General features: G+C 62.5%; 95 protein-coding genes and 3 pseudogenes (1 of these 98 running past the window's edge). 22 read left to right on the top strand and 76 right to left on the bottom strand.

What is annotated here, in order from left to right; all coding sequences use genetic code 11:
* From GTP46_RS16760 to GTP46_RS16690, 15 genes are all read right to left on the bottom strand, one after another.
* Nucleotides 1-109, bottom strand: the 5' portion of a protein-coding gene (locus tag GTP46_RS16760) for an LLM class flavin-dependent oxidoreductase (RefSeq protein WP_161007778.1). Its footprint begins 1,220 nt before the window's first position; the window shows 109 of its 1,329 coding nt (coding positions 1-109); its start codon is at nt 107-109; its stop codon lies beyond the left edge, outside the window.
* Nucleotides 110-129: 20 nt separating this feature from the next.
* Nucleotides 130-1,143 (bottom strand): ABC transporter substrate-binding protein, encoded by a 1,014-nt coding sequence (locus GTP46_RS16755; protein ID WP_161007777.1) that lies wholly within the window; start codon nt 1,141-1,143, stop codon nt 130-132.
* Complete coding sequence (locus GTP46_RS16750) at nt 1,133-3,622, bottom strand: TonB-dependent receptor plug domain-containing protein (RefSeq protein ID WP_161007776.1); 2,490 nt, start codon at nt 3,620-3,622, stop codon at nt 1,133-1,135. Before GTP46_RS16750 ends, GTP46_RS16755 begins: the two co-directional genes overlap by 11 nt.
* A gap of 24 nt (nt 3,623-3,646) precedes the next feature.
* Nucleotides 3,647-4,639, bottom strand: a complete 993-nt coding sequence (locus GTP46_RS16745; protein WP_161007775.1) for an ABC transporter substrate-binding protein — start codon at nt 4,637-4,639, stop codon at nt 3,647-3,649.
* A gap of 18 nt (nt 4,640-4,657) precedes the next feature.
* A complete protein-coding gene (locus GTP46_RS16740) occupies nt 4,658-5,485 on the bottom strand; it encodes a TonB family protein (protein WP_161007774.1) in 828 nt (275 codons plus the stop codon).
* Between the two features lie 11 nt (nt 5,486-5,496).
* Nucleotides 5,497-6,366 (bottom strand): class II aldolase/adducin family protein, encoded by an 870-nt coding sequence (locus GTP46_RS16735; RefSeq protein ID WP_161007773.1) that lies wholly within the window; start codon nt 6,364-6,366, stop codon nt 5,497-5,499.
* A gap of 22 nt (nt 6,367-6,388) precedes the next feature.
* On the bottom strand, nt 6,389-7,345 hold the full coding sequence (locus tag GTP46_RS16730; protein WP_161007772.1) for a D-isomer specific 2-hydroxyacid dehydrogenase family protein: 957 nt from the start codon (nt 7,343-7,345) through the stop codon (nt 6,389-6,391).
* Nucleotides 7,346-7,361: 16 nt separating this feature from the next.
* Complete coding sequence (locus tag GTP46_RS16725; RefSeq protein WP_161007771.1) at nt 7,362-8,465, bottom strand: LLM class flavin-dependent oxidoreductase; 1,104 nt, start codon at nt 8,463-8,465, stop codon at nt 7,362-7,364.
* Nucleotides 8,462-9,700: an acyl-CoA dehydrogenase family protein gene (locus tag GTP46_RS16720; protein ID WP_161007770.1), complete on the bottom strand. Its 1,239-nt coding sequence runs from the start codon at nt 9,698-9,700 to the stop codon at nt 8,462-8,464. Before GTP46_RS16720 ends, GTP46_RS16725 begins: the two co-directional genes overlap by 4 nt.
* Nucleotides 9,701-9,711: 11 nt before the next feature.
* Nucleotides 9,712-10,482 carry an ABC transporter ATP-binding protein gene (locus tag GTP46_RS16715; RefSeq protein WP_161007769.1) on the bottom strand — a complete coding sequence of 257 codons (771 nt, stop codon included), beginning with the start codon at nt 10,480-10,482 and terminating at the stop codon, nt 9,712-9,714.
* A gap of 2 nt (nt 10,483-10,484) precedes the next feature.
* Complete coding sequence (locus GTP46_RS16710) at nt 10,485-11,258, bottom strand: ABC transporter permease (RefSeq protein WP_161007768.1); 774 nt, start codon at nt 11,256-11,258, stop codon at nt 10,485-10,487.
* 110 nt (nt 11,259-11,368) lie between these two features.
* A complete protein-coding gene (locus tag GTP46_RS16705; protein ID WP_161007767.1) occupies nt 11,369-12,283 on the bottom strand; it encodes a LysR family transcriptional regulator in 915 nt (304 codons plus the stop codon).
* A 49-nt stretch (nt 12,284-12,332) separates the two neighbouring features.
* Nucleotides 12,333-14,696 carry a TonB-dependent receptor plug domain-containing protein gene (locus GTP46_RS16700; protein ID WP_161007766.1) on the bottom strand — a complete coding sequence of 788 codons (2,364 nt, stop codon included), beginning with the start codon at nt 14,694-14,696 and terminating at the stop codon, nt 12,333-12,335.
* 26 nt (nt 14,697-14,722) lie between these two features.
* Nucleotides 14,723-15,184 (bottom strand): RidA family protein, encoded by a 462-nt coding sequence (locus tag GTP46_RS16695; protein WP_161007765.1) that lies wholly within the window; start codon nt 15,182-15,184, stop codon nt 14,723-14,725.
* Between the two features lie 15 nt (nt 15,185-15,199).
* Nucleotides 15,200-16,765 (bottom strand): flavin monoamine oxidase family protein, encoded by a 1,566-nt coding sequence (locus tag GTP46_RS16690; RefSeq protein WP_161007764.1) that lies wholly within the window; start codon nt 16,763-16,765, stop codon nt 15,200-15,202.
* A gap of 213 nt (nt 16,766-16,978) precedes the next feature.
* Here GTP46_RS16690 and GTP46_RS16685 point away from each other — a divergent pair.
* Nucleotides 16,979-17,676: pseudogene (locus GTP46_RS16685) on the top strand (ABC transporter substrate-binding protein).
* On the opposite strand, the gene GTP46_RS16680 reads toward GTP46_RS16685, so the two are convergent.
* The 5 genes from GTP46_RS16680 to GTP46_RS16660 form a co-directional block, all read right to left on the bottom strand.
* Complete coding sequence (locus GTP46_RS16680) at nt 17,673-18,467, bottom strand: phosphate/phosphite/phosphonate ABC transporter substrate-binding protein (RefSeq protein ID WP_161007763.1); 795 nt, start codon at nt 18,465-18,467, stop codon at nt 17,673-17,675. The pseudogene GTP46_RS16685 and the gene GTP46_RS16680 sit on opposite strands and share 4 nt — an antisense overlap.
* Nucleotides 18,464-19,408 carry a fatty acid desaturase gene (locus GTP46_RS16675; protein ID WP_161007762.1) on the bottom strand — a complete coding sequence of 315 codons (945 nt, stop codon included), beginning with the start codon at nt 19,406-19,408 and terminating at the stop codon, nt 18,464-18,466. Before GTP46_RS16675 ends, GTP46_RS16680 begins: the two co-directional genes overlap by 4 nt.
* Nucleotides 19,409-19,494: 86 nt before the next feature.
* Nucleotides 19,495-20,679, bottom strand: coding sequence for an ABC transporter substrate-binding protein (locus GTP46_RS16670; RefSeq protein ID WP_161007761.1), 1,185 nt, complete (start codon nt 20,677-20,679; stop codon nt 19,495-19,497).
* 34 nt (nt 20,680-20,713) lie between these two features.
* Nucleotides 20,714-21,667: a PDR/VanB family oxidoreductase gene (locus tag GTP46_RS16665; RefSeq protein ID WP_161007760.1), complete on the bottom strand. Its 954-nt coding sequence runs from the start codon at nt 21,665-21,667 to the stop codon at nt 20,714-20,716.
* Nucleotides 21,664-22,695 carry an aromatic ring-hydroxylating dioxygenase subunit alpha gene (locus tag GTP46_RS16660; RefSeq protein WP_161007759.1) on the bottom strand — a complete coding sequence of 344 codons (1,032 nt, stop codon included), beginning with the start codon at nt 22,693-22,695 and terminating at the stop codon, nt 21,664-21,666. Before GTP46_RS16660 ends, GTP46_RS16665 begins: the two co-directional genes overlap by 4 nt.
* A 100-nt stretch (nt 22,696-22,795) precedes the next feature.
* Between GTP46_RS16660 and GTP46_RS16655 the strand changes: the two genes are divergently transcribed.
* Nucleotides 22,796-23,278, top strand: a complete 483-nt coding sequence (locus tag GTP46_RS16655) for a MarR family winged helix-turn-helix transcriptional regulator (RefSeq protein ID WP_161007758.1) — start codon at nt 22,796-22,798, stop codon at nt 23,276-23,278.
* Nucleotides 23,279-23,283: 5 nt separating this feature from the next.
* Here the strand turns inward: GTP46_RS16655 and GTP46_RS16650 are convergent, their stop codons facing one another.
* From GTP46_RS16650 to GTP46_RS16620, 7 genes are all read right to left on the bottom strand, one after another.
* Complete coding sequence (locus GTP46_RS16650) at nt 23,284-23,985, bottom strand: ABC transporter ATP-binding protein (RefSeq protein WP_161007757.1); 702 nt, start codon at nt 23,983-23,985, stop codon at nt 23,284-23,286.
* The gene (locus GTP46_RS16645; RefSeq protein ID WP_161007756.1) at nt 23,978-24,736 is read right to left on the bottom strand and encodes an ABC transporter ATP-binding protein; all 759 of its coding nucleotides are present in this window, start codon (nt 24,734-24,736) and stop codon (nt 23,978-23,980) included. Before GTP46_RS16645 ends, GTP46_RS16650 begins: the two co-directional genes overlap by 8 nt.
* Nucleotides 24,733-25,743 carry a branched-chain amino acid ABC transporter permease gene (locus GTP46_RS16640; protein WP_161007755.1) on the bottom strand — a complete coding sequence of 337 codons (1,011 nt, stop codon included), beginning with the start codon at nt 25,741-25,743 and terminating at the stop codon, nt 24,733-24,735. The genes GTP46_RS16645 and GTP46_RS16640 overlap by 4 nt, the downstream gene beginning before the upstream one ends.
* The gene (locus tag GTP46_RS16635; protein ID WP_161007754.1) at nt 25,740-26,606 is read right to left on the bottom strand and encodes a branched-chain amino acid ABC transporter permease; all 867 of its coding nucleotides are present in this window, start codon (nt 26,604-26,606) and stop codon (nt 25,740-25,742) included. The genes GTP46_RS16640 and GTP46_RS16635 overlap by 4 nt, the downstream gene beginning before the upstream one ends.
* Nucleotides 26,607-26,670: 64 nt before the next feature.
* Nucleotides 26,671-27,873: a 3-oxoadipyl-CoA thiolase gene (gene pcaF, locus GTP46_RS16630; RefSeq protein ID WP_161007753.1), complete on the bottom strand. Its 1,203-nt coding sequence runs from the start codon at nt 27,871-27,873 to the stop codon at nt 26,671-26,673.
* A 12-nt stretch (nt 27,874-27,885) separates the two neighbouring features.
* Nucleotides 27,886-28,533 (bottom strand): CoA transferase subunit B, encoded by a 648-nt coding sequence (locus tag GTP46_RS16625; RefSeq protein ID WP_161007752.1) that lies wholly within the window; start codon nt 28,531-28,533, stop codon nt 27,886-27,888.
* Entirely contained in the window at nt 28,530-29,195 is a 666-nt protein-coding gene (locus GTP46_RS16620; protein ID WP_161007751.1) for a 3-oxoacid CoA-transferase subunit A, read from the bottom strand. Before GTP46_RS16620 ends, GTP46_RS16625 begins: the two co-directional genes overlap by 4 nt.
* A 133-nt stretch (nt 29,196-29,328) precedes the next feature.
* Here GTP46_RS16620 and GTP46_RS16615 point away from each other — a divergent pair, with 133 nt between their 5' ends.
* Entirely contained in the window at nt 29,329-30,156 is an 828-nt protein-coding gene (locus tag GTP46_RS16615) for an IclR family transcriptional regulator domain-containing protein (protein ID WP_161007750.1), read from the top strand.
* A gap of 2 nt (nt 30,157-30,158) precedes the next feature.
* On the opposite strand, the gene GTP46_RS16610 is transcribed toward GTP46_RS16615, so the two are convergent.
* Nucleotides 30,159-31,250 (bottom strand): porin, encoded by a 1,092-nt coding sequence (locus tag GTP46_RS16610; protein WP_161007749.1) that lies wholly within the window; start codon nt 31,248-31,250, stop codon nt 30,159-30,161.
* A gap of 131 nt (nt 31,251-31,381) precedes the next feature.
* Here GTP46_RS16610 and GTP46_RS16605 point away from each other — a divergent pair, with 131 nt between their 5' ends.
* Nucleotides 31,382-32,548 (top strand): ABC transporter substrate-binding protein, encoded by a 1,167-nt coding sequence (locus GTP46_RS16605; RefSeq protein WP_161007748.1) that lies wholly within the window; start codon nt 31,382-31,384, stop codon nt 32,546-32,548.
* A gap of 98 nt (nt 32,549-32,646) precedes the next feature.
* The gene (locus GTP46_RS16600; RefSeq protein ID WP_161007747.1) at nt 32,647-32,853 is read left to right on the top strand and encodes a hypothetical protein; all 207 of its coding nucleotides are present in this window, start codon (nt 32,647-32,649) and stop codon (nt 32,851-32,853) included.
* Here the strand turns inward: GTP46_RS16600 and GTP46_RS16595 are convergent.
* The 8 genes from GTP46_RS16595 to GTP46_RS16565 all read right to left on the bottom strand — a co-directional run bounded on the left by GTP46_RS16595 (nt 32,850) and on the right by GTP46_RS16565 (nt 42,805).
* Complete coding sequence (locus tag GTP46_RS16595; RefSeq protein ID WP_161007746.1) at nt 32,850-33,545, bottom strand: Crp/Fnr family transcriptional regulator; 696 nt, start codon at nt 33,543-33,545, stop codon at nt 32,850-32,852. The genes GTP46_RS16600 and GTP46_RS16595 overlap by 4 nt on opposite strands.
* Nucleotides 33,546-33,687: 142 nt before the next feature.
* A complete protein-coding gene (locus GTP46_RS16590) occupies nt 33,688-33,933 on the bottom strand; it encodes a hypothetical protein (protein WP_161007745.1) in 246 nt (81 codons plus the stop codon).
* 93 nt (nt 33,934-34,026) lie between these two features.
* Nucleotides 34,027-34,272, bottom strand: coding sequence for an alpha/beta hydrolase family protein (locus tag GTP46_RS30375; RefSeq protein WP_371869680.1), 246 nt, complete (start codon nt 34,270-34,272; stop codon nt 34,027-34,029).
* Nucleotides 34,172-34,888, bottom strand: a complete 717-nt coding sequence (locus tag GTP46_RS30370) for an alpha/beta hydrolase (RefSeq protein ID WP_371869679.1) — start codon at nt 34,886-34,888, stop codon at nt 34,172-34,174. Before GTP46_RS30370 ends, GTP46_RS30375 begins: the two co-directional genes overlap by 101 nt.
* A complete protein-coding gene (locus GTP46_RS16580) occupies nt 34,878-37,907 on the bottom strand; it encodes a glycosyl hydrolase family 28-related protein (RefSeq protein ID WP_161007744.1) in 3,030 nt (1,009 codons plus the stop codon). Before GTP46_RS16580 ends, GTP46_RS30370 begins: the two co-directional genes overlap by 11 nt.
* A gap of 3 nt (nt 37,908-37,910) precedes the next feature.
* On the bottom strand, nt 37,911-39,260 hold the full coding sequence (locus tag GTP46_RS16575) for a gluconate:H+ symporter (RefSeq protein WP_161007743.1): 1,350 nt from the start codon (nt 39,258-39,260) through the stop codon (nt 37,911-37,913).
* Nucleotides 39,261-39,263: 3 nt separating this feature from the next.
* A complete protein-coding gene (locus tag GTP46_RS16570; RefSeq protein WP_229258982.1) occupies nt 39,264-42,269 on the bottom strand; it encodes a TonB-dependent receptor plug domain-containing protein in 3,006 nt (1,001 codons plus the stop codon).
* Between the two features lie 44 nt (nt 42,270-42,313).
* Nucleotides 42,314-42,805, bottom strand: a complete 492-nt coding sequence (locus GTP46_RS16565; protein WP_229258981.1) for a gluconokinase — start codon at nt 42,803-42,805, stop codon at nt 42,314-42,316.
* A 318-nt stretch (nt 42,806-43,123) separates the two neighbouring features.
* On the opposite strand from GTP46_RS16565, the gene GTP46_RS16560 reads away from it, so the two are divergent.
* A complete protein-coding gene (locus GTP46_RS16560) occupies nt 43,124-44,401 on the top strand; it encodes an MFS transporter (RefSeq protein WP_161007742.1) in 1,278 nt (425 codons plus the stop codon).
* Here GTP46_RS16560 and GTP46_RS16555 read toward each other — a convergent pair.
* Together GTP46_RS16555 and GTP46_RS16550 are read right to left on the bottom strand one after the other, a co-directional pair.
* Nucleotides 44,382-45,764, bottom strand: a complete 1,383-nt coding sequence (locus GTP46_RS16555; RefSeq protein ID WP_161007741.1) for an MFS transporter — start codon at nt 45,762-45,764, stop codon at nt 44,382-44,384. The genes GTP46_RS16560 and GTP46_RS16555 overlap by 20 nt on opposite strands.
* Nucleotides 45,761-46,144 carry a (R)-mandelonitrile lyase gene (locus GTP46_RS16550; RefSeq protein ID WP_161007740.1) on the bottom strand — a complete coding sequence of 128 codons (384 nt, stop codon included), beginning with the start codon at nt 46,142-46,144 and terminating at the stop codon, nt 45,761-45,763. The genes GTP46_RS16555 and GTP46_RS16550 overlap by 4 nt, the downstream gene beginning before the upstream one ends.
* Before the next feature lie 93 nt (nt 46,145-46,237).
* On the opposite strand from GTP46_RS16550, the gene GTP46_RS16545 reads away from it, so the two are divergent.
* Both GTP46_RS16545 and GTP46_RS16540 read left to right on the top strand, forming a co-directional pair.
* Nucleotides 46,238-47,125, top strand: coding sequence for a LysR family transcriptional regulator (locus GTP46_RS16545; RefSeq protein WP_161007739.1), 888 nt, complete (start codon nt 46,238-46,240; stop codon nt 47,123-47,125).
* 218 nt (nt 47,126-47,343) lie between these two features.
* Nucleotides 47,344-49,227, top strand: coding sequence for a serine hydrolase domain-containing protein (locus GTP46_RS16540; protein ID WP_161007738.1), 1,884 nt, complete (start codon nt 47,344-47,346; stop codon nt 49,225-49,227).
* On the opposite strand, the pseudogene GTP46_RS30105 reads toward GTP46_RS16540, so the two are convergent.
* Nucleotides 49,168-49,757: pseudogene (locus GTP46_RS30105) on the bottom strand (IS66 family transposase); the annotation flags it as partial. The gene GTP46_RS16540 and the pseudogene GTP46_RS30105 overlap by 60 nt on opposite strands.
* 89 nt (nt 49,758-49,846) lie before the next feature.
* A complete protein-coding gene (locus GTP46_RS16530) occupies nt 49,847-50,554 on the bottom strand; it encodes a siderophore-interacting protein (RefSeq protein WP_161007737.1) in 708 nt (235 codons plus the stop codon).
* Nucleotides 50,555-50,586: 32 nt separating this feature from the next.
* On the opposite strand from GTP46_RS16530, the gene GTP46_RS16525 reads away from it, so the two are divergent.
* Entirely contained in the window at nt 50,587-51,048 is a 462-nt protein-coding gene (locus GTP46_RS16525; RefSeq protein WP_161007736.1) for a MarR family winged helix-turn-helix transcriptional regulator, read from the top strand.
* Nucleotides 51,049-51,051: 3 nt separating this feature from the next.
* Here GTP46_RS16525 and GTP46_RS16520 read toward each other — a convergent pair whose 3' ends face one another.
* Nucleotides 51,052-52,584 (bottom strand): PAS domain-containing hybrid sensor histidine kinase/response regulator family protein, encoded by a 1,533-nt coding sequence (locus GTP46_RS16520; RefSeq protein ID WP_161007735.1) that lies wholly within the window; start codon nt 52,582-52,584, stop codon nt 51,052-51,054.
* A gap of 119 nt (nt 52,585-52,703) precedes the next feature.
* On the opposite strand from GTP46_RS16520, the pseudogene GTP46_RS16515 reads away from it, so the two are divergent.
* Nucleotides 52,704-53,675: pseudogene (locus GTP46_RS16515) on the top strand (purine-nucleoside phosphorylase); the annotation flags it as partial.
* A gap of 27 nt (nt 53,676-53,702) precedes the next feature.
* A complete protein-coding gene (locus GTP46_RS16510; protein WP_161007876.1) occupies nt 53,703-54,677 on the top strand; it encodes a purine-nucleoside phosphorylase in 975 nt (324 codons plus the stop codon).
* A 1-nt stretch (nt 54,678) separates the two neighbouring features.
* Here the strand turns inward: GTP46_RS16510 and GTP46_RS16505 are convergent, their stop codons facing one another.
* Together GTP46_RS16505 and GTP46_RS16500 are read right to left on the bottom strand one after the other, a co-directional pair.
* The gene (locus GTP46_RS16505; RefSeq protein WP_161007734.1) at nt 54,679-56,997 is read right to left on the bottom strand and encodes a glycoside hydrolase family 31 protein; all 2,319 of its coding nucleotides are present in this window, start codon (nt 56,995-56,997) and stop codon (nt 54,679-54,681) included.
* A gap of 95 nt (nt 56,998-57,092) precedes the next feature.
* A complete protein-coding gene (locus GTP46_RS16500) occupies nt 57,093-57,455 on the bottom strand; it encodes a hypothetical protein (RefSeq protein ID WP_229258979.1) in 363 nt (120 codons plus the stop codon).
* 151 nt (nt 57,456-57,606) lie between these two features.
* Here GTP46_RS16500 and GTP46_RS16495 point away from each other — a divergent pair, with 151 nt between their 5' ends.
* Complete coding sequence (locus GTP46_RS16495; protein WP_161007733.1) at nt 57,607-58,776, top strand: GGDEF domain-containing protein; 1,170 nt, start codon at nt 57,607-57,609, stop codon at nt 58,774-58,776.
* Between the two features lie 56 nt (nt 58,777-58,832).
* Here the strand turns inward: GTP46_RS16495 and GTP46_RS16490 are convergent, their stop codons facing one another.
* From GTP46_RS16490 to GTP46_RS16475, 4 genes are all read right to left on the bottom strand, one after another.
* Nucleotides 58,833-59,792 (bottom strand): AEC family transporter, encoded by a 960-nt coding sequence (locus GTP46_RS16490; protein ID WP_161007732.1) that lies wholly within the window; start codon nt 59,790-59,792, stop codon nt 58,833-58,835.
* Nucleotides 59,789-60,154, bottom strand: coding sequence for a cupin domain-containing protein (locus GTP46_RS16485; protein ID WP_161007731.1), 366 nt, complete (start codon nt 60,152-60,154; stop codon nt 59,789-59,791). Before GTP46_RS16485 ends, GTP46_RS16490 begins: the two co-directional genes overlap by 4 nt.
* Before the next feature lie 2 nt (nt 60,155-60,156).
* The gene (locus GTP46_RS16480) at nt 60,157-60,603 is read right to left on the bottom strand and encodes an FKBP-type peptidyl-prolyl cis-trans isomerase (RefSeq protein ID WP_202414309.1); all 447 of its coding nucleotides are present in this window, start codon (nt 60,601-60,603) and stop codon (nt 60,157-60,159) included.
* A 69-nt stretch (nt 60,604-60,672) separates the two neighbouring features.
* A complete protein-coding gene (locus GTP46_RS16475; protein ID WP_161007729.1) occupies nt 60,673-63,258 on the bottom strand; it encodes a bifunctional aconitate hydratase 2/2-methylisocitrate dehydratase in 2,586 nt (861 codons plus the stop codon).
* A 272-nt stretch (nt 63,259-63,530) separates the two neighbouring features.
* Here GTP46_RS16475 and GTP46_RS16470 point away from each other — a divergent pair, with 272 nt between their 5' ends.
* Nucleotides 63,531-63,815, top strand: a complete 285-nt coding sequence (locus tag GTP46_RS16470) for a hypothetical protein (protein WP_161007728.1) — start codon at nt 63,531-63,533, stop codon at nt 63,813-63,815.
* 7 nt (nt 63,816-63,822) lie between these two features.
* Here the strand turns inward: GTP46_RS16470 and GTP46_RS16465 are convergent, their stop codons facing one another.
* The 9 genes from GTP46_RS16465 to GTP46_RS16425 are packed head-to-tail and all read right to left on the bottom strand — an operon-like array spanning nt 63,823 to nt 76,697.
* The gene (locus GTP46_RS16465) at nt 63,823-66,018 is read right to left on the bottom strand and encodes an OsmC domain/YcaO domain-containing protein (RefSeq protein WP_161007727.1); all 2,196 of its coding nucleotides are present in this window, start codon (nt 66,016-66,018) and stop codon (nt 63,823-63,825) included.
* Nucleotides 66,019-66,071: 53 nt separating this feature from the next.
* The gene (locus tag GTP46_RS16460) at nt 66,072-67,391 is read right to left on the bottom strand and encodes a glutamine synthetase family protein (RefSeq protein WP_202414308.1); all 1,320 of its coding nucleotides are present in this window, start codon (nt 67,389-67,391) and stop codon (nt 66,072-66,074) included.
* A gap of 10 nt (nt 67,392-67,401) precedes the next feature.
* Nucleotides 67,402-69,141: an amidohydrolase gene (locus GTP46_RS16455; RefSeq protein ID WP_161007726.1), complete on the bottom strand. Its 1,740-nt coding sequence runs from the start codon at nt 69,139-69,141 to the stop codon at nt 67,402-67,404.
* Nucleotides 69,142-69,164: 23 nt separating this feature from the next.
* Nucleotides 69,165-70,472, bottom strand: coding sequence for an NAD(P)/FAD-dependent oxidoreductase (locus GTP46_RS16450; RefSeq protein ID WP_161007725.1), 1,308 nt, complete (start codon nt 70,470-70,472; stop codon nt 69,165-69,167).
* 15 nt (nt 70,473-70,487) lie between these two features.
* The gene (locus tag GTP46_RS16445; protein ID WP_161007724.1) at nt 70,488-71,315 is read right to left on the bottom strand and encodes an ABC transporter permease; all 828 of its coding nucleotides are present in this window, start codon (nt 71,313-71,315) and stop codon (nt 70,488-70,490) included.
* The gene (locus tag GTP46_RS16440) at nt 71,312-72,175 is read right to left on the bottom strand and encodes an ABC transporter permease (RefSeq protein ID WP_161007723.1); all 864 of its coding nucleotides are present in this window, start codon (nt 72,173-72,175) and stop codon (nt 71,312-71,314) included. The genes GTP46_RS16445 and GTP46_RS16440 overlap by 4 nt, the downstream gene beginning before the upstream one ends.
* Entirely contained in the window at nt 72,172-73,254 is a 1,083-nt protein-coding gene (locus GTP46_RS16435) for an ABC transporter ATP-binding protein (protein WP_161007722.1), read from the bottom strand. The genes GTP46_RS16440 and GTP46_RS16435 overlap by 4 nt, the downstream gene beginning before the upstream one ends.
* Nucleotides 73,255-73,257: 3 nt before the next feature.
* Nucleotides 73,258-74,349: a polyamine ABC transporter substrate-binding protein gene (locus tag GTP46_RS16430; protein WP_161007721.1), complete on the bottom strand. Its 1,092-nt coding sequence runs from the start codon at nt 74,347-74,349 to the stop codon at nt 73,258-73,260.
* Nucleotides 74,346-76,697: a TonB-dependent receptor gene (locus GTP46_RS16425; RefSeq protein ID WP_161007720.1), complete on the bottom strand. Its 2,352-nt coding sequence runs from the start codon at nt 76,695-76,697 to the stop codon at nt 74,346-74,348. Before GTP46_RS16425 ends, GTP46_RS16430 begins: the two co-directional genes overlap by 4 nt.
* Before the next feature lie 175 nt (nt 76,698-76,872).
* On the opposite strand from GTP46_RS16425, the gene pdxR reads away from it, so the two are divergent.
* Nucleotides 76,873-78,369, top strand: coding sequence for a MocR-like pyridoxine biosynthesis transcription factor PdxR (gene pdxR, locus GTP46_RS16420; protein WP_229258978.1), 1,497 nt, complete (start codon nt 76,873-76,875; stop codon nt 78,367-78,369).
* An 8-nt stretch (nt 78,370-78,377) separates the two neighbouring features.
* Here the strand turns inward: pdxR and GTP46_RS16415 are convergent, their stop codons facing one another.
* From GTP46_RS16415 to GTP46_RS16405, 3 genes are read right to left on the bottom strand one after another with little or no spacing between them, the layout of a single operon-like run.
* Complete coding sequence (locus GTP46_RS16415) at nt 78,378-79,295, bottom strand: PDR/VanB family oxidoreductase (protein WP_161007718.1); 918 nt, start codon at nt 79,293-79,295, stop codon at nt 78,378-78,380.
* 4 nt (nt 79,296-79,299) lie between these two features.
* A complete protein-coding gene (locus tag GTP46_RS16410) occupies nt 79,300-80,322 on the bottom strand; it encodes a Rieske 2Fe-2S domain-containing protein (RefSeq protein WP_161007717.1) in 1,023 nt (340 codons plus the stop codon).
* Nucleotides 80,323-80,333: 11 nt separating this feature from the next.
* Nucleotides 80,334-81,491: an ABC transporter substrate-binding protein gene (locus GTP46_RS16405; RefSeq protein WP_161007716.1), complete on the bottom strand. Its 1,158-nt coding sequence runs from the start codon at nt 81,489-81,491 to the stop codon at nt 80,334-80,336.
* 118 nt (nt 81,492-81,609) lie between these two features.
* Here GTP46_RS16405 and GTP46_RS16400 point away from each other — a divergent pair, with 118 nt between their 5' ends.
* On the top strand, nt 81,610-82,509 hold the full coding sequence (locus tag GTP46_RS16400) for a LysR family transcriptional regulator (RefSeq protein WP_161007715.1): 900 nt from the start codon (nt 81,610-81,612) through the stop codon (nt 82,507-82,509).
* Here GTP46_RS16400 and GTP46_RS16395 read toward each other — a convergent pair.
* Nucleotides 82,503-83,807, bottom strand: a complete 1,305-nt coding sequence (locus tag GTP46_RS16395) for an MFS family transporter (RefSeq protein ID WP_202414307.1) — start codon at nt 83,805-83,807, stop codon at nt 82,503-82,505. The genes GTP46_RS16400 and GTP46_RS16395 overlap by 7 nt on opposite strands.
* A 168-nt stretch (nt 83,808-83,975) precedes the next feature.
* Between GTP46_RS16395 and GTP46_RS16390 the strand changes: the two genes are divergently transcribed.
* Nucleotides 83,976-86,099 (top strand): sensor histidine kinase, encoded by a 2,124-nt coding sequence (locus GTP46_RS16390; RefSeq protein ID WP_161007714.1) that lies wholly within the window; start codon nt 83,976-83,978, stop codon nt 86,097-86,099.
* The gene (locus tag GTP46_RS16385) at nt 86,096-86,695 is read left to right on the top strand and encodes a response regulator transcription factor (RefSeq protein ID WP_161007713.1); all 600 of its coding nucleotides are present in this window, start codon (nt 86,096-86,098) and stop codon (nt 86,693-86,695) included. Before GTP46_RS16390 ends, GTP46_RS16385 begins: the two co-directional genes overlap by 4 nt.
* Before the next feature lie 3 nt (nt 86,696-86,698).
* Here GTP46_RS16385 and GTP46_RS16380 read toward each other — a convergent pair whose 3' ends face one another.
* Nucleotides 86,699-87,430, bottom strand: coding sequence for an IclR family transcriptional regulator (locus GTP46_RS16380; RefSeq protein ID WP_161007712.1), 732 nt, complete (start codon nt 87,428-87,430; stop codon nt 86,699-86,701).
* Nucleotides 87,431-87,550: 120 nt separating this feature from the next.
* On the opposite strand from GTP46_RS16380, the gene GTP46_RS16375 reads away from it, so the two are divergent.
* Nucleotides 87,551-88,729 carry a Bcr/CflA family efflux MFS transporter gene (locus GTP46_RS16375; protein WP_161007711.1) on the top strand — a complete coding sequence of 393 codons (1,179 nt, stop codon included), beginning with the start codon at nt 87,551-87,553 and terminating at the stop codon, nt 88,727-88,729.
* 14 nt (nt 88,730-88,743) lie between these two features.
* Here GTP46_RS16375 and GTP46_RS16370 read toward each other — a convergent pair whose 3' ends face one another.
* The 5 genes from GTP46_RS16370 to GTP46_RS16350 all read right to left on the bottom strand — a co-directional run bounded on the left by GTP46_RS16370 (nt 88,744) and on the right by GTP46_RS16350 (nt 98,795).
* Nucleotides 88,744-90,702: a sialate O-acetylesterase gene (locus tag GTP46_RS16370; protein ID WP_161007710.1), complete on the bottom strand. Its 1,959-nt coding sequence runs from the start codon at nt 90,700-90,702 to the stop codon at nt 88,744-88,746.
* 27 nt (nt 90,703-90,729) lie between these two features.
* The gene (locus GTP46_RS16365) at nt 90,730-93,174 is read right to left on the bottom strand and encodes a glycoside hydrolase family 95 protein (RefSeq protein WP_202414306.1); all 2,445 of its coding nucleotides are present in this window, start codon (nt 93,172-93,174) and stop codon (nt 90,730-90,732) included.
* On the bottom strand, nt 93,167-94,084 hold the full coding sequence (locus tag GTP46_RS16360) for an alpha/beta hydrolase (protein ID WP_161007709.1): 918 nt from the start codon (nt 94,082-94,084) through the stop codon (nt 93,167-93,169). The genes GTP46_RS16365 and GTP46_RS16360 overlap by 8 nt, the downstream gene beginning before the upstream one ends.
* 19 nt (nt 94,085-94,103) lie before the next feature.
* Nucleotides 94,104-96,731: a glycoside hydrolase family 3 C-terminal domain-containing protein gene (locus tag GTP46_RS16355; RefSeq protein WP_202414305.1), complete on the bottom strand. Its 2,628-nt coding sequence runs from the start codon at nt 96,729-96,731 to the stop codon at nt 94,104-94,106.
* Between the two features lie 282 nt (nt 96,732-97,013).
* Nucleotides 97,014-98,795 carry an amidohydrolase gene (locus tag GTP46_RS16350; RefSeq protein WP_161007707.1) on the bottom strand — a complete coding sequence of 594 codons (1,782 nt, stop codon included), beginning with the start codon at nt 98,793-98,795 and terminating at the stop codon, nt 97,014-97,016.
* Between the two features lie 127 nt (nt 98,796-98,922).
* On the opposite strand from GTP46_RS16350, the gene GTP46_RS16345 reads away from it, so the two are divergent.
* Complete coding sequence (locus GTP46_RS16345; RefSeq protein WP_161007706.1) at nt 98,923-99,846, top strand: response regulator transcription factor; 924 nt, start codon at nt 98,923-98,925, stop codon at nt 99,844-99,846.
* Here the strand turns inward: GTP46_RS16345 and mqo are convergent.
* Nucleotides 99,843-101,558 carry a malate dehydrogenase (quinone) gene (gene mqo / locus GTP46_RS16340; RefSeq protein WP_161007705.1) on the bottom strand — a complete coding sequence of 572 codons (1,716 nt, stop codon included), beginning with the start codon at nt 101,556-101,558 and terminating at the stop codon, nt 99,843-99,845. The genes GTP46_RS16345 and mqo overlap by 4 nt on opposite strands.
* Nucleotides 101,559-101,637: 79 nt before the next feature.
* The gene (locus GTP46_RS16335; protein ID WP_161007704.1) at nt 101,638-102,558 is read right to left on the bottom strand and encodes a GGDEF domain-containing protein; all 921 of its coding nucleotides are present in this window, start codon (nt 102,556-102,558) and stop codon (nt 101,638-101,640) included.
* 132 nt (nt 102,559-102,690) lie between these two features.
* Between GTP46_RS16335 and GTP46_RS16330 the strand changes: the two genes are divergently transcribed.
* Nucleotides 102,691-103,170: a hypothetical protein gene (locus GTP46_RS16330; protein WP_161007703.1), complete on the top strand. Its 480-nt coding sequence runs from the start codon at nt 102,691-102,693 to the stop codon at nt 103,168-103,170.
* A 12-nt stretch (nt 103,171-103,182) separates the two neighbouring features.
* Nucleotides 103,183-104,694, top strand: coding sequence for an acyl-CoA-binding protein (locus GTP46_RS16325; protein ID WP_161007702.1), 1,512 nt, complete (start codon nt 103,183-103,185; stop codon nt 104,692-104,694).
* Here GTP46_RS16325 and GTP46_RS16320 read toward each other — a convergent pair.
* From GTP46_RS16320 to GTP46_RS16300, 5 genes are all read right to left on the bottom strand, one after another.
* Complete coding sequence (locus GTP46_RS16320) at nt 104,654-106,102, bottom strand: GntP family permease (RefSeq protein WP_161007871.1); 1,449 nt, start codon at nt 106,100-106,102, stop codon at nt 104,654-104,656. The two genes, GTP46_RS16325 and GTP46_RS16320, sit on opposite strands and share 41 nt — an antisense overlap.
* Nucleotides 106,102-107,142 (bottom strand): patatin-like phospholipase family protein, encoded by a 1,041-nt coding sequence (locus GTP46_RS16315; protein WP_161007701.1) that lies wholly within the window; start codon nt 107,140-107,142, stop codon nt 106,102-106,104. Before GTP46_RS16315 ends, GTP46_RS16320 begins: the two co-directional genes overlap by 1 nt.
* Before the next feature lie 45 nt (nt 107,143-107,187).
* Nucleotides 107,188-107,631 (bottom strand): META domain-containing protein, encoded by a 444-nt coding sequence (locus GTP46_RS16310; RefSeq protein WP_161007700.1) that lies wholly within the window; start codon nt 107,629-107,631, stop codon nt 107,188-107,190.
* A gap of 11 nt (nt 107,632-107,642) precedes the next feature.
* Nucleotides 107,643-109,205: a diguanylate cyclase gene (locus tag GTP46_RS16305; protein ID WP_161007699.1), complete on the bottom strand. Its 1,563-nt coding sequence runs from the start codon at nt 109,203-109,205 to the stop codon at nt 107,643-107,645.
* Nucleotides 109,206-109,420: 215 nt separating this feature from the next.
* Nucleotides 109,421-110,416 carry a 2-hydroxyacid dehydrogenase gene (locus GTP46_RS16300; protein ID WP_161007698.1) on the bottom strand — a complete coding sequence of 332 codons (996 nt, stop codon included), beginning with the start codon at nt 110,414-110,416 and terminating at the stop codon, nt 109,421-109,423.
* 75 nt (nt 110,417-110,491) lie between these two features.
* Between GTP46_RS16300 and GTP46_RS16295 the strand changes: the two genes are divergently transcribed.
* Nucleotides 110,492-112,081: an aspartate:alanine exchanger family transporter gene (locus GTP46_RS16295; RefSeq protein ID WP_161007697.1), complete on the top strand. Its 1,590-nt coding sequence runs from the start codon at nt 110,492-110,494 to the stop codon at nt 112,079-112,081.
* Here the strand turns inward: GTP46_RS16295 and GTP46_RS16290 are convergent.
* The 3 genes from GTP46_RS16290 to GTP46_RS16280 all read right to left on the bottom strand — a co-directional run.
* Entirely contained in the window at nt 112,046-112,822 is a 777-nt protein-coding gene (locus GTP46_RS16290; protein ID WP_161007696.1) for a CPBP family intramembrane glutamic endopeptidase, read from the bottom strand. The two genes, GTP46_RS16295 and GTP46_RS16290, sit on opposite strands and share 36 nt — an antisense overlap.
* Nucleotides 112,823-112,826: 4 nt before the next feature.
* Nucleotides 112,827-114,332, bottom strand: a complete 1,506-nt coding sequence (locus tag GTP46_RS16285) for a DASS family sodium-coupled anion symporter (RefSeq protein ID WP_161007695.1) — start codon at nt 114,330-114,332, stop codon at nt 112,827-112,829.
* A gap of 150 nt (nt 114,333-114,482) precedes the next feature.
* A partial coding sequence (locus GTP46_RS16280) for a heavy metal sensor histidine kinase (protein WP_161007694.1) occupies nt 114,483-115,343 on the bottom strand: 861 nt, incomplete at its 5' end.

The following is a 115,343-nucleotide window of genomic DNA, read 5'->3' as shown; positions in this document are numbered from 1 at the left end:
AGTCGATATTGGTGCTGGCCGTAGGATCGGCATCAGGATGGCGCCAGTCGCCCCAGCCGGGACCAACGCCGTGCAGGATGAAGCCGAGTTTCAATTGTCGTTTGCTCATGGTGATACTCCTTAAAATGGTCAGGCTGGGCGGAACAGGCTGGGGTCAACCAGCTTGCTCGCGTCTACCCGGCGTGGGAATAGTTTGGCTTCGTAGAAGGTGTCGGCGACTTCCTGCAATTGGCGTACGATCTCGCTGTCGACCGCGCGCAGTTGCGGCTTGTCGCGGCTAACCGCCAGCTGCGCCACCAGGGGTGGTAATCCAGTTAGGCGCTGAAATACTTCGCCATATTCCTTCGGATGGGCGTTGGCCCAGACGTTGGATTGCGCCAGCCGTTGCAGCACGTCCGCCAGCGCGGCGCGTTTGCCAGGATCGGCCAGCGCAGCGTCGGAGGCGGCGATCACGCCGATGCCGGAATTGATGCCAACGCCGTTGCGCAGCACGCGCGCACCGCGCAGTTCCGCCGCCGCTTGATAGGTGCCGAAGGTAGCCCATGCTTCGATCTTCCCGCTGGAGAAAGCGACAGCCGCGTCGCTCGGCAGCAGGAAGCCAGTGTTGACCTCTTCCGGCTTGAGACCCGCTTCGCGCAGTGCGCCAAACAACAGGAAGTGCGCAACGCTGCCACGCGCTGAAGAGACGATGACGTTGCGGCCCTTTAGGTCGGCCACGGTTTTAATCGGCGAATCCGGCGGCACCAGTATCGCCACACCAACCGGCGACGAAACGCTGGCCGCTACCACCTTCACACGCGCACCACCCGCAGCTGCGGCCAATGCAGGCGTGTCGGCCGCCATAGCGGTATCAACGTCGCCGGAAACTACGGCTTCAAACAGCGGCGCTGCGCCCTGGAAGCTGGCCCACTGGATTTTGTACGGCACGTCTTTCAGTACGCCGGCCGCTTCTGCCTTGGTCTGCAATAGCTTGACCTGGTCGCCCAAGACCAGCGTAACCTTCGAGAGATCGGGCACACGGCCCGCTGCAGAGGTACTGGCGGCCGATGCGCTGTCCCCAGCCCGGCCACAAGCACCGAGCAACGCGGCTGCGGGCAGCATGGCCAGCAAACGCCGGCGGACCTGGTCCGCATCAGAAGACATACGTCACCTTGCCGTAGTAGTAAGCGCCACTTGGCGCGAACGGCGCCGGGCCGTACACAAAGCTGTTACCACCCGAATTGGCGTCGCCCGGACCATTCTTGTCCGGCTTGACGTTGAACAGGTTGGCCGCACCGATCACCAGCTTGGTCTTCTTGGTGACGGCATAGCTCAGGTCCAAATCCGTCAGCCATTTCGCGCCAAAGTGATAATCCTTCGAGCGGTCGGCAGTGGTCTGCCACAGGTAAGAGTCGTAGCGCGTGGTTTGCACGTTGGCCTCAAAGTCGCCGAGGAACCAGCGCGCCGACAGAATCAGCTTGGTCTTCGGCGTGGCGCTCAAGTCGCCGATGCCGCCACCAGCCGAGTAGCCAAACCACACCGAACTTCCGCCGGGATTGGCGCCCAGCGACGTAATCTGCGACGGCGTTGGATTGATGCGCGTGACCGTAGTGCGGTTCCAGTTCAGCGCCGCACCCCAGCGCACCAGCCCATAGCTGCCGTAATCGCTGGTGGCGTCGGCCACCAGGTCGGCGCCGCGCGTGCGCGTATCCACTGCATTGGCGAAGTACTGGATCCACTCAGTGCCGGTCAGTCCCGCCGCAATCAGCGTCGGTGCAAACGCAGGACCGAACATATAGCCAGTGCGGACGATGCGGTCCTTCACCTTGACCTGATAGCCATCCAGCGTCACGTTTACATTGTCGGCAGGTTTGAGCACAATACCGATACCGAAGTTGACCGACTTCTCCGGATCCAGATCGCGCGCACCAAATTTATGCGCCAGATCCGAGTTATTGCGCAGCAGCTTGGACAAGCTAGGCCCCACCTCACCCGTCACCGGATTGATGTTGGTACGGTTGTCCGTCTGCGAGTAACCGGTCTGCGTTAGCGACGGTGCGCGGAAGCCCGTGCCCACTGTGCCACGTATTGCCACCTTCGGCGAGAAATCGTAGCGGCTATTTACTTTGCCGCTGGCCGTATTACCGGCACTGTCGTTATAGTGTTCGAAACGCACCGCGCCATCCACGAACCAGTCCTCGGTTGGATACAGGCCAATGTCGTTATACACCGCCAGCACCGTGCGGCGGATGCTGGTGGCGTCGGCCGGCGACAGCGCCACGCCGGCCTGCGCGCCGACAGCGGCCGGCTTGCCGACGTTAGGATTTCCCTCTTGGTCGCCAGCCTTGAAGATATAGCCGCCGTTTTTATAGCCCAGCGGATCGCCGGCGAAAGTGGCAAAGCGTTCGGCACGCTGCTCCAGGCCCCACGACCATTGCAGCGGTTTCTTGCCGCCGATGTCTACGGCGCGGGTGAAGTCTTCGTTGGTAGTCCACTGCTCGAACTGGTAGGTCGCGAGGTTGTCAAAGCTGGTTGGCGATGAAGGACCGAGCGAAGGATTTAGCGTCAGATTGCTGTACTGGCGGGCGCGGTTCTTGCCGTAACCAGTGCTGATATCCCAATTCCAGCCTGCCGTCTTACCGCGCGCGCCAAAGTTCAACTGGAAATCGAGTGCACTCATATTATTCACGGCGAAGTACCCGTCCGGAAAAATCTGTGCGATAGTCGCGAGGCCATTCGGACGGCGGAAGTTATTCCCCGCCACCGTATTGCGCGTTCCCGCAGTACCGAAGGCGTAAAGCGTGATGTCGGCGTTGTACGGCTTCTCGGCATTGAACGCCAGGTCGTAAGCCTCGATGCCCGGGTCGCCGTTATGCGCACCATCGCGATTCCAAGTCGCATTCTTCGGATTGGAGGCCGGCGAGTAAGCCACCAGGTTAGTCGAAGGGAAGTTGTACCAGGCCTGCCCGCGCTTGCGCAACGCCGCACCAACGTGCACAAAGCCGTCATCGCCCAGAGCGAAACCTGCATCGCCTTCCAGCTTCTTGTTCGTCAAGTCGCCGTCCGCATCTTTTAGCCTGCCGTAACCTGCCGAGATTTCGCCACCATGATTACCGGTTTTGAGAATCACGTTCACCACACCAGCCACTGCGTCCGAACCGTATTGGGCGGCTGCGCTGTCCTTCAGCACTTCGATATGGTCGATGGCGCTGAGCGGAATAGTATCCAGGTCGATGGCATTGACGCCGCTGGTATCGCCACCGCCGTTGGTCAGCAGCGCGCTATTATGGCGACGCTTGCCGTTCACCAGCACCAGCGTGTAGGCAGGTCCGAGGCCGCGATTGCTCACCGGCCGCACCACCGAGTTCACGCCCGCCTGGTTGGTGCCGAAGTTAAACGATGGCAGCAGGCGCGCCAGCGCTTCCGCCAGTTCCGCGCGGCCGGTGTGGATCAATTGTTCGCCGCTGATGACGTCCACTGGTGCTGGGCTATCGGCCACGGTGCGCGCTTCGCCACGTACGCCGGTAGTCACCACAACGTCCTGTACCTGCCCTACGCTGGTCTGGGCCAGCGCTGGAACACCGATGGCCATCAGGGCCAGGCTGAGTGGCGTCAACGCGATCTTTTTCGAATAGTGCTGCATTCAATATCCCTCTCTGATTTATTGTTAGGCTAAATATTTGGCAAAACTGGTATCCCAAATCGGACGCACATCGATGCGGCGGGCCAGCAGGCCAGCATCCGCAAACACGTCCGCTACTTTTTGCTGCGACTTGATCGCCGCTTCATCCACCGGTATCAGCTTGTATGGCTCGCTGCGCAGCTTCACTTGATTCAGGAAGAACTGCGGCGGCACACCGGCAATCTGGCCGCTGCGGGTAGCCCACTTGTCCGGATTGCGGTTGATCCAGTCGTACACTTTGGCCACGCGCTGCAGGTAGTCGCCGATGGCCTGGTTCTTGGCCGGGTCGGCGATCGCCTGCGACGAGGCGCTGATAACGTAGTTCCCGGACAGATAGCCCTTCGCCGTTCGCAGCACGCGCGCGCCTTGGCTCTTGGCGAATTCCACCACCAGCCCGTAGATCACCCAGGCATCCAGCTGGCCGCTCTTGAAAGCCGCTAACCCGTCCTGCGGCAGCAGCGGCACCGCCTCAATATCCTTGAAGGTCAGGCCGTGCTCTTTCAGCAACTGGATCAGGAAGTAGTGCGAGGTGGTGGAACGCACGTAGCCAATGCGCTTGCCTTTGAACTGCGCAGGATCGCTGATGGTGGAATTCTTCGGCACCAGCACCACCTGGTTATTCACGTCGCCGCGCAACACGGCGATCACTTTCATCGGCGCGCCACCGGCTACCGCGAAAATCGGTGGGATCTCGCTCATGCCGCCGAAATCCAGCGAGCCGGAAGACAAAGCCTCCACGATCAGGTTCCCGCCGGCGAATTCCGCTAACGCGGTCTTGTACGGAATGTCGGCCACACCTGCCTCGTTGAAGTAGGCGCTGTCGCCACCCTTGTAGGTACCGACGCGCAGCGTGACGTCACGCAGTTGCAACGCTGCGGCGCGAGTGGCGTTGCTCCATCCGGCCATCAACAGCGCCATGCCAACACCATTGCGCAGAAACTGACGGCGAGCGCCGCCCTTCGAAGTGATCGAATCCATGATCCCAGCCTTAAAAAGTTAATTAATTTTGAATACGATATTCCCGGCCAGCAGATAGCTGCTACCGCCCAAATCGGGCAATCGAGGGAAAGGCGCGGCACGGCGGATGGCGTCGCGTGCTGCTTCGTCCAAAGAGTCCACGCCGGACGATTGGATATCGAACGTGACCAGCGAACCGTCAGGATTGAGCGTCAGGCGGTAGCCGACCTTGCCCTGCTGGCGGCGCATCTTCGCTTCACGCGGATAGTCGGCGTTGCGATTGATGCGGGCGTAGACCTGGTTGACGTAATCGGTCGGAATACCCTCGGTACTGATTTGCTTCGGCCCAGACGCCACCGGTGCTGCTGGTGGAGCGGGCGGCGCTTGAACTACGGGCCCGGGTGGCGTAGGCGGCGCGATTGTTTCGGCCTGCGTCGGCGGTGGTGCTTCTACCGCTTTCGGCGCCGGCTGCGGTTGCGCGGTCGGCTGGGGTGGCGCCAGTGCGACTTGTCTTTCCTTTGTCGGTTCCGGCTTCGGTGGCGCCAGTGTCAGCTTCTGTTGCGGCATGATGTGTATCAGTTCTATCACCTGCGGTGCGTGCGGCCGTTTGATGGCGCCTGTCCAGTTCAAGATGGCCAGCAATGCCACACCATGGATCGCCACCGTGACCAGCGCTCCAGGACGACGCAGCCAGTGCTTGCCTGCTCCCGCGTCCAGATAAGACGTCGCGTAGCCCGCACCATGCGTCGCCGCCGATTGGGCACTGCCTACCGGCGCTGGTGCGACGCTCAGCGGCGCGGACGTGCCGGTAGTGGCCAGGTCTTCTGGCGCGAAAGTATCATTCAGCGATAGCGTGGCGCTGGACATGGTGCTTCTCCTCAGTCGAATAAATCCGGTTCTTCACGCGTGATGACATCCCACAGCGGCTGGAAGCTGAACCAGCCACCGGCCTCGGAGCCCATCTGCTTGGAAGTGTGCAGCGCCACGTCGTGCGGAATCGGCCGTGTCAAGCCGGCGGCCTCGGACAGCAACTGCGCCTGCGCCGCATTCTCAAATGCGATGTAGCGCCACACCGCCGACTCCACCGACGCACCTACCGTCAGCAAGCCGTGGTTCTGCAGGATCACCGCCTTGCGGGGACCGAGCGTCTCGGCGATACGCTGGCCTTCGCTGGCATCCAGCACCACGCCGCTGAAATCCGTGAAGATTGCATGATCCTCGTAGAACGCGCAGGAGTCCTGCGTCAACGGTTCGAGCAAGCGGCCCTGCGCCGCGAAGGCTTTGCCATACAAGCCATGCGAGTGCGCCGCCGCGATCACGTCCGGGCGCGCCTTGTGCAGTTCAGAGTGAATGGCAAACGCCGCGCGGTTCAGCAGGCCGTCGCCTTCAACGATCTTGCCGTCATGGCTGACCAGGATCAGGTCCGATGCGCGGATATGGCCGAAGTACACGCCGGCCGGATTGACCCAGAAGTGGTCCGGAAATTCAGGATCGCGCGCCGTGATGTGGCCCGCGCCACCCATGTCGAAACCGTAGCGTGCGAACAAACGGAAGGAAACGGCCAACCGTTCCTTGCGATGCTGGCGCTGCGCCTCGAAGCCCTCCGGTTCCGGCGGCTGTGCGAAAATGATATTGCCGTTGTCGTCGCGCGGTGCGCTGTAGATGGCCGGACGCGGATACTGCTTGCCGACCGTGCGCAAATGGGGACGCGACAACGGCGCGGAGTACAGTGGTGCAGAGCTGCTCATGGAATGGTCCTTGTATCAGTAATCAGTAGCCGCGCGCGGTATCCACCACGTCAGCCAGTGGTTGTCCGCTGCGGAAGCGGTCCAGGTTCAGCACGAATTTATCGATCAGTGCAGGCACAATCTGGTCGGTGCTGGGCGAAATATGCGGCGACAGGCGCACACGCGCGTGGCGGTAGAAAGCATGGCCGGCCGGCAGCGGTTCGGGATCGGTCACGTCCAGCGTCGCCAGCGCCAGCTTGCCCTCGTCCAGCGCATCGAGCAGCGCCTGATGGTCGACCAGGTTACCGCGTGCGATATTGATCAAGTGGAGGTTCGGTTTGGCGCGGGCCAGCGTAGCGCGGTTGATCGCATGATGCGTGTCCGGCGTCGATGGCGCGGCCAGCACCAGATGGTCCGAACGTGCCACCAGTTGCTCCAGCGAGTCCACGCGCTCCACGCCATCCACCTCGAACGGCGCGTCCGAGCGGCGCAGTGCAATCACCTTGATGCCGAGCGCCAGCGCGCGCTGCGCCAAGGCCTGGCCGATGGAACCGAAGCCGTACAGGCCTAGCGTGGAGCCCTGCACCAGTCCCAATTGAATGCGGCGCCAGTCGCTGGCCTGTTCCAGCCAGATTTCCGGCACCCGCTTGGCGGCAGTGAAGATCGCCGCCAGCACGTATTCAGCGATGGCGATCGATGCCGTGCCGCGCGCCGACGTCACCACCGGGCCGTCGAACAGCCAGTCCGGGTAGTAGTCGATGCCGACAGATGCCAGCTGCACCCACTGCACATCGCTCCAGCCCCGTGGCGCTGGAACCTCAAGCAGTGACTGGCCTTTCGGCGCCGGCAAAGCAAACAGCACGTCCGCGCCCGGCGGCAGCTCGGTCAAAGGACCGGGCGCCACGTCGCGCACCGCCAGGCCGGTGCGCTGGGCCAGCAGTGCGTTGACCTTGGGGTCGAACTGGCTGGCTACGATCAAATTATTCTTCACTGCGCTCATCGCTGTACTCCGTTGTTTATGCTGCCAGTCGTTGGTCCTGCGCTTCGCGTTCTGCGATCGCCGCGCGCACCAGCGGAATCAGTTCGCGGCCATACTGCAGCGCGTCCTGGATTGGGTCAAAGCCGCGAATCAGGAAGGTGGTCACGCCCAGTTCCCAGTACTTGATCAACGCATCGCGTACCTGCTCCGGCGTGCCGACCAGCCCAGTCGAATTGCCGGCGGCCTTGGTCAGTGCTGCGATGCCAGTCCACAGGCGCTCGTCCACCACCTTGCCTTGCGCCGCAGTTTCCAGCAGGCGCTGCGAACCAGCGTTCTGTGGTTGCTGTGGACGTTTGCTGAAGTGGACGTTACTCTTTACGCGCTCAGTCGCGGTAGCGAGGATGGCGTCGGCCTTGGCCCACGCTTTTTCCTCGGTTTCCGCCAGCACTGGACGCAGCGACAGGCTGAAACGAATCTTGTCGGCGCGGCCATGCTTGGCGGCGGCAGCACGCACGCGGGTGATGGTTTCTTCTACCTGCGCCAGCGATTCGCCCCACAGCGCGTAGACGTCAGCATGCTTGCCTGCGACTTCAATCGCTGCATCCGACGAACCGCCGAAGTACACCGGAATGTGCTGGTCGCGCACCGGACGCACACCGGCGTTCTGGCCTTTAAAACGGTACAGCGGGCCTTCGTGGTCAAACGCGCCTTCCGAAGTCCAGGTTTTCTTCACCACGTCAAGATATTCGTCGGTGCGCTTGTAACGCTGGTCGTGATCGAGGAAATCGCCATCGCGCTGCTGCTCGGTGTCGTCGCCGCCGCTGATCACGTGAACCGCCAGGCGGCCATCGCTGAAGTGATCCAGCGTCGCGAACTGGCGTGCGGCCAGCGTTGGCGCCACAAAGCCAGGACGGTGCGCCAGCAGGATACCCAGTTTTTCAGTCTGCGAAGCGATGTAGGACGCCACCTGGAAGCCGTCCACCGAGGCGCTACTGTGCGCCACCAGCACGCGGTCAAAGCCCGCGTATTCGTGGGCACGCGCCACCGCACCGAGGAAGCTCTTGTTGACGACCGGGCCTTGCGGCAGAACGGTTTCCGAAACTTCCTGGGTGGCGCTAAAGCCGATAAATTCGATACTCATGATGCGTCCTTTGCAGTGATAGTTGAAATGCCGGCCACGCCGGAGAGAGAAGCTTTTTTGGCGGCACGCGCGGCGAAGGCGGTGCGGCCGCTATTGACTAAAATCGTGTCGTTCTGCGGCGTGTGGATGCGTGAGCACAGCACGTCGCGGTAGTAGCGTTCCAGCGGATTGGAACGCGACAGGCCCGGATTGCCACTCAACTCAATCGCCTTCTCCACTACCTGGATCGCAGTGTTGGTGACGAGATATTTGATGCGGAACGCGTCTGAAGGTGGCACCGCGCCGCTGGCGGCGGAATCGAGCAGCACACGGTTGGAGAACAGCCACGCATCGAGCTGACCCAGCGCCTCCTGGAAGCGCGGTAGGCTGGATAAGGGTGCGCCCAGATTGGCCGGCACGCGCTCTTCCAACCATCCGGCCAGCCAGTCGCGCGCATTGCGGGCCACGGCATCGTAGATGGCGGACAGCAGCACGGACATCCATAGCAGCAGCGAGGCGTCCAGCTCAGGCGCAGCGCTGGCAGGATTAACTTCCACCGCGTGCTCCAGCGGCACCAGCACGTCATCAAACACCACTTCATGGCTGCCGGTGGCGCGCATGCCAAGGTGGTCCCACGTTTCGACGATGCTGATGCCCGGCGTATCACGGTGCACCAGCCAGCTGCCGACCAGCGGCTCCGCATCGTCGCTGCGCGCCCACACGCCCAGCCATGTCAGGCGCGGAATGCCGGTCGAGTAGATTTTGCGGCCGCTGATGCGCCATCCTTCCGGCGTGCGGCGAGCGATGGTGCCCGGCAGGCCACCGCGCGCGGGCGTGCCCAGTTCCGGCTCAACGCGCAGCGCGTTAATCAAGGCACCGTTGCGCAGCGTGTCTTCCACCACGCGATGCAACAGGTGCTGCGGCCACTTGGCCTGGCGGCCAGACGCATGGTGCAGGTACTGCATCACCAGCACCAACGCGGTGGATGGCTCTCCGCGTGCGACGGCGGCGATCACGCGGGCAGTTTGCGCGAGGTTGGCGCCAAGGCCGCCCAGCGCACGCGGCACGGTCAAGCCGAGCAAACCCAATTCGTGCAAGCGTTCGAAGTTCCGGTGCGGGAAACTGCCATCACGGTCATGCTGCTCGGCGGTGGCGGCGAATTCGGTAGTCAGCGTATCCAGCAGCGCGGCAAATTCCGGGCTATCCAGCTGGTAGCTGTTTTCTGCAATCGGCAGGCGAAGTACGGAGGTCATCATCAGGAGTGGCTTTAGTTAAAAAATTCTTCGATCTCTACGCCCAGCAGCTGCAGCAGCTGCGTGCGCACCTGCTGGAACTGCGGCGCCTGCGCGCTACGTGGACGCTGCTGGGTGATGGTGATGTCGGCGGCGATACGGCCCTGCTCCAGCACCAGCACGCGGTCGGCCAGCAGCACGGCTTCGTCGACGTCGTGCGTTACCAGCAGCACGGACGGGCGATGCTGGCGCCACAGCGATAGGATCAGCTGGTGCATGCGGATGCGGGTCAACGCGTCCAGCGCAGCGAACGGCTCATCCAGCAGCAGCAGCTGCGGCTCGCGCACCAGCGCACGGGCCAGCGCCACGCGCTGCGCCTCGCCGCCGGAGAGTGTGGCAGGCCATGCGTTCTCGCGATGCGCCAGCCCTACTTCTTCAAGTGCGGCAAGGGCGCGTTCGCGTGGGCGGTCGATCTTCAATCCCAGCGTGACGTTGCGCCATGCGCGCTTCCACGGCATCAGGCGCGGCTCCTGAAACACGGCGGCACGGGCTTGCGGCACATTCAGCGTGCCGGAGCTGATGCGGTCCAGACCAGCCAGTGCGCGCAGCAGCGTGGTCTTGCCGGAGCCGCTGCGGCCCAGCAGCGCGACAAATTCACCGGCGCGGATTTCGAGATTGAGGTTATCGAGGATGGTGTTGTCGCCGAAACGCTTGCTCAGGTTCTGCGCCTGCACCGGAGTGCGCGGTAAAGCTGGCGCGTCGTCGCGGGCGGTCTGGCGCAGCAGATTCAAAGTCAGGGTATGCATGCTCATTCCTTGATGAAGGTCGGACGCCAGGCCAGCGCGTAGTGTTCAATGCCGCGCACCAGCAGGTCGGTGGCGAGGCCCAGTAAGCTGTAGACGATCAGACAAACCACGATGACGTCGGTGCGCATGAAATCACGGGCGTTGTTAATCAGGTAGCCCAGTCCCGCCGTGGCGTTGATCTGCTCCACCACCACCAGCGACAGCCAGCTGACGCCCAGCGAGTAGCGCAGGCCGATGAGGAAAGATGGCAAGGCGCCTGGCAGGATCACATGCACGATCTGCTGCGGGTAGCTCAAACCGAACAGGCGTCCCGCCTCCACCAGTTTGGCATCGACGCTGCGTATGCCGCTGTACAGCGACAGATACATCGGGAAGGTGGTGGCGTAGGCGATCAGCGTGATCTTGGTGAATTCGCCGATCCCGAACCACAGGATGAACAGCGGCACCAGCCCGAGGAACGGCACGGTGCGCGCCATTTGCATGCTGGAGTCCACGGCCACTTCGCCCTGGCGCGACAAACCGGAGACCAGGGCCAGCGCAGTCCCCAGCGGCAGCGACACGGCCATCCCGGTCAGCACGCGTTGCAGCGACACCAGCACGTTGCGGCCGATTTCGCCGTTGGCAATCAGCTCACCGAGCGTGACGAAGATTTGCGAAGGACCTGCGAGGATGCGCTCCGGCAGGACACCGGTGCGCGCAGCGAGCTCCCAGATCGCCAGCAAGACGAGTGGCCCGGCGGCACGGCGAACGATGGAGTTGAGGGCACTGACAGACATATTTGCATCCCTATTCAAGCTATTGAAAGCTAGTATAGGGAGCAAATAATTATGATAAAACTAATCGTTTCAACTATTGATATATGATTTTCAGGAATAATCCTGAGGCATCATCTTGCGACAATTTTGAGAGGAGATTCGGCAAATGCGTGCTGCACCGCCTGCGCGAAGAAGTCGATCGCATGCTGCACCGGGCCCGGTTGTTGCGGCTGCACCAGCCAGATATCCAGCACCGGCTTGAAGTCCGATACATTGACGATATCAAGGTGCGAGCGATGGCGGCTGCGCTCAAAGATAGGACGCGGCATCAATCCGAGGCCGATGCCGCTGGCCGCCAGCCCAAGCTGCAGGTCGGTGCCGAAAGTCTCAAGATTGATCTTGAACGACAGCCCCTGCTCCGCCAGCGCCCGCGCCAGACCAGCACGGAAGCCACAACCGTCCGGATTCAATACGAAGCCGGTGCCGTAGATGTCGCGCAGCTTGTAGCTACGCTTCGGCATAGCGTCCTTCTTCGCCACCACCACCAGCTCGATACGGCCCAATGCGCGCCCGGTCAAACCGTCCGGCAGCACTTTGGTGGCCGGGAACAGCGCCACGGCCGCGTCGATTTCGGCGTTCGCCACGCGCTCCACCAACTGCGAGCCCCAGCCGGACGACACCTCTGTATGCAGATCCTTAAAGGTGCGATTCAGCTTTTGCAAGGTATCGAGCAGCACCACGTCGCCGATGGTCTGGATCACGCCGATGCGGAACACGCCGGTCGGCGCGTGATCGGCCTGCACCATCGCGCGCAGATGGTCGACTTCCTGCAGCACTTTGCCGCATTGGTCAAACACCTGCCGCCCCACCGCGCTAGGCTTGGGTGGCTTGACGCTGCGGTCCAGCAGTTCCACGCCCAACGCGTGCTCCAGGTTCTGCACGCGACGGGTGATGGCCGACTGGGTCAGCCCCAAGGCCTCGGCCGCAGCGCTCACCGACTGGTTGCGCACCACGGCGACGAAGGCGCTGATGTCATCTATTTTCATGTCGTTGTCAAAATAAGCCGTACGAAAAACAGACGTCATCTTAACAGCATCAGAACTTGTAGCTGGCGCGGACATAGTAATAGCCGCCATTAAACGGTATCTGCGCCGACGCCGTGTCGTATTGATACACGCCGAGGTAGCGGCTGATGGCAGGCACCTTGTCAGGATAGACGTTGAACAGATTGTTGGCGCCCGCCGCAAGCTGCAGCTTTTTCGTCACAGCGTAACGGACTTCCAGATCGGTGATCGTCTTCGGCGAGTTCTCGACATGGTTGAACACCGAGGTCGAATAGATATTCGGGCCGGAATAGAACGTGGCTTCGGTGGCAGTCTTGCCGTAGCGGGTGGCGTGCAGGCTCACGCTCCACTGTTCCTGCGTCCATGCACCGCCTACAATCAGCTTGTTCTTCGGCGTGGCCGTGGTCAGGTAGCCGACCTGCTGGGCGTTGAGCAGCGTCTTGCCATTGCCATCGATGCCGACCTTGGTCACTTTATTGTTATTGATATTGGCGCTGGCATCCCAGTCGATGCGGCCTGCGCTACCCAGATTGGTCGGGTAGTTGAGCACCAGGTCCAGGCCTTGCGTGCGCGTGTCGACGCCATTGGCGAAGTAGCTGGCGCTCACCGAGGACAAGCCGCTAGGCAGATTGATACCGGCGCCGGTCAGCGCGGCGATGGCCACCGCGCCGCTGTAAGTACCGCCTTGGACGATGCGGTCGCGGATGTCGATGCGGTAGGCATCCACGGTTACGTGCAGGTTGTCCAGTGGCTCGGCAACCAAGCCTAGATTGAAGCTGCGTGATTTTTCAGGCCGCAGCGGCGTGGCGCCCAGTTTGCGCGCTGCGTCCGAGTTCACCGCCAGCTGGCCGCCGGCGGTGGTCGGCGACACCGCAAGGCTGGTGTAGTACTCTTGCGCCAGCGAAGGCGCGCGGAATCCGGTGCTGCCGGTGGCACGCAGTGCGAAGCGTGGATCGAACTCATAACGGGTCGACAGCTTGGCGTTACGGGTGCTGCCTGCATCGCTGTAATGCTCATAGCGCCCTGCCAGTTCCCCCTCCCACTGCTTGGTGAGCTTGGTGGAGAAGTCGACATAGGCCGCGCCGATATTGCGCGAGTGCTTGCCGGCGCTGACCGGCGATAGGCCAGGCAAGGCTTGCGCGCCGCTGCCGAAGTACGAGGCCGTATCGCCGGCGCCGATATCATAGGTCTCACGGCGGAACTCGGAACCCAGTGCAACGCTCAGCGGCGCAGGCAACGCGCCGGTCTCGAACGAGCGCGCCAAGTCGCCGTTGACCGCCTGCTGCGTGTTCTGGAATTGCGACAGGTGGAAGCTGGTTGGCGTAGCGCCGGTGGCTGCATACAGGTCGGTATTGGCCGAATCGACCATGCCGATCTTGACGTTGTCGGTGCCGTAGGTGGCGCTCAAGTCCCAGCGCCAGCCTACCAGGTCCGTGCCCTTGATGCCGGCAGTGATGCCAGCATCGGTTTCGTTACTGGTCTCGGTCGGCGTGAAGCCATTCGGATAAACCTGCGGCAGCTTGCTCGGCAGGCGGAAGTTCTGGTAGCTGCCGCCGGTGCGGTGCGCCACGGTAGCGAATGCGTAAGCCTCCACATCCTTGCTGATCGAGATGCCGGCGTTGGCGCCGAAGGATTCACGGCGAATCTGCGGATCGCCAACGATCTTGTTCACGTAAGTTCCGGTGCGGTCATCTGGGCCGCTGCGGAAGCTGTGTTCATGGCGGCGGTATTCAGCACTCAGGTGCAGGAAACCGTCTTCGCCCAGCGTGATGCCGGCGTCGGTGGCGCCGCCTAGCGTGAAGCCGTCATGCTTGTAATATTCGCCGCTGGTCAGCGTGACGTTGCCGCCACTGCTGCTGTTTTTCAGGATGATGTTGATCACGCCCGCAATCGCATCCGAACCATATTGGGCGGCGGCGCCGTCACGCAGCACTTCAATGTGATCGACCGCGCTGACCGGAATCAGGTCGATGTCGACCGGCGTGGCGCCCTGCTGCGAACCCGAGTCCGCACTGATGTTGGCCGAGGTGTGGCGGCGTTTGCCATTCACCAGCAGTAGCACGTGGTTGGGGCTCAGGCCACGCAGCGTCAAGGCGCTGGTCAGATTGGCGGCGTCACCGGCTTGCGCCAAACGGCTGATGGACGGCAGCAGCTTGACCAGCGCGTCGCGCAGGTCGGTCTGGCCGGTGCGCTGTAAATCTTTGGCGCTGACCACATCGATTGGGCTCAGGCTTTCGCCGGCGGAGCGCTGGGTATCACGGGTACCGGTGACCACCACGTCCTGGATCGCGCCCGCAGCGGCAGGCGTGTTGGAAATGGCGTCGGCGTCGGCGGCCCAAACGGGTGCGGCGGTGTACAACAGGGAGATGGCTAGGGCGATTTTAGTGTGCTTCATGCGGGCTGACTCCTGGAGGGTTGTGGTTATTTTTTAACGCGGGCGGCGATCAGGTCGATTTCAACCAGTGCGCCGGGCAGTGGCAGCGCGGCCACTTGCAAAGCAGTGCGCGCAGGCTTGTTGGGCTGTTCGGCGGTACCAAAGAACTGGCCGAAGGAGGCGTTCAAGCCTTTGAAATCGAGCTTGTTATCGAGTTTTGGATCGCCGACCAGGAACACGCGCAGCGACACCACGTCGGCAAAGGTCAGGCCTTCGTTGGCCAGTGCCGTTTTCAGGCGCGTCAACACGGACTGCGTTTGCGTTTGCGTATCGCCTTCGATGGATTCAGGCAGTACGCCGCTGAAGTAGACCGTATCGGCATTGGCAGGCACGGAGACAGCCACCGAAATCGGGAAGTTAGAATTAGGGATAGGCGTACGCTTGATCTGTTCCGCATGCAGTGCGGGAGCGGCGATCAGCAGGCCGGCGAGCAGTAAAGAGGCTTTCATGGTCAGTCCTTTCATTCAAGTTGTTATGCGGCGGGCGATGGCGGCAACGGCGTGGTGCGCGGACAGCGCCGCGCCTTCCTGCCATGCGCCGATCTGGCTGAGGTACTCGCCGGCGAAGTGCACACGGCCTTCGGGCTGGTTCAAGCGGACGTATTCTTTTTCGGCCGGCGTGGCCCAGTGCACCCACGAGCCAAGGCTGTACGGGACTTTGTGCCATGCCACGCTAACGGGATTCTTGAGGTCCGCGCCGCGCCCCGGATGCACGCGGTCGATCACGCCGCGCGAAGAAGCAAATTGCGCGCTTAATGGCTGCGCCGTGAAATCGCGCGCGCCCTGGCCGATGTTGTAGCAGCCGACCAGCACACCGGTCTTCTTGTGGAAGCCGCCGCTCGGATACCAGATCAGCGAGGTCTCGTGCTTGACCACCGAAATGCCGCCGTAGATCTGCGACTCGGTCTCCCAGAATCGGCGCGACTGCCAGGCGATTTTGCTGGCGGTGTCGTAATGAACATTACTGATGGCTTGCTTCACCTCCGGCGAGAAGTTGGTTTCCACCTGCGCCAGCACCGGCAGCGGGAAAGTGACGACGGCGTAATCGGCCGACAGCGTTTGCAGCTTGCCGCTGGCGCGGTCGCGTACTACCACGTCAACGCCCTTGTCCTTATTGGTGATGGATTTGACTTCGGTATTCAGGCGCGCCACGTCTTTCAGGCGCTGGAAGAAGGCGTAAGGAATGCGGTCCATGCCGCCGACCGGCTGCAGCATGGTGGGCTGGAAGATCAGCAGTTCGTCAAAGACCAGCGCAAGCCATAGGTCCGGATCGAGCAAGGCTTCCAGCGGCAGCGGCTCGTTGCGCTCCCCGACATTTTCGGCCGTGCCGGGATAGACTTTGTAGCCCGAGCGTTCACTGCCCTTGAACTCCGCTTGCGGCGTCAGGTCGCCGTAGACCTTGAGGAATTCAACCAGCTTGGCGCGATCATCGACGCTCAGCTCCTGATCGAGCGCGCCCTTGCTGGTGGCTTTCGCCAGCAGCTCGGACACGTGGCCGCGCGCGTCGTTAATGGCGCGGCGCAACTGGATAGGCTGACCGCCCTTGGCCGCATCCGGCAGGAAGTAGGCGCTGCGGCTGCTGTTGACTTCCGCTTCCAGCTCCACACCAAGTTCACGGCAGTAGCCAAGAATCGTCTGGTGATGACTAGGCAGTCGCGCCGGACCGGCGTTGAAGTAGTGGCCAGGTTCGAAGTCCGCCACTTGGGTGGTGCCATCGTTGAGTTCTATGCGAGTGCCATTGCGGATGGTCCAGTTACGGCCGCCGACGCGATCGCGCGCTTCGACCAGCTGCACTTGGTAGCCGGCCTTGCGCAACTCATAAGCCGACACCAGGCCGGCGATGCCCGCACCCAGCACCAGCACCTTGGTGCCTTTGCCCGAGCCAGGCGCCAGTTGCAGCAAAGGCGTTTGGCCGCTGGCCGATGCGATGGTTGGGGCGCCGAGACCCAAGGTGGTCATGGCTGCGGCAGCGGCGGTATAGCCGCTGGTGGCGGCAAGCTGCATCAGGAATGTCCTGCGCGTTACGGTCATAAATCGCTCCATATTGGTGAGGTTGAGCCGATCTTATGACGCGCCAACATTATGTATAAACTAATTATTTTTCATATTGAAATATGAAATTTGTGAATAATGTATTTTCGCAGTTGATATGTGGCGGCGCTATATTCAAACGCGAAAGCATTCGTTTCAACGGCCGATGGAGGCGTCGTACTATCGGGTGACAACCATCTTCAGGAGAAGATCATGCAGCGCCGTGCCGTACTTTCTTTGTTATCGCTTTTACCGTTTTCCGCCTTTGCGCAGAAGGCGCCGTCCACGCTGCGCATCGGCTATCAGAAGTCTTCTACCTTGCTGACGGTGCTGAAAGTGCGCGGGCGGCTGGTGCGCAACTGACGTATTTTGCGCAGGAGGCACCCTCGCCTGCCGCGCAAGCCATCGTGGTGCGTGCAGATTCGCCGATTGCCAGCGTGGCGGATTTGAAGGGCAAGAAAGTTGCGGTGACCAAGGCGGCAGGCAGTCAGTCATTATCTGTAGCGGCCTGGGTGACGTGGGATCCGTATCTGGCGGGTGTGCAGAACCAGTCGCAGGTGCGCGTGCTGGCGGATGGGCGGAATGTGGCGGATTACCAGCGCTACTACCTGGCGTCGACGGCGTATGCGGAAGCGCATCCGGAAGTGCTGGTGGTAGTGTTTGAGGCGCTACGCAAGACCGGTCGCTGGATCAAGCAGTCGCCGAAAGAAGCAGCGGAGTTGCTGGCTCCCGCGTGGGGATTGGATGCGAAGACGGTGGAACTGGCCAACAGCCGCCGCAGCTATGATGTGCGCGTTGTCGTGAAGGACGCGTTGGGCGAACAACAGCGCATAGCAGATGCATTTTACGGAGAAGGCCTGCTTCCCCGCAAACTCGACGCCACCGCCGTGCCGCTCTGGCCTTTGCGCTAAGCCAAAACGGGATATCCGGCAGCCGTGGCTTCGGCTTCGAGCTGCTGGATGCGATTGTAGTCGGTGTCCGGGCGATGTTGGAAGGCTTTGATGTGCAGCGTCGCCATGTGCGCTCGCAACTGCGGACCGGGCGACAACAACGCCGCGCGCAGGCGTTCTTGCAGCACTGCTGGCACGCTGCGCGCCGTCACCAGCGGCAGGCCTGGCGAGGATGCGGAGTACTGCAGCACTTTAATGCCCTGCAGGCTATCCGGCGATTCCTCGCGCAGGTAGCCGAAGGTGACGCAATCAATGGCGGCAATATCCGCCTCCCCTTCACGGACTGCACGCAGGCTGGCCACGTGTGCGCCGGTCCATTTCACTTTACCGAAGAAGCGCCCATCACGCGCCAGCGGAGCAACGGCGTGACGCAGCACGTTCATGCCACTGTTGGAGTCCAGGGAGTTGGCGGCGGCGGTGAGGCCGCGCGCCTCGGCCAGCGAGCCGACACCATCGACAGCGCGCGTGACGATTACACTGGAGTAGTTGCTGCCATCGCAGCCGGGGAAATCGAAGACCGGCGTCGCCAGCAACGAAGCCACGCCGCGCAAGGAAGTCACATACGGATAGCCGCAAGTCTGCCCTAGCAGCAGGTCGGCGCGATGCCATAGGGCCGGCAGCTCCGGCTCCGGCAGCAGTCGCACGTCTCCGCTGACACCCGCATCGGCCAGCACGCAGGCCAGCAAGGCCTCATACTCCCGCTGCAAGCGTGACGAGACGTTATACATCGGTAGCGAAACAGTCCAGCTCATGGCATGCGGGGATGTACAGGTGCGTCGACGGGACGGAAACCGTAGCGGCGCATCAGCTCTCCATATCCGTTGATCTGGAAACCGCCGCTGCGCGCATTATAAGCCTCGCGCCGCCCAGCATACACGCGCGGCAGCAGATACCACGGCAGTGAAGGCAGGTCATGGTGCACCAGGTGCAGGTTATTATTAAGGAACAGGATGCGAAACACGAGGCCAGTATCATTCAGCACAATGCGTTGCTTGTGGTCTTCCGCCGGACGATGCTCGTAGTACGACCGTATCATCGTCAGCGATTGCGCCGGATATGAGATCACCAGCACATACCATATGGCCGATACGCCGAATGCCGACTCGATCCACCACAGCAGCGCTGCCAGCATCAGTACATGGCGCAGCCAGACGCCTGCATCGCGCAAGTCGCCTCGCAGCAGACGGCGCGCAGCACCGCCCCAGGCGGAAGCAATCGACAGCGCCGGGCCGACTACCAGCCGGCCCCAGAAAGTCTTGTTCAGCCAAAGGACCGCACGCAGCGGGCGGCTCATCGCCTCCCATTCGACTGGAGACACATAAGTGCTTTCGGCGTCCAGCTCCGGCAGCGTGAGATCGAAATCATTGTGATGGCGCAGGTGGCTTTCACGATAAATCTCATACGGATACCACACCGCCAGCGGCGGGTAGCCGAATACACGGTTCAGCCACGGCCAGCGCGTGGGATGGCCGTGTATCAGCTCGTGCTGGAGCGACACATACCATGCGCACCACCAGATCATCAACAAGGTCGCCGGCGCGGCACCCAGCACCGGCCAATAGGCCAGCGTGGCCACCCAACCGCCGTAAATCACCAGGATCAGCAGCCAGGTCGGCCACTCGCCGCGCCATGCGGCGCGCTTGCGTTCTGCCGTTACTTCGTCCCGTTGTGCGTTATCTATCCAAGCCTGCATATAACTCTCCTGCTACCGAGTATATGCAGGCCCTGAACGGGCGGAAACGAATTAAAACGCGCTTCCTTATGCGGATTCTGTGGACTTTAAACGCCCGGATCGCGTACCTTCTCGACTTGGTCGAACTCCACGTTGAACCACGCGCCACCGATGGCTTCTGCCTTGCGGAAGTAGACCGTCTGCACGATGTCGCGGGTGGCAGCATCAATGCTGATCGGGCCGCGCACGCTGGTCCAAGCAGCGCCTTTCATCGCCGCTAGTAGCTTGTCGCCGTTGCTATCGCCGCCCGTTTGTTTGAGCGCCTGATATAGCAACTGCATGCCGTCGTAGGCGCCCACTGAGTGGAAATTGGGACGCATGCCCTTATTCGCTTTGCCGAACGCCTCGACGTAAGCCTTGTTCTCCGGCGACGGATGCGCCGCCGAGTAGTGATGGCTGCTGACCACTCCCGCAGCTGCCGGGCCGATGCTGACCATCAAGTCGTCGTCCAGCACATCGCCGGTGCAGATCAGACGAATGCCGGCGGTGGCCAGGCCACGGTCGGTGAACTGCTTGAGCACCGCAGCGCCCTCGCCCGACGGCACAAACACGAACAGCGCATCCGGCTTCAAATCCTTCACGCGGGCAAGGAATGGTGCGTAGTCCGGATTGCGCAGCGGTGCGCGCAGGCTGTCCACCACCTTGCCGCCCGCTTCGGTGAAGCCTTTGACGAATACCTTCTCCGCATCCAGCCCCGGACCGTAGTCGCTGACGAAAGTCACCACGGTCTTGATCTTGTTCTTGCCGGCCCACTGCGCCATCGGCGCCGTCACCTGCGCCAGCGTGAAGCCGGTGCGCACGATGTATGGCGAACGTTGCGGAATCACAGAGGTGGCGGCGGCCATTACGATCATCGGCACCTTGGCTTGCGTGGCCACCGGCGCGGCGGCGAAGGCCAGCGGCGTCAGGCCGAAGCCGGCCAGCACCTGCACCTTGTCACGCGCGACCAGCTCCTGCGCCAACCGCTTGGTCACGTCCGGCGACACGCCGCCATCATCTTTTAAAATGATTTCAACCGGACGGCCACCAGCCACCGCGCCGTTCTGCTGCATGAACAGCTTGACGGCGGCCTCGATCTGTCGGCCGGTGGACGCGAATGGGCCGGACATCGGTACGATCAGGCCAACTTTCAGCGGCTCGACCGCGCGGCCGATGGATGGCAGCGCGCCGGCCGACAACGCGGCCGCGCCCAGCATGATGTGGCGGCGCGAGTGATTGATTTTTTCTGTCATGGTGTCTCCTCCATTTGTTTTAGAAAATTCGTTTTTATAAATCCAGCAGCAGAGTGGCGCTCCTGGAACGCGAACAGCAAGGTGCAAACAGGTCGTTGGCCGCCTGTTCGGATTCGGTGAGATACAAGTCGCGGTGATCGGGCACGCCATCCAGCACGCGGGTCAGGCAGGTGCCGCACACACCCTGCTCGCAGGAAGCCGGCACAAACACGCCTGCATCGTTCAACACCCGCAGCACGGTGGTGCCAGGCGGGATGGTGTAGCACTTGCCACTAGAGGCCAGTTTGACCTCAAACGGCTGGTCGCCATCACTCGCCACCGGCGCTGCACCGAAGTATTCGAGATGCAGCTGGCTCTCCGGCCAATCCGCCAGCGCCGCAGTGGACTTGACGTGATCAATGAATCCCGCCGGACCGCAAAAATAGACGTGCGTGTCCGGCGGCAGCGATGCAAACAACGCCGGCAAATTAAGCTGTTGTACATTGTCGTGATAGAAGCGCACCTTTTCCGCAAAAGGCGCGCTCAGGATGCGGTCACGAAAAGCGGTGCGCTCCGGCGAGCGGGTACAGTAGTGCATCTCGAACTGCGCGCCCTGCGCCGACAGTGTTTCCGCCATCGCCAGCAGCGGCGTGATGCCGATACCGCCGGCCAGCAGTACGCTGCGCGGCGCGTCCACCAGCGCGAAGTGATTGCGCGGTGCGCTGATGGTGAGCGCAGCACCGGCACGGATTTGTTCATGCATGGCTTGCGAGCCGCCGCGCGAGGCAGGATCGCGCAGAACGCCGATCACGTAGCGGTGTCGTTCATGCGGCGGATTGCACAGCGAGTACTGGCGCACCAGCCCCGGCGCGATGTGGACATCGATGTGCGCACCGGCGGTGAAGGCCGGCAGCGAAGCTCCGTCGGCGCTGACCAGTTCATAGCTGCAGATGTCTTCGGCCTCGTTGTCGCGTCGCTCGACACGAACTTGCAACAGATCGGCGCTCATGCTGGCTTCTCCTGCTCCAGCCACTGATCGAGCACGCGGCGCGACTGCACACCGCCGGCGTCGATGTTCAGCATCAGCAGCTTGCGTTCCGGATGGCGCAGAATGTTCTGCTGCTGCAGTTCCAGCATCTCGCGGTCCTCGGCGAAGATCTTGCCCTGCCCTTCGCGGATGGTGGCGGTGAGCTCTTTATCCTCAGGCTTGAAGTTGCGCGCCATGCCCCAGAAGTACCAGTGCGAGGTTTCCGTCTCCGGCGTAATGAAGTCCACTACGATGCTGGACGCCTTATGCTCCGGCGCGGCGTCGTAACCGCCCTTGCCTGCATGCGCCACGCCGACTTCAATCATCACATGGCTAGGCGGCGAGAAGCGGCAAATCTGCCAGCGGTCCACCGGCACGTCGTCCGCCAAACCGTTGCCGCGCAAGGCCGCGCGCCAGAACGGCGGCGCCATGATGTTTTCCATGTAGCGACTGGTGACCACCTGTTCGCCCTCAACGCGCGTGTTCACCGGCGCCTCGTCGATCTCTTTCTGCCCGATGCTGGACGCGTGCACATAGGTCTCGTGCGTCAGATCCATCAGGTTATCGATCATCAAACGATATTCGCAGTTGATGTGATACAGACCGCCGCCGTACGCCCATTCGGGATTGTCAGCCCATTCCAGATGATGGATCAACGCCGGATCGGCCTTCTCCTTGTCGCCGGTCCAGACCCAGATGAAGCCATAACGTTCCTCCACCGGGTAGCTGCGGATGCACGGGAAGCCGCGCACGCGCTGGCCCGGCATGCTGACTACTTTGCCGTCGCAGCCCATTTCCAATCCGTGATAGCCGCACACCAGCTGCCCTTCGCGCACAAAGCCCAACGACAGCGGTGCGCCGCGATGCGGGCAGAAGTCCTCCAGCGCCGCCACTTTTCCTTCTGCCGCGCGATAGAACACGATCTTCTCGCCGCAGATGGTGCGGCCCAGCGGCTTGCTTTCAATTTCGTCCGACGTGCAGGCCACATACCAGGTGTTTTTTCGGTACATCGTTGTCTCCTTCTACTTTAATATTCAGTACACTGAATGTAGTACAGTAGCGATTCGAAGTAAACCAATTTAGATGCGGCACCGCACAATCGAAACCACCATGCCAGAAACCGAAAGCAAACTGATTAACCTGTACGAGCACCCGGGCCACTTGCTGCGCCGCGCGCAGCAAATCTCGGTGTCGATTTTTTACGATGAAATGGGATCGGAGCTGACGCCGGTGCAGTACGCGATGCTGCGCAACCTCGCCGCGCAGCCGGGCGTAGACCAGGTCTCGCTATCGGCGCTGAGCGGCATAGATACATCGACTGGCGCCACGGTCTGTGCGCGCCTTGAAGAAAAAGGCCTGTTGGAGCGCAAGGTGATTCCGACCAATCGCCGCCAACGCGCACTGACTATCACGGCGGCTGGGGAGCAGTTGCTGGAAGAATTGGTGCCAGGCTCGCAGCGCCTGCGCCGCCGCATCCTCGCGCCGCTCACCAGCGCCGAACAGCTGCAGTTTATGGAGCTGCTCACCAAACTGGTACAGAAGAACAACGAACAAAGCCGCGCGCCGCTCGCACCTCGCGAGACGGCGCGCTAGCTTCATCACGCCACGGCGACCAGCTTATCGAGTTTGTCGCCGTCGGCCAGCAGGCTGGCGCTATCCGAGTCGTGCACAATGCGGCCGCGATCCAGCACGATGGCGCGCTGCGTCAACGACAGCGCCAGACGTGCGTGCTGCTCCACCACGATCACCGACATGCCCTCCTCCTGCACCAGCTTGCGGATCACGCGCACCAGCTCCTGCACGATGATCGGCGCCAGGCCTTCCATTGGTTCGTCCAGCAGCAAGATGCGCGGATTAGTCATGAGCGCGCGCGCAATCGCCACCATCTGCTGTTCGCCGCCCGACAACTGGTTGCCCATGTTGTTACGGCGCTCGAACAGGCGCGGGAAGATCTGGTAAATCTTCTGCAGGTTCCACGGACCGGGACGCGCAACCACCGTCAAATGCTCTTCCACCGTCAGCGATGGGAACATGTGGCGCTCCTGCGGCACCCAGCCTAGCCCTGCGCGCGAACGCTTGTGGGTCGAGACACGCGAGATATCACCACCAGCCCAGCGGATGCTGCCTTTGTGCAGGCGCGTGAGGCCCATCAGCGTCACCAGCAGGCTGGTTTTACCGACACCGTTACGGCCTAGCAGCGCCAGGCTGTCGCCCTCCTTCAGCGTGAACGACACCTCTTCCAGCACGATCGATTCGCCATATCCGGCGGTGACCTTATCCAACACCAGCAACTCAGTCATGTTCCGACTCCCCCAGATAAACTTCCTTGACGCGCGGATCGGCTGCGATTTCCGCAGGCGTGCCCTCGGTCAGCACCTTGCCGCCCACCAGCACCGTGATGCGGTCAGCGAAACGGAACACCAGGCTCATATCGTGTTCGATGAACAGCACCGTCACGTCGCGCGGCAGCTGCGCCAGCACTTCGAACAGCTCCTTGCTCTCGGCTTGTGGAATGCCGGCTGCCGGTTCATCCAGCAACAGGATGCGCGGCTTGGTCGCCAGCGCCAGCGCAATCTCCACGAGGCGCTGCTTACCGTAAGCCATGCTGCGCGTGATGCTGTTGGCCTGGTCGCTCAGCTTCAGGGTCGCCAAAAGCTCCATCGCTTCGGAGATGACTTCCGGATGATTGGCAACCGTCTTCCACCACACGTTCTGCAACCCGCGACGCTCGTTGATGGCCAGCACCACCGATTCCAGCACCGTCATGCCTGCGAACAGGGTGTTGAGCTGGAAGGTGCGCGTCATGCCGCAGTGGACGCGCGCGTGCTGCGGCAGATGCGTGATGTCCTCGCTGCCGAGATACACCTTGCCGCTGCTTGGGCTAAACGCGCCGGTCAGCAGGTTAATGAAGGTAGTCTTGCCAGCGCCGTTAGGACCGATCAGCGCATGGCGCGCACCCGGCTGGAAAGTCAGCGACACATCGCTGTTGGCGACGAACGCGCCCCAGCGCTTGCTCAGTCCTTCGGTACGTAAAGTGATATCGCGGCTCATGGCTTCTCCTTGCGCAAGCGTTCCAGTCCACCCAAGATGCCGCCGCGCGCGAACAGCACAATCAACACCAGCAACAAGCCGATATAGAACTGCCAGTAGGTCGGATTCAGACCGGCGATGTAATCCTGCAGCAGCATGAACACCGCCGCGCCAACCAGGCCGCCGTACAGGCGACCGGTCCCGCCCAGCACCAGGATAATCATCAGCTCAGCTGAGCGCGGGAAGCTCAGCGCGTCAAGACCGACGAACTGCGTGGTCTGCGCCAGCAGCGCACCAGCAACGCCGGCCACCGCAGCGCCCAGAGTGAAGATGGCGACCAGGCGGCGATTCACATTCACGCCCAGTGAAGGCATGCGGCGCACACCTTCGCGGATGCCGATCAGGCTCAGACCAAACGGCGACTTGACCACGCGGCGCAGCACTGCAAACAATACGAACAGTACGGCGAAGCTGTACCAGAAAGCGACATTCCCGTTCAGGTCAAACTCGAAAGTACCAAACAGCTTCCCGACCATCATGCCGGACAAGCCATCCACGCCGCCGGTGATCGACGATGCCTTGTTGGCCGCTTCAAACAGCATCAAACAGATGCCCATCGTGACCATCAGGCGCGTCAGGTCCTGGCCGCGCACCACGAGGAAGGACGTCAGCAGGCCGACCACACCGGCCACCACGCCCGCTGCCAGCAAGCCGCTCAAAGGCTCGCCCCAGCCATGCACGGCCAGCAGGCCGGCAGTGTAAGCGCCCAATCCGAAGAAGGCGGCGTGGCCCAGCGAGACGATGCCCGCATAACCGAGGATCAAATCCAGCGACACTGCGAACAGGCCGACAATCATGATCTGGCTAATCAGCACCAGATAGCCGGGGAAGGCAAAGTACGCGACAACCGGCAGCAGCCAGAAGGCGATTTCCAACGGCTGCCAACGGTCGTTTGGCAGCTTGGGCGCAGGCAGAATGGCGGCGACCTTGGCGACAGGTTTGGTTTCAGTATCAGCAAAAGCGTTCATGCTTTCCTCCGCATCAGGCCAGCAGGGAACAGGATCAGTAGCACCACCATCAGCGCGTAGATCACGAAGGCGCCAACTTCCGGCACGTAGTATTTACCGGCGACGTCGAACACGCCAAGGATGACAGCTGCCAGCAACGGACCTTTGATGGTGCCCGCGCCGCCCACTGCCACCACGAGCAGGAAGTAGACCATGTACTTGACCGGGAAGGTCGGATCGAGACCCAGCACGTCGATGCCAAGGCCGCCGCCCAAACCGGCCAGGCCGGAGCCCAGCGCGAAGGTCAGGCTGAATACCAGACTGACGTTGATGCCGAGACCCGCAGCCGCAGTCTGGTTGTCCACCGATGCGCGGATCTGCGCACCGAAGCGAGTACGCTCGATCAGCAGGCCAAGCGCCACGGTCACCAGCACCACCACGCCGATCAGGAACAAACGATATGCGCCGACATCAAGACCGAGCAGCGATACCTGGCCGCGCAGCCAGTCCGGCAGCACTACCGGCTGTTGCGTCGGGCCGTAGAAGTAAGTCGCCGCAGCGACGGCCATGAAGGTCAGACCGATCGAAAACAGCACCTGGTCAAGATGAGTAGCCTTGTACAGGCGTCGATACAGCAGACGCTCCAGCACCAGCCCCACCACCGCCGAAGCGATGAAGGCCAGCGGCAGCGACGCCAGGAACGGCACGCCGAAGCGCGACAGCAGCGACACGCTCACATACCCGCCCAGCATCGCAAACGCGCCGTGGGCGAGGTTAATAAAGTTCATCATGCCCATCGTGACCGACAGGCCGACACTGATAAGGAACAGCAGACTGCCGTAGGCGATGCCGTCGAACAGTACACCAGCAAAGTTGGCTAGCATGTCTGCCTCCCGTTTTTAATTATTTGTTTCATGTTGTCTCCACTACTTCTCACCAAACCAAAAACTACACTCTTTCGATAATCATCGCAATTCCCTGCCCCACGCCGATGCACATGGTGCACAGCGCGTAGCGGCCACCGGTGCGCTGCAGCTGGTAGGTTGCCGTCGTGACGAGGCGCGCGCCACTCATGCCCAGCGGGTGGCCCAGCGCAATTGCGCCACCGTTCGGATTAACGCGCGCGTCGTCATCCTTCAAACCCAATTGACGCAGCACGGCCAAGCCTTGTGCGGCGAAGGCTTCGTTCAATTCAATCACGTCCATCTGCTCCAGCGTCAGGCCGGTCTGGCGCAGCAGCTTTTGCACTGCCGGCACCGGGCCGATGCCCATCACGCGCGGCGCGACGCCAGCGGTAGCCATGCCGACGATGCGGGCCAGCGGTTTCAGGCCGTGCTGCTTGGCCGCTTCCGCGCTGGCGATCAGCACTGCGCAGGCGCCGTCGTTGATGCCCGAGGCGTTGCCGGCGGTGACCGAACCGTCGGCGCGAACGACGCCTTTCAGCTTGGCCAGCGCTTCGGTGGTGGTCGCGCGCGGGTGTTCATCTTGCGAGAAGATGATCGGATCACCTTTTTTCTGCGGCAGAGATACCGGCACGATTTCGCGCGCGAACACGCCTTCAGCGATGGCGGTAGCGGTCTTGTTCTGGCTCGCCAGCGCAAACGCATCCTGGTCGGCGCGGCTGATCTGATAATCGGCGGCGACGTTTTCGGCCGTCTCCGGCATGGTCTCGGTGCCGTAGACTTCCTTCAGCGCCTTGTTGACGAAGCGCCAGCCCATGGTGGTGTCTTCGATTTTGGCGCTGCGTGAAAAGGCGCTATCGGCCTTGCCCATGACGTAAGGCGCGCGCGTCATCGACTCCACGCCGCCGGCGATCATCAGGCAAGCGTCGCCGGCCTGGATCGCACGTGCGGCGTTCCCGATGGCGTCCATGCCCGAGCCGCACAAGCGGTTGATGGTGGTGCCCGGAACCTCTTGCGGCAGGCCGGCCAGCAGCAGCGACATGCGCGCCACATTGCGGTTATCTTCGCCGGATTGGTTGGCGCAGCCGTAGAACACATCGTCCACCTGGTCCCACTGCACGCCGGGATTGCGATCCTTCAGCGCGCGCAGTGGAATCGCGCCCAGATCGTCGGCACGTACGTCTTTCAGCGAACCGCCGTAACGGCCGATGGGTGTGCGGATCGCATCGCAGATAAATGCTTCGTTCATTTGTTTATCCTTTCAATTTGGCGGCAACAGCGGCGCGCCAGTGGCGGCCTGCAGTTCTTCAAACGTCAGGCCCGGCGCCATTTCGCGCACGAGCAGGCCGGCCGGCGTTACATCCAGCACCGCCATGTCGGTGTAGATACGGTTGACGCAAGCAACACCTGTCAGCGGATAGCTGCATGCGGCCACGATCTTGCTCTCGCCAGTTTTGGTCTGGTGGTCCATCATCACGAATACCTGTTTCGCGCCCAGTGCCAGATCCATCGCGCCGCCGACGGCCGGAATTGCATCCGGTGCGCCCGTGTGCCAGTTGGCCAGGTCGCCCTTGGCCGACACCTGGAACGCGCCCAGTACGCACACATCGAGGTGGCCGCCGCGCATCATGGCGAACGAATCACCGTGGTGGAAATAAGCGCCGCCGGTCAGCAGCGTTACCGGCTGCTTGCCGGCGTTAATCAGGTCTTCGTCTTCCTCGCCTTCTGCAGGCGCGGGACCCATGCCCAGCAGGCCGTTCTCGGAATGCAGGAACACTTCGCGGTCGGTCGGCAAGTAGTTGGCCACCTTGGTCGGCAGGCCGATGCCGAGGTTGACGTAAGCGCCTTCAGGAATGTCCTGCGCGACGCGGGCCGCAATCTGGTCGCGGGTGTAACGATTTGCGCTCATGCCGATTCCTTCACCACGCGTTGTACAAAGATGCCCGGCGTGACGATCACTTCCGGATCCAGCTCGCCCAGCGCGACCACGTCTTGCACCTGCGCGATGGTGACCTTGGCGGCCATCGCCATAATCGGGCCGAAGTTACGCGCAGTCTTGCGGTACACCAGATTGCCCCAGCGGTCGCCCTTCAACGCCTTGATCAGCGCGAAGTCAGCGTGGATCGGCGACTCCAGCACGTAATGGCGACCGTTGATCAGGCGCGTTTCCTTGCCCTCGGCCAGCAGCGTGCCGTAGCCGGTCGGCGTAAAGAAGCCGCCGATGCCGGCGCCGGCGGCGCGGATGCGTTCCGCCAGATTGCCCTGCGGGGTCAGTTCCAGTTCAATTTCGCCGGCGCGGTACAGCGCGTCGAAATGATGGGAATCGGCCTGGCGCGGGAACGAGCAAATAATTTTGCGTACGCGCTTGGCCTTGAGCAGCGCGGCAAGTCCGGTCTCGCCGTTGCCGGCATTGTTGTTAACGATGGTGAGCTCTTTCGCGCCCTGCGCGATCAGCGCGTCGATCAGTGCCGACGGCATGCCGGCGTTGCCGAAGCCGCCGATCATGACGGTGGCGCCGTCATGGATGTCGGCAACCGCGCGCTCCAGTGATTCAAAAGTTTTATCGATCATATCTGCTTTCCAGTGCATGTTGTGCGATAATCGAACTAATGATTGATTATCGCACACCCAGTGTAGAACTTGCGCTGGCCGGGGTCAAGAAAAAAACGCCTATTGGAACCAACGCCTGCATTAAAATCACGCCATGCCTAAAGCCATCCAACCTCTCGACGCGGACGACGACCGCGAACCGACCATCGCCGAGCAAATCGATGCGATGACCGATCCCAGTTTCATGACCTCGCTGGCGCGGGGGCTGGCGGTGCTGCGCGCCTTCAGCGATGCGCGCAAGCCGCAGACCATCGCCAGTGTCAGCCAGAAGACCGGCATTCCGCGCGCCGCTGTGCGCCGCTGCCTGCACACACTGCGCGAACTCGGTTACGTCGACGCGGAGCTGAACAACTTCTCGCTGCGCCCCAAGGTGCTGACGCTAGGCTACTCCTATCTGTCATCGACGCCGTTGACGGTGTCGGCCCAGCCCTACCTGAACAACATCAGCCGCGCGCTCAATGAATCGAGTTCGCTGGCGGTGCTGGAAGACGGCGAAGTGCTGTACGTGGCGCGTGCCGCGACCTCGCGCGTGATGTCGGTGGCGCTGAACACCGGCAGCCGCTTGCCCGCCTACTGCACTTCGCTGGGCCGCGTGATGCTGGCGCATTTGCCGCCGGACCAGCTGGACGCCTATCTCGAACACACGCGCCTGCGGCCAATGACGGCTAACACCATCGTCAACCAGAAGCGCCTGCGCGAAGTACTGGCGGGCGTGCGCCGCGACGGCTACGCCATCAACGATGAGGAGCTGGAGCTGGGACTGCGGTCGATTGCGGTGCCGGTGCGCGGCGCGTCGGGCACCGTGCTGGCCGCACTGAACGTGGGCGCACAAGCGGCCCGCGTCAGCGTGGAGCAACTGCGCGAAGAGTTCCTGCCCGTACTACAACGCGGCGCGCAGGAACTCGCAGTACTGCTGCCCTAGACTTAGAACGTGTGGCGGATACCCGCCATAACGCCGTTTTGCGATTTGCCGGCGCCCGCAGTGCCGCCGGCGTCCAACGCCACCGCCGACAAGCCGGAGTTCTTCATGCGGCCTACGCCGCCATACACGGCGGTGCGTTTCGAGAAGTAGTAGGTCAGGCGCGCGACCAGCAAGGTGGCGTCGTCGCCGCTGTTCTTCACATCCTTTTTAGCCCACTGCGCATCCAGCGTGGTGAACGGCGTTACCGGATAGCTGACACCAAAGAAGTACAGGTCCGACTCGGTCAGGCCGGTGACCGCGCGCGTGGTGCGATCGATCACACCGCCCGCCAGCTTGCCTTCGCCAACCTTGACGTAGGCGTTGGCCGTCACGCGCTTGTCGCTGTTGTTGCTGCTGGTGAGGCCATTCGCTGCGCCGGTATTGCCATACAAAATATCGTAGGAAGCATTCACGCCGAAGGCCTGGGTCTCGTAGCCGAACAAGCCGGTGGCCTGGCGACAGGCCTTGGCATTACCCGGCACTTCGCCTGCGCAGCCGGTAGCGGCCGGGCCGCCAGCGCTGGAGCCATCGCGGCCAGTGCTATAGGTAGCGCCGATGACGAAGTTATTGAAGGAACCGAGGTAGCCGATCGAATTGTCGCTGCGCGCATTCGGCAGGTAAGGATCGATGCTGCCGATGGCGAACAGGTTAGGCCCCATCACGTCCGACTTCAGCGTGGCGATGTAGGTCATGTTGATCTGGCGGCCGAAGCTCACGGTGCCGAAGTCGCCCTTCAGACCGACGGTCGCCTGGCGGCCGAACAGGCGATTGCCCTGCCCCATGCTGCCGGTATCGACCGCGAGGCCGGCTTCCAGCGTAAAGATGGCGGACAGGCCGCCGCCCAGATCCTCGGTGCCGCGGAAACCGATACGCGACGGGAAGGAGCCGGTCAGCGAGGGCATGCGCGTCACGCTGTCGCCGGCGGCATTCACATTGGTCACGCGTTCGATGCCGGTATCCAGCAGGCCGTACACGGTGACATTGCTTTGAGCCATAGCGGCCGATGCGCCCATACCGCACAGCAGCGCAACCGCGCCACGAATGGTGTTTTTCATTACTCGTCTCCAGTTGTTTTAATGTTGTGCGATTATCGAACAATAGGTTGTTAATCGCACATAGATTGGATACTATGATCGTCACGGTATATTGTCAACAACCGAAAACAGAACCACACAGGAGACGACGCATGAAAAACGTAGCGAAATTTGCGGCACTGGCAGCACTCACTTTGACTGTGCAAATGGCATGGGCGCAGGACACCATCAAGGTTGGCGTGATCGCCGCCTTCTCCGGCCCTTTTGCCGATTACGGCAAACAAATGGAAGGCGGTATCAAGGCCTACATGTCGCAATATGGCGACACTGTGGCCGGTAAAAAAATCCAGATCATCCTCAAGGACACCACCGGCCCGTCGCCGGAAATCGCCAAGCGCCTGGCGCAGGAACTGGTGGTGCGCGACAAGGTGGACTTCCTGGCCGGCTTCGGCCTGACGCCGGAAGCGATGGCGGTTGCGCCGATCGCCCAACAAGCCAAAAAGCCGATGATTGTGATGAACGCCGCCACCTCGGCGGTGACCACCAAGTCTGACTACATCGCCCGCTTCTCGATGACGCTGCCGCAAATCTCGGCGCCGATGGCGACGTGGGCGGTGAAGAACAAGATCAAGAATGTGGTGACGCTGGTGGCCGACTACGGTCCAGGCATCGATGCCGAAGCGGCCTTCAAGGCGGAACTGGTGAAAGGCGGCGGCACCGTGACGGAAGCGATCCGCGTCCCGCTGCGCAATCCGGAATTCGCACCGTTCATCCAGCGCATCAAGGACGCCAAGCCGGATGCGGTGTTCGTATTCGTGCCGGCCGGCGAGCAAAGCATCGCCTTCATGAAGGGCTATCGCGAGCGCGGCCTGGCTGAAGCAGGCATCAAGGTAATCGCCACCGGCGACCTGACCGACGACCACGTGTTGCCGGCCATGGGTGACGCCACGCTGGGCGTGATCACCACCTTCCACTACTCGGCAGCGCACAAGTCGCCGGAGAACGCGGCTTTTCTGAAGAGCTTTGCGGCGGCCAATCCAGGCGGCGGCCGTCCTAACTTCATGGCTGTCGGCGCCTACGACGGTATGGCGGCGATCTATGAAGTGGTGCGCAAGCTGAATGGCAAGATTGATGGCGACCAGGCCATGGCGGTCCTGAAGAACATCAAGCTGAATAGCCCGCGCGGCCCGATCGCTATCGACCCTGCTACCCGCGACATAGTGCAGACCGTGTATGTGCGCAAGGTGGAAAAAATTGGTAATGAAATCTATAACGTGGAGTTCGACCAGTTCACCAACATGAAAGATCCGGGTAAGTAATCCAGGCAGGTAATCCAGGCAAGTAAGCCCGGTGTGCCGTGTCCGTGTAGGTGAGGCAGCGTACAGCCGCAGCTGCGTGCGCCGTTCAAAATGCCTGCATGGACACTCACATCACAACTCATCCTCGCCGCAACATCCCGCCCGCCGCCTATGCACTGCAGCGGCAAATGGCGGCGGTGCGCAGGGCGATAGCAGCAAGAACGGTGGAAGAATCACAGGCGGCGGCGCGCTGGGCGCAGGCGTGGTATCAACTGGTGCAGCGCAAGCTGGATCAGATCCAGCATGCGCCACACTACCTGCATTAGGAGGCGGAGTAGCAGCTGCCGGCACGGCGCTCCATGCCGGAACGATCGACCACGGTAACGCAGCCGCGACGGTATTCGATCAAGCCATCTTCTTGCAGCTTGCCTGCGCAGCAGGTGATTGATTCGCGACGCACGCCGAGCATATTGGCGATCAGCTCCTGCGTCACTTTCAATTCATTGGACAGCGAACGGTCCAGTCGTTCCAGCAACCAGCGGCACAGGCGCTGCTCGATAGTGCCATGGCGGACGCCGGCCACGGTTTGCGCCAGCTGCGCAAACAGCGCGCTGGTATGGCGCATCAGCTGCTGCGCCAATGCACCGCCACCGAAGAAGGCGCGACGCAATATCTCCGACTTGATGCGGTAGCCATAGCCCGCCGTCTGCACCACGGCGCAGCAGTTGGCGCGTTCGTGTTCATACATCGCCACCCCGGCCACGCCTTCGCGGCCGACTACCGCCACCTCGGCGGCGCCGCCATCTTCGGTCACATACTGCAGCGAGATGATGGCATTGGTGGGAAAGTAGGCATATTCCATCAGGTCGCCGGCGTCGAACAGGCGCTTGCCGGCTGCCAGCGGCACCAGGTCCAGGTGCGCAAACAGTTCAATCAATTCCTCGCGCGACAGGGCGCGCAGCAGTTCGTTCTGTTGTGCGCCGGTCAGGCTGATAGCTGGCGTGGTGCTGGTTTGCATATTGTGCCTCATCTGTAAAGATCGGATGAATGCACTATATCGCCGCTATGTGCGCTTGGTGATAGGAGCACGGGTAAGCCTTCTGTAGGCTAGGAACATAGCGTTTTGTCAGCCTGATCCTACGCGGCCTGCGCGGCGCCACTCAGGGGATGAATTTGTTGGCGCGCGTGCTTTCCTCGATCTGGCGTTCGTCGCGCGAGCGCAGGCGGCCCGGGTTGCGGCGGTGTTCCGGCTCCTGGATCACGCGTTTGATCACGCTTTCCTGTACGCCGCGCTGGCTCATATATTCCGCTGCCTTCTCGGGGCCGAGCCGGTCGGCCCGCTCGATACCAGCTTCCACCACCTCGGATGATTGATGGTCTGGGCGGAAAGTTTGCGTAGTAGACATCACTAACTCCTGAATGGGGAGAGAAAAATCCAATTCTCGGATTCTACCGCAGTGGCTGCCGTACGGTGACGCACGTAGTGGCAGCTGTGTAACTCACGGGGCTGGCACGCCCAGCGGCGGCTGGCCGTGGCGTGGGACCAGCCAGCCGCCGTCGCTAAGCCAGTCCGCCAGCCGGTCCGGCCAGTGCACATCGGACAGGCGCTCGGAGCGCCGGCCCATGTTGAAGGCGTGGTCGGTATCAGCATACAAGTGCAGTTCGGCCGACACGCCGGCCGTGATCAATTGCTGGTATAGCGTCAGCGCCGGCGGCATGCAGCACTTGTCGGCGGAACCGGCCACGATGAAGGCCGGCGGCGCCTCCTTGGCCGCCTTCGCCGGTGAGCCCAGTGGGCCCGGATACACCAGGATCTGGAAGTCCGGCCGCGCTTTGCCGGTCGACCGCATCCTGCCGCGCCGGCGGCGACGGCTCGGGATTATCTGCCACCAGCGACACCAGCTCGCCGCCCGCCGAGAAGCCCATCACGCCCACGCGTTGCGGATCGACGCCGTAGTCCGCCGCATGCGCACGCACCCAGCGCACGGCGCGGCGCAAGTCGGCCGCCGCGTCGTTTTCAATCGAATAGCTGGAGCCGGCGTCGCGCGCCAGCCGGTATTTCAGCACAAAGGCCGTCACGCCAACCCGGTTAAGCGACTTGGCCGCAACCATGCCCTCGTTCTCGAACACCAGCATGCGATGGCCGCCACCCGGCGCGATGACTACCGCCGCACCATTGGCGTGGCGCGGATTGGCGCGCACCACCGTCAGCGACGGATCGTGGATATTGCTGACGTAGGTGCTGTCCACTTTCTCCGCTTCGTTGTGGCGCTGCTCCGAGCCGGGCGCGCCGTCCGGCCATAGCTGCTGCGCGCCCGCCTGCCCGCATAACAACAGCACCAACAAAAATTTACTGCGCATGGAATTCTCCCGCCGCGTACAGCGAGTGATGGGTGAGGATGAATAAGGTACGGCCATCGGTGCCGCCAAAGATCAGTCGCAGAGGGCGTTCCGGCACATCGATGCGGCCAATCTCCTTGCCGTCTGCCGCGTAGACGAACACCTGCCCGTTGGCGACGTAGACATTGCCGCTGCGGTCCACCGCCGCGCTCTCGCCGCCGCGTTTGGCCAGCAGCTTGAGGTCCGTGATGCCGCCGCCCGCACCGATAACGCCGCTGAAGGTGCGGTTCTCGGAGCCGTTGGTGAACACCACGCGGCCATTGGCGCCCGCCGACACCAGCCCGTGGGTGTCCAGCGTATCGGAGAAGCGATAGCCCAGGTGATCGGTCGGCCCCTGCTTGAATACGCGGTACGCCGGCAGCACCAGGCTAGCGTCCGGCGACACGTATTCGCGCGCCTTCGGCAAGGCCACGTCGCGGGCAAACATTTCGGCCAGCGTGGTGAATTCGTAGGTGTCGAAGTTAAGCTGGTCGCGGAACTCGCCGTTCTGCCAGAAGTTCACCGGCACTACGACGCGCGCGCCTGCATGGGGTTTCACCGGCGTCGGTTTGATGACGGTGACCGGGCCTGCCGGCTGGTCAGGCTGGAAGGAATACACCGTCCCCTCCGGTCCGGCCGACGACAGCACCATGATCGCGCCGCTCTTGTCGATGGCGAGGTTGACCGGATCGAGCGGAGCGTCGCGCACCACCGCCAGCCCGCCCTCTTTCGACCAGCTGTAAATACGGTTGAAACGGCGATCGGCGAAATACAGCTTGCCTTTTGCATCCACCGCCGCACCGGCGATGGAGTAGAAATCGCCTTCCAGCTTGTCGACCTGCGGCGCGGTGGCCGGCGTGGCCCGCATGGCCGGCGTGGCGGGAACAATATCGAGCACCGCAAATTCATGCTCACGCACCTCCTGCTTGTGCGTCAAATCCTGCAGCGTATTTTCGAACGAGTATTTGCTGGCGCGCAGATAGGTATCGCAGCCGTTTTCATCGCAGGTGGCAAAGCCGCTCTCCGCATTGACGTGCACATTGCGAAAACGGATATCGCCCGAATTCGTCATCTTCACCGCCGACACGGCGGGCTTGATGGAGCGCGTCACGCGATACGCATGGTAGTTGGCGAAGCTGATGTTGCGCGAATTGCGAATCTCCAGCGACACCGCGTCCATCCCGTCGCGCACCTCCTGCTCGGTTTGCGGCGCGAGGAACTCCCAGTTCTCGACATTATCCAGCACAATCTCCGCGCGGATGTGGTGTTCGGCCGACAGCTCATACACCTTGCCCGGCGTTTTGGTGTTGGAGACGTAGAAGCCCGCCTGCGCAAAAGTGCTAGGCGACCAGCAGGCGACAAACGTTCCGCCGCCGCCGTCGGTCACCCAAATGCTTGGATACTGGCGATCCCAATGCAGCGTGGGGTCGAAATTGGCGGATTTCTGGTACGGGTCGCGGCGCTTGCCGTCGTACAGGCGCGTGCCGTGGCCACCCTGGATGCGGATATCGTCCACCAGCGAATCAGCGCCGGCCTTCCATAACAGCGCCGTCGCGCGCGGATTGACTTCGCCGGTAGCGAGGCCGAAGCCTGAGACGATGGCGTCGCCGCCCTTGGCGCTTTCCAGCAGCGCCTTCGGACCGTCCGCGGCGGCATATGCCGCCGCGCCGTTTGGCAGCACCAGCTGCGTGACGCCAGGGTGCAGGCCAATCAGCACCGTGTCCGGCTTCAAGCGGATGGTATCCTGCACCATGTAGAAGCCCTGCGGCAAATAGACCGTACGATTGGCGTCGATGGCCCTCTGCACCGCTGCCGTGTCGTCAGTCACGCCGTCGCCCACGGCGCCGTAATCGCGCACGCTGGCCCACTGTTTGGTGGCTGGCAGCGTACGCATGACCGGCGCGCGCGGCGCAGGCAGTGCCTTCAGCGCCTCGCCCTTGACGTTGGTGGCGAACTTGCCGACGCTGCCCAGTCCCGGCAGCGTCAGGCCGTAATTGAATTCGCTAATGCGATAAGCCGCGCCGTAGCCCGCTACCGTCTTGCCGCTGTCGCGGAAGCGCGCGAACACCGGCGTGTTTTTGGCGACCGCGTTGTCGAAGCCAACCTGCGTGTAGACGTTGTCCTCATTGCTGATGATGACCGCCGCTTTCGAGACGTTCTCGAAGCGCACATCCTTCCCCCACAGCGAGTCGCCGTAGCCGCGGCTGATCTCTATGCCCACCGGCGTGTTGCGGATCGATGTGTTAATCAGCGTGAGGCCCGCCTCGTGGCCGCGTATCGCCGCCTCGCGCTGGCCGTCAAAAGTGGAGTCCATCAGCGTGTACTGCCACGCCGGCGACGTTTTCTCGGTGAGGATGCCATACCGGCCGCCGTAGAATTTCAGGTCAAAGCTCTCATTACCGACCATGTACACGCCAGCCAGGCCGGAGCCGATATGGAAGTCCATGTGGCTCAGGTAGGAGTGCTGCGCCGTGCGCAAACGCACCGCTGCTGCCGCTGGATTGCCGTCACCGATTTCAACGTCCACGTTGCTCATGGCCGAATAGAAGGTCGACGAATTGGCGTCGCGCACACTCTCGCTGTACGGCACCGCGCTTTTCACCGGTACCGGCACTTTGCCGACAGTGTACTGGTCGCCGCCAGTGAACACCACCATATTCGCCACGCCTTTCTGGAAGCCGGGCGTATTCGCGCCCAGCACCAGTACTGGCCGCGTCGGACCGACGCCGTACAAGCGCACCGCCAGCGGCACCAGCAGCGAACGCGTAATGCGATAACGGCCGGACGGCAGGAATACCACACCGCCCTCGCCCTTGTTGGCAGCGGCATCCAGCGCCTGCTGGATCGCCGCGCTGTCGTCGGCACGGCCGTCGCCAACGGCTTTCACTTTCACCGCACGCGGATCGTCCGGCATCGACTGGTAAGTGGAGACCGACGCCGCCTGCGCGAACATAGGAGCTGCCAGCACTGCGGCGGCGAGCACATTTAAAATTGGTTTCATCTGTTATCCCACAAAAGCAGAAAGAATCAGCACGAAAATCAGACCAAACACGCCGACCAGCGTTTCCATCAGCGTCCAGGAACGGAAGGTATCCTGCAGCGACAGGCCGAAGTACTCCTTGAACATCCAGAACCCGGAATCGTTCACGTGGCTGCACATCAAACTGCCGGCGCCTATCGCTAGCACCATCAGGCTCGGATCGATGCCGGACGCCTGCACCACCGGCGCCACGATGCCGGCCGCCGTCAGCCCGGCCACGGTGGCGGAGCCGAGGCAGATACGGATCAAGGTCGCCACCAGCCAGCCTAAAACCAGCGGCGGCACCGGCAAGGCGCCCAGCTGCGCGCCCAGTTGCGCGCTGACGCCGGAATCCACCAGCACCTGTTTCAGCGCACCAGCGCCAGCGATCACCAGCAAAATCGGCGCGATGTCGCGCAAGGCGTCCTGCGCGCCAGCCATCAACTCCGGCAGCTTGCGGCCCTGCGCCACGCCCAGCGTGAACACCGCCACCAGCAAGGCAAGCAGCATCACGATCATGGGATTGGCGAGGAAAGCCACCAGCGATTTCAAGGAAGGATCGGCAATCGGCATCGCACCGGCAACCGTGGCGACGGCCAGCAGCCATACCGGCAGCAGTGCCGTGGCGAAGCTGTTGAAGACACCCGGCAGCGCGGCCTCGTCACGCAGGCCGGTGCGGAACATCGGCGCTGGTTCAGCTTTGATGCGCTTGAGCGTCATGGCGAACAGCGGGCCGGCGATGATCAAGGTCGGCACGGCGACCATCATCCCGTAGAACAGCGTGCGGCCCATATCGGCATGGAACTGCGCCACCAAAGCGGTCGGCGACGGATGCGGCGGCAGGAAACCGTGCGCAATCGACAGCCCGCACAGCAGCGGGATCGCCATCGCTACCGCCGGGCGGCCGCTCCGGTACACCAGCGAGAACACCAGCGGCACCAGCAGCACGAAGCCGACGTTGTAGTACAAGGGAATTCCGGCCACGAAGCCGGTCAGCGTCAGCGCCACCGGCATGCGCGCGGAGCCGAACACGCCGATCAGGTAACTGGCGATGCGCTGCGCCGCCCCGCTGTCGGCGATCAGCTTGCCGAACACCGCGCCCAGGCAGACGATGACGATCAGCGATCCAAGCAAATCGCCAATGCCCTTGTCGATCGACTTCGGTATGCTTGCCAGCGGCATCCCAAGCAGTAGCGCCGCCAGCAAAGCCGCCACCACGAACGCCAGCAGCGGCTGAACCTTGGCCCACGCGATCAGCAGCGTGAGCGTACCGACTGCCAATGCCACGGCAATCAGCGCCCACGCTGCCGGCGTCACTCCGAAGAGCGCGGCCATCGCTTAGAAGTTGTAGCGCAGACCGGCGCGGTACACGCGGCCGATCACATCGTACAGCGCCGGGTTGATGCCGAAGCTCAGGTTAGCCTGCGGTGCCGGCGCCGGATCGACGTTGCCGATGTTATCCACCTTGAAGAAAGCCGTGGCTTTGTCCGAGAACTTCCAGGTACCGCCCAGGTCCACGTAGAAGGCGCCCTTCATATGGTTGTTGTAGATGGTCGGATGGATCACGGTCGATACCGGGCAGTTGGTCTGGCACTCGATAAACTCGTTGCTGTACTTGCCGCTGCTGATCCAGCGCTGGCTCAGCGTCAAGCTGTATTTATCGGTGTCCCACGATTGCGACGCCAGGCCTTTCCAGCGCGGCGTATTGCCAAGGTTATTGCCCGCGCCTTCCGATGGAATGGTGCCCACCACGCCCGGATCGGTCAGGAAGCTGATGTTACGGGTGACCAGCGCGCGCACCGTGAAGCGGCCCGGCAGGTTCCAGTCTTTCAGGTTCATGCGGTACGAACCTTCCAGGTCGTAGCCCTTGCTATGCAGCGAAGCGAGATTAAAGGCTTGCACCGTCACATAGTTATTAGTGGCGACCGCGTTCCCCAGCGACATGGCGCCGCAGATTTCTTTGTTCCCCGCTACGCACAGATCCACTTCCTGCTGCGCCGACAGCGACGAGATCACGCCATTGACTTTGATGTCGAAGTAGTCGATCGACGCGCTGAAGCCCGGCGCCCAGCTTGGACGATCCAGCACCACGCCGAAGATATTATTACGCGCGATTTCAGGACGCAGCTTGGTGTTACCCACGGTACGCTGCTGGATGGTGACGGTGTTACCTTGATACTGCACCACGTTGTTGACCACCACGGCGGCCGCATACAGCTCGCTCAAGTTAGGCGCACGTACGTCTTTCGAGGTTACAGCGCGCAGGCGCAAGCCATCGATGCCGGTCTTCCAGCTGGCGCCCAGCTTCCAGCTTTCGACGTGGCCGGAGGTGCTGTACTGGGTGTGGCGGTCGGCCATGTTGATGTTAGCCTCGCCCCAGGTTGCCGATTTCAGTACCGGCACGTTCAGCTCCAGATAGGCTTCCTTCACGTTGTAGGTGCCGGAGGCGTTGTGGTAGTTACCGGCGTACCAGTTATTACCGACCGTGGAATTCAGCAGCGGATCGGCCGGATAGGCGGCGCTGTTCGGCGTGTCGGCGGTAACGCCGTTGCCGTAAGTGTCACCGCTGACGCGGTAGCTCTCGCGGCGCCACTCGGCGCCAGTCGCCAATGCCACCGGGCCAGCCCACGAATCAAACGCCTCGCCGTTGACATTGAAACTGCCGACGTCCTGCTGCATACGGGTGTGCTGCTGCGGACCGTTTTGTGGCGCAATGTAATTCCACGTCGCCGCGCTGACCGGCACATTGCCGATGATGTTGAGCGGGACGCAGCCGGAAGCGCGTGCCGCATCACTGCGGCAGCCGATGGTGCCGTCGGCCAGCTTGACCGCGTCGATGGCGGCGTTGTAGCGCGCATTCAGCGTCATGTCGTGGACGATGATGTCGGTGAAGTTGACGCCGCGTTCAGCATACGCGTCATACGACCATTCTTTGCCGAAGGCCGGGAAGCGGCCATCCGCGCCGATCACCAGGCGCTGCATCTTGCGGGTTGGATGGACGTTGATATTTTCCGGGAACTCGGCGTTGGCGGTGCCGTACTGGAAGCTGGTGATGTTATTCGCCGCGCACGCCGCAGCGATCGACGCCGGCAGGTATGGATTCGAGCACTGGATGGTCAGGTTGGCATTCTTCGCCGCGCCAGGATTCGGCGAGAACACCGACTTCACTTTACCGAAGTTGGCGGTGAAGTAGATTTCGTGATCTGGGTTGATGTCGAAGCCCACGCGGGTGTAAGCCACCTGGCGGGTCAAGTCCATCGCCAGGTTGGTGCCCGCGCCCACGCTACCGCTCAAATCGCCGCCGACGCAGAATGGATTGACGCAGCCACTCACCGCGCCGGTGCCGGTTGGTACGCCGTTGGAGCCGTAGTTGAATTTATATGGTTCGCCATTCGCGCCAAACGCCGTGCCTTGCAGCGGGCCGTTGGTAATCAGGCCGTACTTGGCGTACTGGTACTGCTGCGCGTGCGAGATGACGGTGTACTGTGGCTTGCCGTCGTTGGTCTGCGCCAGCGGGCGAATCTGGTAGGCCGGATTTTGGTACCAGGTACGGCCGTTCGGGCCCACTTCGCCGAAGCCCGGCGATTCGATGCCCTTCTCGCGGCCATATTCCACGCTGCCTGTTACGTGCAAGCGGTCGTCCATGAAAGCTTTGCCGAAGGCTGCTTGCAGGGTGCCGTTCTTGTCGTCGCGGTAGGTGGTCTGGCCGCCTTCGACATTGAACTTGAAGCCTTCGAATTTTTTATCGGTGATGAAGTTGACCGCGCCGCCGATGGCGTCCGAGCCGTACGAGGCCGAGGCGCCGCCGGTCACCACGTCCACGCGCTTGACCAGCAGTTGCGGGAACTGGCTGACGTCCGTCACGCCGGTGACGTTGGCGCCGACCACGCGCTGGCCGTCCAGCAGTGTCAGGGTGCGGATCGGACCGAGGCCGCGCAGGCTCAATGAGCTCAGGCCCTGGATGCCGCTGCTGGTGCTGTTGGTGCTAGTGGTGCGGCCAGTGCTGCCCTGCAGCGCAGGCAGTTCAGCGATGGCGTTGAACAGGTTAGGCTTGGCGTTCTTGGCCAGGTCGTCAGCACTGAGCACGGTGGTCGGCGTCGGCTGGGTGAAGCCGCGCGCCGAAATGCGTGAGCCGGATACGGTCACCACGTTGTCAACCTTGGCTTCAGCTTCGGTGGCGGCGGCCGGCGTTGCGGCTGGTGCTGCGGACTGCGCATCCGCCTGCTGCGCGTCGGCGGCGGATGCCGCGGCTTGCTGGGCATGGGCGGCGGATACGGCGATCCAGCTGCATGCGCTGGCCACGGCCAGGCGCATGATGGTGTTACGGGTAGTCAGTGTCGTCATTGTGTCAGTCTCCATCTAGTTATTGTGGTTTTACTGCGAACTGCTTATGCCCTGATCTGCGTCACCAGATCTTCGGGCGGTGTTTCTATATCCAGCGTAATTCCTGCTTCATCGTCCTGCAGCGGTTCCAGGTCGCGGAACTGGCTCTCTAACAGAGAGGGCGGCATGTAATGGCCGACTCGCGCCTGCATGCGGGCGGATATCAACTCCTGGGGACCATCCAGATGCGCAAAGCGCAGCGCCGGGTCGCCCTGCCGCAGCAGGTCGCGGTAGCGCCGCTTGAGCGAGGAGCAGGAAATCACCAGCCCTTCGCCGCGCAGCCGCGCCGCTTTGATCTGCGCCTGTAAAGCCAGCAGCCAGTCGGCGCGGTCGTTATCGTCCAGCGGCAGGCCGGCCGACATCTTGGCCACGTTGGCGGGCGGGTGATACTGGTCGCCCTCGACAAACGGCACACCGTTCGCGGCCGCCAGCGCCTGCCCGACCGTGCTCTTGCCGCAGCCGCTGACGCCCATCACCACCCAACGGATACTCTGCATCCACATCTCCAAGGTTAGATAGCGCTAACATTTCGTTTCTGAAGAAATAGATGCGTTACAGCAGCACCTAGCAATCCAATACGGGGAGTTTTTCGTCAGCGCCAAGATAGCGTTATCATTTTTTGTTGACTTTAACTTACCGTAGGAATTTGTAAAGGCAAATTCATGTCGCAATGCAGCATATGAAACCAGTGAAACGCCTGGCTGCGTCGGGCCGGTCCTCGTCTGTTGCGGCGCAATACAAAGTGCGGCACAAAAGCCACACTGTGGATGCTATGCTACGCGTGCCCTACTTCCCTCAACCGATAAGAACAACACATGCACAACACCGAGACTGCCCGCCCGCTCACGCGCCAGGACTACAAAACCCTGTCCCTCGCCGCACTGGGCGGCGCGCTGGAATTCTACGATTTCATCATCTTCGTCTTCTTTGCCAACGCTATCGGCCAGCTGTTCTTCCCGCCCGAAATGCCGGATTGGCTGCGCACCTTTCAGACCTTCGGCATCTTCGCGGCCGGTTATGTGGTGCGTCCGCTGGGCGGCATCGTGATGGCGCACTTCGGCGACCTGCTGGGCCGCAAACGCATGTTCACCCTGTCGATTTTGATGATGGCACTGCCGACGCTGGCCATCGGCCTGCTGCCAACCTACGCCAACATCGGCCTCGCCGCGCCCATCCTGCTGCTGTTGATGCGCGTATTCCAGGGGGCGGCGGTGGGCGGCGAAGTGCCGGGTGCGTGGGTGTTCGTGTCCGAGCATGTGCCGGCCCGTTACACCGGCTATGCCTGCGGCGTGCTGACGGCCGGCCTCACCTTCGGCATCCTGCTTGGATCGCTGGTGGCGACTGCACTCAACACCGCCTACAAAATGGACGAAGTACTGGCCGGCGCATGGCGCGTGCCATTCCTGCTGGGCGGCGTGTTCGGCCTTGGAGCGATGTACTTGCGCCGCTGGCTGCATGAGACGCCGGTGTTTGCCGAGATGGCGCAGCGCAAAGCGCTGGCTGCCGAAATGCCGCTGAAGTCCGTGCTGCGCAACCATCGCAGCGCGGTTACTGTGTCGATGCTGCTGACGTGGATGCTGTCGGCCGGCATCGTGGTGGTGATCCTGATGACGCCTGTGCTGCTGCAGAAGTTTTATCACATCGATGCGCGCACCTCGCTGGTGGCGAATACGATTGCGACGCTGGGATTGGCGATCGGCTGCGTGTTCTACGGCGCGCTGGCCGATAAGCTGGGTGCCAAGCCGGTGCTGCTGGTTGGTTCGCTGCTGCTGGCGATTTGCACCTACGTGTTCTACACCACCCTGCGCGTGCAGCCGGAACTGCTGCTGCCGCTGTACGGCCTGACCGGCTTCTGCGTCGGTGTGGTGGGCGCGGTGCCGTGCGTGCTGGTGCAGGCCTTCCCGCCGCAGGTGCGCTTTTCGGGACTGTCGTTCTCGTACAACCTGTCTTACGCCATCTTTGGCGGCCTGACGCCGGTGGTGGTTACGCTGATGCTGAAGAGCGATCCACTCGGCGCGGCGTGGTACGTGATCGCCGTCTGCATCGTCGGCATGCTGACCGCGCTGTTTATCCCTAAGGCCGAACTCCACTGAGCACGCGCTGGCCTAGTCCCTGCCGCACCATCAGCAGAAGGGCCAGCACCAGCATCACACTGGATGCAGTCAGCGCTGTCGTTACGCGGTGCGCCAGCAAGGCTGCGCCGTGTAGTTCGTGCGCGCCGATTGCAGCCAGTGACACCAGCACCGCAAGGCCCAGGGAATTGCCCAGCTGGTGCGCCACGTTCACTACGCCCGCTGCTGCCCCCGCGTCCTGAGCGGACACACCGGCGATGCCGGCTGCGGTCAGGGGACTTAGCGTCATGCCCTGCCCTGCGCCGATCAGTACCATCGGCAACGCCACCGCCAGCCAGTAGCCGTCTTGCGGCGACACGCGGCTCAGCCAAACCATGCCTGCCAGGCAAACCGCCAGACCAAACGCCAGCAGACGCGCGTTGCCGAAGCGGCGCGTCAGGTGCGGCACTTGCAGCGCTACCGCAAAGTTCACCATCGTCATCGGCAGGAAGGCCATCCCGGTCAACGACGGTGGATAATTCAGCACGGTTTGCAGGTACTGTGTGGTGAAGAAAAAGAAACCGATCATCGCGCCAAGGAACAGCATGCGCGCCGCATAGGCCGATGCCCGCTGGCGGTTCGCAAATAAGCGCAGCGGCATAATCGGCTGCGCCGCGCGGCGCTCGTTGACGATGAAGGCGGCCAGCAGCAACAAGCCTGCGACCAGCGTGCCCTGTGTCAGCGCATCGCCCCAGCCAGCACTGACCGAGCGAATGAAAGCGTACACCAATGCGCTCATGCCAGTGGTGGAAGCCAGCGCGCCGGCCACGTCGAAGGCGCCGCTGCTACGTGGGCTCTCGGGAATGTAACGACGCGCAGCCCAGATCATCGCCACACCGATCGGCAAGTTGACAAGGAAGCCGACGCGCCATGACATCCACTCAGCAAGCACGCCTCCCAGCACCAATCCGACACTCGCCGCGATACCCGCCGTCGCGCTGTACAGCGACACCGCGTGCGTGCGCTCGGCGCCTTCGGCAAAGCTGGTTTGCAGCAGCGCCAGCGTGGATGGCGCCAGAATCGCCGCGCCCAGTCCCTGTACCGCGCGCGCGACCACCAGCCACGCCGGCGACATCGCCGCACCTATCGCCAGCGACGCCAGCGTGAACAGCGCCAGCCCCGCCACCAGCATGCGGCGACGGCCGATGATGTCACCTGCGCGCGCTGCCAGCAGCAGGAAGCCGCCGAAGGTCAGCGTGTAGGCGCTCTGCACCCACGCCAGCCCGCTATCGCTGAAGCCCAGTTCAAGATGGATCTTCGGCAGGCCAGTCAGGACTACCGAAGTATCCAGCACAATCATTACATAGTTAACCAGGATGATGGCGAGGATGGCGCGCTTGTTCATGCCGGCTCCAGCCAATCGACCACTTTGCCGTCGAGGTTTTCCGCAATCGCGATGTGCGACATGGCGGTGGTGTCTGCCGCGCCGTGCCAATGCTTGACGCCAGGCGGTATCCACACCGTGTCGCCCTGTTTGATCTCCTGTACCTCACCACCCCAATGCTGCACGCGGCCCGCACCAGCGGTGACGATCAGGGTCTGGCCCAGCGGGTGCGTATGCCAGTGCGTGCGCGCACCCGGCTCAAAGGTGACGATGGCGCCGCCAACGCGAGCCTCGCCCGTGCCTGCGAATGGCGTGTCGATGCGCACGCGCCCCGAAAAGTAGTCTGCGGATCCGGTAACGGATGCTTGTGAGCCAGCGCGGGTAACTTGTACGTGTTCCATGTGATTTCCTCCTGTATGCCGAGCAGTTTAAGAAGAAAGCACCTATTTGATAAGACGCTATAATCGGCATGAGCTTATGAAAGGAATTCATCAATGGAGTATGAGAATTTCAATGACCTGCTGGCGTTTGTGGCGGTTGCACGCGAAGGTAGCTTCACCAAGGCGGCCAAGCAGCTGGGTGTATCGCAGTCGGCGCTGAGCCATACGATACGTGGACTGGAGACGCGGCTCGGCATCCGCCTGCTGACGCGCACCACGCGCAGCGTCAGCCCGACCGAGGCCGGCGAACGGCTGCTCAACACCGCAGCACCGCGCTTTGATGAGATCACGCAGGAACTGGCCTCGCTCAACGAATTGCGCGACAAGCCAGCCGGCACCATCCGCATCACTGCCGCCGAGCATGCGGCCAACAGCGTGCTATGGCCGAAGCTCTCGCCAGTCATGCACGATTATCCGGATGTGAAGATCGACATCAACGTCGACTACAGCATGACCAACATCGTTTCGCAGCGCTTCGATGCGGGTGTGCGGCTGGGTGACCAGGTGGAGAAAGACATGATCGCGGTGCGCATCAGCCGCGACTTGCGCATGGCGCTGGTGGCGACGCCGGAGTATTTCGCGCTGCGTGGCAAACCACGCACGCCGCACGACCTGCAACAACACAGCTGCATCAATCTGCGCCTGCCGACGCACGGCAATCTAATGGTATGGGAGTTTGAAAAAAACGGTGTGCCGCTGAATGTGCGGGTAGATGGCCAGTGGGTCTTCAATAGCACCACCCCACGCCTGCGCGCCGCGCTAGCCGGCTACGGCATCGCCTACCTGCCGGAAGACATGGTGACCGAACACCTGAAAGACGGCACACTGGTCCGCGTACTACGCGAATGGTGCCCAGCCTTTCCGGGCTACCACCTGTACTATCCAAGCCGCCGGCAGTCCTCACCAGCCTTCCAACTGGTAGTAAACGCGCTGCGAATGTAGCTGCTTGCTAGCTCGGGACATCCTAATCCCTGCACAATCTAACGTAGCAGATGTTAAAATGTCAATTTCCAATCAAGCCTGCATAGAGGAATTGCTGATCCACAGGGCATGGAAAATGGTCGCAGTTCTAAAAATAGAGTGATTGGAGTCATCGGTTGAGCAGGTTAATAAATGGTCGTAACCGCGCTTGCGCGTATGTACTTCGAGCAGTGTTCAGTGTGGTGATCGGCTTAGGCTGCGGCGGGCTTACCTCTGCTCAAGGCGCGGCGATGACAGCGGAAGATCTCAGCACGTTTTTCGATCAGCATGCTTCGCACGAGATGAAGAAGTCGGATGTCGCCGGCGCAGCGATCGTGGTTGTCAAAGATGGCAAGGTGCTGTTTGCGCGCGGTTACGGTCATGCGGACGTTGGACTTGGAACACCAATCTCGCCAAGTGAGACGCTGTTCCGTATGGCATCGCTATCCAAGCTGGTGACTTACACCGCAGTCATGCAATTGGTGGAACAGGGCAGGATCGATCTGGATGTCGACCTCTCGCGCTATCTGGATTTCCCCATTCCCGCCACATTCGCTCAACCGATCACGATGCGCCATCTCATGACGCATACGGCCGGCTTCGAAGATACAGTGGAAAACAGGTGGGTCAAATCTGAAAAACTGACTTCGTTGCGGGACTACCTCGTGCGACAAATGCCCAAGCGCCTTTTTGCTCCTGGTATGGTACCGGCCTATTCGAGCTATGGCACGACGCTGGCGGGTTACATCGTTGAGCGAGTATCGGGCGAATCTTTCGAAACCTATACCGAGCGTCATATCTTTGCGCCACTCGGTATGCGCCATTCGAGCTTTGCGCAGCCGTTGCCGCCGAGCCTCGCGCCGCTGCTGTCGAAAGGGTATGGCATCGGGACTGGTCCTGTCCGCCCGTTCGACACGGCGCAAATAACGCCGGCCGCAGCTTTGTCGAGTAGTGCGATGGATATGGCGCGTTTCATGCTGGCTCACCTTGGCGAGCAGACCGCACCGGGGCCAGCGTTGCTCAAGCCGGCGACGTTGGCGCAGATGCATACCGTCCAATTCCGCCATCATCCCTTAGGCCCGGGGATCGCGCTGGGCTTTTACGAAATGGACGAAGTTGTGCAAAGGCTGATCGGACATACGGGTGACATTCCAGGTTTTCACTCAGTCATTTATCTGTCGCCCGAGCAGCGTCTTGGCTTGTTCATCGTGCAAAACACTGAAGCCGGTTCGGAAATGCGCGAGGTCCTGTTGAAGTCTTTTGCCGAGCGCTATCTTCCTCCGCCGTCACCAGCGCCCGCGATGCCGCGTCAGGCCGTGAGAGACGAGTCTGAGCAGATACAAGGAAGCTACCGTACCACTCGGCGGTTTGAATCGAGCCCGCTGTCTTTGCCATTTTTGCTCGATCAAACCGTCGTGCACGTGGTGAGGCCCGGAACACTCGTGATTGACACAGTGCGCGGATCGAACGGCAAACCTGTCGAGTGGCATGAGGTAGAGCCAGGCGTGTGGCAAAGCGCGGCAAACCCGCTTCGTCGCCGCTACTTTCTCAAGAATGCGCAAGGCGAGTGGGAGATGAGCAGAAACGGGGACCCGATGCAGATCATGCAAAAGGTCTCCTGGTATCAGCATAAGCTGGTGATGCTTTCCGTCTTGGTCTTGTCGATTGCTACAGTGTTGCTAAGCGTACTGGTGTGGCCGTTGTCCGTTATTTGGCGCATACCATCTGGCCCACAAGCCGTTCTGTCGCCGGTGCTGCTTACGGCCAGGAACCACATGCGCTTGGCCGGGTTGCTATCATTGCTGCCATGGGTTTTGTATGGTGGCATTTTGCTGGCCTACTTGACTAACTCCCTGTTCGTTGCATTGCCCACCTGCGCCATACTCTTGCGCGTGGTTCAGATCTTGGCATGGCTCGCGGTGGGCGGCACCACCGTTGCGCTCCGGGCTGCATGGCTAACTTGGCCTAATCGGGAAGCGTCGTTGGTGAGCCGGGTTCACTCAATGGCGCTTGCCTTGGCGTGTTTAGGGGCCACGGCCGTAGCCTGGCAGGGAAGTTTTTTGATTTGGAATTGGCGCTATTAACGTAGTAAGCGTTTTCTTAGGGACTTTTGGATAATCGATGATGGCATCAACCCGGTTGACGGGATGATCGGCGATATGCGTGAACACGTGACGCAACCAGGCTTCGGGGGCGACACCGTTCAGCTGCGCCGTGCCGATCAGCGAGTAGATCGCGGCAGCGCGTTCGCCGCCGCTATCTGGCGCCGTCGTCGCAGTACCGCAGCAGCGCCGGCCAAAGCTTCAGCGAGTAAAGGATGGCGGCCGCCGTATCGGATTTGCACGACAGCGTAGCGAGCACGGTTTGCAGCCACTGTTCGAGGTCGTCGAGCAGCATGCCGCCTATGCCCTCCTCGATCGCATACCGCTCGCCGATGCGCCGTAGCACTTCGGTAGTTAAGGGTGAAGGGTGAAGGGTGCGCGGCATGCAAGTTGTAAAATTTCCGGTGTGCATGCGCCCAGCAAGCAGCTTCGCGAATCATACCGTCCTCGAACAAGGCGTTGAAGCCGGCGTAGGAATCGGCTTGCAGCACGCCTTCAAACTTGGCTAGGTGGGCATGGATAACCAACCACCACCAATGGCCTGACCAGCAGCAAAACCGACAGCCGCACCCACGTGGCCTTCATCAAGCACTCCTTCTGATCAGCTGAGATCTTCGTGGTGGGCGGAGGCGCCCTGCTTCCAGTACGCCGAGATGCGGGCCGCTTCGCGCGGGTGGCCTTTGTCGACAAACACGGCGTCGCGCACCTGCGCGGCCACCGCTGCCTCACCGGCAAACCAGAAGAAGCCTTCGCCATCCTGCAACTGCATGGTGCGGATAGCGGCCAGCAGCGCCGCATCGTCGGCGAAACGTTCCAGCTTCACTTGCGCTGCGCTGTCGAAAGACAGTGCGGCCGCTTCCGCTCCCACCACCAGCACTTGCACTTGCGCGCCGGCTGGCAGTTCTTCCAGACGGCGGCGGATGGCCGGCAGCGCGCTCGCGTCGCCCGCTAGCACGTGCCATGCATAATCCATCGGAATGATCATTGAGCCGCGCGGACCGGCGATTACCGCCACCTGCCCCGGCGCTGCCTGGCGCGCCCAATCGGAGGCTGCGCCGGTGGCGTGCAGCGCAAATTCGATGGTCAGTTCGCGCGCCGCAGGGTCGTAGTGGCGCGGCGTGAAATCGCGCCGGACTTCGTCGCTGATCAAGAATTTGACATGGTCGTCATAGGAAGCCGAGACGAAATCGTGTAAGGTCTCGCCTTTGAATGTTACGCTGACGTAGTCCGGAGCCAGATGCTGCACCTTCACCACTTCCAGTTCGCGCCGTTTGATTTCATGCCGAACGCGTTGAATTCGATTGCTCATCATCTTCTCCTTAGTTGATAATGTCACCTATTATGACCAAACAAGTTAATAAAGTCAACCAATCGGAGCAAGTGTTCGACGCCATCCATTCGATCATGCATTTGTACCGGGCGCGCCAGCTGCGCGGCCTGCGCGACAATCCGCATGAACTGACGCATATGGAATACAAGGCGTTGGGCTTCTTCTCGCGCCATCCCGGCGCCACGCAGGGCGACCTGGTGACGCATTCGGGCCGCGACAAGGCCCAGCTGGCGCGCCTGCTGAAAGGCTTGCGCGACAAGGAGCTGCTGGACGCAGTGGCCGACGACAACGACCGCCGCATCACGCGCCTGACGCTGAGCGCACAGGGGCGCAAGGCGTTCGACGGCTTGCACGCGCTGGGTGTACAGGCTTCGGGCGCTGCGGTGACGGGCATGAGCGCCGAGCAGCTGACGCAATTGCAGGTACTGCTCCTGCAGATCCGCCAGAATCTCGAAGCAGACGGGGAAGAGTAAGCCTTACAAGGCTTTCAATGTTTTTATCAGATCACTGAGGCGATAAGGCTTGGCGATCAGTTCGAAATTGCCGACGTCCGGCATCTGGTCGCGCAGGGTGTTCTTGACATAGCCGGAGGCCAGTACGATTTTCAGGTCAGGGAATTCGGCGCGGGCGGCCTTGCCCAGTTCAACCCCGTTCATGCCCGGCATGACCACATCGCTGAACAGGATGGTAATGCCAGGATGCTGGCGCAGCGTGGCCAATGCCTGCTCACCGTTGTCCGCCGACAGCACGTCGTAGCCGAGGTGCGTGAACAGGCTGATGGCCGTTTCCAGCACGTCAAGCTGGTCGTCCACCAACAGCACCTTGACCGCGCTGGCCGAGCCGCGCTCCTCATGCGCCGAACTGTCCGCTGCCGCCACCGCCGGGAAGTAGAGCGACACCGTCGTGCCCTCGCCCACCTGCGAATCCAGTGTCAGCGCGCCTTGGCACTGCTGCACCATGCCGTACACCTGGCTCAGGCCCAGCCCCGTGCCCTTGCCCACTTCCTTGGTGGTGAAGAACGGTTCGATGGCGCGGGTCATGGTCTCCGGCGTCATGCCGGTGCCACTGTCCTTGACCATCGCGCGCACATAGCGGCCAGCGGGCAGGCGGTCCACTTCATGCGCAGTCAAGGTGACGGCGTCCAGCGCAAGCTGCACTTGGCCGACCGCGTTCATCGCATCGCGCGCGTTAACCACGAGGTTGAGCGGCGCCGACTCAAACTGGGGGGCGTCGATCATCGCTTGCGGTAGATCGTCTTGCATATGCAGCGACAGGTGCATGGCGTCCGGCAGCGCGCGCCGCAGCACGGCTTCGAATGAACGGATCACGCGCGCCACGTCGTGCGCCTCTTGCCGCAAGGGCTGCTGGCGCGCGAAAGCCAGCAGTTGCTGGGTGAGCGCGGCGCCGCGCTGGGCCGCGCGCGACATGGTGTCGACCGAGCGCGCCACCATGGCCGGGTCCTTGGTCATGCGCAGCAATTCGAGCCCGTTCATGATCACGCTCAGGAGATTGTTGAAGTCATGCGCGATGCCGCCGGTCAGTTTGCCGATGGCTTCCAGCTTTTGCGACTGGAACAGCGCCTCGCGCGCGCGCTCCAGCTGCTCCGCTGCTTCGTGACGCTCAGTGATGTCGCGCGTGATCTTGGCAAAGCCCAGCAGCTCGCCTTGCGTATCGACGATGGGATCGATCACCACGCTGGCCCAGAAACGGCTGCCATCCTTGCGCACGCGCCAGCCCTCGTCCTCGAACTTGCCGGTGGTGCGCGCCACTTCCAGCGCCAGCACCGGGCGGCCGCGCGCGCGGTCTTCGTCGGTGTAGAACATGGAAAAATGGCGGCCGATGATTTCGTCCGGATGGTAGCCCTTGAAGCGCTGTGCGCCGGCATTCCACGTGACGACCACGCCCTCCGGCGACAACATATAGATGGCGTAATCGGTCACGCCCATGATGAACTGGCGGAATCGCTCAGCTTCAATGGCATCTACGCTGGACAGGGCACTCTGCTGCATGGTCATCCTCAATGGCTGGTTGCGTGAATTCTACTTCAGCGCGGGCGAAAACTGGGTACACTTGTTCTATCGTCCGTCATGGACAGACTCCAAGGATACAGTGTATGCGATCTGCCCCTCTGCTCCCCACGCTGCTGCTGGCTGCCGCCACGTACAACGTAAGCGCCAACGCCGCCGCACCGCGGCCGGTCAAGGTCATGATCATCAGTATGTTCGGCGCAGAGGAAAAGGTGTGGACCGGACCTTTGAAACTGGAGCAGAAGATCGCGGTGCCCGGCCTGTCGCCGCTGCACCCGGAGGTGCGCTGCAATACCGACGATGTGTGCCAGATGACCACCGACATGGGCAAGGCCAACGCCTCGGCCTCGGTGGCGGCCATGATCCACAGCGGCTTGTTCGACTTGCGCGCCACGTACTTCCTGGTGGCCGGCATCGGCGGCATCGACCCGGCGCAGGGCACCACTGGCACGGCGGCGTGGTCGCGCTACCTGGTCGATTCGGACCTGGCGTGGGAGCTGGACGCGCGTGAACGGCCGGACGGCTGGCGCACCGGCTACCTTGGCATCAATATGAAAGCGCCGACCGACACGCCTCCGCTGCACTACGGCTCCGAGATGTACCAGCTGAATCAGGAACTGCTGAACCGCGCGCTAGCCCTGTCGCGCGATGTGGCGCTGGCCGACTCCGACCAGGCCCGCAACTACCGCGCGCGCTACGCCGCCGCCCCGGCCAACCAGCCGCCGCAAGTGACGCAATGCGACGCCATGACCGGCAACACCTGGTATCACGGCGAGCTGCTGGGCCAACGTGCGCGCGACTGGTTCCAGCTGCTGACCGCCAATCAGGGCAAGTACTGCATCGTGGCGCAGGAAGACAACGCCACCTACACGGCGCTCAAGCGCGGCGCGCTGGCCGGGCTGCTGGACGACCAGCGCATCGCGGTGCTGCGCACAGCCTCCAACTTCGACCGTCCGCCGCCGGGCGTGCCGGTGCTGGAGTCGGTGAACGCCAATTCGGGCGGCTATGCGCCGGCGCTGCAAAATCTTTATTTGGCGGGGAATCCGCTGGTGCAGGATATCGTGCAGCACTGGCCGGCCGGTCCGGCGCCTGCCGCTCCCATGACCGCGCGCCGCAGCGGGCCGTCCTATGCGCCGCGCATCATGATCGTGAATATGTTCGGCGCCGAAGCTGCGCCGTTCGTCAAGGCCATTGGGCTGACGGAAAAGCACAAGGTGCCCGGCCTGTCGGCGCGCTATCCGGATGTGCTCTGCAACCGCGAACAAATCTGCCAGCTGACCACCGATATGGGCTACAGCAACGCCGCCGCCAGCATGAGCGCCCTGCTCTACGCCAGCGGTTTCGACCTGCGCCAGACTTACTTCATAGTCGCCGGGATTGCGGGCATCAGCCCGCAGCATGGCACGGTGGGATCGGCAGCGTGGGCCGATTATGCGATCGACTATTCGCTGTCGCACGAAATCGATGCGCGCGAGATGCCGCAGGATTGGCCTTACGGCTACTTCGGCATCCATACCGACGGGCCGGGACAGAAGCCGCGTTTCGACTATCGCACCGAGGTGTTCCAGCTGAATACTGCATTGGTGGACCGTGCGTACCGCTTGTCGCAGCACGTGGTGCTGAGCGATTCGGCGGCGGCCAAAGCTTACCGCACCGGCTTCACCGCAGCGCCGGCCAATCAGCCGCCGGCGGTGACGCGCTGTGATACGGTGTCCGGCGATACCTGGTACGCGGGCGAGACGCTGGGCCGCCGCGCCGAAGACTGGTCGGCCCTGCTCACCGACGGCAAGGCGCGCTACTGCACCTCACAGCAGGAGGACAACGCCACGCTGGAGGTACTGCGGCGCGGCGAGGCAGCGGGCCGGGTGGATTTCAAGCGCATCCTGATCCTGCGCTCGGCCTCGGACGTCGATCGCCCGCACCCGGGCCAGAGCAACAGCGATGTGCTGCTCAACTACGCGCAGCAGGGCGGCTTCGAACCATCCACCGCCAACTTGCTGCTCACTACCCAGCCGGTGATCCGCGAGATCACCGGTAACTGGAAACGCTGGAAAAACGGCTTGCCGGCGGAGTGACTTATTTGCCGATCACCTTGACCGGCGCGGAACCGCCGCCGGTCAGCTTAGCGGCCGCGTCATCCCATTTCAGGACGGTGACGGTCGATTTGCCTTTCTCGTAGTCATAGCTCACGCCATCGTCATCGTACAGGCGGAACTCACCGCTCTTGCCTGGATAGACGTTGATGCTGGCGATGGCCTGCTTGCTTGCCGTCGACTGCACGTCGGCACCTATCGGCACAATCGAACCGGCTTTCACGAACACCGGAATCTGCTCAATCGGCGCAGCTACTTTCACCCAGCGGCCACCGGCCAGCTTCTCGTTGGTCCAGAAGTTATACCAGTCGGCGCCGGCCGGGAGGTAGACATCCTTCTCGGTCTGGCCCTGCTCCGTTATCGGCGCCACCAGGAAGGCCGGGCCAAACATGTACTGCGTGCCGATGTTGGCCACATTCGGATCGCTGGCAAAGTCCATCCACAAAGGACGCATGAACGGTGCGCCGGTATCGTGGGTGAACTTGGCTTGCGAGTAGATGTAAGGGATCAGCTGATAGCGCAGCGTGTCGTAGCGCGCCATCACCGCCTCGGCCTGTTTGCCGAAGGCCCAGATCTCGGCCGCCTTGCGTTCGCCGTGCAGGCGCAGGGTCGGCATGAAGGTGCCGTACTGGAACCAGCGCGCCAGCAGTTCAGGATAATCGTGATACTGGCCCACCACATCGCGCGCATCGGATGGATCGAGCAGCGGCGGCTTCAGCGCCGACGACTGGCGCGGCAGGTTTTGCCAGCCACCGATGTCGTTGCCCCAGTAGGCGATGCCCGACGCCGTCATGTTCAGGCCAGTCGGCACCTGGCGCGCCAGCGCTTCCCAGGTCGGCTGAATGTCCGAAGACCAGAACAAGGCGCCGGTGCGCTGCGAGCCCAGATAGGCGGCACGTGACAAAATCAGCACGCGCTTGTTCGGTTTCCACGCACGCATGTTCTCGGCCACGCCTTCCACGTGCAGCAGCGGGAACAGGTTGTGATAGCGGTCGCCCGAACCGATCGAGTAGAAGAAGCCACTCGGCACCAGATCCGGCTCGGTCTCGTCCAGCCACGGATAATCGAAGCCCTGCGACAGGATGTTGTCGCGCGCCTTCTCCCAGTACCACTTGCGGGCCGCAGGATTGGTCGGATCGATCAAGCCGCCGGTGCGGTCGGAGCGGAACGGCAGGCCGTCCACTGTCTTGCCGTCTTTGTCCTTGAGCAGGTAGCCCTTGGCATCCAGCTCATTGAAATAGCGGCCCGAGGTCTCAAAGCGCGGCCAGATCGAGATGATGGATTCCATGCCCATATCGTGCAGCTGCTTGTTCATCGCCTTCGGATCCGGGAACTGTGCCGGGTCGATATCCATCTGGCCCATGCGGGTCCAGTAGAACCAGTCCACCACCATCACGTCGAGCGGATATTTTTTCTGGCGATAGGTGTTCGCCACGCGCAGCACTTCCTGCTGGCTGTCGTAGCGGGCTTTCGATTGAATCAGGCCGAAGGCGGACTTCGGCGGGATCGGCGTCTTGCCGGTTACGCGTGCGTAGCCCGAGTAGATTTCTTCCGGCGTCGCACCGGTGATGACGAAGAAGCTCACACGCTCGCCGACATTCGACTGGAACGCCGTGCGGCCATTGATGCCGGCCACGAAGCGCGTGGCGGACGGGTTGTCCCACACGATGCCGTAACCCTTGGACGACACCATGAACGGCACGCACACGCTTTCGCCGGCCGGCGCGTCGTACCAGTGCTTGCAATCGAGCGTGCGTCCGCGCAGGTCCAGCGCGCCGAGCGATTCCTGGTTCTGGCCCATGCCGTAGTAGTGCTCATCGCGCGCCACCGAGAAGGAGGCGCCGACCTGGTAAGTCTTTTCGCCACTGACGGTCTGCGGCGACATCTCCCAGCCGTTCATACTGACCACCTGCTCGCCCTTGGCGTTCAACACCTGCAGGCCGACCGGCGCCAGCGACGGCGCAAAATACTTCTCGCCCTGGCTAGGCACGTGCGGCGGCGGCGCCGGATTGATGCGGACCGTCATCGCGGCGGAGCTGAACACGTCGCCGTCCTTGCCGCCATTGTGGCGGAAGGCGCTGTTGTCGGCGTTCTTCGGCAGGATGCCGTAACCGGGGCCTTTCAGCGTTTCGGCCTTGTCGACCGCGATGGTGACGTGCACCACGTTCGGGCCATAGGCTTCAATCGACACAAAGGCGCCGTCGCGGTCCAGCGTGGCGATGGGAGCGGCGAAAGCGGACGTGGAAAAAGCGAAAATCGATGCGAGCGCGGTGAACACCGGCGTGTGGGCGAGCAGTCTCATAGGCCTCTCTTATGGTTGAGATGTGCCCAACATTGTGCTTGGTCATTTTCGGAATTTCAATTGCGAAAATCACCAAGTCCGGCAATGTTTCTGCTTCAGGCGCCGTCTGGCCCCTGCTTGTCGGCCAGCGCCTTGCGGCGGCGACGCTCGGGGAAGGCAAACACCGGCACCGGCTCGGATACGGCGCAGGCGGCGATCAGCTTCAGCGCCGCCATCGATTCGCTGAAGGCGTAATCATCGGCCGCGATCAGCGCCGCCTCGGTGGCAGGCAGGGTGACGCTGTACATATTTTCAATCGACAGATGGCGCGCGCCGCGCTGGCGCATCTCGCGCGCAATCGATTCCTGGCTGGTGGATTCAAGCACGATCGCACCATCCATCTTCAGGGTCATGGTGACCACGGCATCGCGCCGGGCAAACCACACTTCCGCTACTGGCATCACTGGCTCTTGGGTCATACAAACAGGCTGCATATTACTTCGCGGAAATTACAAGCCGATGACATCCGGCACGCGCCGGTCTTGCATGGAATTTTACTTTCGTTGCAAAATGAACACATATTCCCCTGCGGACACACGGCATAATGCACCTATCAGATGAGGTGCCGAGATGTCCTATGAGATAGTGCATACCTTTGGTTTCACCGTGTATTTCGTGTTCCTGCTGTTCTTTCTGTGGATCAGCCGGTTTGCGAAGACCAGTGCCGGCGCCGGCTGGTGGGCCTGCTCACTGGCGTTTGCCCTGTGCGGCCGGCTGGCGCTGTTCCTGATGCTCCCGTCCAGCAATGTGCATCCGGCAGCCTTCATCTACGCCATCTTCATCGTGCTGGAAAAACCTTTCCTGCTGACCGGCCTGGCGCGATTCCTGAATCTTGATTTGCGCGAGCGCTGGTTTTGGGTGGCAGCCGCCGTCGCCGAACTGTGGGTGCTGCTGACGTGGATGGCCGACGCGACGCCGCTGATGCGCAGCGCCGGCTACACGCTGATCAACGCCTGCTTCCTGGTCTACGCCGCGTGGCTGGCATACCACCACCGGCACCAGATTCCCGGCTGGGCGCTGACGGTGACCGCCTCCGCCTCCGCGGTGCTGGCGGTGCACTGGCTGGTGGCGCCGTACATCATCGAACTGCAGCCCTCATGGTTCCGCAACGGCTTTGTGCTCGGCACCTCGCTGGTACTGATCCAGTACTCGTCGCTGCTGGCGGCGATCCTGCTACGCTTCCAGAAACGGCTGGTCGACGCCGAGGCCAAGGCGCTGGGCCTGGCCTTTCTCGATCCGCTCACCGGCCTGAAAAACAAGCGCTATATGGAGACCCTGTTCGACCACGCACTGCTGCTGGCCACGCGGCCGCACCAAGTGGTGGCGGTGTTCTACATCGATCTCGATAATTTCAAGCCGATCAACGACAATGCCGGCCACGCGGTCGGCGACGAGGTACTGAAGACTGTGGCCTCGCGCCTGCAAACGCACACCCGCAGCACCGACATCTGCGCGCGCGTAGGCGGCGATGAATTCATCGTGATCGGCACGCAGCTGGAAAATCCGGATCAGGCCTACGGCATCGCCAAGAAGCTGCTGGACCAGCTGACCGCGGAGATCGACGTCAGCGGCGCCAATTACGCGCTGGGCGCCAGCATTGGTATCAGCCTCTATCCGATCCACGGCACCAAGCTGGCCGAGTTAATCGACCGCGCCGACAGCGCCATGTACCAGGTCAAGCGCAACGGCAAGAGTGGTTATGTAATTTACCAGGCTGGCGAGAAATCTGCGAATTCCTGACCACGCGTCATGCAACGCACCGGTAGCGCAGGCCGCAGATCCGCACACTCCCTGCGCTAACCCGGATGCACCATCCACATCCACGCGCTGAGCGTGAAGAAGGAGGTCACCATGCAGATCAGCAGCGCGGCGGCGCTGCGGTCTGCTTCGCCATAGGCCTGCGCCAGTATCGGATAGATGCTCAGCATCGGCATCGCCGCCATCAGCAATGCGGCGGCGCGCAGCTGCGGTTCCATCGGCGCGATACCCAGCAGCGGCAGCAACAGCGTCGCCACCAGCAGTACCGCCAGCGGATGGCCGATCAGCTTTGCCAGCACCAGCGGGATCACGCGCTGCCAGCCGCTGGTCAGCGACAAGCCAAACAGCGTGCCGCCGATAGCGAACAGCGACACACTGCCGCTGGCCTGCGCGAACAGGTTCACGGTGCGCACCACGGGCTGCGGCAGCTTCACTTCGGCGAGACTGATGACCAGGCCCGCCGTCACCGCCAGCACCAGCGGGTTGCGCATCAGGCGCTGCGCGGACTGGCGCACGGTTTGATGCCATGCCCCACCGCCGCCACCATCGCGGGCGTTTTCCGCCATCGCCAGCAGCAACGGCAGCATCACGAGATTTTCCACGATGACGTTCAGGCCCAGCGCCACGCCGGCCACCGGCGCCACCATCAGTAGCAGAATCGGAAAACCAATAAAGCTGCTGTTCGAGCAGGACACACCCATCGCCATGAAGGTGCTGCGGGTGCGGCTTAATCCGCCCACGCGGCGGCCCATGAAGTAGGCCAGCGCCAGCATCAGCAACGAACCAACAAGATAGGACAGCAAATACGCCGGATGCAGGATCTCGCCGATGCGGCGCTGCGCCAGCGCGTTGAAGATTAGCGCTGGCAGCGCGAGATTGAGCACGAATTTGCCGAACACCTGCATGTCGGTGCGGGCGAATAATCCCATGCGAGTGGCCAGGTAACCGGCCAGCACCACCAGATAAATCGGGCCGGTGATGGCGAGGATCTCTATCATGCAGCGCGTTCGATGATGACGTAGTGCTTCTTAATCGGCTCCACTACTTCAAACACGCCTTTGAAGCCGGCGGGTATCACCATCGCATCACCGGGACCACCTTCTGCAGCGTAGCCATCTTCATCGATCACACGGCAGCGGCCTTCCAGCACATAGAAATACTCGTCCAGATTCGGGCCGAAAGCGATGCGCCAGCTACCACGCTCGCATGCCCAGATGCCGGCGATGACTTCACCGCTAGCGCTGGTGAAGTGGTTCCACGAGGTGCGCTTCGGATTCCCATCCAGCCGACGCTCTTCACGCGGATGGTCGTATTCAGGTTCCGGCGACTGGCGGCGAAATTCGATGATGGATGGTTTCATGATTAGCGTACGTCCAGCAGTTCGACGTCGAAGATCAGGGTGGCGTTGGGTGGAATCGGGCCGACGCCGTTTTCGCCGTAGCCCATGCTGGCCGGGACGATCAGGGTGCGCTTGCCGCCGACTTTCATGCCTTTTACACCTTCATCCCAGCCCGGAATCACTTGGCCCGCGCCGAGCGGGAAGCTGAATGGGGCACGGCCAACCGAGGAGTCGAACTGGGCGCCGTGCTGCGCTGGCGCGTCGGCCACGTACAGCCAACCGGTGTAATTGACCACGGCGGTGGCGCCGGTGGTGGCTTCCTTGCCTTCGCCGACGGTGGTGTCGATTTTCTGGAATGGTACGGCGTTTGCAGTAGCCGATGCCGATGGAGCTTGTGGTGCTTTAGCGCGGTCGCAACCAGTGATGGCAAGAGTGAGGCCCAGTGCGCAAGTAAACAACAGACGTTTCAAAATAATCCTTCGCGTGAAATGAAAAAAAGGGCAGCCCTTTCGGACTGCCCTCATTCTAAGCCTTAAACCTTAGATCTTGACGGTATCCGCTACTTCGCGGAACTCGGCGATCTGGTCGAAGTTCATATAACGGTAGATGTCATCGGCATTCTTGTCGATCACACCGATGTGCGACATGTACTCTTCCTTGGTCGGGATGCGGCCCAGGGCCGAGCATACCGCTGCCAGTTCGGCCGAACCCAGATACACATTGGTGTCGATACCCAGACGGTTCGGGAAGTTACGGGTCGAGGTCGACATCACGGTAGCACCCTTGCGGATCTGCGCCTGGTTACCCATGCACAGCGAGCAGCCCGGCATTTCCATGCGGGCGCCGGTGCGGCCCAGAGTGCCGTAGTGGCCTTCCGAGGTCAGTACTTGTGCGTCCATCTTGGTTGGTGGAGCGATCCACAGGCGAACTGGAATGTCTGCCTTGCCTTCCAAAATTTTCGACGCAGCGCGGAAGTGACCGATGTTGGTCATGCACGAACCCACGAACACGTCGTCGATCTTGTCGCCGGCCACTTCGGCCAGGGTTTTCACGTCGTCCGGATCGTTCGGGCAGGCCACGATAGGCTCGTGGATGTCGGCCAGGTCGATCTCGATCACGGCTGCGTATTCAGCGTCCGCATCCGGCGACAGCAGGTTCGGGTTGGCCAGCCATGCTTCCATGGCGTTGATGCGGCGTTCCAGCGTGCGCTTGTCCTGGTAGTTATTGGCGATCATCCACTTCATCAGGGTGATGTTCGAGTTCATGTACTCGATGATCGGTGCTTTATCCAGGTGCACGGTGCAACCAGCGGCCGAACGTTCAGCCGATGCGTCCGACAGCTCGAATGCTTGCTCAACCTTCAGGTCTGGCAGGCCTTCGATTTCCAGGATGCGGCCGGAGAAGATGTTCTTCTTACCTTTTTTGTCCACGGTCAGCAGGCCTTGCTGGATCGCGTACAGCGGAATTGCGTTGACCAGGTCGCGCAGGGTCACGCCAGGCTGCATTTTGCCTTTGAAGCGAACCAGTACCGACTCAGGCATATCCAGCGGCATCACGCCGGTGGCTGCGGCAAACGCTACCAGGCCGGAACCGGCTGGGAACGAGATGCCGATCGGGAAGCGGGTGTGCGAGTCGCCACCGGTGCCGACGGTGTCCGGCATCAGCAGGCGGTTCAGCCACGAGTGGATCACGCCGTCGCCCGGACGCAGTGCGATACCGCCGCGGTTCTCGATGAAGGCCGGCAGTTCGCGGTGGGTCTTGACGTCGACGATTTTCGGATAGGCTGCGGTGTGGCAGAACGATTGCATCACCAGGTCAGCCGAGAAGCCCAGGCAAGCCAGGTCTTTCAGCTCGTCGCGGGTCATTGGGCCGGTGGTATCTTGCGAGCCGACGGTGGTCATCTTAGGTTCGCAGTAGGTACCTGGGCGGATGCCCTGGCCTTCTGGCATGCCGCATGCACGGCCAACCATTTTCTGTGCCAGCGAGTAGCCCTTGCCAGTGTCGACTGGGTTTTGCGGCAGGCGGAACAGGGTCGATACTGGCAGGCCCAGGGCTTCACGCGCCTTGGCGGTCAGGCCACGGCCGATGATCAGCGGAATACGGCCACCGGCGCGTACTTCGTCGAACAGCACGTCGGACTTGACGGTGAATTCAGCGATGACAGCGCCGTTCTTCAGCGCTTTGCCTTCGTATGGACGCAGTTCGATGACGTCGCCCATTTCCATCTGGGTCACATCCAGCTCGATCGGCAGTGCGCCGGCATCTTCCATGGTGTTGTAGAAGATCGGAGCGATTTTGGTGCCCAGGCAGACGCCGCCGAAACGCTTGTTCGGGATGAATGGAATGTCTTCGCCGGTGAACCACAGGACCGAGTTGGTCGCCGATTTACGCGAGGAACCGGTGCCGACCACGTCGCCGACGTAGGCCACCAGGTTGCCCTTGGCTTTCAGTGCTTCCAGCTGCTTCAGCGGGCCGATTTTGCCCGGCTCTTCAGGATTGATGCCTGGACGCGGGTTTTTCAGCATCGCCAGCGCGTGCAGCGGGATGTCCGGACGGGTCGTCGCGTCTGGTGCAGGCGACAGATCGTCGGTATTGGTTTCGCCGGAGACCTTGAACACGGTCAGGGTCAGGCTTTGCGGTACTTCCGGACGCGAGGTGAACCACTCAGCGTCGGCCCACGATTGCAGCAGGGCCTTGGCGCGGGCGTTGCCCTTGTCGGCCAGTTCCTTGACGTCGTGGAAGTAGTCGAACATCAGCAGGGTTTTTTTCAGGCCTTCGGCCGCTACGTCGCCGACTTCGGCGTCGTCCAGCAGGTCGATCATCGGCTTGATGTTGAAGCCGCCGAGCATGGTGCCCAGCAGTTTGGTCGCCAGTTCACGCGAGATCAGCGGCGAGGTTTCGGTGCCTTTGGCTACAGCGGTCAGGAAAGCCGCCTTGACTTTGGCGGCATCATCCACGCCGGCAGGCACGCGGTTGGTGATCAGGTCGACCAGGAATTGTTCTTCACCGGCTGGTGGGCTCTTCAGGAGTTCGACCAGGTCGGTAGTCTGGGCTGCGGACAACGGCAGCGGAGGGATGCCAAGGGAGGCACGTTCGGCAACGTGGGCGCGATAAGCAGCTAGCATGAGAGTTCTCGTCAGGTTGATTGCAGGGCAGGCAAGTGATCGACCGCCTGTACTGGGCGCTATTATACCTCAGCAAGTCTTATATAAGACATATAATAGGAAAGCAGCCGTTCTTTTTGCCACAACCACTTGAGGCCGGGCGCGGTTCGGCTTATTCTAGACCTTGAAATGACACGGGAGGGCTCAGAATGACGGAAATATTGAAATCCGATCAAGAGAATCAGGCACCAGAGCCCCCAGCCCTGCCCTTCCGAACGCTACTGTACCGGTTTATGTTCTTCGACTGGTTGTTCCGTGACGTCAGTGCGGCACGGAATCTGTTCGAGCGCCACGCCGCACTCCAGCACAACAAATACATGAGCCGCTACCTGCCGGTCTATCTGCGCCGCTGGAGCGTGCTGGCCACGCTCGACTTCGGACTGGGCTTCCTGTTCGAGCGCGGCTTGCAAGCCACTATGCTATCGGCTTGCTTTATCACCTGGTCATGCATGACCGTGGTGGGCATGGTGGTGATCGCCGTGGCGTGGGTGTTCCTGACTTACGGCCGGCTATCCTGATCAGCGATTAACGCTTGGCGGCGCGTGCTGCATGCAGCTTTTTGTAGCTGTCCAGCAGGCGCTGGTGACGGTCCAGGCCTTCCAGCTTCATGCTGGTTGGGGTCAATCCGTAGAAGCGCACGCTGCCGTCCACCGAGCCCAGCACCGCGTCCATGCGGGCGTCGCCGAACATGCGGCGGAAGTTGGTCACGTAGTCGTCCAACTCCAGGTCGTCGTCCAGCTCGACTTCCAGCACCACGTTCATGGCCTGGTAGAACAGGCCGCGGTCGACGCTGTTGTCGTTGTATTGCAGGAAGGCGCCGACTTGCTCATGCGCGTCGTCCAGCAGGCCCAGCGCGAGGTTGATCAGCAGCTTCAGCTCCAGCACGGTGAGCTGGCCCCATTCGGTGTTCTCGTCGAATTCAATGCCGATCAGGGTGGCGATGTCGCCGTACTCGTCCAGCTCGTTGTTTTCCAGGCGCTCCAGCAGCGCTTCCAGCTGGTCGTCGTCGAGACGGTGCAGGTTCAGCACGTCTTCGCGGAACAGCAGCGATTTATTGGTGTTATCCCAGATCAGGTCTTCCACCGGATAGACTTCCGAATAGCCCGGCACCAGGATGCGGCAGGCGGTTGCGCCCAGCTGATCGTAGACAGCCGTGTAGACTTCTTTACCCATCTCTTGCAGGATGCCGAACAGGGTGGCGGCTTCTTCGGCGTTGGAATTATCGCCCTGGCCAGAGAAGTCCCACTCGACAAATTCGTAGTCCGACTTGGAACTGAAGAAGCGCCACGACACTACGCCGCTCGAATCGATGAAGTGTTCGACGAAGTTGTACGGCTCGGTCACCGCTTCGCTGGCGAAGGTCGGACGCGGCAGGTCGTTCAGGCCTTCGAAGCTGCGGCCTTGCATCAATTCGGTCAGGCTACGTTCCAGCGCCACTTCCAGGCTTGGGTGGGCGCCGAAGGAGGCGAACACGCCACCGGTACGCGGATTCATCAGCGTCACGCACATCACTGGGTAGACACCGCCCAGCGAGGCGTCTTTCACCAGCACCGGGAAGCCCTGCTCTTCCAGACCTTTGATGCCAGCCACGATGCCTGGGTATTTCGCCAGCACTTCTTGCGGCACGTCCGGCAGCGCGATTTCGCCTTCGAGGATTTCGCGCTTGACGGCGCGTTCGAAAATCTCGGACAGGCACTGCACTTGTGCCTCCACCAGCGTGTTACCGGCGCTCATGCCATTGCTGGCATAGAGGTTTTCGATCAGGTTGGATGGGAAGTAGACCGTCTCGCCATCCGACTGGCGCATGAACGGCAGCGAGCAGATGCCGCGCTCCACATTACCGGAGTTGGTGTCGATCAGGTTCTTGCCGCGCAGTTCGCCATCCGGGTTGTAGATTTCGCGGGTGTACTCGTCGAGGATTTCCTTCGGCAGCGCATCCTTGCGGCCCGGCTTGAACCAGCGCTCGTTCGGATAGTGCACGAACTCGGCGTTGGCGATGTCCTCGCCCCAATAGGCGCCGGCGTAGAAGTGGTTGTTGCTGATGCGTTCGATGTACTCGCCCAGCGCCGAGGCCAGCGCGCTTTCCTTGGTCGCGCCCTTGCCGTTGGTGAAGCACATCGGCGAGTGCGCGTCGCGGATGTGCAGCGACCACACATTCGGCACGATATTGCGCCACGAGGCGATTTCAATCTTGATGCCGATATCGGCCAGCAGCGCCGACATATTGGCGATGGTCTGCTCCAGCGGCAGGTCTTTGCCCTGGATGTAGGTGCTGGTGGCTTGGCCGGCCGGTGCCAGCGTCAGCAGGGCTTGGGCGTCGGCATCGAGGTTTTCCACCTCTTCGATGACGAAGTCCGGGCCTTCTTGCACCACTTTTTTCACGGTGCAGCGGTCAATCGAGCGCAGGATGCCCTGGCGGTCTTTTTCCGAAATATCTTCCGGCAGTTCGACCTGGATCTTGAAAATCTGCTTGTAGCGGTTTTCCGGATCGACGATGTTGTTCTGTGACAGACGGATATTTTCAGTCGGAATATTGCGTGTATTGCAATATAACTTCACAAAATAAGCCGCGCACAGGGCCGACGAGGCGAGGAAGTAGTCGAACGGGCCGGGTGCCGAGCCGTCGCCTTTGTAGCGTATCGGCTGGTCGGCAATCACCGTGAAGTCGTCGAACTTCGCTTCCAGGCGTAGCTTATCGAGAAAATTGACCTTAATTTCCATGAGGGGATCCAAATCGTGCTCAAAACAATGTGGCCGCTATTATCCCCTCTTTTCTACGCCTGCGGTAGAAGATAGCGCCGCTCCCAGGCGCTGATCTCTTGCATGTAGTGCCGATATTCCAATGTTTTCACAGCGGCGAAGGCGGTGACGAAGTCGTCGCCCAGCAAGCGGCGGGCGGCGCTGCTGCCGGTCAGGCGACTGGTGGCAGCCAGCAGGTCGTGGGGCAGCTCGTGCGGCAGGTCGGCGCAGTTGCCGTCCAGCGGTGCGGTGGACGACAGTTCTTCTTCCATGCCTGCGAGCCCAGCGGCCAGCGAGGCGGCGATGGCCAGATACGGATTGGCGTCCGCCCCGGCGATGCGGTTTTCCACGCGCCGCGCAGCCGCACCGCTGACCGGCACGCGCAGGCCTGCCGTGCGGTTGTCATAGCCCCATTGCAGGTTGACCGGCGCCTGGATGCCGGCCACGAAGCGGCGGTAGGAATTCACAAACGGCGCAAACAGCGGCATCATCTCCGGCAAGTAGCGCTGCAAGCCGCCGATGTAATGACGAAAGCGCGCGCTGTCGCCGCCATCCGCGCCGCTGAACACATTGCGGCCCTGCGCATCCACTACGCTTTGATGCAGGTGCATGGAGCTGCCCGGCTGGCCGGCGATCGGCTTGGCCATAAAGACCGCGTTCATGCCGTGTTTGAGGGCGATCTCCTTGGCCGCATACTTGAACAGGAAGGCTTGATCCGCCACCGCTACCGGATCACCGTGCAGCAGGTTAATTTCGTACTGAGACACGCCCATCTCGTGGATCCACGTATCGGACTGCACGCCCAGCACATCGAGCGCGGCGCGCAATTCGTCCCAGAACGCGGCCAGTTCGTTGAGCATATTCAGGCTGTAGGCCGACTGCCCTACTTCCGCGCGGCCACCGCGCACCGCCGGTGCGGTCAGCGGCTGGTTCGGATCGACGTTGGGCGCAGTCAGGTAAAACTCGATTTCCGGCGCGACTACCGGCGTCAGGCCCAGCGCCGCATAGCGTTCAACCACATTGCGCAGCACCGTGCGCGGCGCGAATTGGCATGGCGTACCATCGAGATCGAAGCAGTCGTGTATCACCATCGCGCGCGGCTGGCTGGCCCACGGCGCCAGCCGCAGCGTGGCGTGGTCTGGCTGCAGGCGCACATCCGGATCGGCATCGCGGAATAGCGGATCGTCTGTGTACTCGCCGGTGATGGCCTGCATCGGGATGGCTTGCGCGATGCGCAGCTCCGCACCTGCGGCAAAGCTGTGGGCCGGCATCAGCTTCCCGCGCGGGTAGCCTGAGACATCGGCAAACAAACATTCGACCTGCGTGATGCCGTGCTGCTCGAAAAACGCCTTCATGTTCATCCCTTTATTTGGCCGCTGCTTGATAGGCAACTGCGCCGTTGAACACAGTGTAGCGTACCTTGATGGCGCCAATCGCCTTCGGTTCGGCGGCCAGCACGTCGCTGTCCAAGGCCACCAGGTCGGCCAGCTTGCCCACTTCGATAGAGCCGGTGGTGCGCTCCTGCTTCATCGCCTTGGCGGCGGTGATGGTGTAGGCGGACAGCATGGTGTCGAGGTCCACGCGCTCGTCGGCGTTCAGCACTTCGCCTTTGTGCTTGGAGTCGGGGTCGGACAGTTCCATGCGCAGCATGCCTGCCTGCGTGGCGGCCAGCGGCGTGTTGGGCAGCGGATCACCACGCACGCTGTCTACCGGCCAGTCACTGCCGCCGTAGATAGTGGAGCCGGCCTTCTTCAAGCTGCCGGCTGGGTACATATAGCGGTAGTTATCAGCGCTGATATAAGGCTTGAGCGCTTCCACCGAATACTCCGACGGCACGGCCCAGAACAGCTGCATATTGGCGTACACACCCAGCTGCGCAAAGCGTGGGAAGTCGCCCTGGTCGACGATTTGCAGGTGTGTGATTGCGTGGCGGTTGTCGGTGGCGCCGTTCTTTTGGCGCGCCGCCTCGAATGCATCCAGCGCGGCATGCGTGGTGAAATCACCGATCGAGTGGACGAAGATCATGAAGCCGTCCTTGTCGAGCCGCGTGACGTAGCGCTTCAGCACTTCAACGTCGAAGTAGCGGCCACCGACGTTGGAGGTCGGCTGGCCGTTGGCGTCCAGATAAGGATGGATCATCGCTGCCGACTGGGTCGGGAATTCGATCACGCCATCTGCAAACACCTTGACGCCGTCGGCACGCACCAGCGGATGGCCCTTGAAGCGGTTGCGCACTGCGGCGAGGCGCTTGTATTCCTTCTCGTCGTCTTCAACTTTCGAGGCCAGCATGGCGCGCACGCGCATGTTCAGTTTTTTGCTCTTTTCGAGGCTGTCGTACAGGCCCAAATCTTCCTCGGAGGCCCAAGCTTCCTGCACTGTGGTGATGCCTTTGGAGCGTAGCAGCGCCAGGGCTTCCTGCAGTTTGGCGAGGCGCTGCACGTTCGTAGCCTTGGGCATGGCATCCGTCGCCAGCGACTGGGCGGAGTCCTTGAGGAAGCCCGTGGCGTGGCCTTTTGCATCGCGTTCGATCTGGCCGCCGTCCGGGTCCGGCGTACTGTCGGCGATCTTCGCCAAGCGCAGCGCCGCGTTGTTGACCCACGAGGTGTGGCCGTCAATACCAGCCAGGATCACCGGCTGCGTGGTGCTGATGCGGTCCAGGTCCGCCGCTGTGGCGACGAAATTGGCCGGATTAACGTTGACCACCTCAATCCACTTGCCCGCGCCGCCCTGCCCCATGCAGCTTTCGCGCACCATCTTCACAATCTGGTCGACGCTCTTCGCGGCGTTGTCAGTGCTGCATTTGCCGAGGCGGTCGCCGCCTGCGACCGGGTGCACGTGGCCGTCGATGAAGCCAGGCAGCAGAGTCTTACCCTGCAAATCGATAACGCGCGTGCCTTTGCCGACGTAGCGCTGGATCTCCTCATCGCTGCCAACGGCGACGATGCGGTTGCCGCGCACCGCCACGGCTTGCGCCAGCGTGCGCTGTTCGTTCATCGTCATCACCTGCCCCTTGATCAGCACCAGTGTGGCCGGCGCTTCGGCCGCTCCAGCGACCGTAGCACAGAAAGCGAGTCCCATCATCACTGCCATTTTCAAACGCTGCATATTGTTTGCCCCTGAATTCAAAGTTAAATTTCCAGTACGTCGCGCAAGTGGTAGTACATCATGCCCGTCACCAGCGCGGGCATGCGCAACAGGGAGCCGCCGGGGAAAGCCCGGTGGCTGATCCTGCCGATCAAATCAAAACGTTCGGCCTGGCCGACGATGGCCTCGGCCACCAGCTTGCCCGCCAGCCCAGTCAAGGCCACGCCGTGACCGGAGAAGCCTTGCAGGTAGTAGATGTTCCCGCCCAATCGGCCAAAATCCGGCGCACGGTTCATGGTGATGTCGACAAAACCGCCCCACGCGTGCGTAACCTCCAGGTCAGCCAGTTGCGGAAACACCGCCAGCATGCGCTTGCGCATACTGGCCGCGAGGTTCATCGGCGTCACTGTGCTGTAGCTCACGCGGCCGCCGAACAGCATGCGATGATCGGCCGTCGGGCGGAAGTAGTCCAGTACGAAATTGGTATCGCAGGCCGCCGAGCGCTGGGCGATCAGCGCTGCGGCGCGGGCAGGATCCATCGGCTCTGTGGCGATGATGTAGGTCCCGACCGGCATGATGTTCTTGTCCAATTCGCGCGCCACGCTCTCGCCGTATTCGTTGAGGTAGACGTTACCGGCCATGACCACGAAGTCGCAGCTTACCCGGCCATCCTGCGTGTGCACCACCGCCGGCGAGCCGCGCTCCACGCGTGTAACGGCCGAATTCTCGTAGATCTTTACGCCTAATGCGCGCGCGGCGGCGGCGAGGCCGAGACAGTATTTCAACGGATGCAGGTGGCCCGATTTGGGATCGAAAGCGCCGCCGACAAAGCGCTCGCTAGCGATCCAGTCCTTCATCTGCGGCGCCGGTATGGACTGCATGTCGTAGTCGTACGTGTGCTGCAAGTGGCCCACCCAGCGGTCCAGCTCCTGCGCTTTCTTATGGGTGATGGCGACGCTCATGTAGCCGGGCGTGTAGTCGCAATCGATCGCATATTTGGCGATGCGTTGGCGCAGCAACTCCATCGCCTCGACCGACATATGCCACACCGCCCGCGCCTCGTCGCGCGGGAACTGGCCTTCAATCGCATCATCGCTGGCATAGCCGACGATGGCCTGGCCGCCGTTGCGGCCCGACGCGCCCCAGCCTACGGTCTGCGCTTCCAGCACCGTCACCGAGTAGCCGCGCTCCGCCAGCTCAATCGCCGCCGACAAGCCGGCAAAGCCGGCGCCGATCACGCATACGTCGGCCCGCACTGCTACGCGCAGCGGTGGCGACGCTTGTTCGCGTGTCACGGTGGCCTCGTAATACGAATTGGCCCTTAATTTCTCGTCCCTGTGATTTTGTCCCATGATTTTCTTTTTGATTTACGAGTCTATCGTTGCCAGCTGCTTGCGGCGCAGGCGCTCGGCGCGCGCGATCCACAGCCCGGAAAGCACCACTGCCGTGCCAACCACCGCGATGGTCAGCGTCGCCAGCGCGTTCACACGCGGATCGAGCCCCAAGCGCGCCCGTGAAAAAATCACGATCGGCATGGTCGAGTATCCGGGGCCGGTAAGGAACGCAGAAACCACCACGTCATCCAGCGACAGCGTGAACGTCAGCAGCCACGCCGAGACCAAACTCTGGGCGATATTTGGCAGCGTCACCTTGAAGAACACCTGATGCGGCTTGCAGCCCAAATCCATCGCTGCCTCGGTCAATTGCACGCTGATTTCGCCGAGGCGCGCCTGGATCACCACCGTGGCATACGCCATGCCGAGCACAGTGTGGCCGATCAACATGGTCAGCATGCCGCGCGGCGGAAAGCCCAGCGCCTTTTCGAACGACACCAGCATCAGCAGCAGCGACAAGCCGATGATCACTTCGGGCATCACCAGCGGCGCGCTGGCCATGCCCATGAACAGCGACCTACCCTTGAAAGTACGGTAGTGATTCAGCACATACCCAGCCAGCGTGCCGAGAATGACCGAACAAGTCGCCGCGAGCGTTGCTACCTGCACCGACAGCAGGAAGCCGGAGATGATTTCTTCGTCCTTCGCCAAGGCGCGATACCAGTCCAGCGTGAAGCCGTGCCACGTCATATCCTGGCTGGAGGCGTTGAACGAGAAAACGATCAGCACCAATATCGGCACATACAGGAACAGGTAGACCGACGACAGCCAGCTGCGTGCAAACCATGCGTGGCGGTTCATGCGCGCACCTTCGCTTCGTTCTGCGAACGGTTGTAGATCACCATAGGCACAAGAATCAGCAGCATCAGGAATACCGTCACTGCGGACGCCATCGCCCAGTCGTTATTGGTGAAGAATTCATCCCATAGCACGTGGCCTATCATCAGCGTCTCCGGCCCGCCTAGCAGGTCGGGGATCACGAATTCGCCTATGCAAGGCACAAACACCAGCATGCAGCCCGCGATGATGCCGGACTTCGACAGCGGCACCGTCACCCGCCAGAACGCGGTCCACGGTGTCGCGCCAAGGTCCGCAGCCGCCTCGATAAAGCGCAAGTCCAGCTTGGACAGGTTGGCAAACAGCGGCAGGATCATGAACGGCAAGTAGGTGTAGACCATCCCCACCATCAGCGAGAACTGCGTGTTCATCATGCGCAGCGGCTCGTCGATGACGCCAAGCCACAGCAGCATATTATTCAGCACACCGTGATTCGCCAGCATGCCCTTCCACGCGTAAATTCGCAGCAGGAAGGAAGTCCAGAACGGCAGCATGACCATCATCAGCAACACCGGCCGCAGTTCTGCGCGCGCCCGCGCCATGAAGTACGCCGCCGGATAGGCCAGCACCAGGCAGCAGCACATGGTCAGGAAGGCATACTTGACCGAGTTCAGATAAGCCGCCGCATACAGCGCGTCGCCGAAAATGAACAGGTAATTGCCGATATCGATTTTCATTAGCAGGCTGCTGCCCGTCCAGCTAAGTACCGATTCCGACAAGCTGATTTTCAGCACGATGAAGAACGGGACGAGAGAACTAAGCAGCAGCCAGGAATACGGGATGCCCAGCACCACACGCCGGCCCGGATTATTCAGGATCTTCATTGCGTCAGCACCACCATCGAATCGTCGGACCAACTGGCGTAGACGTGCTGTCCGCGCTGAGGATGGAAATCGGCATAACGCACCGTGTTAATTGCCACCGCCTTCAACACCGTGCCACTGGCAAGGCGCAGGTGATACACCGTGTAGCTGCCCAAGTAGGCCAGCTCGGTGATCTCGCCGCGCACCCAGTTGTAACGTCCCAGCGGCGCCTCGGTGCTGATGGCGACCTTTTCCGGCCGGACTGCTACCGCCACTTCCATATCCAGCGTACCGGTGATGCCGTGGCCGACGTAATGGTCGCAATCGGCCGAGGCGATCACCACGTGGTCGCTCTCATCTTCCACCACCCTGCCCTGCAGCAGATTGACACTGCCGATGAAGTCAGCCACGAAGCGGCAATTCGGCGACTCGTAGATTTCCTGCGGTTTGCCGGTCTGGCGTATCACGCCCTGGCTCATGACGGCGATGCGCGAAGCCATGGTCATCGCTTCTTCCTGGTCGTGCGTGACCAGCACGCAGGTCACACCAACCTGCTGCAAGATGCTCACCAATTCGAGCTGCGTGCGTTCGCGCAGCTTCTTGTCGAGTGCTCCAAGCGGTTCATCGAGCAGCAGCAACTGCGGCCGCTTGGCCAGCGAACGCGCCAACGCCACACGCTGCTGCTGTCCACCCGACAGCTGGTGCGGTTTGCGCTTGCCGAAGGCCGACAGCTGCACCAGCGACAGCATCTGCTCAACGCGGGTGTGCATCTCGTCCTTGCCCATGCCCTCGCGGCGCAGCCCGAAAGCGATGTTCTCCCACACCGACAAATGCGGGAACAAGGCATACGACTGGAACATCATGTTGATCGGGCGCTGGTACGGCGGAATGGCAGTGATGTCCTGCCCATTCAGTAAAATCTGCCCGGCGGTTGGCGATTCAAAGCCTGCCAGCACACGCAACAACGTCGACTTGCCGCAGCCCGAGCTGCCCAGTAAAGCGAAGATCTCACCCATGCCGATCGACAGCGACACATCGTCCACCGCCCGCACGCCGCTGAATTCCTTCACCACATTTTGAATCTGTAAAAACGGCGCCATGAATTACAACCCTGTTTTAAATTGCGTGAACATGCGCGACATGAAGCGGCGCGTGGTTTCGGCTACCGGCTGCGGTGCGGCCATGCGTTTCTTGTCGGCGTCGGACAGGAACACGGTTTTGTTCTCAGCGATGTCCTTGTTGACGTATTTGGTGCTGGCGGTGTTGGGGTTCGCGTAGAACACCGTGTTGGTGATCGATGCGTGAACCTCCGGCCGCATGATGTAGTTCATCCACAGCAAAGCATTGTGCGGATGTGGCGCATCCTGCGGAATCGCCATCGTGTCGAAGAACAGGATGCCGGAGGTACTCGGGATCAGCGCTTCGATCACTACACCGTTTTTTGCCTCGATGGCGCGACGGCGCGCGATGTTGATGTCGCCCGACCAGCCCAGCGCCACGCAAATGCTGCCATTCGCCATGTCATTGATATAGCCCGAAGAGCTGAATAGCGTGATATACGGCCGCACGGACTTCAGCAACTTCAAAGCCTCCTGGTAGTCGGTCTGCGTATTGGAGTACAAATCCTTGCCGATGTATTGCAGCGCCGGCGCGAAGATCTCGGATGGCGAATCCATGAACGACACGCCGCAGGACTTCAGGCGCGACATATAGCGCTTGTCGAACACGAGATCCCACGCATTGGCAGGCATCGGCAAGTCGCCCAACGCCGCCTTCACCTGTTTGAGGTTGATGCCAACCGTGGTGTAGCCCCACAACCAGGTCACCAGATGCTCGTTGCCCGGATCGATCTTGGCTACTGCCGCCTGCATCACCGGATCCATGTTGGCGAGGTTGGGCAACTGGCTCTTGTCCAGCTTTTTCAACAAACCGGATTTGATTTGCAGGCTGGCCCAGACTTCGGACGGCACCACAATGTCGTAGCCGGTGTGGCCCGCCATCAGCTTCGCATGCAGGACTTCGTTGGTATCGAAGACATCGTAGCGAACCTTGATACCGGTTTCCTTTTCGAAGTTGCGGACCGTCTCCGGCGCGATGTAGTTCGACCAGTTGTAGACGTTGAGGACTTTCTCTTCCTGCGTTGCCGCCAACAGAGGCAGCGCAGCCAGCATGATTCCGATGAAGCGCTTCATCATAGCTTGCCCGACAGGCTGATGCCGATGGTGCGCGGCGCGATGCGGTAAGCCTCGTTGGCGGTGAATTGCACAATCGGCCGCTGGATGATTTTCTGGTTGTCCGTCAGGTTCTTGGCGAACACCGTCACCTCGTAATTGCCCCAGCTGACGCCCGCACTGGCTTCCAGCACGTTGTAGGCCGGGCGATGATAGTCAGGATTCGGCAGCATCGACGGCAGGACTGCGAAACCACCATAGCTGCTGCCAGTCCAACGGCTGGCACCACGTACGAAACCGTACATGTCATTATCGAAGGTCATGTTGTACTGCGCCGAGAAGGTCGCATTAAACTTTGGCACGCCTGGAATGCGGGCGCCTTCGACCGCGCCCGGCAGGCCAGCTGCTTCGCCGTCACTGTCGGACAAGGTGGCGTGAGTCATGCCGCCGGCAAAGCTCAGGACCAAGCTCGGAATCGGCTTGGCGTGGACCTCCACCTCCGCACCGTAGCTCTTGGCGCGGCCAACGTTGGTGTTGAAGCCAAAGCCGCACGCGAGGAACACCTGCTGCTGCATGTTCTTCCAGTCGACATAGAACGCCGACGCATTCACCGACAGCCGGTTATTCAGGAAGCGCGACTTGTTACCAACCTCGTAGCTCCACAGGCTGTCCGGATTGAAGGACTGCGGATTTGGTTTATCCAGATCGCACAGCTGCATCGGCACCGGGATGTTGGCGCCGCCCAGACGGAAGCCCTGGCTGGCCGACGCGTACAGCGTGTTGTTGCGGTCCATTTCCCACGACAGCGCCAGCTTCGGCGTGGTCTTGTGCGCTTTGGCTTCGGCGGTGGAATTCTCGTAGCCGTCCTTGCCGTCAAGGTGATTATTGAAGTAGTACGCGCCCTGGCGATGCAGCTGGGTGGTCGCGCGCACCGTGCGCAGGCCGAAGGTCGCATGCAGCGTCGGCGAGAAATAGTAATTGGCTTCGCCGAACAGCGACTGCTGCTGGTCGAGGAAGTGCAGCTGGCCGAAGTAGGTATTATCGTTCGGGAAGCCCATGCTGACCGGGTTCGCGATCACCGTTGGATCAGTCGGGCTCAGGCCCAGCGAGGCGAAGGCCGCGTTCAGGCCCGGAATCGGCTCGTTGTCGGTGATATTGGTGCGCTGGTTGGAGGCATACACACCGGCCATCCACGTCCACGGCGACACGCTGGCATCGTAGGACTTGGAGGCGATGCGCAGCTCTTGCGAGAACTGGCGCACTTCGTTGTTCAGGTAGACCATCGCCGGCAGATCGAACACCTTGGCCTGCAGGTCAGGATTGATGATGTTCACGCCCAACCCAAACGACAGCGTGGCCGTGCCGTCCTGCGTACGGTCGAATTTGCGCTGGAAGAAACTGGTGACCGAGGTGACGTCACCGAGCGGCGTGGCGTAGTTGACGGTCAGGCTAGGCACCAGCAGCACGTCCTTGCCCGGTTCCAGTACCAGCTTGGCGGCCTGGTTGTTTGGCAGCGGCGCACCACCGTTCGGCAGCTGGGTGTAGGAGACGTCGATGTCGCCGGTCTTCACCTTCTGGTAGAACACGGACGGTGTGATGGTCAGGTCGCGGGTCGGCGCCCACTTCATGGCGAAGCGCAGCACGCCGCTGTTTTCGGTGTTGGTGTCGGATTTGACCAGCGCCCCGGTGTTGCGGTCAACCTGGTCGATGAAGCCGCCGTTGTGCTGCGTCTGCACGCCGACGCGCAGCGCCAGTTCGTTGCCGATCGGCTCATTGAACACGGCGTTGGCAAGGTAGCTATTGCCGCCGCCCTTGGTCGACGACATCTCGGTGTAGAACGCGCCCTCGCGCTCCTTCAGGTTCGGCTGGTTGCCGAGGAATTTGATGGTGCCGCCCATCGAACTGGCGCCGTACAGCGTGCCTTGCGGACCGCGCAGCACTTCCACGTGATCGAGGTCGAAGAACTTGGGCTCCGCCGAACCCATCGAGTAGATATTCCCGACCGACATCGCGATGTCGTCCAGATAGACGCCTACCGTGGCCGAGCCGGCGCTGGAGCTGATGCCACGCATCGAAATGTTGGACAGGCCGGCGCCGTTACCGGCATTGCCGCCATTGCCGCTGGAGAAAGCGATATTCGGCACAGCGCGGGTGATGTCGGCGAAGGTCGCCAGGTGTTGTGCGGTGAGTTCCTCGCCGCCGATCACCGAGATACTGGTGGCGACTTTGTTGGCGTCTTCGTTGCGTTTGTTGGCAGTCACCGTCACCGTTTGCAACTGGTCCGAAGGCTGTTGCTGCGCTTCGGCTTGCGCGGCCATTACGGCGCATGCGAGTGCTACGGCTTGGGTCAGGCGATTCTTCTTGCTCTTCATATGTCCATCCCAGATCTGAATTTTTTGTCTTAAGTGGGTCCATTTCTTCGCTGCGATTCGCTTTTCGCCATGCCGCTAACTCTTGGGAGAAAATTATTTCAATCGCATGACAATCATCGTAGATTCAATTTGGTATCATGAGAAGTACCACTTTACCTATTTTTCGAGAACCACTTTGGATAACCCTGCCGCCGCCTCCGACCTACTGGCCAGCATCCTGGCCCTGAGCGACTTCCATCCGCGCCTGCCGGCCCAGCGCCGCCTCTATGAAGCAGCCAAGGAAGCCATCCACAAACAACAGCTGACGGCAGGTGCCAAGCTGCCGTCCAGCCGCGATCTTGCGAAGAATTTAGCCGTGGCGCGCAACACGGTGATTGCGGCGTATGAACAACTGATGGCCGAAGGATTCGTCACCGGTGCGCGTGGCAGTGGCACGTATGTGGCGCATCTGCCACAACTTGGGCATGGCGCGGCTTCAGCGCCTGCAGTCGCACAGCAGGTGGCGCCGGCTGTGGCGCCGTTGTCGCAGCGCGGCGCGCGGGTGGGCGCGGCGGCGGCCGGGCCGCGCTTTGAAATCGAGCCGTTCGCGCCGGGCGATGCGGATTTCTCCAGCTTCCCGATCAAGCTGTGGCAAAGCTTGCAGAACCGCGTCTGGCGCGAGATGCACTCGGAACTGCTGGACTACAGCGACAACGGCGGCTACCTGCCGCTGCGGCAGGCCATCACCGCCTATCTGCGCTTGTCGCGTTCGGTGAAGGTGAATGTGGAACAGGTGATCATCACGGCAGGCACGCAGCAGTCGCTAAACCTGTGTGCACACTTGCTGGCGGATGTGGGCGAGACGGTGTGGGTGGAAGATCCCGGCTACTGGGCTGCGCAGCGCGTGTTCCAGGCGGCAGATCTGGCAGTGCATCCAGTGCCGATCGATAAAGATGGCCTGGCGCCGCGCGACAGCGATCTTGAAACGCGGCCACGGCTGATGTACGTGACGCCGTCGCACCAGTACCCGACCGGCGCCGTCATGAGTCTGGCGCGGCGGCTGCAGCTACTTGATATCGCCGCGCGCCAGCAGGCGTGGGTGCTGGAGGACGACTACGACAGCGAATTCCGCTACACCGGGCGGCCGCTGGCTTCGTTGCAGGGGCTGGATAACGAGAACCGCGTGGTCTACATCGGCACGTTTTCCAAGGTGCTCTACCCCGGTATCAAAGTCGGCTACATGGTGCTGCCGCCGGTGCTGGTCGAAGCGTTCCGCAGCGCGCAGTACGATTTGCACCGGCCGGGGCAACTGATGGTGCAGGCGGCGCTGGCCGAGTTTATCTCGGAAGGCCACTTCGCCTCGCACTTGCGCAAGATCCGGCAAACCTACGGCGCGCGGCGCGAAGCGTTGAAGCGGACATTGGAAAAACATTTGGGCAGCAAGACCAGCATCACCATCTCCAGCGAGGAGTCGGGCTTGCATCTGGTGGTGGAGCTGCCCGACCACGTTGACGATGTCGCACTGAGCAAACTGGCGGCGGAATCCGGCATCCGCGTGAATGCCCTGTCGACCTACTACCTGTCGCCGCCAGTGCGACGCGGCCTGCTGGTCGGCTACGCCTACGTCACACTGGAAAAAATCAGCTACTACGGCAAACTGCTCGCCAGTATCATTGAATCCGCAGAGCGCTGACTTTGCCTTTACAGATCGAGCACCAGTACCGGCGTTAGTGCGCGCGATACGCAGGGCATGAAGCAGTTGTTGGCTTGCCGTTCCTCGTCGCTGAGGACGGAGTCGAAGTGGTGTGGCGTGCCTTCCAGTACTGCGGTGCGGCAGGTGCCGCATACGCCGACTTCACAGGAGCAGTCCAACTCGACACCGGCTTCTTGCAGGCAGGCGAGTGCCGTGCGACCAGCTGCCACTTGCACTTGCCGTCCGGAGCGATGCAAGGCTAGCATGAACGGCATGTCGCCATCAGCACTGATCGGCGGCGCGCCGAACGACTCCTGATGCACTACAAAATTCGCCGCCTCGGCTGCCACCGTCTGCATGAATGGCGCCGGACCGCAAACGTAGACGTGGGTTCCTGCAGCCGGATGGCTCGCAAGATGCATGCGGATACTCGCCTTTGTCTGCTCGGGATCGAGACCCGCCAGCACTTCCCCATTTTGCAGCTCGGTGGCGAAGGCGGCGCTGGCCGCGTCGCGCACGAAATAGTACAACTGGAATGGCTGTCCGCGTCGCTGCAAGGCATAGGCCATCGACAGGATAGGCGTGATGCCGATGCCGCCGGCGAACAGCAGGTGTATGTCCGCCTGCGGTACGAGGGCGAAGGCGTTGCGTGGAGAGCCGATCTGCAAGGTCATCCCCACTTTGGCCTCGTCATGCAGCCACGCCGAGCCGCCACGCGACTGCGGTTCGCGTTTCACGGCGATGCGGTATACCTCGCTGCCCGGCTCGCGGCAGCACAGGGAATATTGGCGCATCAAGCCATTTCCCAGCGTGACGTCGATGTGCGCGCCTGCTTCATACGGAGGCAGTTGCGCGTCGCCGACGGGGCGCAGCTCAAAGACGCGCACGCCGCCGCTATCGGCAATCGAATGAATTCGAACTTCCATACGCTTACCCCGCCTGCACTGCAGTGTGCGCCGCGACGATGCGGCGCGCGCGGTTCGGACCACTGTCGACGTGAATGTCCACCATCGGGCCTGCGCCGTATTCGCACATATTGCGATACTGCGCTTCGATCAGCACGCGGTCTTCCTCAAACGTGAGTGCCGTCTGCTGGTACACCACTTCCGCGTTATCCGGCTGATCCGGATGGGCGGAACTGGCCATGGTCCAGAAATAGTGCGAAGTGGTGTCGGTTTCCGGCGTAATGCCATGGAAGCCGCGCATGTGGAAGCCGCCACGTTCAGGATTGGCCAGCGAATCGGTGCCCACATCCACGGCGCCAGTGAAGATCTGCAGGTGCGTCAGGAGGAAGTCAATTTCCTGCCAGCGGTCGATCCTGCCCTTGAACGGCCAAGCGGCGCTATAGGTTGCTGGCGGCAGCGAACCGGTCATATGGCGCACCACGCGCACATGATCGCCTTCGCCAGACACGGTGGTCGGCGCTTCCATGTGCACTTTGGCGTTGCCGCCAATGGTGCGGCCGTGCAGGTAGCCGACGTGGCTCAGGTCCAGCAGGTTGTCGTGGATTAGCTGGTAAGGCGCGTCGTAATGGAATACGCCGCCCTTCCAGGTGTAGCGTGGATTCTCGTGCGCCGCGACTGCCGGCGGCGGGACGGATGGGGCGTCGCCCTGCTCCGCGCCAAACCAGATCCAGATCACTTCATTGCGTATCTCTGCCGGGAACGCCTGTACCTTGGCCTTGCCCGGAATCTTGACCTGACCCGGAATTTCCAGACACTGCCCCGCTGCGCCAAACAGCAAGCCGTGATAGCCGCAGCGGATGCCGCTGCCTTCCAGCGTGCCGCACGACAGAGGAACAGCGCGGTGACAGCAGCGGTCCTCCAGCGCGGCCACGCCGCCGTCCTCGGTGCGGAACATGACGATCGGATAGTTCAAAAGCTTGCGCGCGAGCGGCCGGTCCTTCAATTCCCAGGCAAAGCCTGCGACATACCATTGGTTTAATGGGAACATACAATTCTCCTTTATTTGGCTGGATCTTTGACCGCGTCGTAGCGGTCAATCTCGACGGCGCCATACGTGCCATTGGCCAGCTTGTCGATGCGGCGGATGTAGATGGTCTGCACAATGTCGGCCGTCTGGGCGTCGATTACTACCGTGCCGCGCGGACTGGCAGCGCTATAGCCTTTCGCCGCAGCGATGAACGAGGGCCCGTCAACCTTGCCGCCAGTTTTTGCCAGGGTGGCGGCGATCAGCGCCATGCCGTCGTACGCGGAAGCAGCCTGGAAATTGGGTTTGAAGCGGTTGTCCACGGTCTTCGCAAACGCTTCGGTAAATGCGGCGTTCTCGCGGCCGGATTGGAAGTAGGAGTAGTAGCCCGCCGTGTAGATGCCGGCCATGGTTTCACCCGCTGCCTTCAGCACATCTTCATCAGCCCAGCCTTCGCCGCCCAGGAAGCGGATGCCCGCCTTGTCCAACCCTTTCTCGCGATACGCTTTCATGAAGGCGACCATCGGCTGGCCGTTCGGCAGGAACACGTGGATGGCGTCCGGTTTGGCATCCTTGATGCGTTGCAGGAAAGCGCTGAAGTCCAGCGTGGACAAAGGCACTTTGACTGAGTCGATCACCGTGCCGCCTGCGGCTTTGAAGCTGGTGGTGAACCATTGGTCGGCGTCATGTCCCGGCGCATAGTCGGCGACCACCGAGAACACCCGGCGCGATCCAGTCTTGTAAGCCCATTGCGCCAGCGGTTGCACTGATTGCGCAATGGTGTAAGAAGTGCGCGTCAAATATGGAGAGCGCGTTGTGATGGCAGAAGCAGCGGCGCCGGTGACCACCATCGGCTTTTTGGCGCGCTCACTGACGCCCGCTGCGGCGATGGCGTTAGGTGTGAACACGAAGCCTGCGAGGATATCGGCCTTGTCGCGGCCGACCAGTTCCGTCGCCAGACGCTTGGCTACTTCCGGCTGCGGGCCGGTATCGTCCTTGTACAGCACTTCCAGCTTCTTGCCGGCCGCCTTGCCGCCGTTCATGCGCATCCAGGTATCGATGCCGGCCTTCATTTGCTCGCCGCTTTGCGCAGCTGGACCGCTGAGGGAAGTGATCACACCGATGCGGATAGTCTCCTCAGCTGCCTGCGCGGAACACAGGGTAAAGCATAGCGCCAATAAGGTGCGTTGCATATTGTCTCCTTAATTGTTATGACTGTTGTGCAGCCATAATCACGGACAACTGCATATTTTCAAATAGAATAAACGGAATAACGTTTATTCTAATTTCAAATTTCGCTGGAGATTGAGTATGAAGGGATTTGACTTGAACCTGCTGCCGGTGGCGCTGGCCATCTATGAGGAGCGTAGCGTCAGCGGTGCAGCACGCAAGCTCGATATGAGCCAGCCGGCAGTCAGTGTGGCCTTGAACAAACTGCGCAAATCGCTGGGGGATCCCTTGTTTGTCCGCACCGCCCAGGGCATGGCGCCGACGCCACGGACGTTGACGCTGGTCGATCCCACCCGCGATATGCTGCAACGTCTGCGCAACGACGTACTGGCCAGCACCGCATTTGATCCAGCCAGCAGCGACCGCTGTTTCACGATCGCCCTGTCGGATGTGGGGGAAATGACGTTTCTGCCACGCCTGCTGGAACACCTGCGGCGCGAGGCGCCGGGCGCCAGCATCACGTCAGTAACGCTGCCACCGGCGGAACTGGCGGTGGCACTGGAGGAAGGCCGGGTCGACCTGGCGGTCGGCTATTTCCCGGATCTGAAACACCGCAACTTTTTCCAGCAACGGCTGTTTTCCCATGACTTCATTTGCATCCTGAGCGCCGACCATCCATTCCGTGGCAAGCGGCTCACGATGAAGAAATTCCTGAGTATGGGACATGCGGTGGTGAAGGCGGAAGGTCGCAGCCAGGAGGTGTTCGAACAGCTGCTGATCCGCAACCGCATCTCACGCCGCGTGGTGCTGTCCACGCCGCACTTCATGTCGATTCCGTTTGTGATCGCGGCCAGCGACCTGATTGCCACCGTACCGCGTGCCGTGGGAGAAAGTTTTGCGCGGTTCGCACCAGTGAGACTGGTGGAACCGCCGATCGACGTGACCGGTTTCGATCTGAAACAGCACTGGCACCGCAAGTACGCCAAGGATGGCGCTAATGCCTGGTTGCGGGCAGCGCTGGTTCAGTTGTTCGGTCAGTGATCCGTATGCAGGTAGGACGGCGTCTTTGGCAGGCGCAGGCTCACCAGGAAGGCAATCGCCATCATCACGGTCACGTAGATGTAGAACCAGCTCTCGTGACCGAGATTCTTGAACGACAGGCCGACGAATTCCGCCGAGCCGCCGAAGATGGCGTTGGAAATCGCGTATGACAAGCCCACGCCCAGCGCACGCACTTCCGGCGGGAACATCTCCGCTTTCACCAAACCGCTGATGGAGGTGTACAGGCTGACGATCGCCAGCGCCACGGTAATCAGAACGAAGGCCACCACAGGGCTGGTATTCACATGCAGGATGGCCAGGATAGGGAAAGTCGCCAGCGTGCCAAAAGCGCCGAACAGCATCATCGAATGACGGCGGCCGATGCGGTCGGCCAGCATGCCGAACACCGGCTGCATGCACATGTACAGGAACAGGCAACCGGTCATCACCACGCTGGCCGTCTTGGCCGGCATGCCGGCCGTGTTGACCAGGTATTTCTGCATGTAGGTGGTGAAGGTGTAGAAGATCAGCGAGCCGCCGGCGGTATAACCGAGCACGGTCAGGAATGCGGCGCGGTGATGCTTGAACAGGCTGGCCAGCGTGCCGGCTTCCTTGCTGTTGCGGTCTTCGGCCTTGATGGTTTCATGCAGCTGGCGACGCAGCATCAGCGACACCAGCGCAGCCACCGCACCCACCGCGAACGGCACGCGCCAGCCCCAGGCCTTCAGTTCAGCCGAAGTCAGGAACTGCTCCAGAATCACCACCGTCAGCACCGCCAGCAACTGGCCGCCGATCAGGGTCACGTACTGGAACGACGAGAAGAAGCCGCGCTGGCCACGCAGCGCCACTTCACTCATATAGGTTGCAGTGGTGCCGTATTCGCCGCCAACCGACAAGCCCTGGAACATGCGGATGATCAGCAGCAGGATAGGCGCGGCCACGCCGATGCTGGCGTAGGTCGGCAAGACCGCGATGGCCAGCGAACCGCCGCACATCATCAGCACCGAGACCACCATCGATTTCTTGCGGCCAACGCGGTCGGCCAGGCGGCCGAACATCCAGCCACCGATCGGGCGCATCAGGAAGCCCACCGCGAACACGGCGGCCGATTTCAGGAATTCCGCCGTCGCATTCCCGCTCGGGAAGAACTGGCTGGCAAAATAGATCGATGCGAAGGAATAGACGTAGAAGTCAAACCACTCCACCAGGTTGCCGGACGAGGCGCTGATGATGGCGAAAATACGCTTGCGCCGTTCCTCGCTGCTGTATTGCGGTTGTGGGGGTTCTTGCATGTTCATGCGATTCTCCTGAAATATTATTATTCGGTGGGTATAGGATCAGCATCGCACATCAGCGGCGCGGCGGCATCCGCAACTTTGGCGCAGCGCCCTCCGTAAAACTACGGAGGGCGCCCAAATCGGCGTGCACAACTGTTATTGTTTCCCTATTTGGTTCTGGAGTATCCCATGTCTTCCCTGTTCAAGCCGCATCACTGGCGCAGAGCCCTGGCCGTTGCCGGGGCGCTGGTGCTGATTGTGCTGTCGGGGAACTGGGCCGAGCAGCGCGAACTGCAAGCCAAAATGGAAGCGCTGCGCCAGGCCAGCGCGGCCCACGTGCTGGGCTTGCGCGGCTTGGTGGAAAAGCATGACTTCCTGCCGCATGCTGCAGCGCGCCATCCGGAGGTGCAGAACCTGCTGCGTGCCCCCGGCGACAAAGCCTTGCGCGCCCGCGTGAACGATTATTTCGCCGACCTGCAAATCACCACTGGCGCCGCCGCGCTGTATCTGGTCGACCGCAATGGCATGACGCTGGCCTCCAGCAACTGGAACACGCCGTCCAGCTTCGTCGGCGAATCCTACCGCCAGCGTCCGTATTTCGACGATGCGCTGAAGGGCGGACGCGGCCTTTTCTATGGCCTCGGCCTGACCACCGGCCAGGCCGGCCTGTTCATCGCGGAACCGGTGCGGGTAGGCGCCGAAGTGCTGGGCGTGGCCGTGGTCAAGATCAGCCTCGATCCGCTGGAACGGGTCTGGCAGCGCAGCGGCTATCCGGTGGTGCTGCGCGACAGCCGCGGCATCGTGTTCCTGAGCGCAGTGCCGGAATGGCTGTTCCACAGCATCACCCCGGTCTCCGCCGCCGACAGCCAGTGGATGAGCGAGCACGCCCAGTATGGACCGCGTACCCGCTTCGACCTGCTGCCGTGGAAAATCAAGGCTGGCAAGGACACGCCGGGCTTCGTCCTGCAAACCTCGGTGCAAGGCCGCAGCACCAACCTGCTCGCGCTGGACACGGCGCTGCCGGAACTGGGCTGGACGCTCACCGTCACCGAGGACATGCGCGACGTGCAGCAAGCCAAGCAGGCGGCATTGACGCTGGCCACACTGGCCGCCGCCCTGCTGATGTTGGGTGTGCTGTACTGGCGCTTGCGCGAACGCCGCTTTACCGAACAGCAGACAGCCCGGCTGGAGCTCGAACAACGGGTCGAGGAGCGCACCCGTGACCTGCAAGAGGCCCACGCCTTCCGCAAGGCGATGGAAGACTCGCTGCTGGTCGGCATCCGCGCGCGCGATCCGGAAGGCAAAATCATCTACGTCAATCCGGCGCTGTGCGCCATCGTCGGCTACAGCGCCGAGGAGCTGTTGGGCCGCCATCCGCCCTACCCTTACTGGCATCCGGAGGACCTGGAAAAACAGGCGCGCGAAAGCGACGAAGCCTTGCAAGGCCGCGCCGCGCCCAGCGGTTTCGAATCGCGCATCCGCCACAAGGACGGCCATGACGTCATCACCATGGTCTACACCGCGCCGCTGATCGACACCGAAGGCGTCAACCGTGGCTGGCTCAGTTCCGTGGTGGACATCACCGCCCAAAAGCAGGCAGAGGCCCGCCAGCGCGACCAGGAAGTTCGCCTGCAGCGCAGCGCGCGCCTCGCCAGCGTGGGCGAGATGGCGTCTACCCTGGCGCATGAACTTAACCAGCCGCTGATGGCGCTGTCCAATTTTGCCGTGGCTGCGCGCGCGCTGGCGGGACGCGGTTCGCCGGACATGGTGGCCGGCGCGCTGGACGACATCATTGAACAGTCCAAGCGCGCCAGCGAAATTGTGCGGCGCGTGCGCTCGCTGATCAATCCGCAGCGTGGCCACTTTGAAAGCTTCGCCATCGGCGACATCATCCTGCACGCGGAGGCGCTGCTGAAGCCTGAGCTGCAGCGCAATGGCGTCACGCTCAAGCTGTCGATGGAAGACCCGGCGGCGCTGGTGCGCGGCGATAAGGTGCTGCTGGAGCAGGTACTGGTCAACCTGATCCACAACGCCGTGCAAGCCATGCAGGAGCAGCCGCGCAATCGCCGCTGTATTGCCCTGACCAGCCAGTGCGCCGGCGCCAGCCTGCGGATCGCCGTCAGCGACCAGGGGCCGGGCATTCCGGCCGACCAGCTGGAACAAGTGTTCGCGCCCTTCTTCACCACCAAGCCTGATGGCCTGGGGCTGGGGCTGAACATTTGCCGCACCATCATCGAAGCCCACAGCGGTATCATGACGGTCGAAAGCCAGGATGGCGCCACGTTCTCGTTCACTCTTCCTATCGTGCCATGAAAGACGCTCCCCTCACCCTGTACGTTGTCGACGACGACGAAGCCCTGCGCCGCTCACTGCTGCTCCTGTTATTTTCGCAGGGGCTGGCGGTGCAAGCGTTTGAATCCGGCGAGGCCTTTCTTGAGGCGGTCGACCTCAGCCAGCCGGGCTGCGTGATCCTCGATTTGCGCATGGGCGCCATGAGTGGACTGACCGTGTTCGAACACATGCGCAGCAAGCATAGCCCGCTGGTGACGGTGTTCCTGTCCGGCCACGGCGACATCCCGACCGCGCTGGAAGCGGTGCGGCGCGGCGCCTACGATTGGGTGACCAAGCCGGACACTCTGCAGCTGCTCGACAAGCTCCCCGCCGCCATCGCCGAAGCGCGCGCACGCGGCCAGGCCTTGCGGCTGTGGCAAGAGCTCACCGCCCGCGAACGCGAGGTGGCGCGGCTGGTCGGGCTCGGGCAGCCGAACAAGGAAATCGCCCGCATCCTGGTGCCGCCGTGCGGCCCGCGCTCGGTGGAAACCCATCGCGCCAACATCTTCACCAAACTGCAGTGCGCCAACGACAATGAGCTGGGCCGCTGGCTGGCGGCCCATCCGTGGCTGGAGTAGAGCCTACGCCATGCGGGCGTGGCAGCGCTCGACGCAGGTGCGCAACGCCGCTTCGACGATGCCGCGCTGGCGCTCGAAACGCTGGCTAGGCATCACCACCGAAATCGCCAGCATGACACCCTGATACACGCCGACCGGCAAGCCGATCGCACATTTGCCCACCGCGTGTTCTTCCCTGTCGTAGGCAAAGCCGCCGGCCCGGATTGCATCCAGCTGCTGCTTGAGCGCCGCCATATCGGCCACCGTATGCGCGGTCAAGCGCTGCAGCGGCGCGCCGCCGTACAAGGCGTTGACATCGGCATCGGACAAACCGGACAGCAAGGCCTTGCCGCTCGACATAGTGTAGGCCGGATAAGTCGCGCCCACCGAGGGCAGCGCACGCTCCGGCTGGTCGGACAGGAAGCGGTCCATGAACAACACTTCGCCCGCACTCAAGGTCGATAAGTCGATGCTCTCATGGGTCGCTTCGAACAGCTGGTAGAGGGCAGCGCGCAATTCCTGGGCGATGCCAGACCCCGGCAACTCGCCCAGCCGCCGCAAGCCCCAGCCCGGCCGCACACCGCCGGCGCCGGCCTGCACCAGGTGCTCTATCTCCAGCGCATCGACGATGCGTTGGACGGTGGAACGCGCCAATCCCGTCGCGTTGGCCAGCTTGCCCAGACTCAGGCCGTCAGGCTGGGCGCCCACCTCGCGCAAGATTGCAGCCGCCCTGGCAATTACTTGTATTCCTTCCATCTATTTCTCCACGCTCAGCGAATTGTACCGCATCGTGATACACTGCTGTACCGCCTAACGATACAGCAACACATTATGCCACGTCAGTACATCACTCCCAACTCACCTTTTTACATAGTCATGCTCGGCCTGCTGTCAGCGCTGCCGCCGCTGGCGATTGACATGGGGCTGCCCGCCATCCCAGCGCTGGAATCGGCCTTCCACATCGACATCGGCGTTGCCACCCGCACCCTGACCGTGTTCCTGCTGGGCTTCTCGGTCGGTCCCATCCTGTTCGGCCCCCTGTCCGACCGCTACGGCCGCAAGCCGGTGCTGCTGCTGGGGCTCGGTTTGTTCTCGCTGATCTCCCTGGCCTGCGCCTGCGCCGGACAAATCTCCAGCCTGTTGCTGCTGCGCCTGCTCCAGGGAATTGCCGCCGGCGCTGCTGCGGCTTTGCCGGCGGCCATCGTGCGCGACGTCTTCACCGGCCATGCCGCACTGTCGCGCCAATCGTATGTGGCGCTGGTGAATGCGGTGGCGCCGCTGGTGGCGCCCCTGCTGGGTGCGGGACTGCTGGCGTTCGGCAACTGGCGCCTGATCTACGGCTGCCTCGGCGTGATCGGCCTGCTGCTACTGGTGCTGAGCGCGCTCGGTTACGCAGAAACCCGGCCACGGCAAGCGACCGCGCAGAATATTTTCAGCGCAGCGATCTCGGCTTACGGCCAGGTGCTGCGCAACAAGCACTACCTGGTGCACGCAGGACTGCTGGCGGCTTCGTTCGGCACCATGTTTGCCTACATCACCGGTTCCTCGGCCGTCTTCATCGACCTGCTGGGCGTATCGAGCGGCGCCTATGGTGCGTTGTTCGCGCTGACCGCTGCCGGCACCATCGCAGGCGCAACTGCCGGCGCCAAACTGGCGCACCGCTGGGATGCCGACCTGCTGCTGGCCGGCGCCGTCATGGCCTCGGCCGTGGTGTGCGGCACGCTGCTGACAGCGTCCCTGTGCAAGGTTCATTCGGTGGCCGTGGTCACGGTGTGCGTCCTGCTGAGCAACGTGTGTGCAGGCATCGTCATGCCAAATGCTACGCACCAGGCGCTAGCCACAGTCGGCAATGTGGCCGGCAGCGCCGCTGCCCTGCTGCGTTCGATCCAGATGCTGGCAGGCGCCAGCGCCGGCGCACTCATCGGCCTGTTCGCCGGCAACCAGCTCGCCGTGATGGCGGCCGTGATGGTGTTCTACTCCGTGCTGGGCCTGCTGTTGCTCGGTCTGCGCCGGGCATTTGCCCACGCCGGAACTGCTAACGAATGGTTTGTTTGAAGCCGCCCGCCTGATTAACGTACCTCCAGTTCGAATGGCGCGGCTGGCAGGTCATCGCCGCTGAACAGGTTGACGAACGGCGCATCGGACCATGCATAGCGCACGCGCGTTACGTCCGCCCCGCCGGCGCCGGGCAGGCGCACGGTATCGCCCTCGGCCCGCGCCTCGGCATAACGGCAGCTGGCACTGGCGCACACTTCAAAGCCGATGGCGCGGTCGGAAGAATAAGTCGCCAGCCCGCCGCCAGTATCGCGGAAGGCAATCACAATATCCTTGCCACTGCGCTGGGCCGATACCGCGTACGGACTGCCCGCCGCGCCCTGCCCGCCATAAGCCAGCACGCGTGCTGCGCGCGCCAGGCGCTCGCCGACCACGGTCTTCTGGGTCGGATGAATGTCAAACCGATCGCCCACGTCCAGCGTGATGGCCAGCCCAGCATGGCCGTCACTGGCCACAGACGCGGCCTGCGCCGCACGTAGTTCTGCCCAGCCGGACTGACCGGGTGCCTTGGGCGGCGCACCGAACGGGGCCAGCTGGGCGATCATGAACGGCAATTCAGGCTGGCCGAAGCGCTGGCGCCAGTCGCGCATCAGCAGCGGCAGCAAGGTGCGGTACTCTTGCGCCGCGCCGGCGTTCGACTCGCCCTGGTACCACGCAGCCAGCTTGAATTTATAGCCCACCAGCGGCGCAATCATGCCGTTGTAAAGAGTGGTCAGGCTGGTCGGCGCATCCCACGGCGCCGGCGGCACGGACAACCCTGTCAATGCACTGCCGCGCTGCACCTTCCACGTGGCCGGTAGCGTCACCAACTGCCCGTCCGCCAGCTGGATGGCGCGATTGGCCGGCTGGCCCGACAAACCGCCGCCCTGCCCGCCGCTCAGCACCCGTAGCGCAATCACGTTGCGCCCCGGCTTGAACACACCGGCTGGCACGGCGTATTCGCGCCACAGCCAGCCGGTACTGGAGCCGCCCACGCGCACGCCGTTGACCCAGGTGCTGTCGTAGGTATCGACCGGCCCGAGGTTGAGCTGGTTGGCCTGGCTGGCCTGTCCCGCAGTCAGCGTGACGGTGGTGCGATACCAGGCTACGCCGTCGAAATTCTTAAAGCCGTCCAGGCCGCTGTCCTTCCACGAGCCACTGGGTGTGACGACCGGCCAGGCGGCATCGTCGAAGTCCGGCAGGCGCCAGGGGCGCTGCGCGGCGGCGGCCGGATCGTGCGCATCCCACCATGCTTCGTTGCGCGCTTCCTCGGCGCGCATGCCGGCGGCGCGGTCGGCGCCATAATCAGCGACGGCCGCCACACCAGCGCGGTAATTGTCCAGCGTGGCGAGCGACTCGGCGCCGATCCAGCCCTGGATGGTGGTGCCGCCCCAGCTGGCGTGGATGAAGCCGACCGGGATCTTGTAGCTGGCCTGCAGCGAACGCGCCATGTAGTAGCACACGGCGGAAGCGTCACCCACCGTCTCCGGCGCCAGCGGTGTCCACGCGACTGCGCCGCTGAGTTCTTCCTGCGGCGTGGCGGCATTGGTTTTCTTGACGTTAAGATAGCGCAGCTGGTCGTTGGGCGCAGTATGGATGGCGCCAAAGGCATTGGTTGACGCGCTCACGGAAAATTCCATGTTGGACTGGCCCGAGCACAGATAGACATCGCCGACCAGGATATCGCTGCGGCTGACCGTATGGCCGTCCGAGCGCACTTGCAGGGCGTAGGGCCCGCCGGCTGGTTGCGGCGGCAAGGCGATGCGCCATTTGCCGCGCGCGTCGGCGTTGCCGGTAACCGTCTGTCCGCCCAGCGTGACGGCCACCTCGCGCCCGGCGCCGGCCTTGCCCCAGATGACCAGCAGCTGCTCGCGTTGCAACACGGCGTGGTCGGAAAAGATACGCGCCAGTTCAAGCTCCACTGCCTGCGAAGGCAAGCACAGGCATGCGGCAGCCAGCGCCAGCAGGCGCATCGCGTTACGGTTGGTCTCCATCGGAATTCCTCATCATTGTTGTTAGTGTCATGCAAATACCAGCCGACTGGCCACCCGGCGCGCGACGCCGCGCCGGTCCAGCACCAGCGCCATGCTGCGGCCAGCATAACTTAGCTTGACGCGGGTACCTGGCGCACCGCGCAACACCAGCGCGTGCGGCCGGCCTTGCCGCCATTCCAGATCCATCTCCAGCGCGCCGCGCAAGCGCAAGCCGCGCACCGCGCCCTGGCGCCACGCATGCGGTAGCGCCGGCAGCAGGTGCACTTCGCCACCCCACGATTGCGCCAGCATTTCCAGAATGCCGGCGGCACCGCCAAAATTGCCGTCGATCTGGAACGGTGGGTGGGCGTCGAACAGATTCGGATAGGTGCGCTCCGGCCCCAGCAGGCCGCGCAAGATGGCCAGCGCGTGCTCGCCCTCACCCATGCGGGCCCACAACGCCAGCCGCCACGCCGTGGCCCAGCCGGTCGAGCGGTCGCCACGGGTACGTAGCGTTACCTTGGCGGCGGCAATCAGGGCCGGCGTGTCGCGCAGGTTGATCTGTTCACTCGGGTAGACCGCGTACAAATGCGACACGTGGCGATGCTGCTGTTCGGGCGCCCCGGCATCCCAGTCTTCCAGCCATTCCTGCAGCTGCCCCTGCGCGCCGATACGGTCAGGCGCGAGGCGGCTGCGCAGCTGTTCCAGTGTTTGTGCGAACGCGTGGTCGCCGTCGCCCGAGGCCCGCTGCAGCGCCAGTGTCCAGCCGAACAGGTCGCGCACAATCTGGCGGTCCATCGCCGGTCCCGCGCACAAGGCAATGCCGGGTCGATGTTCGTTTTCGGGTGAGATTGAGGGCGATGTGACCAGTCCGCGTCCTTGCGGATCCTCTACCAGCGTATCAACGAAGAATAGCGCCGCACCTTTCAGCAGCGGATAGATGCGGCGCAGCCAGGCCGGATCGCGGCCGTAGTCCCAGTGATCCCACAGGATGTTGCACAGCCATGCGCCACCGCACGGCCACATGCCCCAGTTGGGACCATCAATCGGTGCACTGGCCCGCCACAGGTCGGTGTTGTGATGCGCCACCCAGCCGCGTGCGCCATACATCACGCGCGCGGTGACGGCGCCGGATTGCGCCAGTTCCTCGGCCATGCGCAGCACCGGTTCGACGCACTCCGGCAAGCCCGCCGCCTGCGCCGGCCAGTAATTCATTTGGGTGTTGATGTTGATGGTGTACTTCGAGCCCCACGGCGGGTTGTTACCTTCGTTCCAGATGCCCTGCAGATTGGCCGGTTGTCCACCCGGACGAGAGCACGACAGCAGCAAGTAGCGAGCGTATTGCACATACAGCGCGGCCATCGCAGCTACCTCATCGTCTGCCGCTTGCTCTGCGTTGGCAACGCGGGCGTCGGTTGGCTGTGCGGCATGGCCAGCGCCGCCAATGGTCAGCGACAGGCGCGAGAACAAGGCATGATGGGCGGCGACATGGGCCGCGCGCAGCTGCGCGTAGGTCCGGACACTGGCCGCATTGCTGGCGGCACGCACCAGCGCCAGCGGATCGCCGCTGACGTCCGTGCTGCTGACATGGCTGGTCGCTGCGGCGATGACCAGCGTCACCGACGAGGCGCCACGCACCCGCAATTGCTCGCCCTCGGCCTCGATGCGGCCGTCGCCCACTGCACGCACACGCAGCGCGTAGCGCAGCGCCCCGGCGACGCCCGCCGAGGCGATGTTGCGGCCGGCGATCAGCAACGTGCCCAGGCCGTCGGCGCTGATCGACAGCGTGGACGGCCGCTGCCCGGCTTCCAGCGTTTCAGCGCTATGCCAGGCCGCACCGGCAGCGCGGCTGTCGCCATAGCTGGCGTCGCGCGGATGCCGGTAGCCAAGGTCGCAATCCAGCTTGCCACCCTCGGCAGTCAAACGCATTACCACCACGCCATCCGGCGCGCTGGCAAACACCTCACGCGTATAGCGCACGCCGTTGCTGGTGAAGCGCGTTGCCGCGATGGCCGTGGAGAGATCAAGCGACCGTTCGTAGTTGCTGACGCCATCCAGTCCGTGGAAGTCCAGCAGCAGGTCGCCTGCCGAACCATACGGCATCTGCGACGACGGCCGCGCGATCATCGCGCTCGCCACCAGCTCAGTGGCCTCACGATAGCGCTCTGCGGCGATCAGCGCCCGCACTTGCGGCAAGGCGGCAGCGGCGGCCGGATTATCCGCGGCATACGGGCCGCCGGCAAACATGCTGCCCTCGTTGAGCTGCAAGCGTTCCTGCCGGACGCGGCCGAACACCATGGCGCCTACCCGGCCGTTACCGATCGGCAGCGCTTCTACCCACTGGCTGGCAGGACGTTCGTACCACAGCGTCAAATGATCGCGCTGCGCTGTGGCCGCCCGCTCCAGCGCCGCCCCAGCCAGGCCGGGGAACACAGCGGCCAGACCGGCGGACACCAGCAAGCGGCGCCGCATTGGATGGAAAATATCAGGCATGCTTGGCTTGCAGGTAGCCGTGCATGTCCAGCCAGCGCACGAAGCTGTCGAACCAGCCGGTGCTGGTGGTGCTCTTCTGGTACATGCCGAAGCCGTGGCCACCCTGCTCGTACAGGTGGAACTCCACCGGACGCTTGGCGCTACGCCAGCTGTCGATCAAGCCATAGCCGGCGTTGCCGAAGAAAGGATCGTCGGCGGCCAGCGCGACAAACAGCGGCGGTGCATCGGCCGGCACCTTGACCGCCCACAACGGACCGTAGATGTTAGCGATGAAGGCCGGCTTGGCATCCTGCCCGTACAGCGTGGTCGACATGGTCAGCATGGCGCCGGCCGAGAAGCCGATCATGCCGACACGGTCGGCATCCACATGCCACTCGGCAGCGCGCGCACGCACCAGCGCAAAGGCGGCGCGAGCGTCGGCGATTTGCGGCGCGTAGGCCACGGCTGGATCCGGCGGTGTTTCAGGACGCTTGGCGCCCGGCGAGAACAGCTCCGCCATCGAGCGCTGGAAGCCCGCCATGTCGGCTGGGGTCTGGTTCAGGCGGTACTTCAGCACAAAGGCCGCCACACCCTTGGCCGCCAGCGCCTGCGCCACTTGCCAGCCCTCGTTTTCCATCGACAGCGTGCGGAAGCCGCCGCCCGGCGCGACGATCACGGCAGCGCCACTGCCCTTGCCTGCCGGCGGCAGGAACGGCGTCAGCGTCGCCACCACCACGTTGCGGGTAAAGACGCTGTTGTACTGCCTGTGCCAGGCTTCCGGCGCGGTGGCGCCGGGCAACTCGCCGGTATTGAGCGTGATCGCGCCCGGCTGGGCCGGCGCAGCGATCGGTGTCATTTTGTCGTTCTGCGCCATGGCGGGCGCAGCCAACACGCAGGCCAGTGCCCACAGTGCAAAGCGAATATTTTTCATCGTGTCTCCTTGTTGGTTTTTATTGTTCCAGCAGCACAGTGCGGTTCAGCACCAGTTGCGCCTGCTGCCCTGCCACGCCGGTGCCCGGCTGGCCCGAACCTACGCTTAGCTGGTACTGGCCCGGCATCACTTGCCGCACACCGTCACGGGTGACGAAACTCAGGTCGCGCGGCGACAGGCGGAAGCTGAGCTGGCGACGCTCGCCCGGCTTCAGTGTCAGCCGCTGGAAGCCGCGCAGCGCCAGGCGCGGTGCACCTTCTGCTGCTGGCGGTGTCAGGTACAGCTGGGCCACCTCATCGCCTTCGCGGCTGCCGGCATTGCGGATTTCGGTGGTGACCAGGATGCCGTTTTCCGGCCCGCCTTCCAGCGGCGCCACCTGCAGCGGCGTGTAGCTGAAGCTGGTGTAGCTGAGGCCCGCACCGAACGGATAGACCGGCGTACCGGCATAGTAACGATAGGTACGGCCCTGCATGCTGTAGTCGTCGAACGGCGGCAGGTCTGACAGGTTGCGGTAGAAGGTCAGCGGCAAGCGTCCGCCCGGATCGGCGCGGCCGGCCAGCACATTCGCCACGGCCAGGCCGCCAGACTGGCCCGGATACCAGGCCTCTAGAATCGCAGCGGCGTTGTCCTTGGCCCACGACAGGTCCAGCGCGCTGCCGTTCATCAGCACCACCACCAGCGGCTTACCCAGCGCCTTGGCGCGCTCCAGCAACTGGCGCTGTTCGGCGGGCAGATCCAGCGAAGTTTTGTCGCCGCCGGAGAAGCCTTCCACTTTGATCGCCATTTCCTCGCCTTCCAGGTCCGAGGTCAGGCCAACCACTGCGACGATCACGTCGGCGTCGGCCGTGCTGCGCTGCAGGTCCGCGTCGGCATCGCCGGCAATGCGTTTCCAAAACAGGCCAGGCACGCCTGTGCTACCGGTCTCGGCTTCGAAATGCAGCGGGTAGCGCTGGCCTTTTTCCAGCTGCACGGTGCGTAGCTGCAGCGGCTCGCCCCATTGCGAATAGGCCGTGGCTTCCACCGCCGGCTTGCCGCCCACAGTCAGTGCGCCCTTCACGCCGCTGACGCCCAGCCGGTACAGGCCGGACTCGGGTACCGACAGATAGCCATCCCACGCCACCTTGTGCTGGTCGTCGACCTCCTTGAATGCCAGCCCGCTTGCTTCCAGGCCCGGTTCAGTACGCACCAGCACCGGCTGGCTGTCGTACTGCTCGCCGCGACGGTTGTAGTAGGCGACGCGCAGGCCCGGCTTGCCGTCCGGCGTCAGCAAGGCGGCGCCGGGCACCGGGTCGCCATCGGTGATCGACGCGCCGGCGTGCACCAGTTTGATCTGCGCCTTCGGCAGCACGCGGCGCAGGCCGTCCACCACCGACACCGGCGGCGCCGACTGGGTGGACGAATAATTGCCACGCAAAACGCGGGTGGCGTCGGCCAGCGGCCCGATCACCGCCAGCTTGAGACCGGGCTTGAGCGGCAACACACCGTCGTTCTTCAACAGCACCAGGCTGCGGGTGGCGGCTTGCAGGGCCAGCGCCTGGTGCGCCGGCGTGCCGATGGCGCTGACCGGCACCGGAGTGACCTGCCGCTGCGGCAAGCCGGCCAGGTCGCCGTTGCGGTAGCGCGCCGAGAACAGGCGCACCAGCGCCTGGTCGATATCCGGGATGCTGATCAGGCCGCGCTGCCAGGCTTCGCGATAGCGCGCGCCCAGGCCCTTGTTCTCGCCCAGCGTCCTGGTGTTGCACTCGTTGTCGGTGCCGGCTTTCAGCGCCACTGCCGCTGCTGCGGCCGGGTCCGATGCGTATTTATGCTGCTCGAAGATGTCGATAACGGCGTCGCAATCGGAGACCACATAGCCTTTGAAGCCCCACGCACCACGCAGGTGCTGCTTCATCAGCAGCTCGCTGCCGCAGGCCGGCTGGCCGTTGATGCGGTTGTAGGCGCACATGATGGAGCCGGCCTTGGCCTCCACGATAGCGGCGCGGAACGCCGGCAAATAGGTATCTTCCAGATCGTGGGCCGAGACAAAGACATCGGCCATGTGGCGCGTCGATTCCGGTCCGCTGTGCACGGCGAAATGCTTGGGCGTAGCCACCACGTCGGGTAAATCCGGATTGCTGCCCTGTATGCCGCGAATGAAGGCCACGCCTAGCGAAGCCGTCAGGTGCGGATCTTCACCGTAGGTTTCCTGCCCACGTCCCCAGCGCGGATCGCGGAAGATATTGATATTCGGCGACCAGGTATCGAGGCCGGTGCCGATGCGGCCGAGGTGACCGGTTTCACGTCCCAGCGTGTGCAACGCGCGCACCTCCACGCTAATGGCCGACGCCACCTGCTGCACCAGCGGCGCATCGAAACTGGCGGCAAGGCCGATCGGTTCCGGAAAGTTGGTGGTCGGCAGCGGCCCCAGCGCGCCATGCAGCGATTCGGTCCACCAGTTGTAAGCCGGGATGCCAAGGCGTGGCACAGCCGGCGCCACGTTCAGCAGCTGGTCGATTTTCTCGTCCAGCGACATTTGCGCCACCACTTGGCGGGCGCGCGCTTCGGCCTCGCTGTGGACATCCGCACCGTATGCCGCCGCCGGAATGATGGCGGCCGCCAGCAACCATGCCGCTCGCCGCCGCAAGCCGCCTTGTTTGTCTGCTCGCATGTTAGTCTCCATGTTATAGAATCAAAAAATGTTTGCGATAACATTTTTTGGTACAGGAAATGTAATCCCTGCCTTAACAAGTAACCAATAACTTTTTTGACGAGATTGATATCTAAAACAGCATCGGTGCGGAAACAATTTTTAGGCGTGCTCGATAGCGCGCCACTGATTTTGCCGACAACGGCGGCGACCCCGGCGCCACTACCTCGACAGCCCGGATGCAGCACAGGCGATGGCGCTTACCTACCTGTGCCGGGCCTGCGCTGAATCCGGCGCTGGGGTTTATTTGAAACCGTCTGCCTGATACACCACCTTGCCGCCCACAATGGTCCGTAGCACCTTGGTGTTGGCGATCTGCTCTGCATCGATGGTGAACACGTTGCGGTCCAGGATGATCATGTCGGCCAGCTTGCCCACTTCCAGCGAGCCCGCGTCCTTGTCCAGGTTGAGCGTATAGGCCGCATTCACGGTGGCGGCGCGCAGGGTTTGTTTGCGTGTCAGGCCGGCGTCGGCATTAAGCTTGCCCGGATATTTGTCCCACTGGGCGGGATCGTTGGTGCGGGTCACGCCTACTTTCAATGCAAACCATTCATTGAGCGGATCGACCGGCCAGTCGCTGCCGAACGCCACGCGCGCGCTTGCCGCCTGCAGGGCGCCCTCTGGCTCCATCCGTGCAAAGCGGTCCGGCCCCAGGAAGTCGCGGGCGGCTTCGATGGAATCCGGCGCCGGTTTCGCCCATTGGAAGGACATCACCGGCGTGGCGTCGAGTGCCGCAAAGCGGGCGTAATCGGCGGGATCGGTGACTTCCACATGGGCGATGGCCGGACGCACCGTGGAACCTGGCGCCTGCGCGCGCATGGCCGACACGGCGTCCAACGACTGCCTTACCGCGCGGTCGCCGATGGCGTGGATGTGCGGATTGAAACCGGCTTTGGCCAGCGCCGCCAGCATCGGGTGCAGCACTTCCGGCGGCAGGTACAGTTGGCCCGCATTCATGCCCGGGACGTAGTGCGGATCTTTTTCCGTGCCACCGTTCACCAGGTACGGTTGCAACAGGCTGGCAGTGAAAGCCGGCGCTTGCACCACGCCGTCCATGAACAGCTTGGCGTGACGGACCGCGATCGCCGGCGCCACTGCCGGCTGGCCTTGGTCATAGCGCTTGGCCAGGTCTTGCAGCCAGGCGATGGCCTTGTCAGGGACGCCGGCCATGTCTGCGCTGATCAAGGGCGCAAAGAAGCCACGGGCGCTCAGGCTGCCGCTTTTCTGCACGCTGGTAAACGCCGCCAGTTCGGCCTCGCCGGAGGCCGCAGCGAAGAAGGTCGTCACGCCCTGTTTGCGCATGGCGTCCAGCGCGGCCTGTGCGCTGGCCACGTCATCCTTGGCGGTGGCGGCGGGCACGGCATTGTTGATCAGCAAGCCCGCCTCGTCTTCGAAAATGCCGGTCGGGGCGCCGCTGGCATCGTGCGCAATCGAGCCGCCCAGCGGGTTCGGCGTGGCAGCCGTGATGCTGGCCAGTTGCAGTGCACGCGAGTTGGCCAGCACCGTGTGGCCATCGCTGGAATTCACCACCACCGGGCGCTTGGTATTCAGTGCATCGAGGGTCTTGCGGTCCGCGTCCGTGCCCTTGGGCAGCATGGCCTGGCGGTACCAGTTATTCACCACCAGCCAGGAATCGTCGCTGCCGCTGTCGGCGTCGAGGCAGGCCTGGATGCGGGACTGGAATTCCTGCGTGGTCAGGCCCGCATAATCGAGGTTGCACGTGCGCAGATTGGCGCCGCCACTCAGCGGGTGCATGTGGGCGTCGATCAGGCCCGGCATCAGCATGCGGCCGTTCAGGTCGGTGACCTGGGTTGCTGGGCCGATCAATGCGGCCACGCCGGCGTCGCTGCCGACATACACGATGCGCCCCTGCCGCACGGCCACCGCCTGGCCGACCGTATCGTTGGCATCCATGGTGGCGATGTAGCCATTGCGGTACACCGCATCTGCGGGGTTGACATCATCATGGCTGCTGCATCCAGCCAGTACCAGTGCAAGCAGTATCGTTAGTCTCGTTATTTTCATTGTCATTTCCGTCGGTTAGAAGATGCACCGGGCCGTTATCGCCAGTTGCCTGGGCCATGTTATTGCGCGATACTCGACAGATAAATCCCGCAGATGCGGGGGACAAGAACAGCGGGGAGAATGAGAAATGGAGCTGCAGCAATACAGCTGCCTGGTACTGGATTTGCATGACGCCTCGCGTGCCCTGGCGCCTACGGCATTTCAGGACTGGGCCATCGCGCGCCTGCGGCGCGACCTGCCGTTCACCTCTGCCCGATGGAGCGTGGGCTGCATAGCCGACGAGGACATTCTGCACAGCGCCTGCTACGGCACACGGCCGGAGTTCGACCGGGAATTACATGACATCCGCGAGCGCGACGATGTGCGCCAGCGTCTGGTCAACGAGGTAGGCGTAACCACCATGAAGAGCGGCCACAGTGCCGACCGCTTCCTGCGCCGTTTCGACCAGCACCATGACCTGCACTCGCTGGTGGCCACCGCCGTGCCGGATGCGAGCGGCAAGCTGCTGCAGGTGATTTCCCTGTATCGCAACGAGTCGGCACAGCCATTTACGGATGCCGACCGCGTGGTCAAGCAAATGCTGGCGCCGCACCTGATGCAAGCCTGGCAAGGTAGCTGGTCGCATGCGCAAGTGACACGCGACGAGCCGCAAGCGCTGCTGTCGCCCGATGGCGGCGTGATTGATGCCGATCCACGTTTCAGCGCCATGCTGTACGCGGCGTGGCCCGGCTGGTGCGGGCGCCGTATCGTGCTGACTGAAGCTGGTTTTGAAGGTCCACCCGGCGTCACAGCGAAAGTGTGCATCGTGCCGGTGGCGGGTGGTGTGCCGGGGGCACAGCGCGTGATGATCAGGCCCAACCGCAGCGGCGCGCTGACGGCCCGCGAACGGACCGTGGCGGAACACTATGCCACGGGCCTATCGTACAAGGAGATTGCGAAAGTGCTGGGTATTTCGCCAGACACCGTTCGGTCTTACATCAAATGCTGCTATACCAAGCTTGCCGTCGGCAACAAGATGCAGTTGCAGGCGGCGCTGGGCTGTCGGAATTAGAGCGCGATATCCGGCACTTTTTTCACCACGCCCGGCTGTTCGGCCGGCGCGCTGGCCGGTACAAAACGGTCCAGGGATGGCGATGCAATTGCCAGTTGCAGGGTTTCAGCGGTCGCCGCCCATTCCGTCGCCAGCAGCTGCGGGTTCTCGTTCAGCTTTTTGCCATAGGTAGGAACGATCTCGCGGATTTTATCCTGCCAAGCAGCGGTCTTCATCCGGTCCGGGAACACTTTCTCCAGCAGCGACAACATGATCGCCGGCGAGGTCGATCCGCCCGGCGACGCGCCTAACAACGCGGAGACCGAGCGATCTTCGGCCACCACAACTTCGGTGCCGAGCTTTAGTACGCCGCCCTGGCCGGGCACATTCTTGATGATCTGGACACGCTGGCCAGCCTGCCACAAGCGCCAATCCTGGTCTTTTGCTTCGGGCATGTAATGGCGCAGCGCTGCCATTTTTTCCTCTTTCGACAGCTCCAGTTGCTGCGCGAGGTATTTGACCAGTGCAAACTCATGCATGCCAACCTGCATCTGCGGAATGATATTCGACGGCGTCGTAGCCTTCGCCATATCGAAGTAAGAGCCGTTCTTGAGATACTTGCTGGACCAAGTGGCAAACGGGCCGAACAACAGCACGGTTTTACCATCCAGCACGCGGGTGTCCAGGTGCGGCACCGACATCGGCGGCGAGCCGGTATCGGCCAGGCCATAGACCTTGGCCAGGTGGCGCGAGGCAATCTCAGGATTGTCCGTCACCAGGAATTCGCCACCGACCGGGAAGCCACCGTATTGCTTAGCCTCAGGAATGCCCGACAGCTGCAACAGCGGCAGCGCCGCGCCACCGGCGCCGATGAAGATGTGGCGCGCATCCACCGTCTGGATGCGGGATTTATCCTTGATGTCGAACGCCGACACTCGCCACGAGCCATCGTCGTTACGCGTGATCGAGCGCACTTCATGGCCGGTCGATACCTTGACGCCGACGCGTTCATTCAAGTGCTTGTAGAACTGGCGGGTGATCGCGCCCAGGTTGACGTCGGTGCCCAGCGGCGAGCGCGTGGCGGTCACGACCTCATCCGGCTTGCGGCCTTCCATCATGATGGGAATCCACTCTTTGATTTTGGCCGCATCGGTGGTCATTTCCATGCCGGCGAACAGCGGCGATGCCTTCAACGCCTCCACGCGCTTGCGAATGAACTCGCGGTTCTCCGCGCCGAAGACCAGATTCATGTGCGGCGTCGAATTGATGAATTCGCGCGGATTGCCTAGCACGCCCTTGCGCACTTGATGCGACCAAAATTGACGCGAAATCTGGAAGTTCTCGTTGATCTCAACCGCCTTGGAAATCTGCACTTTGCCCTTGTCGTCCATCGGGGTGTAGTTCAGTTCGCACAGCGCCGAGTGGCCGGTGCCGGCGTTGTTCCAGCCATTGGAACTCTCTTCCGCCACTTTGTCCAAACGCTCGAACACCTCATAAGTCCAACCTGGTTCCAGTTCAGCCAGATAAACACCCAGCGTCGCGCTCATGATGCCGCCGCCAATCAGCAGCACATCCACTTTACGATCGGCCTTGTCAGCACGGAATTGGCCGCCGAACAGCAAGGAGTAGCCACCCCATACTGCTGCTGCGCCAACCGCCGCGCCAATAAACTGGCGGCGGGAAAAGCGGCGGCCTTGGCTGTCCGCTGGCTGATTGTTATTCGATTGACTCATGGGCTTTATCCTCTTAAGAACTGGGCGGTAATATTAAATCACGCCAGAGAATTCAACCATTGTGGTTAACCGACATTATCTAAGCTTCAACATCACAGATGCGGTCGCGCCCTGCGGACTTTGCCTGATACAGCCGGCGGTCGATCCGGTCCAGGAACACGCTCGGATCATCCTGGTCGCCAGGAATGATGGTGCCCACGCCCATGCTGACGGTCACCAGACGGCCGACGCCGGAGCGGGCGTGCGGGATCTCCTTTTGCGCCACCAGCTTGCGGCAGCGCTCGGCCACGCTGCGGGCGGTGGCCGCGTCCGTTGACGGCAGCAACAAGACGAATTCTTCGCCGCCCAGGCGCGCGCACAGGTCCTGCGAACGGGCCGCGCCGCCATCCAGCGACTGCGCGACCTGGCGCAGGCAGGCATCGCCCTGCACGTGACCGTAATGGTCGTTGTACTGCTTGAAGTAGTCGATATCGACCACCACCAGCGATAGCGGGTGGCCGCTGGTGCGCGCCTTGGCCCATTCAACCTGATACATGGTGTCGAACATGCGGCGGTTGGCGACACTGGTCAGGCTGTCGCGGTAAGACAGCACCTCCAGCTCGCGCTGCAGTTGCAGGATTTTCTCCTCCGCTTGCTTGCGCTCGGTGATGTTGAACATGAAGCCCACCAGCGCCTCCACGCTGCCGTCCTCGCGCCGCACCACATGCACCACGTCACGGATCCAGACGTAGTCGCCATCGCTGGTCAGGGCGCGGTAATCGGCTTCGTGATCGATCCCCTTCTGCGATTGCGACACGCAGAAATCCACGGTTTTCTGACGGTCTTCCTCGTGGATGCGGTCTGCCCAGTCGTTCGCGGACAGCCAGCTGGCCTGCTTCCAGCCCAGCAGCGCCTCGATTTGCGGGCCGATATACGTGAATTGCATGGTGGCCCATTCGATGCGCCAAGGGATGGCCTGGGTGGATTCAAGCAGAGTGCGGTAGACGTCCGGATCGGTCATGGTTGATTGCTTTCAAATACAAAGGCAACGATCATCACGCAAGTCACGGCAATCTGCAAGCGGCACGATTAGCTTATACATTAGGTTATACTTAAGCCAACACATTACGTTACATCTACATAGGAGATGGGAATGAGCCTGTTGCCACGCTTGCTGCCGCTGTTGGTCCTGATTGCTTCTGGAGCCGCCCAGTCCCAGGATCGCGGCGAGGATATCCAGTTGGTGTGCTACGGCGGCGCTGAGAAAACGACCTCCGAAGTGCACTCCGGATTTGAGTGGGATGCGCAGCAGCACAAGTATGTGCCCAAGCAAAGCGTCGAGACGGGCAAGTCGGATTTCCAGGCAACCATCAACGTGTCGGTTCATGGCGACCGTGCCGAAATCCAGCTTCCCAAAAGCCTGATCCCGGCGCTGCATGGCGATAGCAATAATGGCTGGTGGGGTATCGACGACCTGATCGTCGGTCACGATGAAATCCGTGGCCAGTTCCGCTTGAACGGTCTGAATAAACCGCGCCTCTCCATCAACCGCCGCAGCGGCGCTATCACCATCGACGGCATGATCAAGTTTAGCGGCCGTTGCGATCCTGATGATGGCCACCGCCGGTTCTAGGCCGCCAGACTCATGACTGAACCTGCGGTACTCCTGATTCACGGTCTGGGTGGAACCCAGTACGACCTTGGCTCCCTGCACAAACGGCTCAAGAACGCCGGCTTCGTCACTTATTCGATTACCCTCCCCGGCCATGGCGGCCAACCGGCCGACTTGATCGGCGTGCGCGCCGAGGACTGGCTGGAGGCGGTACGGGTGAAGTACCGCGAAATCATCGGCCAGCATGAGGTGCTGCACGTCATGGGCATGTGCATGGGCTCGTTGCTGGCGATTGAGACCTGCAAGCGCGAAGGCCATGCCAAAGGACGGCTGGTGGCGCTGGCGCCGCCGGTATTCATTGATGGCTGGTCGACGCCGTGGTATCGGGGCCTGCGGCATCTGCTGTACTGGATCCCCGGCATGGCCGAGCGCATGCGGGTGGATGAGGAAGACCCGTACGGTATCAAGAATGATGAGCTGCGCGCCATTGTACGGGCCAAATTTGAACGCGGCGATGCGTTTGCCTACAGCTGGGTGCCGCTGGCCTGCATCCGCGAGGTCGACCGCCTGCGCCGCTTGGTGATGCGCGGGCTGTCGCGCATTCCGTGCCCGACACTGGTGATCCATGCGCGCCGCGACGAGTTGACCAGCCTGCGCTCGGCCAACTTTCTGGTCGAGCACATCGGCGCGGGCCAGCGCGCCGGTCAGGCCCGCATGGTCATTCTGGAAAATAGCTACCACCTGATTTGTGTCGACAACGACAAGGAGCTGCTGACCCAACGCGCGCTGGAATTCTTTGGCGTCGGCAGCCTGGGGCAAGGAACTCAGGGCGACGATCCAGCCATGTCGCCAGCCCAGGTCGATGCCCTGCTGGCGGCCGTGCAGGGCGAGCTTGCCCGCGGCGATTTCGCGGCGCTGTATGAGCGCGGCATTCCGGATTTTGCCTGGTATCAGCCCGGCCACAACCGCAGCAGCGGTATTTTCCGCGGCAAGAAGGGCCTGCTGCGTTTGCAGGCCTGGGCCAAGGATGGCCTGGTGCTGAGCGCGTTCGGTACGCCGGTCATCAATGCCGGCATGGTGATGATGCCAGCCACTCTGCAATGCGGCGCTCTGGCGTCACACGGCGTGCTGGAGATGCAGCTGCAGCGTGGCCGCTTGCTGGAAGCACGCTGGTTCCCCGATGATCCAGCGCTGGAAGATGCTTACTTCGGTGGCGAACCGGTGCCCGACCAGCCCAACGTAGCGGAACAAACGCTGGCGGCGGCAGTAGCACTGTCCAAGACGCTGAGCAAGTCGCCGGATGAGCAGACGCTGCTGCGGCTCTATGCCTTGTACAAGCAAAGCACCATCGGCGATAACCACGCCGAACGACCGGGCGCGCTCGATGTGGTGGGCCGCGCCAAGTTCGATGCCTGGGCCGCCCGCACAGGCTTAACGCAGGATCAGGCGATCCTCGAGTACGCCAGCCTGGTGCAGCAGCTCAAGGAAGACGATGCGCCTTCCGTCAAAATGCGCCAAAGCGCGTGCCCAGCGCCACCACGGTGACCAACGCAACGATCGGGCCGACGATGCCGACCATCAGAATGTCGAAGTAGCTTTCGCGATGGGTGGCGCCGCACACTGCCAGCAGGCTGACCACGGCGCCGTTGTGCGGCAGGCTGTCCAGTGTGCCAGCGCCGATCACCGCCACCCGGTGCAACAAGGCCGGATCGATGCCCAGGCTGCTGGACAAGCTCATGTAAGTTGGCGCCAGCGCCTGCAAGGCAATCGTCAACCCGCCGGAGGCGGAGCCGGTCAGCGCGGCCAGCACGTTGGTGGCCACGGCCAAGGAAACCAGCGGTCCGCCCTCGATCGTCAACACCCATTCGCGCACGATGGCGAACGCAGGCAAAGCCGCCACCACCGCCCCGAAGCCGACCAGGCTGGCTACGCTCAGCGCCGGCAGCACTGCCGCATTGGCGCCGGCATCCACACTCTCGCGCAACGTTCGCATGCTGCGGTAATTCAGCGCCACCAGACAGACGATGGCGGCCGCCAGCGCAATCAGCACCGCCCACACGCCGCCCACCGCCGCCATCCTGGTAGCGCCCCACTCCGCCTGCGCCAGATAACTGGCCTGCCAGTGCGGCAGCACCAGCAGGTTCATGCCGAGGTTGCCAACCACGACCACCACCAGCGGCAGCACCGCCACCGCAATGCCCGGCTGGCGCACCGACGCGCTGCCGCGATGCAGTTCAGCCGGATCGAACTCGCGCGCCGCGCTGGCCCGTTCACGCACCAGCGCGCTGTCCACCGCGCTATCGTGCGATGGCCCTCCTGCGTAGCCGAGGCCGCGCCGGCGCGCCACCCGCTCCATCCGCGCCAGCCACAGCAAGCCAAACGCCAGAATGATGACCGTGGCGATGATGCCCAGTCCCGGCGCCGCAAACGGCGTGGTGCCGAAATACGGAATCGGAATCGCGTTCTGGATTGCCGGCGTGCCCGGCATGGCAGTCATGGTGAAGGTGGACGTACCCAGCACGATGGCCGGGGGCATCAGGCTGGTCGGAATATTGCCGGCCTTGAACAGTGCATGCGCCATCGGCGCCAACACGAAGAAGGCCACGAACAGGCTGACGCCGCCGTAAGTCACGATGGCGCCGGCCAGCACCACCGCCAGCACCGCGCGCTTCGGCCCCAGTTTGGCGGTCATGAAATCGGCGATGGTTTTCAGCGAACCGCTGTCGTCCATCAGCTTGCCGAACAAGGCGCCCAGCAGGAACAAGGGGAAATACTGGGCGATGAAGCCGGCGCCGCTGTGCATGAAGGTCAGCGTCCAATGCGCGATTACCGGCTGGCCTGACAGCAGCGCTGCCAGCATCGCGGCCAGTGGCGCCAGCAACAGGATGCTCCAGCCTCGATAAGCCAGCCAGATTAGGAACAGCAGTGCAATCAGTATCCCGGCCAGTCCCATTACCATGCCTCCAATAGTTGATTGAGGTCGAACGATGAACGCTGGCCAATGTCAGCGCCGTGCTGCTCCAGGAACAGGCTGGCAGCGGCGCGGCCTTCATCGCGCAGCAAGGTCAGGAAGGCCCACTCCGCGTTCAGCTTGGAGGACGAACCCAGCTCCGTCATGCGAGTGCTGGTGATGCGGTGGATGCGCATTTGCGCCCAGCGGTAGGTTTCCAGGTCGGCGCGGTTCTCGCCAGCGTCGGCGCTCAGGCTCTGGCGCAGCAAGGCGATCATCCGCAACTCTTTCAGCAGCGGCGAATTGAAGGAGATTTCATTGAGGCGGTTGAGAATTTCGCGGGCGCTGCGTGGCGTGCCAGTCCGTTCCACCGGATTAATCTGCACCAGGATGGTGTCGTGCGATTCGCATTCGCGCACCAGCGGCGTCACGGTCGGGTTGCCGGTATAGCCGCCGTCCCAATAATCTTCGCCGTCGATCCTCACCGCCTTGTACATGGTCGGCAGGCAGGCCGAGGCCAGTAGCGCATCCGCCGATAAGTCTTCGTTGCGGAAGATACGCGCCAGCCCGGTGCGCACATTGGTGGCAGTGATGAACAGGCGGATCGGTGATTTGCGCAGCGCTTCAAAATTGATCTGCTGGCTCAGGATGTTACGCAGCGGGTTCGACTGGCCACTCTGGAAATCGTAGGGTGAGAACACACGCGCCGCCAGATCGAAGGCCAGGAACAGCGGCGACTGGTCCAGCGTCCAGCGCCCCAGCAGCACGTCCCAAGGCCCGCGCCGGAAAGGACTGAGCGACGCCGCCGCCGACACCTGCCGCCAAAATCGTTCCAGCGCCACCCGCGCGCCGGGAGCGCCATCGGCAGCATAGCCGCAAGCCAGCACCGCCGCATTCATGGCACCGGCCGAGGTGCCGGAAATGCCATCAATATCCAGCCACTCCTCTTCCAGCAAGCGGTCCAGCACGCCCCATGTGAACGCGCCATGCGCGCCGCCGCCCTGAAGGGCCAGATCAATCTTTACAGTACCTGGTAAAGCCATCGCTGCTCCTAACGGAATGTGATGCGGTGGACGCGCGCGACAGGATTAAGGTTGTGCGCGTTGCCAGAGATAGCTGCCGGTATTGCCAGCCAGGTCCAGTTGCAGCTGCCCATTCGTCAGCCGGAACGACTCGATGGCATCGAGGTCGGCAGGCAGACGTGCACTCAGCGGACCTGGGGGACACATCATGCGCGTCAATCCCAGCGGCCCGAGACGCAGCCCGCCCTGCGGCGCATCGGCAGGCGTGGTCTGCCAGTTGCCACTGCCACGATTGCAATCGATTTGCGCCGCCAGCCGGCCGTCGGCCTGGAACTGCAATTGGTACTGGTCGGCCCGTTCAGGGCGTATTTCACCTGCACCGGCGGGACGATAGGCCACCAGCGTCCAGCTGGTGCCATTCAGACCGGTAGCTGCCGGTTTCTGCGGCACAGTACAAGCGCTCAAGGAAATCAGGCCAAGTAACAACATGCGACGAAACACTGCTTGCATACTCCCTCCATTCACGTTGGGCCGGTGACGCGATTGCGGCCGTTGCTTTTCGACTGGTACAGCAAGGCGTCCGCTTGCTGGATAAGAATTTGCTGGTCGGCGCTGTGGTCCTGGCCGGGGGCGATGGTGGCCACGCCCAGGCTGATGGTGACCGTACCGGTGGCGCTGGCGGCGTGGCTAATATTCAGCGCCGTCACGCCCTGGCGGATGGCTTCAGCCACGTGCAAAGCGCCCTCGATGTCGGCGCCCGGCATGAGAACGGCGAATTCCTCGCCGCCGTAACGCGCCGCCAGATCCTCCGAACGTCCGACGTTGGCGGCAATCGCACCGGCAATCGCGCGCAGGCATTCATCGCCAGCTTGATGGCCGTAGTTGTCATTGAATTTTTTGAAGAAGTCGACATCGAGCATGATCAGCGACACCAGCTTGTGGTCGCGCTGCGCGCGCCGCGTTTCGTGATCCAATGCCTCGTCAAATGCGCGGCGGTTGGCCAGCCCGGTCAGGCCGTCTTTCATGGCCATCGCTTGCAGGCCGGCGTTGGCTTTTTCCAGTTCGGCGCCGGTGCTGCGCAGCGCGATTTCAATCTGCTCGCGCAGCGCGATCTGCAGCATCAGCTTGCGGAACAGCCACGCCAGCGCCGCCACCGCACCAAAGGTGGCGCCGAGGATTTCCGCCGCCAGCCAATCCCAGTCGGCGAAAATATCCTCGTGCGACAGGCCGGCCGCAACGATCAGCGGGTATTGATCAAGATGGCGGTAGCTGTACAGCCGTTCAAGGCCATCGACCTTGGCAGTCATGAAGCCGGTGCCGGTCGGGCCTTTTTCGCGGTAGGCGGTCAGTACATCGCCGGACGATACGTTCATGCCGATCACGCCCGCATCGAACGGACGGCGGTACATCAACGTGCCATCGTTGAGCGCAAAGAAGGCGGTTCCGGCCTCGCTGAGATTGAGACTGTCGTAGGCACGCTCGAACGAATCGAGCTGCAGCGCCACCAGCGCGACGCCGGCAAACGTGCCATCGGCAAGTTCGATGCGGCGCGACACCGGGATCACCCAATGCCCGGTAGACTTGCTCAGCAGCGGCGCGCCTATGTGGACGGTGGACTGCTTGTGCTCCTTGTGGAAGCTGAAGTAATCGCGCTCGCCATTATTGCCGCTGGCCGACGCACCGAGCGAGCTTGCCACCCAGGCTCCATCCTGATCCAACACGAACAGCCCGCTGATGCCATCGCTGCCCTTGGCCAGTTGCTCCAGGTGCGCGCGCAAGCGCTCGCGCGCCGCCTCGCCGCTGCCCTCATGCCGGACTCGTTCAACGATATTTTCCAGCAGCACATCAGCGATCTTGATTTCCATGGTGGCCTGCGCGGCCAGCATGCGCGCCATGTTCTGCGTGGTCAAGCGGGCTTCCCGCATGCGCACTTCATGCGAAGAAAACACGATCCAGGCGGCGGCCAAAATCATCAGCGCGCACAGCACCGCAAAGCCGATGCTCATCCATGCCAGCACGGGCCGCTTCTTGCTGCCTAGCGGTTGCAGCCGCTGGCCGATGATGGATTGGTCTTGCGTGGGCATCGCGCCTCCGGCAATTTAAGTAGCAGCGCCCGGCGTGCCGATGCTGGCTTCCAGGACATAGCTGGCGGTCTGGTTGCGGCGGGCTGCGTTGCGCATCAGATAGACGCTGACCTTGTAGTGGCCAGCCGTGACTTTGGCCTGATAGCGGCTGTCCAGGCGCTGCCGGCCAGCAGGACACAGGTCAATGCTGCGACGATCTTGTTCATGACGGCTCCTTACGATTTGGGAATACGATTTACCAACTCCTCGCCGCGCTCGAAGGCGCTGATGCTGTCGATGGTGGTCTGCATGATCTGGCCGATTGCCTCTTCCGTGAAGAAGGCCTGGTGGCCGGTGACGATCACGTTCGGGAACGACACCAGCCGCTGGATCACGTCATCGCAAATAATGGTGGACGACAAATCCTGGAAGAACAGGCTGGCTTCCTGCTCGTAGACGTCGATTGCCAGGCCGCCCAACTGGCCGGTCTTGAGCGCCTCGGTGGCCGCTTCGGTATCGACCAGGCCACCACGGCTGGTGTTGACCAGCACGCTGCCACGCTTGGCGCGCGCCAGCGATTCCGCATTAACGATGTGGCGGGTTTCCTCGGTCAGCGGGCAATGCAGTGAGACCACGTCGCTGCTGGCCAGCAGTTCATCAACCGACACGTAGCGTCCACCGAGCGTCTCGAACGCGGCCGACGGATAGCGGTCGTAGCCCAGCACGGTGCAACCAAAGCCGCTCATGATGCGCGCGAAGATGGTGCCGATCTTGCCGGTGCCGATCACGCCCACGGTCTTGCCGTGCAGGTCAAAGCCCATCAGGCCATCGAGGTCGAAATTGCCTTCGCGTGTGCGCGAACTGGCGCGGGCGATCTTGCGGTTGACCGCCAGCAGCAGGCCAACGGCAAACTCGGCCACCGAGTACGGCGAGTAGTCGGTCACGCGCACCACGGCGATACCGTGGCGCTCGGCTGCTGCGGCGTCGATCTGGTTGTAGCCGGTGGAACGGGTCGCCACCAGCCGCGTGCCTTGCTGCGCCAGGATCGCCAGCACCTCGGCATCCACCGCGTCGTTGACGAACACGCATACGGCCTCGCAGCCGGCCGCCAGCGGCGCACTGGCGGCGGTCAGGCGGTCTTCCATGAATCGCAGCTCGTGACCTGCTGTGGCGTTGGCCCTGGTCAGCATGGTTTTGTCATACCGGCGTGCACTAAATACCGCAGTTTTCATGCCGACCTCTTTCATAAATGAATTAGAATCTAAGCAATAGTATTCTAAAAATATTCAAAATGAAAGTTTTAGACAATGACGACTATTAGCGCATTTCTCACCAGCCAGCCGCTGCTGGCATTGTTCCTCACCATCGCCATCGGCTACCTGCTGGGCGCGGTCAGCATCAAAGGTTTGTCGCTTGGTTCGGGCGCGGTGCTGTTCGTCGGCTTGGCGGTCGGTGCTGCGGCGCCCAAGCTAGTGCTGCCTGGCCTGATCGGCAACCTGGGGCTGCTGCTATTTCTGTACGGCGTCGGTATCGCTTACGGCGCGCAATTCTTCCGAGGCCTGACCACCGCCGATGGCATGAAGGCCAATCTGGCGGCGCTGATCGCCGTCGGCGCGGCGCTAGCGCTAACGCTGGCCAGTTCGCACTGGCTGCCGGCCATCGACCTGCCGCACGCGCTGGGCGCGTTTGCCGGCGCCGGCACCAGCACGGCCGCGCTGCAAGCGGCGCTGGCGGTGTTTGGCACGGCGCCGGCCACTGGCTATTCGATGGCTTATCCAATCGGCGTGGCAGTGCCGATTCTACTGCTGGGCCTGTACAACGCGTGGCGCAAGCCCACGCTATCGAGCGCAACGCCAGCCTCGCTGCATATGGAGGAAATTGAGGTCACCGAGTTTTACGTGATCGGCATGACACTGACTGAAGCTGCGCGCAATCTGCCGGCCGGGATTTCCATCGTGGCCATCCGCCGCGGCCACCACAATCTGGTGGCAGAAAACAGCATGCGGCTCGAACGCGACGACGTGCTGCTCATCGCCGGCAACGACAGCAGTGTGCTGCATGACGTGGCGACGCGCTTCGGGCCGGCCCATCCCGGCCGCATCCTGCACGACCGCAAAGACCTCGACTACGAACGCTTCTTCATTTCCAGCGCGGCTGTGGCCGGCCTGCAATTGTCGCAGCTGCAGATTCCCGACGAGCTGCAAGCGCGCATTCTGCACCTGCGCCGCAACGATGCCGACCTGCACCTGACGCCGCACCGCACGCTGGAGTTTGGCGACCGTATCGGCGTGCTGGCGCCGCGCGCCAGCTTCCCGGCGCTGCGCAAGCTGTTTGGTGATTCGATCAAGAGCACCGGCGAAATCAGCTACCTCAGCATCGGCGTCGGCGTCACGCTGGGCTTGGCGTTTGGCGCCATTCATTGGCCGCTGCCGCTGCTCGGCCATTTGTCGCTGGGCTTTGCCGGCCTGCTGCTGGTGGCGCTGCTGCTGGGCCGCCAGCGCCGCACCGGCATGTTCCAGTGGGCGATGCCGATTTCGGCCAACCTGGTGCTGCGCAATTTCGGCCTGACCTTGTTCCTCGCCGTGGTGGGCATTTCGTCCGGCGCCACGTTTGCCGCCACCTTCGCGGAAAACGGCATGCTGTATCTGCTGCTGGGCAGCGCCATCGTCTCGGTGATGGTGATCGTCACCATGCTGGTGGCACTGCTGGTGTTCCGCCTGCCGTTCGATAGCGTAGCCGGGATCGTGGCCGGCGCCACCGGCAACCCGGCCATCCTGGCGTTTGCCAACCGCATCGCACCGACCGACCGGCCGGACGTCGGCTACGCCATGATCTTCCCATCCATGACGGTGCTGAAGATTTTACTGGTGCAGCTGGTCGGCATCCTGGCGCAGTAAGGCGCGCTGGCTGGCGCGCAGCAGGAACACGCCGTACAAGCACAGCGGCAACACCGCCAGCAGTGCCGCGTACGGCAGCACCGAACCATCGTCGCCCGGCGCTGCGCCCAGCATCGACGACACCAGCGCAAAGTCCCACAGGCCGTGCACCACGGTCATCGGCCAGACCGAACGCATACGCAGACGGATCGCCGCATAGCCGATGCCCTGCAAGAAAGCCGCTGCCGATTGCCACAGTGCGCCGTTGAAGTCGCCGGTGGCCAAGCCATTGACCGTGTGCACCACGCCAAACAGCGCCGACGACAATAACACCGCAGGCCAGATGCCAAACCGCTGCAACAGACCTTGTAGCAGAACGGCGCGGAACATCAGTTCTTCCGACACCGCCACCAGCGCCGCGTTGCACGCCACGATCAGCAGCGCCTTCGGCGCCGGCCAGCCGCCCGCCCATGCCACCAGCAACATCAGCAGCGAGTACAGCAGCGGCGGCCAGATCAGCCACAGCGATTTCAACGGTGACGGCGCACCCAGGCCGATGGCGCGGCGCTCGCGCGAGGCCAGCGCCACCAGCAGCGCAAACAAGGCGGCCAGCAACCACGCCAGGCCGACGCCGCCTGCGACCGACTCGGCCAGCGCCTGCTGGCGGCCGCCCGATAGCAGGCGACCCACACCCAGCGTCAAGCCGAGCCAAACTAACAGCGCCAGCAAGGCCAGCGGCAACGTAATATGAAGTTGCTTCATCGGCTTACCAGTACCCCAGCACTTTCCACCACGCGCCGCCCACCACGGCAAACACCAGCAGCTCCAGCACGCACATCACGAAACCGACGCGCCACCAATTGCCCATGGTGACGTAGCCACTGCCAAAGATGATCGGCGAGGTGCCGGTGGCGTAGTGGGTCAAGGTCATCATGATGGCGGAGCCGGCTGTCATCAGCAGCAGGAACGGCACCAGATAGTCCGGCGGCAGCAACTGCGCGCCCACCGACAGGAAGGCAAACAGCATGGCGCTGATGTGCGCTGTGGTGCTGGCAAACAGGTAGTGCGAGAACACGAAGGCCAACAGCAGCACGGTGGCCACAGGCAGCCAGCCCATGCCGCTGGCGACGATGGCATCCTTCATCGCCAGCGCGGCCCAGCTGATCACGCCCAGCTTGTTCAACTGCTCGGCCAGCATGACCAGCGCGCCGAACCAGATCAGCGTGTCCCATGCGCTCTTCTCGGACAGCACGTCGTCCCAGTCCAGCGTGCCGGTGATGATCAGCACGAACAGGCCGAGGAAGGCCACCACCGTCGGATCCAGCGTCCACGCCGGGCCAAAGACCATGGCCGGCAGATTGGCCCACAACACCAGCAGCAGGCCGAACGTGCCGAGCATGACTTTTTCTTTCGGCGCCAGTGCGCCCATGCGCTCCAACTCGCCGCGTGCAAATTGCACCGCGTCCGGCGTGTTTTTCAGCTGTGGCGGCGACAGCAGGTAAATCACCAGCGGCATCAGCAGCAAGCAGGCCAGGCCGGGCAGCAGCATGCACAGCGCCCAGGTGGTCCAGCTCAGGTGGAAGCTCTGATTGCTGGCCTTGGCAACGAAGTCCACCACCAACGGGTTGGGCGCGGTAGCGGTCAGGAACATCGCCGAGGTAATCGGATTGGCGTGATAGTTGACCAGCGCCAGATAAGTGCCGACCTTGCCTTCCGTGCCCTTGGCCGGGTCGGAATCAAAGGCGTTGGCGATCGACTTCATGATTGGGTGGACGATGCCGCCGCCGCGCGCCGTGTTACTCGGCGTGAACGGCGCCAGCACCAGCTCGCACACCGTCAGGCCGTAGCCGATGCCGATGGTGCGCTTGCCCAGCATGGCGATAAAGATCAGGCCGATGCGGCTGCCGAGGCCGGTCTTCTTGAGGCCGCGCGAGATCAGCACCGCCACCACGATCAGCCAGATGAGCGGGCTGGAGAAGCTGCTCAGCGCATCCGCGATGGCGCCCTTGGAGGAAGTCGACGTCACCTGTGACAGCGCCACAATGACGATGGCCATCAAGGCCATCACGCCGATCGGCATCACCTTGAGGATGATGGCAACGATGGTGGTCAGGAAAATCGCCACCAGCGCCCACGCCTTGGGTTCCAATCCCGTCGGACAAGGCAGCGCCAGCAGCACAAACAGCACGGCGGTGGTAATCAGCGCAGGGATCAGGCGGAATGGCACCGCACTATTGAAGTAGCGGAAGGCCGCAGAGAGTTTGGATAGCATGCACACCTTTCATGTCTGAATCTTGCAATGATGATACATGAAAGAAATGCTCAACCGATAACATTCCATCAGGCGACGCGGCGGCGTTGAACAGTCCAAACGCAAAAAAGGGCGGCCACATTCCCGCGCTTCCTGGTGTTGAGCCGTGCGCTAGCGAGCAGCGCTGAAAACCAGCGTGAAGCGCGCGATGGCACCCACAGTGTGCAGCGTGGCCGTGCCGCCATGCAGGTCCATGATGGCACTGACGATGGCCAGGCCCAGCCCGGTCGAACCGCCGTCCGCACTGCGCGCCGGGTCGGCACGGTAAAAGCGCTCGAACAGGTGCGGCGCGTGCTCGGCTGCGATGGGCGCGCCGCAGTTGCTGACGCTGAGGGCCACGCCCTGTGCCAGGGGTGCAGCGTGCAGCTCGATGGTACTGCCCGGTTGCGCATGGCGCACGGCGTTGGACAGCAGGTTGGACAGCGCGCGCCGCAGCAGCGCCGGGTCGGCCAGCAGCGCGCCGTCACCGCTGCAGGCCAGCCGCAGGCCATGCTCCTCGGCCATGCTCTCGTACAGTTCGGCCACCTTGCGCAGTTCGTCCAGCGCCACCAGCGGCTGGCGCGTCAGCAGCACATCGTCCTGGCCGGCGCGCGCCAGGAACAGCATGCTTTCGATCATGCGCGCCAACCGTTCCAGTTCCTCGATGTTAGACACCAGCAGTTGCTCATACTCGCCCCCGCTGCGCGGCTGCGCCAGCATGACCTGGCTCTGCCCCAGCAGGTTGGTGACCGGGGTGCGGAACTCGTGCGCCAGATCGGCCGAGAAGCCCGACAGGCGGGCGTAGCTCTGCTGCAGGCGCGCCAGCATGGCGTTGAGCGCATCGACCAGTGGCTGCAATTCGGACGGTGCGGCGCCGGCGTCCAAGCGCTGGCCGGAGGCGCCCGGTGTGACGCGCGCCGCGTGGGCAGCCAGTACCCGCAGCGGCCGCAGGCCGTGGTACAGCATACCGGCCGCACACACGGCCGCCGCCAG

Source organism: Duganella flavida, from assembly GCF_009857445.1.
Classification (GTDB): Bacteria; Pseudomonadota; Gammaproteobacteria; order Burkholderiales; family Burkholderiaceae_D; genus Rugamonas; species Rugamonas flavida.
The sequence above is the reverse complement of the archived record's forward strand: the minus strand, read 5'-3'. Positions and strand labels throughout refer to the sequence as shown.

Coding starts and splice junctions, on each gene's coding strand:
- GTP46_RS16755 (WP_161007777.1), bottom strand. CDS start 1,143: ATGTCTTCTGATGCGGACCAGGTCCGCCGGCGTTTGCTGGCCATGCTG.
- GTP46_RS16750 (WP_161007776.1), bottom strand. CDS start 3,622: ATGCAGCACTATTCGAAAAAGATCGCGTTGACGCCACTCAGCCTGGCC.
- GTP46_RS16745 (WP_161007775.1), bottom strand. CDS start 4,639: ATGGATTCGATCACTTCGAAGGGCGGCGCTCGCCGTCAGTTTCTGCGC.
- GTP46_RS16740 (WP_161007774.1), bottom strand. CDS start 5,485: ATGTCCAGCGCCACGCTATCGCTGAATGATACTTTCGCGCCAGAAGAC.
- GTP46_RS16735 (WP_161007773.1), bottom strand. CDS start 6,366: ATGAGCAGCTCTGCACCACTGTACTCCGCGCCGTTGTCGCGTCCCCAT.
- GTP46_RS16730 (WP_161007772.1), bottom strand. CDS start 7,345: ATGAGCGCAGTGAAGAATAATTTGATCGTAGCCAGCCAGTTCGACCCC.
- GTP46_RS16725 (WP_161007771.1), bottom strand. CDS start 8,465: ATGAGTATCGAATTTATCGGCTTTAGCGCCACCCAGGAAGTTTCGGAA.
- GTP46_RS16720 (WP_161007770.1), bottom strand. CDS start 9,700: ATGATGACCTCCGTACTTCGCCTGCCGATTGCAGAAAACAGCTACCAG.
- GTP46_RS16715 (WP_161007769.1), bottom strand. CDS start 10,482: ATGCATACCCTGACTTTGAATCTGCTGCGCCAGACCGCCCGCGACGAC.
- GTP46_RS16710 (WP_161007768.1), bottom strand. CDS start 11,258: ATGTCTGTCAGTGCCCTCAACTCCATCGTTCGCCGTGCCGCCGGGCCA.
- GTP46_RS16705 (WP_161007767.1), bottom strand. CDS start 12,283: ATGAAAATAGATGACATCAGCGCCTTCGTCGCCGTGGTGCGCAACCAG.
- GTP46_RS16700 (WP_161007766.1), bottom strand. CDS start 14,696: ATGAAGCACACTAAAATCGCCCTAGCCATCTCCCTGTTGTACACCGCC.
- GTP46_RS16695 (WP_161007765.1), bottom strand. CDS start 15,184: ATGAAAGCCTCTTTACTGCTCGCCGGCCTGCTGATCGCCGCTCCCGCA.
- GTP46_RS16690 (WP_161007764.1), bottom strand. CDS start 16,765: ATGACCGTAACGCGCAGGACATTCCTGATGCAGCTTGCCGCCACCAGC.
- GTP46_RS16680 (WP_161007763.1), bottom strand. CDS start 18,467: ATGAGCTGGACTGTTTCGCTACCGATGTATAACGTCTCGTCACGCTTG.
- GTP46_RS16675 (WP_161007762.1), bottom strand. CDS start 19,408: ATGCAGGCTTGGATAGATAACGCACAACGGGACGAAGTAACGGCAGAA.
- GTP46_RS16670 (WP_161007761.1), bottom strand. CDS start 20,679: ATGACAGAAAAAATCAATCACTCGCGCCGCCACATCATGCTGGGCGCG.
- GTP46_RS16665 (WP_161007760.1), bottom strand. CDS start 21,667: ATGAGCGCCGATCTGTTGCAAGTTCGTGTCGAGCGACGCGACAACGAG.
- GTP46_RS16660 (WP_161007759.1), bottom strand. CDS start 22,695: ATGTACCGAAAAAACACCTGGTATGTGGCCTGCACGTCGGACGAAATT.
- GTP46_RS16655 (WP_161007758.1), top strand. CDS start 22,796: ATGCCAGAAACCGAAAGCAAACTGATTAACCTGTACGAGCACCCGGGC.
- GTP46_RS16650 (WP_161007757.1), bottom strand. CDS start 23,985: ATGACTGAGTTGCTGGTGTTGGATAAGGTCACCGCCGGATATGGCGAA.
- GTP46_RS16645 (WP_161007756.1), bottom strand. CDS start 24,736: ATGAGCCGCGATATCACTTTACGTACCGAAGGACTGAGCAAGCGCTGG.
- GTP46_RS16640 (WP_161007755.1), bottom strand. CDS start 25,743: ATGAACGCTTTTGCTGATACTGAAACCAAACCTGTCGCCAAGGTCGCC.
- GTP46_RS16635 (WP_161007754.1), bottom strand. CDS start 26,606: ATGCTAGCCAACTTTGCTGGTGTACTGTTCGACGGCATCGCCTACGGC.
- pcaF (WP_161007753.1), bottom strand. CDS start 27,873: ATGAACGAAGCATTTATCTGCGATGCGATCCGCACACCCATCGGCCGT.
- GTP46_RS16625 (WP_161007752.1), bottom strand. CDS start 28,533: ATGAGCGCAAATCGTTACACCCGCGACCAGATTGCGGCCCGCGTCGCG.
- GTP46_RS16620 (WP_161007751.1), bottom strand. CDS start 29,195: ATGATCGATAAAACTTTTGAATCACTGGAGCGCGCGGTTGCCGACATC.
- GTP46_RS16615 (WP_161007750.1), top strand. CDS start 29,329: ATGCCTAAAGCCATCCAACCTCTCGACGCGGACGACGACCGCGAACCG.
- GTP46_RS16610 (WP_161007749.1), bottom strand. CDS start 31,250: ATGAAAAACACCATTCGTGGCGCGGTTGCGCTGCTGTGCGGTATGGGC.
- GTP46_RS16605 (WP_161007748.1), top strand. CDS start 31,382: ATGAAAAACGTAGCGAAATTTGCGGCACTGGCAGCACTCACTTTGACT.
- GTP46_RS16600 (WP_161007747.1), top strand. CDS start 32,647: ATGGACACTCACATCACAACTCATCCTCGCCGCAACATCCCGCCCGCC.
- GTP46_RS16595 (WP_161007746.1), bottom strand. CDS start 33,545: ATGCAAACCAGCACCACGCCAGCTATCAGCCTGACCGGCGCACAACAG.
- GTP46_RS16590 (WP_161007745.1), bottom strand. CDS start 33,933: ATGTCTACTACGCAAACTTTCCGCCCAGACCATCAATCATCCGAGGTG.
- GTP46_RS30370 (WP_371869679.1), bottom strand. CDS start 34,888: ATGCGCAGTAAATTTTTGTTGGTGCTGTTGTTATGCGGGCAGGCGGGC.
- GTP46_RS16580 (WP_161007744.1), bottom strand. CDS start 37,907: ATGAAACCAATTTTAAATGTGCTCGCCGCCGCAGTGCTGGCAGCTCCT.
- GTP46_RS16575 (WP_161007743.1), bottom strand. CDS start 39,260: ATGGCCGCGCTCTTCGGAGTGACGCCGGCAGCGTGGGCGCTGATTGCC.
- GTP46_RS16570 (WP_229258982.1), bottom strand. CDS start 42,269: ATGACGACACTGACTACCCGTAACACCATCATGCGCCTGGCCGTGGCC.
- GTP46_RS16565 (WP_229258981.1), bottom strand. CDS start 42,805: ATGCAGAGTATCCGTTGGGTGGTGATGGGCGTCAGCGGCTGCGGCAAG.
- GTP46_RS16560 (WP_161007742.1), top strand. CDS start 43,124: ATGCACAACACCGAGACTGCCCGCCCGCTCACGCGCCAGGACTACAAA.
- GTP46_RS16555 (WP_161007741.1), bottom strand. CDS start 45,764: ATGAACAAGCGCGCCATCCTCGCCATCATCCTGGTTAACTATGTAATG.
- GTP46_RS16550 (WP_161007740.1), bottom strand. CDS start 46,144: ATGGAACACGTACAAGTTACCCGCGCTGGCTCACAAGCATCCGTTACC.
- GTP46_RS16545 (WP_161007739.1), top strand. CDS start 46,238: ATGGAGTATGAGAATTTCAATGACCTGCTGGCGTTTGTGGCGGTTGCA.
- GTP46_RS16530 (WP_161007737.1), bottom strand. CDS start 50,554: ATGAGCAATCGAATTCAACGCGTTCGGCATGAAATCAAACGGCGCGAA.
- GTP46_RS16525 (WP_161007736.1), top strand. CDS start 50,587: ATGACCAAACAAGTTAATAAAGTCAACCAATCGGAGCAAGTGTTCGAC.
- GTP46_RS16520 (WP_161007735.1), bottom strand. CDS start 52,584: ATGCAGCAGAGTGCCCTGTCCAGCGTAGATGCCATTGAAGCTGAGCGA.
- GTP46_RS16510 (WP_161007876.1), top strand. CDS start 53,703: ATGACCGCGCGCCGCAGCGGGCCGTCCTATGCGCCGCGCATCATGATC.
- GTP46_RS16505 (WP_161007734.1), bottom strand. CDS start 56,997: ATGAGACTGCTCGCCCACACGCCGGTGTTCACCGCGCTCGCATCGATT.
- GTP46_RS16500 (WP_229258979.1), bottom strand. CDS start 57,455: ATGACCCAAGAGCCAGTGATGCCAGTAGCGGAAGTGTGGTTTGCCCGG.
- GTP46_RS16495 (WP_161007733.1), top strand. CDS start 57,607: ATGTCCTATGAGATAGTGCATACCTTTGGTTTCACCGTGTATTTCGTG.
- GTP46_RS16490 (WP_161007732.1), bottom strand. CDS start 59,792: ATGATAGAGATCCTCGCCATCACCGGCCCGATTTATCTGGTGGTGCTG.
- GTP46_RS16485 (WP_161007731.1), bottom strand. CDS start 60,154: ATGAAACCATCCATCATCGAATTTCGCCGCCAGTCGCCGGAACCTGAA.
- GTP46_RS16475 (WP_161007729.1), bottom strand. CDS start 63,258: ATGCTAGCTGCTTATCGCGCCCACGTTGCCGAACGTGCCTCCCTTGGC.
- GTP46_RS16470 (WP_161007728.1), top strand. CDS start 63,531: ATGTTCTTCGACTGGTTGTTCCGTGACGTCAGTGCGGCACGGAATCTG.
- GTP46_RS16465 (WP_161007727.1), bottom strand. CDS start 66,018: ATGGAAATTAAGGTCAATTTTCTCGATAAGCTACGCCTGGAAGCGAAG.
- GTP46_RS16460 (WP_202414308.1), bottom strand. CDS start 67,391: ATGAAGGCGTTTTTCGAGCAGCACGGCATCACGCAGGTCGAATGTTTG.
- GTP46_RS16455 (WP_161007726.1), bottom strand. CDS start 69,141: ATGCAGCGTTTGAAAATGGCAGTGATGATGGGACTCGCTTTCTGTGCT.
- GTP46_RS16450 (WP_161007725.1), bottom strand. CDS start 70,472: ATGGGACAAAATCACAGGGACGAGAAATTAAGGGCCAATTCGTATTAC.
- GTP46_RS16445 (WP_161007724.1), bottom strand. CDS start 71,315: ATGAACCGCCACGCATGGTTTGCACGCAGCTGGCTGTCGTCGGTCTAC.
- GTP46_RS16440 (WP_161007723.1), bottom strand. CDS start 72,175: ATGAAGATCCTGAATAATCCGGGCCGGCGTGTGGTGCTGGGCATCCCG.
- GTP46_RS16435 (WP_161007722.1), bottom strand. CDS start 73,254: ATGGCGCCGTTTTTACAGATTCAAAATGTGGTGAAGGAATTCAGCGGC.
- GTP46_RS16430 (WP_161007721.1), bottom strand. CDS start 74,349: ATGATGAAGCGCTTCATCGGAATCATGCTGGCTGCGCTGCCTCTGTTG.
- GTP46_RS16425 (WP_161007720.1), bottom strand. CDS start 76,697: ATGAAGAGCAAGAAGAATCGCCTGACCCAAGCCGTAGCACTCGCATGC.
- GTP46_RS16415 (WP_161007718.1), bottom strand. CDS start 79,295: ATGGAAGTTCGAATTCATTCGATTGCCGATAGCGGCGGCGTGCGCGTC.
- GTP46_RS16410 (WP_161007717.1), bottom strand. CDS start 80,322: ATGTTCCCATTAAACCAATGGTATGTCGCAGGCTTTGCCTGGGAATTG.
- GTP46_RS16405 (WP_161007716.1), bottom strand. CDS start 81,491: ATGCAACGCACCTTATTGGCGCTATGCTTTACCCTGTGTTCCGCGCAG.
- GTP46_RS16400 (WP_161007715.1), top strand. CDS start 81,610: ATGAAGGGATTTGACTTGAACCTGCTGCCGGTGGCGCTGGCCATCTAT.
- GTP46_RS16395 (WP_202414307.1), bottom strand. CDS start 83,807: ATGAACATGCAAGAACCCCCACAACCGCAATACAGCAGCGAGGAACGG.
- GTP46_RS16390 (WP_161007714.1), top strand. CDS start 83,976: ATGTCTTCCCTGTTCAAGCCGCATCACTGGCGCAGAGCCCTGGCCGTT.
- GTP46_RS16385 (WP_161007713.1), top strand. CDS start 86,096: ATGAAAGACGCTCCCCTCACCCTGTACGTTGTCGACGACGACGAAGCC.
- GTP46_RS16380 (WP_161007712.1), bottom strand. CDS start 87,430: ATGGAAGGAATACAAGTAATTGCCAGGGCGGCTGCAATCTTGCGCGAG.
- GTP46_RS16375 (WP_161007711.1), top strand. CDS start 87,551: ATGCTCGGCCTGCTGTCAGCGCTGCCGCCGCTGGCGATTGACATGGGG.
- GTP46_RS16370 (WP_161007710.1), bottom strand. CDS start 90,702: ATGGAGACCAACCGTAACGCGATGCGCCTGCTGGCGCTGGCTGCCGCA.
- GTP46_RS16365 (WP_202414306.1), bottom strand. CDS start 93,174: ATGCCTGATATTTTCCATCCAATGCGGCGCCGCTTGCTGGTGTCCGCC.
- GTP46_RS16360 (WP_161007709.1), bottom strand. CDS start 94,084: ATGAAAAATATTCGCTTTGCACTGTGGGCACTGGCCTGCGTGTTGGCT.
- GTP46_RS16355 (WP_202414305.1), bottom strand. CDS start 96,731: ATGCGAGCAGACAAACAAGGCGGCTTGCGGCGGCGAGCGGCATGGTTG.
- GTP46_RS16350 (WP_161007707.1), bottom strand. CDS start 98,795: ATGAAAATAACGAGACTAACGATACTGCTTGCACTGGTACTGGCTGGA.
- GTP46_RS16345 (WP_161007706.1), top strand. CDS start 98,923: ATGGAGCTGCAGCAATACAGCTGCCTGGTACTGGATTTGCATGACGCC.
- mqo (WP_161007705.1), bottom strand. CDS start 101,558: ATGAGTCAATCGAATAACAATCAGCCAGCGGACAGCCAAGGCCGCCGC.
- GTP46_RS16335 (WP_161007704.1), bottom strand. CDS start 102,558: ATGACCGATCCGGACGTCTACCGCACTCTGCTTGAATCCACCCAGGCC.
- GTP46_RS16330 (WP_161007703.1), top strand. CDS start 102,691: ATGAGCCTGTTGCCACGCTTGCTGCCGCTGTTGGTCCTGATTGCTTCT.
- GTP46_RS16325 (WP_161007702.1), top strand. CDS start 103,183: ATGACTGAACCTGCGGTACTCCTGATTCACGGTCTGGGTGGAACCCAG.
- GTP46_RS16320 (WP_161007871.1), bottom strand. CDS start 106,102: ATGGGACTGGCCGGGATACTGATTGCACTGCTGTTCCTAATCTGGCTG.
- GTP46_RS16315 (WP_161007701.1), bottom strand. CDS start 107,142: ATGGCTTTACCAGGTACTGTAAAGATTGATCTGGCCCTTCAGGGCGGC.
- GTP46_RS16310 (WP_161007700.1), bottom strand. CDS start 107,631: ATGCAAGCAGTGTTTCGTCGCATGTTGTTACTTGGCCTGATTTCCTTG.
- GTP46_RS16305 (WP_161007699.1), bottom strand. CDS start 109,205: ATGCCCACGCAAGACCAATCCATCATCGGCCAGCGGCTGCAACCGCTA.
- GTP46_RS16300 (WP_161007698.1), bottom strand. CDS start 110,416: ATGAAAACTGCGGTATTTAGTGCACGCCGGTATGACAAAACCATGCTG.
- GTP46_RS16295 (WP_161007697.1), top strand. CDS start 110,492: ATGACGACTATTAGCGCATTTCTCACCAGCCAGCCGCTGCTGGCATTG.
- GTP46_RS16290 (WP_161007696.1), bottom strand. CDS start 112,822: ATGAAGCAACTTCATATTACGTTGCCGCTGGCCTTGCTGGCGCTGTTA.
- GTP46_RS16285 (WP_161007695.1), bottom strand. CDS start 114,332: ATGCTATCCAAACTCTCTGCGGCCTTCCGCTACTTCAATAGTGCGGTG.